This is a genomic window from Parvivirga hydrogeniphila (assembly GCF_023371205.1).
GTDB lineage: Bacteria > Actinomycetota > Coriobacteriia > Anaerosomatales > Anaerosomataceae > Parvivirga > Parvivirga hydrogeniphila.
Genome location: NZ_JAMCCO010000001.1, coordinates 509,483 through 620,300, shown reverse-complemented (window position 1 = coordinate 620,300; position 110,818 = coordinate 509,483). Strand labels below are relative to the sequence as shown.

The window sequence follows — 110,818 nt, the reverse complement described above, 5'->3', positions numbered from 1 at the left end:
GCTGGGCTGCTGTCGCGCTTCCGGACATTCGAGTCGTTCGCGCACCGTGATTTCGCGCTCGCGTTCTCCGGTGCACTGCTGTCCAACGTCGGCTCCTGGATGCAGATCGTCGCGCTCGGCTGGATCGTGTACGACCTCACCGCCTCCTCGCAGGCGCTCGGCTTCGTGAATGCGCTTTCCGGCCTTCCCGTCACCTTCTTGGCTGTCGTCGCTGGCGCGCTTGCCGACAGGCTGGACCGCCGGAAGCTGCTCATCTTCGCCCAGGCCGCTCTCATGGCGCAGGCAATCGCGTTCGGTGTGCTCTACCAGACGGGACGCATCTCGATGGCGTGGATCTACGCCCTTGTGCTCGTCGGCGGCGTCTTCCAGGCGCTCACCTCGCCTGCGTGGCAAGCGATGACGCCGGATCTGGTGCCGCCGCGGTCTCTGATGAACGCGGTCGCCCTCAACTCGGCGCAGTTCAACGCTGCGCGGTTCTTGGGGCCGGTCGCAGGCGGCGCCGTCTTCGCCCTGCTCGGCGTCGCTGCCGTGTTCTATGTCAACGCCGCAAGCTTCCTGTTCGTCATCGCCGCTTTGGCGATGATACGCCTCCGCGGTCAGCAGCATCGCCGCGCGCACTCTGACACGGCGCGCGACGTCCTTCTGGGAGGCATCCGATACGCTCGCGAGCATCCGCGCATCGCGTGGCTTCTGCTGAGCGCCGCAGTCCTCACCACCTTCGGCATGCCGTTCGCTGCGCTGCTGCCTGCGCTCGCGAAGAGCGTCTTGCACCTGAAAGAGACCGGGTATTCGCTGCTCCTGGCCGCAAACGGGGCGGGCGCGCTGACGAGCGCTCTGGTTGTGGCGACGCTGTCGCGCAGGATCCGCCGCGAGCGCATCATCCGCGTCGGGTATGCGGTGATGGGCGCCGCCCTCGTCATTCTGGCGATGTCCCGCAACCCGTACCTCTCCGCAATCGTGCTGTTCGCTCTCGGGGCGGCGTTCCTCGCCATCGTCTCGAGCATCAACACCTCGTTGCAGCTCAGCACCGACCCCCAGGTCCGTGGCCGCGTGATGGCGCTGTTCGTGATGGCGTTCATGGGCATGATGCCGCTCGGCTCAGCGCTGTTCGGTTGGGTCGCGCAACGCATCGGGTTGCAGGTCGCGATCGCTATCGGTGGCGCGGCGACGCTTGCATACGGCGGTTTCTTGCTCGCCCGACCCTCGCTTATCTGCGAGGGCGACGACCCCTGCTAGCCGGCCGAGACATCCGACACGATGGCCTCGATGTCGTTGAAGTCCTCCGGGCGAAGAGAGAACCCCCACACGCCGTCAACCGCATCGAGCTGCTCGGGTCTGCGAGCGCCCCAGAGCACGAGCGACATGCCTGGCTGATCGAGGAGCCAGCGCACGGCGAGGTGGATGACGCGGCGGCCGTATCGCTCCTGCGCCAGACGATCCAGCCGCTCGACCGCGGCGAGGTGGCGCTGGTAGAGCTCCCCGTGGTACATGGGCGCCCGACGCGCGGCGTCCGTCGGCTCGCGTTCGGGCCGCATCGAGCCCGTCAGCAGTCCCCGGGCAAGCGGGCTGTACGCCATCGTGAGAAGCCCGCGGTCGCGCGCGTGCTCGAGCACCGGCCGGTTCGCGGTCTCGAAGATGTTGTAGCGGAACTGCGTGGCGTCGAGCCGCCCGCCCTGCACGAAGCGCTCCATCTGCTCGCCCGAGTAGTTGCACACGCCGACCGCCCGCACGAGCCCCTCGTCGAGAAGCTGCTGGAGCGCGGCGGCGGTCTCCTCGAACGGCGTGCGCTCGTCCGGCCAGTGAACCTGGTAGAGATCGATCCGGTCCGTCTTCAGTCGCTCAAGCGACGATTCGACCTCTCGGCGGATGCTTGCAGGCGACGAGTCCCGCCACGGCTCCTGTCGCTCGTCCCAGACAAGGCCGCACTTCGTCGCGATCGTGACGCGATCGCGAACGCCGAGGGCCTCGATCTCTTCGCCTACCATGCGCTCCGAAAGCCCGAACCCGTAGACCGGAGCCGTATCGATGACGTCGATCCCCATCTCGAGCGCGCGCTCGATCGTCGCACGAGCAGCACGCTCGTCCGCGCCACCCCACATCCAGCCACCCATCGACCAGGTGCCCAGCGCTACGCGGCAAACCCGGCGCGAGCTCCACGGAAGCGTCGTCCTCTCCACGCCCCCTCCTTGCAGTCCGGCATCAGGACACACCCGATATGAATCTTCTTCCCAATCGCTTGCATAGTGGCACGGATATTGCTATAGTACGTGACGAGCAGGGCGACCCGCATCTTCCCTCCCCCCTCGGACGCGGGGAACGCCGCTCACCTGAACGAGGCCCGTCCCCCCCAACGGGCCTCGTCCTCTTTTTCTGGAGGGTTTCCGAACGGCTGAAGCCCACGATCTAGCCGAAACGACCGGTGATGTACGCCTCGGTCCGCGGGTCGTCAGGATTCGTGAACATCTTGCGTGTCTCTCCGACTTCGATGAGGTGCGCCGGCTCATCGAGTCGCTCACGCAGCATGAAGGCCGTCTGGTCGGAGATCCTCGCTGCCTGCTGCATGTTGTGCGTGACGATCACAATCGTCACTGTCTGCTTGAGCTCGTCGATCGTGTCCTCGATCTGCTGCGTCGAGATCGGGTCGAGCGCGGACGCGGGCTCGTCCATGAGAAGCACCTCGGGCCTTGTCGCGAGCGCACGCGCGATGCACAGCCGCTGCTGCTGACCCCCTGAGAGATCGAAGGCGTGCTTCTTGAGCGAGCCTTTGACCTCCTCCCAGAGCGCAGCGCGCCTGAGCGAGTCCTCGACGATCGCATCGAGGTCCTCGCGCTTGCGGATCCCCTGCGTACGCGGCCCGTACGCAACGTTGTCGTAGATGCTCATCGGGAACGGGTTCGGTCGCTGGAACACCTGCCCGACACGCATGCGCAGCTCCACTGGGTCGACGCTGCGCGCCATGATATCCAGCCCATCAAGCGCGATAGTGCCGCTTACGCGAACGTTGCCAAGTTCATCATTCATCCGGTTCAAACACCGGAGCAAGGTCGACTTGCCGCAGCCGGAAGGACCGATGAGGGCTGTGACGGACTGAGAGGGAATGCTCATCGTGACGTCTTCGATGACGATTTCCGAGCCGTACGCGACCGAGACCGAGGCGAGATCGAAGGCCCCCTTGCCTCGTGGGACTGCCTCGCTCAAGACGCCATGCGCCTCGCTCGCTGCACTGTCCGCGGCGGTGACCGCCGTCATCACCGCAGAACGTACGTCGGTCACCACGAGATCCTCCTCCTTCTCGCCGAACGCCAGATGGCCGCCAGCGCGCTCACGGCGCTCACGCTCAGCACCAGCACGAGCGCCGTGCCCCAGACCAGGTCCCGGTTCCAATTCGGAACTGATGTGACCTGCGTATATATGTGGTACGGAAGAGCCATGAACTGAGAACCCGGCCCGTCCGGCAACCTCCGCATCTGGAAGACCGCCCCAGTGAACAGGATCGGCGCCGTCTCGCCTGCAGCACGAGCCAGCCCGAGCACGACGCCGGTGACGATGCCGGGGGCTGCAGCAGGCAGCGCGACCGTGAGCACCGTCCGGATCTTGCTGGCGCCGAGCGCCAGGGCCGCGTGCCGAAGGTCCATGGGCACCTGCCGCAGGGCCTCCTCGGTCGCGGTGATGACCACAGGCAGCGTCATACATGTCAGCGTGAGCGAGGCCGCGATGACAGAGCGGCCGAAACCCGCCGCGAGCACGAACGCCGCCAGTCCGAACAGACCGTAGACGATAGACGGCACGCCTGCCATGTTCGCGACCGCAAGGCGGATCATGCGCGTGCTCGTCTTCTTCGGTGCGTACTCAGCAAGGTACACGCCCCCGAGCACACCCAACGGAACGGCGAACGCGGCGGTGCCGAGCACCACGTACAACGTACCGATGAGCGCAGGGTAGATGCCTCCTTCGCGTCCCCGGTTCTTCGGCGCCTCGGTGAGGAACTCCCAGCTCAGACCAGGCAGGCCCCTCCATACGATGTACAGCACGAGGAACAGTGCGGCACCCACCACGAGCGCCGCCGCGGCGCCGAGGATCACCCGGACGACCGCTTCTGCGATGCGGGCGCGCTTGCTTCGCGTGAGCATCATGCGCCCCACCGCTTCCGCTGCTTGTCGAGCACGATGTCGGCTCCCAGGTTGATCGAGAAGGCCACTGTGAACAGCACCAATCCCACGACGAACAGCACCGAATAGTGCGTGCCGCCCTGGACGACCTCACCCATCTCAGCGGCGATCGTACCCGTCATGGTCCTGACAGACTCGAGGACGCCCTTCGGCATCACCGCAGCGTTGCCCGTGAGCATCAGCACGGCCATGGTCTCGCCGATCGCCCTGCCGACGCCCAGCATCACCGCAGCGAAGATGCCTGAGCTCGCTGCAGGGATCGTCACCTTGTACGTCGTCTGCCATCGCGTGTTGCCGAGAGCGAGCGAGGCGTGCCGCAAAGACGACGGGACCGCGCGCAGCGCATCTTCTGATATCGAGACAATCGTAGGAAGCGCCATGATACCGAGGACGATCCCGCCAGATAGGGCCGTCAGGCCGCTGTCCAGGTCGAACGCTTGCTTGACCCCAGGCACGACCAGCGCCACGCCCACGAGCCCGTAGACCACGGACGGGATGGCGGCCATGAACTCGATGACGGCCTTCGCCATCTCTTTCAGTCGACGGCCGCCGAACTCGCTCAAGTACACCGCTGCGGCCAGTCCGATAGGAACGCTCGTGACAAGGGCAACGCCGGTGACCAGGATGGAACCAGCTATCAACGGCAAGGAGCCGAACTTGCCCGGGTTCGAGGTCGGATACCAGTCGGTGCCGGTCAAGATCCTGACAAGGCCTACTTCGCGCAGTGCTTTGACCGAGTTGAAGACCAGGAACGCTGCGATTGCAGCGAGCACGAAGAGCGCGAGCCAGCCTGACGCGGTGATGAATCCTGTGGCGAAGGTCTCGGCCGCACGGCTGATCGCCGTGCGGCCGTTCGACCGCGCCCTCGATGAACGGATAGGGTCTTTCATCTGGTTACTGCAGCGGAACGAATCCCTCGTCGGCAACGAGCGCCTGTCCCTCGGGCCCGAGGATCCAATCCAGATACGCCTTCAGAAGGTCCGTGGCCTCGCCGTTGCTGTACATGTACAGGTACCGAGAGATCGGGTAGCTGCCGTCCTTCGCGGTCTCGATCGACGCCTTGACACCGTCGATAGCGAGCACCTTCATATCATCGCTCACGTAGCCAAGACCGACGTAGCCGATGCCAGCGTCATTGGCCTTGACCTCGTCGACGATCGCCTGGCTCGACGGCAGGAGTTTCGCAGACTTGGCGTACTCCTTGTCCTTGCCGACGACTTCCTCCTTGAAGTACTCGTACGTGCCCGACGAGCTGTCGCGCGACAGGAGCACGATGGGCTTGTCTGGACCGCCGACGTCCTTCCAGTTGGTGATCTCGCCACGGAAGATCTTGCCGAGCTGGTCGATGGTCAGGCCCTCGACAGGGTTGGCGGAGTTCACGATGACGGCGATGCCATCGATGGCCACCTTGTGCTCGACCGGGTCGATGCCCTTGCTCTGGGCTTCCGCGATCTCTTCGTCTTTCATCCCACGTGACGCGTTCGCGAAGTCCACGGTGCCATTGATGAGCGCCGCGATGCCCGTACCAGAGCCGCCGCCCTGCACCGAGACCTCGACGCCGGGGTTCTCATCCATGAACTTCTCGGCCCACGCGGTGGCAAGGTTCACCATCGTGTCTGAGCCCTGGATGTTGATGGTCCCGGACAGTGCCGGCTCCTCCGGCGTGGTAGGCTCGCTGGTCGTCTCCTGCTTCTGCCCGCAGCCCGCCAGTCCTACGGATGCGGCAAGCACGAGTGCGAGACCCAATACTGCTGCCTTCTTCATCGCCACTGATCAACTCCTCCATGCAACGGGATGCCCCCGGCCTCCTAGCCGGCCTGCACTCAGGCTAGCCCGACAGCGAGGGCCGGATGGTTACACGGGTGTAAGAAGTGGCACATGAGTGTTAAATGGTTGTTGCACGAGTACCTCACTCCGGTAACTGACTGCGACAATCGGGGTGCGCCCGTGAAGGAGGCTACGACGTGTCGCTGATTCTCATCGTTGAAGATGACCCCATCATCAGAACCACCGTCGAGTACGCGCTCAAGCGCGCCGGGTTCGACGCGCTCACGGCAGAAGACGGCAATCGAGGGCTTTCGCTCGCCCTCAAGAAGCATCCCGACCTCATCGTGCTCGACCTCATGCTCCCGGGCCTGGACGGCTACCGCTTCGCCGAACAGGTCCGCAAGACCGACAACGACGTGGCGATCATCATGGTCACCGCGCTCGACCAGCCACGCGACAAGATCCGCGGCCTCGACGCCGGTGCCGACGACTACGTCACGAAGCCGTTCTCGATGGACGAGCTCCTCGCACGCATCAGGGCGAATCTCAGGAGGGTCCGTGAGCGGCAGGTGCTCGAGAACCCGCAGACCATCGAGGTCGGTGACCTCAAGATCAAGCCGAACGACCTCGTCGTGACCGTGGACGGCACGCCCGCGAAGCTCAGGCTCAAAGAGTTCCAGCTGCTCGTCGCGCTCGCGTCCAACCCGGGAGCGCTTATGTCGCGCGAACGGCTCGCGCGCGAGGTGTGGGGTTACGGGTTCGTCTCGTCTTCGCGGACCATCGACGTGCACATCCGACGCCTGCGACAAGCGATCGAGGAACCGTCGGGCTACACGTACATACACACGGTCCACGGCGTCGGCTATCGCTTCGAGCCTCGGCCCAAGCCCAGCACCGCAGAGCGGGCCTGAGATGCGGGCCGCGTTCTCGTCATACCGCGTGCAGATGCTTGCCGGGATCGCGGCCAGCATCACCATTCTCGCGGCAGTGTGGCTGTACGTGCTGTACGGACCGCTCACGGACGCGCTCGGCCACCAGCAGCAAGCGGGGCTCGAGACGGCCGCTCGGCTCGCCGCGGCGGCGCTCGGTGAAACGAGCGACCCGAACGCCCTGCAGGCCAGCACGGAGCGCTTCGGGCGCGAATCGTCCGTGCGGCTCACCGTCATCGCGCGCGACGGCACCGTCCTCGCCGACTCGCGAGCCGATCCCGCCAGCATGGAGAACCACGCGAGCCGACCGGAAGTCGCACAGGCGATGGGCGGCGGCGTCGGGGTCGCGACGCGCCGCTCCCGGACGCTTGGCGTCGACTACCTGTACGTCGCGGTCCCCGCGTCGATCGGCGGCGCGCCCGTCGTCATCCGGGCGGCCGAGTCGCTGGCGCGCGTCCGAGACTCGGCTCGCGCGGCGCACACCGCTGGAGTCCTGCTGCTTGCGCTCGCTCTTGCCACGACGCTCCTTGCGGGGTGGCGCCTCATCCGCACCTTCGCGGATCCGGTCGAACGGCTCGCGCGGGCCGCGCAGGCCATGGCGGCCGGCGACCTCTCCGCGCCTCTGGAGCCGACTCGCGGCGCGCTCGCACCGCTCGCCGATTCGCTGGCGTTCCTGCGCGACCAGCTGCGAACCAGGATCGCGCAGCTCGAGACGGAGCGGACACGACTGCAGGAAGTCATAGACGGCCTGGACGATGCGGTCCTGCTCGTGGAGTCCGACGTCGTCGTGGCGTGCAACAGCGCCGCTGCCAGGCTGTTCGGCGCCTCGTCGGGCAAGCCGCTGGCCGGAAGACCGACCGCCTCGCTCGCCGGCCCTGAGACCCTGCGTGCCGCAGTGCGCGAAGCGGTCGTGTCGGACTCTCCTGCCGACTCGGTCGTCGGCCCGACCCCGCTGCAGCAGTCGTTCCGGGTGCGATCGGTCCCCCTGCATGCCCACGACGCACGCCCCGCGCACCTCGTGATCGTCTCTGACATCACGCACAGCGCGCGGCTCGACGCGATGCGGAGAGACTTCGTCGCCAACGCGTCTCACGAGCTCAAAACGCCGGCCACCGGAATCCTGCTGCTCGCGGAGTCGGCCTCTGCTGCCGCCCGCGACGGGGACGTCGAGCAGACGCTCGCGTTCCTTCAGAGCATCCACGAGGAGGCGGAACGGCTGCGATCGCTCGTCGGCGATCTGCTCGACCTCTCACGCCTCGAAGGCACGCAGTTTGCAGCAGGCCCCACCGACGTTAGGGCGGCCGTCGATCTCGCCCTTTCCGCACACCGGCGCGCCGCAGAAGTGAAGGGCCTCGCGCTCCAGCTCGACGACTCCGCGGTGCAGGGCCACGACGTGTACGCGGCGTGTGACCCGCCCGACCTTGCGATCGCCCTCGACAACGTCCTCGCGAACGCGATCGCCTACACCGACCAAGGTTCCGTCACAGTCCTGCTTGCCCGCCGCGATGAACGCGTCATCATCGAGGTCACGGACACGGGCGTCGGGATACCCGCAGAGCACCTTCCGCGCGTCTTCGAACGCTTCTACCGAGTCGACGCGGCGCGGTCGAGGCATAGCGGCGGAACCGGCCTTGGTCTTTCGCTCGTCAAGCACGCAATGGAGCGCTGCGGCGGAACGGCGTCGATCGCCTCAGAGGTCGACCGCGGAACGACGGTCACGCTCGCCCTGCCGGAGGCGTGACGCGGCCCGCCTGGCTGTCGCGCCGGCCGAAGTCCCACGCAACGCATACCGCCGCCGAGGCGCACACGACCGCTGCCCCCAGCAGCGCTCCACCGATGACGTCGCTCGCGTAGTGCACGCCCAGGTACACGCGAGATGCAGCCATCGTCACGACCCAGACCGCTGAGGCGGTCAGAGCGATCGCCTTGACGCGCCTCGAGGTGGAAGGAGCGGCCAGCAGGAGCGCTGTGAGCGCTCCCGCCAGGCATACAGCTGCAACCACGTGGCCAGAAGGGAAGCTTGCGCTCGCGGGCACGGACACAAGGTACGCGCCATCAGGCCGCGGGCGCTCGAAGACCGTCTTGAGCACAGTGCTCGCCAAGGCGCCCGACGCGACCGTCGCGACCACGAACACCGCCCCGCGCAGTCGGCGGGACGCAGCGAGCACAAGCCCTGCCAAGAGCGTGATGGCGCTGGTTCCCGCAGTGTCGCCGATCGTCGCAAGCGCCCGCGCGAGCAGATCGAGTGCCGGGGAACGGGATTCCGCTGCGATTCCGGTCACAGCCCGGTCGAGGCCCCAGACCCCTGGCACGAGCATCACGACGACCGCAGTCGCTGCGAACAGAGCCGCGTTCGCCCCAGCAGCCGTCACGAGCGCCCGGATGCGACGGCTGCTGCTTGAGCTCGTCGCCTCCACGCTCGCTCACCGTGCCGTCGCCTCGATGAGCAGCGGTGCGAGCTGCTTCTTTCGGGACAGCATCCCGTCCGCCCATACCTGGCCATCGACGAGCTGCGCACCGAGCGCCCGTTCGAGCATGCGCGTCTTGCCGACCGCGCACAGCACGCTGCCCTCCTTGAGCACGTCTGTCACCATGAAGACGAGCAGGTCGTACGACCGGGCCTGCCGCAGCGCTTCGAGTGCTGCGCGCACGTCGCCGAAGCGCTCGATCGCCTTCGCTGCGTCGACCGTCTCGACCTGCCCGATCGCCACCACGGCATCGCCGACGCGGTACTCCTTCAGGTCGCGGGTCACCGCCCGCTCCACGTCGTCGTCTTCGGCGCGTGAGCGCGCATCGAACATCTCTAGACCGAACTCCACCGGCGTCACGCCGATGCGTGCAGCAAGCTCTTCTGCCGCCGCGACGTCGTGCGACGTGGTCGTCGGCGACTTCAGAAGGACGGTGTCCGTAAGGATGGCGGCGAGCAGGACGCCGGCGATCGGCGCAGGCACCTCCACACCGAGCTCCCGATACCGGGCCGCGACGATCGTCGCAGTGGCTCCGACGGGCAGGTTCACGAACAGCGCCGGCTGGCTCGTCTGCACGTCACCGATGCGGTGGTGATCGATGATTTCCACGACCTGCGCTTGCTCGATCCCGGGCGCGGACTGCGCCCGTTCGTTGTGGTCCACCAGCACGACGCGGCGACGGCGGCCGCGAACGAGGTCGGTCCTCGTCACGACGCCGAGCAGCCCACCATCGTGGTCGACGACGACGGCCTCGCGGTGCGGCGAGGCGAGCATGTCCTCGGCGATCTCCTCCACGAGGTCCTCAGGACCCACCAACGGCACGGTCGAGTCGAGCACGGTGTGCACGGGCCGCGCAAGGTCCGTCAGGCGAGCGGCCGCGAACGAGTCGTGCGGCGTGACGACCACGGATGCTCCGCGCTCCCGAGCGAGCGCAAGCACCTCGGGCTCGGGGGTCTCCCCGCCGGTCACGACGAGGCACGCCACGCCTGCCTCGAGGGCCATCGGCTGCGTGCGCTTCCTGTCGCCGACGATCAGCACGTCGCCCGGCTTGAGGTAGCGGCGCATCGTGTCGGGCTCCATCGCACCGACCAGCACGTCGCCGCTCACGAACGCGTCCGGCTCGCCCGCGACGACCGTGCCGTCGAGCACCTGAGCGAGGCTCCCGAGCCGAACCGGGCTGTCCGCGAAACCTCGAACGCTCGTCTCCTGGACGTAGCGCTCCGCGAGCGTCGTGGCGCTCACGATGCCCTCCACCACGCCGTCACGCACCACCGGCAACGCCCGGACGCCGTGTTCGCGCATCAAACGGCCCGCCTCGAGCACTGTCGCGTCGCGTCCGACGGCCACGGGCTGTTCGGTCATGACGTCGCGCACCCGCGTCTTGACGTGCAAGATCTCCTCCGGCACGTCGATCCCGAACCGCTCGAAGACCCACGCGGTCTCCGGCGGCACCGCACCGAGCCGCACGGGCACGTAGACGTTGTCGGAGTCGGTCCTGTTCTTCAGGTGCGCGTACGCCACCGCGGAGCAGATCGAGTCGTTGTCTGGGTTGCGATGGCCGAATACGAGGATGGGGCCCACTCGACGCCTCCTGTCTGCCTGCTTCACCCGTCGATCTTCCGAAGAGGAGCGTACCCCAGAAGCAGCTTCTTCGTCCCGAGGCCCGCGAATTCGACGACCACGGCGTCACCTTTCACTTCACGCACCGTGCCCTTCCCGAACGTCTTGTGCTCGACGCGATCGCCAGGCGCGAGCACCAGCGTCTCGCGCTCGCGCGGGCGACGCTGCTGCCCGGCCCCGAACACGCGCCCGCCGGTATCGCCCGACTGAGCGGAAGAAGACGCCCAGCGGAGCGAGCCCCCGCGGTCGCCTCTGCCACGGCCCGGCGCAGAGGTTCCGAAGCCGGACGAGCCGACGCCTTTGGTGCTCACGTACTCCTCGGGGATCTCCGTGATGAACCGGCTCGGCGGGTTCCACTGGTCGCTGCCGTACAGCGAGCGCGTGTGCGCGTGCGTGATGTACAGGCGCTCACGGGCACGCGTGACGCCGACGTACATCAGCCGGCGCTCCTCCTCGAGCCGCTGGGGGTCGTACATCGAGTTCGCGTGAGGGAAGATGCCGTCTTCCAGCCCGACAAGGAACACCACGGGGAACTCGAGCCCCTTGGCCGTGTGGAGCGTCATGAGCGTCGCCGCATCGTCGCCTTCTGCAAGCTGGTCGAGGTCGGTGCGGAGCGCCGCCCACTCGAGGAACGCCTCGAGCGTCCGCGCCTCGGGCTCCTCGTGCACCGCGTCGTACTCCTCGACGACGCCGAGCAGCTCAGCGACGTTCTCGACCCGGCCCTTCGCCTCGTCGGTGCCTTCGGCCAGAAACCGCGAGACGATGCCCGCGGCCGCCACGATGGCCTCGACGCGCTCGCGGAGCGGGCCTTCGGCGCGCGCGGCAGCGTCGGCCGCCTCCAGCGCCTTGCGCAGCTCGCCGAGGCGATTGCGCGCCGCTCCGCCTACCCACCCGTCGTCCACCGCGCTTCGGACCGCATCGCCGATCGGTATGCCCGTTGCGAGCGCACGGGCCTCCACGGCGTCGATGGTGGTCTTCCCGACGCCAGGCCACCCGCCCATCAGCCGCTTGTACGACTGCACGTCGGAGGGGTTCACGACCGCCTTCAGCCACGCCATCACGTCGCGGATCTCGGCCCTGTCGAAGAACCGGGTGCCGCCCACCAGGCGGTATGGGACGCCGGCTCGCAAGAACACGTCTTCGATGACGCGGGACTGTGCGTTCGTCCGGTAGAAGACGGCGAAGTCGGCGTACGCCCGCGACTCGCTCGCGCGAAGCCGCTCGATCTCCTCCGCGACGAACCGCGCCTCGTCGCGCTCGTCCTGGGCGACGTAGCGGACGATGGCCTCCCCGCCGACGTTCGCCGTCCACAGCGTCTTGGGCTTGCGGCCGAGATTGTTCGCGACCACCGCGTTCGCGGCCGCGAGGATCGTCTGGGTCGAGCGGTAGTTCTGCTCGAGACGGATGACGGTCGCCTCGGGGTAGTCCTTCTCGAAATCGAGGATGTTGCGGATGTCCGCACCGCGCCAGGAGTAGATCGACTGGTCATCGTCTCCGACCACCATGAGATTGCGGTGGCCGGCGGCGAGCAGGTTGACGATCTCGTACTGCGCGTGGTTCGTGTCTTGGTACTCGTCCACGAGGATGTAGCGGAACCGCCGCTGGTAGAACGCACGGGCGTCGTCGTGCTGCGACAGCACGAGCCACGCGTTCACGAGCAGGTCGTCGAAGTCCATCGCGTTCGCGTGCATCAGGCGCGCCTGGTACGCGGCGTACGCCTTCGCGGTCACCTTCTCCGGCGGCAGGACCGCGCGTTCGGCCGCCGCGTCCGGCAAGGCGAGCTCGTTTTTCAGCGTCGAGATCCGCGAGGCCAGCATCTTCGGCGAGTAGCGCTTCGGGTCGAGATCGAGGTCGGCCGCCACGGTCGCGAGCATCCGCCGTGTGTCGTCCTCGTCGTAGATCGTGAACTGCCGCGACATCCCCAACCGATAGGCTTCCGCGCGCAGCAAGCGCACGCAGAAGGCGTGGAACGTCATAACCCACATGCCGCGCACCGCAGGACCGATGAGGCGTTCGAGCCGCTCCCGCATCTCGTTCGCGGCCTTGTTGGTGAAGGTGATCGCCAGAATCTCCGCCGGCGACACGCCGCGCTCCCGCACGAGGTACGCGACGCGATGCGTGAGCACGCGCGTCTTGCCCGAGCCGGCGCCGGCCAGCACCAGAAGCGGGCCTTCGGTGGTGGTCACAGCGTCGCGCTGGGCAGGGTTGAGTCCGTCGAGGAGGTTGCTCATAGGGCGCTCAGTGTACCCGATGCGCGAACGGGTCGCTATGGCTTCACTTGACGAACTTGATCATGCTGAAGTGCGCGCCCGGGTTCTCCTTCAGGCACTCGTCGTGCAGCACCGTGCGCTCGCCCCGCACGTAGTGCACGTTGCCGCACTTGATGCACACGGGAAGACCGCACTCGTCGCAGTACCCGAGGCGCTCCTCGCCCACCGAGCCGCAATGCGGACATATCCTGCCTGCCTGGCGCTCCGTCACGAGCCTTGATCTCCGGTCGTATCGCGAGGGGGTCGTTGCGAGCGCGCTACGCGAGTGTCCGACCGATTGCACGTGCCACAGGCTCTAGTTCGGCGTAAAGGTTCCGTAATCCTGCAAGATCGAGCGACTGCGGCCCGTCGCACAGGGCCTCGCGCGGGTTCGGGTGCACCTCCACCATGACGCCGTCAGCACCGACTGCCACGGCCGCCCGCGCGCACGCCGGCACCAGGTCCGCCTGGCCTGTCGGGTGCGACACGTCGACGATGATCGGCAGCAGCGATAGCTTCTTCACGACGGGGACCGCGCTGATGTCGAGCGTGAAGCGGGTCGCGGTCTCGAACGTGCGGATACCGCGCTCGCAGAGGATCACGTTGTCGTTGCCGAGCATCGTGATGTAGTTGCTCGCCTGCAGCCACTCCTCGATGGTCGCCGCCATGCCGCGCTTGAACACGACCGGCTTGCGCGACTCCGCCGTCACCGCGCCGATCTTCTTCAGAAGGCTGTAGTTGGCCATGTTGCGCGTGCCGACCTGCAAGATGTCGGCGTACGCATCAACGAGTTCGACATGCGCTGAGTCGACGACCTCTGTGACGACCATGAGCCCGTACGCGTCGGCGGCCTCGCGCAGGAGTTCCAGACCCTTCTCTTCGAGGCCCTGGAACGAGAACGGGGAGGTCCTGGGCTTGTACGCCCCGCCTCGCATCACGCGGACGCCGAGCTCGGCGAGCACGGACGCGACCTGAAGCATCTGCTCGCGGCTTTCCACTGAGCAGGGTCCTGCGATGATCGTCACCGCGCCATCGCGCACAACTGCGTCAGCGGCACGTGCGGCGTCTGGAGCCATCAGTCTCTCAGCTCCTTCATCACGTGCAGGATCGCCTCGTAGATCTCCCGCAGGTTCTCGGCGTAGAGCGGGCCTGCGTTGCACCGCGCGAGGTTCGCGAAGATCTCCTCCTCGCGCTTCGGATCGTAGAGACCCCAATGCACCTGCGGCTTGAGGTGCCTGATCTCGAGCGCCAGGCGCGCCCGCTCGTTCAGGAGCTGCACGATCCTGCAATCGATCTCGTCGATGCGCTGCCTGAGCTCGGCGATCCTCGCCTGCGCCTCTGCGGAGAGGTCATCTGACATGCTGCGCTCCTTCGGGTCGGCCGCCTCACGGGCCAGCACGGCGTGCGAGTATTGTACCCGGGGAGCACGTCGGGAAACAGGTGGACGAGCTCCGGAGCCGCACTCAGGGCCTTCGGCTCCGTCAGCGACTCATACGCCGAATACCTCAGCGGCGGTGATCGGGACGGCCCCATTCGGGACGTTGTCGAGCCGTTCCCGAGCGCACACTGCGTAGACCGGCGACTCAGCGACGCTCGGCAACGCCTTTGACCTCTCGCGAAGCTCCCACACCAGAGCCGAGGCATCAACCTTCTTGCGCCACTTGGCCTCGCCGAGCAGGACGGCCGTTCCAGGCCGTCCCGAAAGCCCCACCGCGTCGATCTCCACGGAGCTGGCCTCGTTCCACCATGGACCGAGGGCGACGATGTCACGCGGAAGCTCGCCGTTTGCGATCATCCGGACGAGATGTCAGCGGAAGGCCTCCTCCCACGGTGCGCCCATCGCGTCGTCCAGGCTCGACTCGAGGAGCGCAGCAACCGGGGCCCCGAGCCCCCGCTCGATCTGCGAGCGGTATCTCTCAACGTACTTCAGCCAGAACGCCAGGTAGTTGTCGGCGATCCGATACCGCTTCCTCCGGGTGCGCGCAGGATTCTCGGTCACTGGCACTACCTGTTCGACGAGCCGTAGCTGCACGAGCCGAGCCAACAGCCGTGACGGCTCGGTTCCGACGGCATCGGCGATCTCTTGATGACGCGTACGCCCCGCTGCGATCGCCTTCAGCGCGATGCCGGCAAGGCCGCTCGCATCCCCTTCTGTTGCAAGCAGCAGCTGCCCTTCTGTCAGCAGAGGTGCTCCCGGGGTGCAGAACAAGCGCTCGATGTTGTCGCGGACAGAAGCAGACTGGTCCCACCATGAGAGATACATCGGCACCCCGCCGACCCGCATAGCAGGACCTTGAGTCTCGTCATGCCGCGGGCCCTGTCGAGGAACGCCCGCAGTATTCCTTCGATGTCCGGAGCCGTCGCCTTGATCTCGGGGAATTCATCCGGCACGAGGAGCAACGGCTCAAAGCGCGCTGCGGCCGCCAGAGAATCCAGCGCGTCGTCCCAGTTCGCGAAAGGTCGTGCGACAAGACCCCGAGTCGTTTCCACGTCCAGCGCAGCGACCGCCTCAGACAGTAGCGAGCGACGTAAGTAACCTCAGATGCGAGTTACGCGGCCCGCTCGCTACTCCCACTCGATCGTGCCGGGCGGCTTGCTGGTGATGTCGTAGGCGACGCGGTTGATGCCCTCGACCTCGTTCACGATCCGGTTCGAGATGCGTGCCAGCAGATCGTGCGGCAGGCGAGCCCAGTCCGCTGTCATCGCGTCAGCAGAGGCCACCGCCCGCACGATGATCGGATGCCCGTATGTCCGCTCGTCGCCCATGACGCCGACGCTCCGGATGTCCGGAAGCACCGCGAAGTACTGCCAGACCTGCCTGTCGCGGTCCCACGCGTCGATCTCCTCGCGCACGATCGCGTCGGCCCTGCGCAAGAGATCCAGCTTCTCACGCGTGACCTCGCCGATGATGCGCACGGCCAGCCCCGGACCGGGGAACGGCTGCCGATGCACGATCTCGTCCGGCAGGCCCAGCTCGGTGCCGACAGCTCGGACTTCGTCTTTGAACAGCCACTTCAACGGCTCGATGAGCTCGAAGTGCACGCCCTCAGGGAACGGGATGAGGTTGTGGTGGCTCTTGATCTTCGCCGCCGTCTTGCTGCCGGACTCGATGACGTCCGGATACAGCGTCCCTTGCGCCAGCCACTTCACGCCCTCGAGCTTCTGCGCTTCCTCGAAGAAGACCTTCCAGAACTCCTCGCCGATGATGCGCCGCTTCTGCTCTGGGTCGGTGACGCCTTTGAGCAGCGACAGGAAGCGCTCGGAAGCGTCCACGTGCACGAGGTTGACGCGGAACGCGTCGCGGAACGTGCGGACGACCTGGTCCGCCTCGTTGTGACGAAGAAGCCCGTGGTCGACGAACACGCACGTCAGCTGGTCGCCGATCGCGCGATGCACAAGCGCTGCCACCACGCTCGAGTCCACGCCGCCAGAAAGCCCGCAGATCACGCGGTCTGAGCCGACCTGCTCACGGACGCGCTCCACCGACTCTTCGATGATGTTCACCATCGTCCACGTCGGCGGGATGCCAGCGATCTCGTACAGGAAGTTGCGGATGATGCGCTGTCCGTGCTCTGTGTGCGCGACCTCGGGATGGAACTGCGTCGCGTACAACCGACGATCCGGGTCCTCCATGGCCGCCACCGGCGTGACCGCCGTGCTCGCAGTCGCGCGGAAGCCGGGCGGCAGTTCGCCCACGCTGTCCCGGTGGCTCATCCAGCACTGCGAGACCTCGGGGACGCCCTCGAACAGCGGACTGTCCGGGGCAGTCACGCGCAGCTCCGCGAAACCGTACTCGCCGACGTCCGTGCGCGGGACCGTGCCGCCGAGCTGCGTGGCCATCTCCTGGATGCCGTAGCAGAACCCGAGCACAGGGACGCCGAGCTCGAGTACCCGCCTGTCCATGTGCGGCGCGCCTTCCGCGTACACGCTCGCCGGGCCGCCCGACAAGATGATCGCGGCAGGTTTGCGCCGCTTCACTTCCTCGGCGCTGATGTCGAACGGCACGATCTCGCTGAATACGCGCGCCTCACGAACGCGTCGCGCGATGAGCTGCGCGTACTGCGCACCGAAGTCGAAGACGAGGACGGTTGGCTGCGACACGTGATCCGTCATCCGGCCGGCCGCCTACCTGCCCATGCCGACGCCTTGCGCCTGCTGCAAGACCTTGCCCTCGGTCTGCAGCGCAGGCGCGATCATGACCTCCGCCTTCTGGAACGACTTCAGGTTCTCGTAGCCGCACGTCGCCATCGACGTCCTGAGCGCGCCGAACAGGTTGAGCGTGCCGTCGTTCTCGTGCGCCGGACCGGCGAGGATCTGCTTGAGCGTTCCTTTCCGACCCGCGTACACGCGCGCGCCGCGCGGAAGGTCCGGATGGAAGGTCGCCATGCCCCAGTGGTAGCCACGGCCGGGCGCCTCTTCGGCGGAGGCGAGCGGCGAGCCGATCATCACCGCGTCCGCGCCGCACGCGATCGCCTTCGCGACGTCGCCACCGGTGCGCATACCGCCGTCTGCGATGACGTGACAGTACTGGCCGGTCTCGTCGATGTGGCGCAGCCGTGCCGCAGCCGCATCGGCGATCGCCGTCGCTTGCGGGACGCCGATGCCGAGCACGCGCCGGGACGTGCACGCATGGCCGGGGCCGACGCCCACGAGCACGCCGACCGCTCCCGTGCGCATCAGATGCAGTGCGCCCTGGTACGAGCAGCAGCCTCCGATGATGCACGGAATGCCGACGTCGCGGACGAACGCGTTCAAGTCGAGCGGTTTGTCGTACGAGGAGACGTGCTCAGCGCTCACGACCGTGCCTTGGATGACGAGGATGTCGAGGCCGCCATCAAGAGCGTACGGAATGTAGCGCTCGACGTTCTGTGGCGTAAGCGACGCTGCCGCCAGCACGCCGCCTGCCTTGATCTGCTTGATGCGCTCCGTGATGAGCTCGGGCTTCACGGGCTCCTGGTAGATCTCCTGCATGCGCGCCGTGGCCTCTTCCTTCGCGAACGACGCGATCGCGTCGAGCTGCGGCGCAGGGTCCTCGTACCGGGTCTGGATGCCTTCGAGGTTCAGCACTGCGAGCCCGCCGAGCTTGCCCATCTCGATGGCGAACGCGGGATCCACGACGCCGTCCATCGCAGAGGCGAGCACCGGCAGCTCGAAGCTGTAGGTCTTGCCCCGGAACGAGAACTCCCAGTGGATGTCCACGTCGCGCGGGTCGCGCGTCCTGCGCGACGGCACGATGGCGATGTCGTCGAACCCGTACGCGCGGCGTGCGGTCTTGCCCCGTCCGATCTCGAGCTCCATGCTGGCGGCGCCTCCTCTATCGACACAGTTCCCTGACAACGACCCGATATGCGACAAGGACCAGACCGTGACGCCCGAGAAGCGACTGCGATCTGGTCCACGATGCCCGGCGAACGGCCGGGGTCCTCGGTTCTGTGTATTCTAGGGGTTTCGCCGGCCCGACGGAACACCTCCGGCGAAGGTCTTGACGGATTTCCTCACACGTTGAATCGGAAGTGCATCACGTCGCCGTCCTGCACGACGTAGTCCTTCCCCTCCATCCGCAGCTTGCCCGCGGCACGGACGGCGGCTTCAGAGCCGAGCTCGTCGTAGTCAGCGAACGAGATCACCTCGGCCTTGATGAATCCGCGCTCGAAGTCGGAATGGATGACCCCGGCGGCCTCCGGCGCCTTCGCTCCGTCCCTCACAGTCCAGGCACGCACCTCTTTCGGACCTGCGGTGAAGAAGCTGATGAGCCCCAGCAGACGGTACGCTTCGCGGATGAGAGCGTTCAGCCCGGGCTCCTCCAGGCCCTCCATGGCAAGGAACTCCGCGAGCTCGTCCGGCTCGAGCTCTGCCATCTCGGCCTCGATCTTCGCGCAGATAGGGATCGGCATGAGCCCATCGACCTCAGGCAGAGCTTCACCCAGCTGCGCTTCGTCCACATTCGCCACGTACAGCATCGGCTTCATCGTGAGCAGGTGCAGGTCCCGCAAGTGCTCGCGCTCGTCGTCCGTCATCGCCATCGTGCGCGCACGGTGACCCTGCGAAAGGTGCTCGTACACGCGCTTCACGGTCGCGAGCTTCGCCGCATGCGCTGCGTCGCGCTTCGCGTCCTTCTCGATGCGTGGAAGCGCTCGCTCGACCGTCCCGAGATCCGCGAGCACGAGCTCGGTACGGATGGTCTCGACGTCCGAGAGAGGGTCCACGACGCCGGCCACATGCACGACGTTCGGGTCGGAGAAGAACCGCACGACCTCGACGATCGCATCGGTCTCGCGGATGTTCGCCAGGAACTGGTTGCCGAGGCCCTCGCCCTCGCTTGCGCCGCGAACCAGGCCGGCGATGTCCCAGAACTCGACCGTCGCAGGCACGACGCGCTCGGGCCTCACGATCTCGGCAAGACGGTCGAGCCTGCGGTCCGGGACCGGCACGATACCGACGTTGGGGTCGATCGTGGCGAACGGGTAGTTCGCTGCGTCGACCTGCTTGCGCGTGAGCGCGGTGAACAGCGTCGACTTCCCGACGTTGGGAAGCCCGACGATACCGATGGAAAGCGACACGCGATCCTCCTGGGGCTGGCGGTCCTAGAGGGAGGCGTACGGATCGAGCGGGTCGAAGGCCTGCACATTCCAGTCGATGCCCAGCTCGTGCAGCTTCTCGTAGTACTCCTGCTCGGAGTACTCCCGGTTCAGGATGTGGAACCGCGCTCCGTTCAAGCCGACGCAGTACGCGCAGTCCCGACAGTCGACGCACTGGACGCACTCGATGACGCTGTCGCAGTTGTGGCAGCTTATCGCCGCACGCGAGTTGTACACGTAGTTGCAGTTGCGGCACGCCTCGACGTTGAAGCACCCGTAGTTGTTGTGCTGATCACGGTCGTGCGTGTGCTCGATCTTCAGCCGGTGCCACTCGGCCAAGAATTGACGCTTCACCGCATGGCCTCCCTTCTTCCTGCCGAATGATAGCGCACTGAGACGGCATGAGGCCCCGGGGGCGGGGCCTCATGCTTGCTCGCCGTCGAGCGGGCCAGATCATTCCGTCAGCCAAGCATCCATCTCCAGCGATGCTCCTTTTGATGCCGACTCGATCTGTTCGAGAGTCACATCTCGTGCATACGACACGGGGAATTCTGTCGACAGGCCTTCTCCTTTCGGCCCAGGGGCGCGCCCCTCCCACAGGATGAGATCGCCGGTGTCCGCACACCAGCTCATCATGATCGTGTCCGATGTCCCGTCCCGGCGAGTCACCGCGTAGCTGACAGCGACAGTCCCATCCTGCGACTCTCGGGCCGCCGTCGCCAGGATCGCGCACATCTGCGCCATGGACGGCCTCTGCTCGCCACGCAGCACCAGCGCCACCTGCAGACGCGGATCGCCCTCCGGTGATTTCAAGACGCGGTACGTGTCGATCCTGTCACCGTGCACGCTCTTGATGCGCCGCTCGAGTTCTGTCCGACTGCACGAAACACAGGCGACGAGCAGAACGCACGAAACCAGCGCCAGCGCCGTCCTACCAGCTCTTGCCACTGTCCAGCGCCTTTCCCGAGTGCGCGTCGACGACCTCGACGCCTTCACCCCCGACCTCCTCGTCACCGGTACGGGCCTGCACCACCCACACCAGGTGCTGCACCCCCTGCAGGCTCTTCACGACCTCCAAGTTGTATGCCGTGCAGCACTCGACGGGGACTCCCAGCTCGCGCGCGGCGATCGATCGTGCCTCATCGCTGCCGACCTGTGGAGAGAGACCGACTGAAATGACGTCGTAGTCCTGCTCGACGCTCATCACCGCACCCGAAGACCCGTTCACACGGATCGCGATGTGGTCGCACGTTCGTACCGTGCCCGCGTACCGCCGGTACTCGACGAGGTATTCCGCCGTCACCGGATCGGTCCCCTCTTCCTTGCACGTGCAGCTCACTGCCATGCCTGCCAGCGACCCGCCCGCGTAGGCCCGGTTCGCCCACGCCGCCGCTATCGCTTTCGCCCGGCTCTCTCCGATATCGCTTGAACCTACCGGGGGAGCGTACGCCCGCGGGTCGGCATAGCGGAAGATGTACTGGCCGTTCCGACTCCAGCCATACTCCTCGCCGGTGAGGGCATCGACCCATTCGCTCAAGCCATCGACGCCCGAGAACACACCGTCGGCAACCGGGCGGAGCCGGACAGATCGAGCACCCGTGAGTCGCATCGCTTCCGAGCCGATGCGCTCAGCGGAGCTCAAGGCCTCGGCCAACGCCAGCCGCGCGCCTAGAACGGCCGTGACGCTCGATACGAGCAGGCACGCGCTCAGCAACACCCTCTTCATCGAAGCCCCCTAAATCTTCATGTTCAGCCCGACGTACCCGTGCGAGTCGTAGCCGCCTGCCAGGCCGAGGTGCTTCGACCGCACATAGGCCTCCCCGTCATCCATCGCCTTGTTCGTGTAGTTGCCGTTTGTGAGCGACCGCCAGTACCCGTACGAGTAGTGACCGGCCCAGCTGCCCATGGTGATGCTCTTCGAGAAGCCCATCGAATGGTCGACCCCCGCGTAGCAGCACGCCCACGGCAGGCTGTCTCCAGCGCTTCCCGGGTCGTTCAGGGTGTAGCAGCCCATCCAGATGGCCATCGAGCACGGCGTGTCCCCAGTGAGAGCAGCGATGTTGTAGTTCGCAGAACACGAGTCATACCGACCATTGACGACCGCATAGCCCTTCTGGATCTGGAAGTCGTCGGCGTTCTCGGCCACCGGCCACATCGCGCCGCCCCCGATGTCCGACCAATCGTTGCAGTAGTTCCTGGCAGTCTTTGCTGCGACAACCGCTGGTGTCACCAACATCATTGCCGCGAGCAAGACCGCGCAAATGACACGCGTACGCATCACGCCCCCTCCGGTGAACCCCTGCTTCCTGCTGCGCGAGCGCGTCCCCTCCCCGAACGATCACCCCTGAGCGTCTTGGACGGTCCCCCATGAGCAGCACATGTTCCGATCAGAACCTCGTCAAAGTTTCACGATTTCGAACGGCACGAGGCCCCGAAGGCGCATGCCCTCGGGGCCTCGACCGCTGAAGGGTCCAGGCGCCTAGTACATGCCGCCGCCCATACCGCCGGCCATGCCGGCGTCCTTCTCCTTCTCGGGGATGTCGCAGACGGTGGTCTCGGTGATGAGGATGAGCGAGGCGATCGACGCCGCGTTCTGAAGCGCAGAACGCGTGACCTTCACCGGGTCGATGACGCCCATCTTCACCATGTCGCCGTACTCGCCGGTAGCGGCGTTCAGGCCGTCGCCCTTCTCCATCGCCATGACCTTCTCCACGACGACCGATCCCTCGAAGCCCGCGTTGTCCGCGATGGTCTTCAGCGGCGCCGTAAGAGCCTTGCGGATGATCTTGACGCCGATCATCTCCTCGTCGTCGAGCTTGAGCGCATCGAGCGCCTTGGCCGCGTTCACGAGCGCCACGCCACCGCCAGGGACGATGCCCTCCTCGACGGCCGCACGGGTCGCCTGAAGCGCGTCCTCGATGCGGTGCTTCTTCTCCTTGAGCTCGACTTCGGTCGCAGCGCCGACCTTGATGACCGCCACGCCGCCGGAGAGCTTCGCGAGGCGCTCCTGCAGCTTCTCACGGTCGAAGTCCGAGTCGGTGTTCTCGATCTCGGTCTTGATCTGGTTGATGCGCGCCTTGATCTGCTCCTCGGAGCCCTTGCCGCCGATGATCGTGGTGTCTTCCTTGGTGACCTTCACCTTCTCGGCGCGGCCCAGCATGTCGAGCGTGACGTTCTCCAGCTTGTAGCCGAGCTCCTCGCTCACCACCTGGCCGCCAGTGACGATCGCGATGTCCTCGAGCATGCGCTTGCGACGGTCACCGAAGCCCGGCGCCTTGACGGCGACCGAGGTGAAGGTGCCGCGGAGCTTGTTGACGATGAGCGTAGCAAGCGCCTCGCCCTCGACATCCTCCGCGATGATCAGCAGCGGCCGGCCGGCCTGCATGACCTTCTCGAGGACCGGCAGCAGGTCCTGGATGTTGCCGATCTTCTGGTTCGCCACGAGGATGAACGGGTCCTCGAGCACCGCCTCCATGCGATCGGGGTCGGTGATCATGTACGGCGAGATGTAGCCCTTGTCGAACTGCATGCCTTCGACGGTCTCGATGTCGATGCCGAAGGTCTGCGACTCTTCGACGGTGATGACGCCGTCCTTGCCCACGACCTCCATGGCCTCGGCGATCTTGTTGCCGATGGTCTCGTCAGCGGCCGAGATCGAGCCCACGTGCGCGATCTCGTCCTTGTCCTCGACCTCCTTGGCATTCGCGCGGATCTCGTCCACGACGGCCTCGACCGCCTTCTCGATGCCGCGCTTGATGGCCAGCGGGTTGGCGCCGGCCGCAACGTTCCGCAGACCCTCACGCACGATCACCTGCGCGAGCAGAGTCGCGGTGGTGGTGCCGTCGCCCGCGACGTCGTTGGTCTTGGTGGCGACTTCCTTCACGAGCTGCGCGCCCATGTTCTCGATGGGGTCTTCGAGCTCGATCTCCTTCGCGATGGTCACGCCGTCGTTCGTGATCGTCGGCGCGCCGAACTTCTTCTCGAGCACGACGTACCGGCCCTTGGGACCGAGCGTCACCTTCACGGCGTCGGCCAGCTTGTTCACACCGGCCTCAAGGCCGCGGCGCGCCTCTTCGTCGAACCTGATGTCCTTGGCCATCTAGACGGACTCCCTCCTTCACACGTTCCTGACAGACGATGCTTACTGTTCGATGATCGCGAGGACGTCGCCCTGCGACATGATGAAGTACTCCTCGCCGTCGATCTTGACCGAGGTCTTGCCCCACTCCTTGTAGATGACCTTGTCGCCGACCTTGACATCCATGGGAACACGCTTCTCGCCCTCGTCGTCCCAGCGGCCGTCGCCCACGGCGATGACCTCGCCCTGCTTCGGCTTCTCCTGGGCGGTGTCGGGGATGATGAGGCCGGACTTGGTCTGCTCCTCGGCCTTCGCCGGCTTGACGACGATGTTGTCGAACAGCGGCTTCAGTTTCATGCTCTGCCCTCCTGTCTTCTCCTCAGACGGACCTGCATTCCGCCGCTTGAGCCGTCAAGCAGCACAAGCAGCTGTTCTTCCAGACTGCTAGCACTCGCAAGACGCGAGTGCTAACACCGACGCATGATAGTACCCAGGCCGCACCGATTTCAAGCGGGTTTTTGCGCCTTCTAGCAAGAAACTTGAGCGTTCTGTGCTCAGATGTTGGTGCTCGCACCTCGCAGGTGCAGCACCGCCGAGGCGTCCGCGCTCAGACCGAGGAACCGGCCCCGGGCGATCTCATCGTGGGCAACCGCCGCGATCATCGCCGCGTTGTCGGTGCACAGCGACATCGGCGGCACGACGAGACGCATCCCGCGTTCGCCGAGCGCGTGCGCAAGCGCCTCACGTAGCGCCGCGTTCGCCGCCACGCCCCCGGCGAGCACCACCGACTGGACATCGCGCTCGCTCGCCGCAGCAAGCGTCTTGGCGACCTGCACGTCGATCACGGCGGCCTGGAACGACGCAGCGATGTCCGGCAGGTTCAGCTCGCGGCCCGCGGCACGCTCCCGTTGCACGTACTGCAAGACGGCCGTCTTCAGCCCCGAGAGCGACACGTCCAGATTGCCGCTCTTCAACATCGCGCGCGGGAACGCGATCGCCCTCGGGTCTCCCTGCGCCGCCAACCGCGAGATCACCGGTCCGCCCGGATAGCCGAGACCGAGCAGCTTCGCCACCTTGTCGAACGCCTCGCCAGCGGCATCGTCGAGCGTCCTGCCGAGAACCTCGTGCCTGCCCCATTCGGGGACGTGCACGAGCATCGTGTGCCCGCCCGACACGACGAGCGCCACGAACGGCGGCTCGAGCGTCGGGTCGTGGAGCCGCGCGGCGTACAGGTGTCCCTCGAGATGGTTGACGCCGATGAGCGGCAGACCCCGCACGAATGCCAGACCCTTCGCGTACGCCACGCCGACGACGAGCGCTCCGACCAGCCCCGGCCCCTGCGTCACGGCGATCGCGTCGAGCTCCTCGAAGCCAACGCCGGCACGCTCCAACGCCTCGTCGACGACGCCGACGATCGCCTCGGTGTGCTTGCGCGACGCGATCTCTGGCACCACGCCGCCGAACCGCGCGTGGAAGTCCACCTGGCTCGCGACCACGCTCGACAGCAGCTCCCGCCCTCCTCGCATGACGGCCGTCGCCGTCTCATCGCACGAGCTCTCGATGGCGAGCACGACGTCTGAGCCCTCGCGTGCCGCCCGCATTGCCGCGATATGCGACCTGATCGGCCTCGACCATAGCACGAGGGCGTCGTCGCCCGTCTCCGGGTAGTACGCGACCCGCCGTCCAGCCACGTCGAACCCGCAGCTCAGATACAGGTCGAGCGCTGCGCGGTTGCTCTCGGCGACTTCAAGCGTCATCCGGGCCGCACCGAGCGCGAGCGCGCGTTCGGCGAGCGCCCAGAGCACGGCTCGTCCGACGCCCCGACGCCGGTAGCCAGGGTCGACGGCCAGGTCCATCACGTGCGCATCGGCGTCGACCACCATGACTCCGCCGAAACCGACGAGCGCTCCGTCGTCCTCCGCGACCACCCACGAGCGGTCCTGCCGTTCGATCTCGTCGCGGAACTGCGCCTCGCTCCACGGAGCCGGGAAGCTCGCACGCTCGATACGCGTCACAGCGTCCAGATCGCCGTGCTGCATGGGCCGGATCCTCACGACGCCTCACCGCCTTCGAGCGGCCCCGCAACGCCCGTGGAACCCGGCTCGCGGGACGCGGCGGCCCGCCGGCGCTCTGCCTCCTCGGCATCCGAAAGCCGCGTGTAGACCGGCAGAAGAACGGCCGGGTGCGCCGCTGCGTAGGCCGCACCACTCGACAGTCCCACGACCGCCCGAAGGGCCCCGTCACCGTCGCTCGACCACGCCGCGCGTACCAGCGAGGCACCGTCGGGGACCCAGGTCCGCTCGTCCGCGAACTCGGCTGCATCGCCGAGGACGCGCTCGAACACCTCCCGGTGCTTCGCAAGCCCAGTGCCGGTGACGAGCATCCTCTCGCCACGGGCCGCCCACCCGCGCGCGACCTCATCGGGCGTGGCGACCCGGTCAGGCGTCAGACGCGCGACCCGCCCGTCGTGGCCCACCTCGAACAGCGCGGGGTACACCTCCCCGCGCATCGCGTCGGTGACGACGCCGACGATTCCTGGCCTTGATGCCCGCTGAGCGATCGCGTCAGACGTCCCGAAGCCGACGAGCGGCACTCCAAGCCCGTGCGCCATGCCTTTGGCGGTCGCCACGGCGATCCGCACGCCCGTGAACGAGCCCGGGCCACGGCCGCACGCGACGGCTGCGACGTCAGTGGCGCGCAGGCCGGCCTCCGCAAGCAGTCCCTCGACGGTGAGCAGAAGGACCTCGTTCGCCGCCCTCGGGGCCGCGAACGACCGCTCCGCCAGCACTGCGCTCGGATCGTCCACGTCGCCGACCCCGACCGCCACCTGCTCAGTCGCCGTATCGAGCGCGACGAACGCCCTCACCGCAGCCCCGCCTCCTCACACGCGCGAAGCCACCGCTCCGCGACCGATGCGCTGCGAGGACCGCGCGGCGCTACCTCGATAGCGCGCTCGTTGCCGTCGCGCACCAGTATCGACACCACCAGGTGGTCGCGCGGCAGTTCCTCGGGGAACTTGTCGCCCCACTCGATGAGCGAGACGCCTCCCGCTTCGAGCATCTCCGCGAACCCGATGTCGTCAAGCTCCTCCGCTCGCTCCAAACGGTACAGGTCGAAGTGGTAGAGGGGAAGACGCCCCGGATGCACCACGAGGATGTTGAAGGTCGGGCTCGACACCGGCTCGTCGACGCCCAGCCCGCGAGCGACGCCTTGCACGAGGTGCGTCTTGCCGGCTCCCAGGTCCCCCGTGAGAGCCACGACATCGCCGGATCCAAGGACTCCCGCGAGCATCTCGCCCGCTCGCACCGTCTCGTCGGGTGAGCGCGTGATGAGAACGCCGGCCATCTGGGCTCCTAGAACAACGTCGGCTGCTCGACGCCGGTTTCGCCCGCGGCGTCGCCGGGCGTGTGCCCGCTGTCTTCGGACGGCTGCTGAGCAGCGCGCCCCGTCTCATCGAACGAGTCCAGCACCGCCTTCAGCCGCTGGAAGTCGGCGTACAGCACGTCTTGCTTCGTGCGGTCGTACAGCGCCGCGGCCGGGTGGTAGATCGGAACCACCTTGCGTCCATCCACACGGAACAGCCGCCCCCGCAAGCGCGTGATCCCCGCCTGCGTCTTCAAGACGTGGCGTGTCGCGAAGTTCCCGAGCGTCGCGATGACCTCGGGATCGATCAGACGCACCTGCTCTTCGAGGAACGGCGTGCACTGCTCCATCTCTTCTGGGAGCGGGTCTCGATTGCCCGGAGGGCGGCACTTGAGCACGTTGGCGATGTACACCTCGGAGCGCGCGAGTCCGATGCTCGCGAGTAGCTCGTCGAGGAGCTTGCCTGCAGCGCCGACGAACGGCTCGCCTTGCAGGTCCTCGTTCCGCCCAGGCGCCTCGCCGATGAACATCAGGCGAGCCCGCGGATCCCCGACTCCGAACACGAGGTTCGTCCTCGTGCGAGCAAGCTGGCAGCGCTGGCAATCACCGATGAGACCGCGCAGCTCCTCAAGGCTTTCGCACACCGGCCGTTCTCTGTCCGGAGTCTCGCTCATAGGCCCCCGCGTCGGTCCGTCAGATCCACGTCGTGACCTCGTCGAGCGGCCGACGCGACGGCCGGCGCGCGGATTCGGCCGAGTACCCGATCGGAAGCACCGCGACCGGAGCGATCGGAGCCTGAACGCCGATGGCGGCTGCCACCGCCTTCTCGTCGAACGCACCGATCCAGCACGAGGCCAGCCCCCGATCGACAGCGGCGAGCAGGATGTTCTCCGTCGCGGCTGCGGTGTCTTGTATCGAGTACAGGTACTCGCCTCGCTCGCCGTAGCGCGCAGCGCACGGGCGCGGATCCACGCACACGACGATCACGACCGGCGCCGCGGCTGCCCACGGCTGGTGCAGCGCTTCTTGCAGCCGCTTCCTCGCCTCGGCAGAACGCACGACCACGAAACGCCACGGCTGGATGTTGCCTGCGCTCGGCGCCAAGACCGCCGCCTCGAGAAGCGCCCTGACGTCCTCTTCGCTGACGTTGAGCTTCGTGTTGAAGTGGCGGACGCTTCTTCTTTGCGCAACGACTTCGGAGAACTCCATGCCTGGACCTTTCGTGAGACGAGACCGGGACGGTCGCGTCCATTCTAGAGACGCGCTGCAGCGCATACAACCGCGGAAGCACCCGCCGCCTTTGCAGGATGCGGCCTCATCTTCGCAGAATATAGGCACAGGAGGTGCGAAATGGACGCCAATCGCCCAGAGCTGAACGACGAGGACATCGGGCTTCGCGCGTTCCAAGTCCGCAAGGCGAAGGCCGTCGAGCGTGCCATGGAGCGGCTGCGGCAGGGGCTGAAGCATCATTGGGCGATGCTGACGAACACGGACCTCGATGATCTGTCGTGGATCTTCGGGGAGCTCTGGGCGTTCGAGAAGCGGGCCGACTGGGAGGACCTCCATTTCAGCGCACTCACACCCGAAGACGTACGGGCCATCCTCGCGATGGCGCGCCAGCTCCGGGAGTCTCCGCACAACACGGTCGAGACGCTCGAACGGGTCGGAGACGTCATCCGCGCACGCAGCGCGTGATCCGCGCACGCGTCTCGCGCGCACCTCACGGTCCGTCCGCGCGCACCCCGAACTCGCCTTTGAGGGGCTTCGCCATACGCGCCCCGTAGACGGTTGTGGCTGACCTGAATGCCCGACGACCACCGTCAAGCAGAGTCGGCCCGGGCCCTAGATGCCTGTGGGGTGCCGCCACGGACCCCCCGGTGACGACGGCAGCACCCCACGAGATGAACGAGCGCTCTGCCGTGGCCTACCCTCGCTTGGCCGCTTCTCTGCGCTCGATCTTCTTCTTCACTTTCTTCAGACGGAACAGGTCCTCGCGCGAACGCTCGTCAAGCGTTTGGCGGATGTAGCTCACCTGCTCTTTGAGCGCGGGAATCGTCACCTGTTCGAGCGCATTCACGCGGCGGTTCGTCTTCTGGATCTCTTCACCAAGACGCTTCAACCGCGTCTCGATGTCGGCGTACTCGATGATGACGTCCAAGATGCGCTCGAACTTGTCGGCAGTCTCGTCGATGCGTGACGAGACGCCCGTGATGGCGTACCCGCGAGTGAACGGCGAGCGGAGCGGGCTCTCGCCTTTCGTGACCACCGGGACCGACACGCCCATGATCTTCGTGCCCGTCATGTCGATGGTCACAGACCCCTTCGTCGCGAACGATGCCGAACGCACGCTCACGACGCCGTCCACCGACTTGGCGATGGCCAGGCTGTACTGCGCCTCCGAGGTGGTGCGCTGAAGGTCGCTCGAGAGCCGAAGCGTCTCGTCCATGACCGACATGAACTCGATGAGCAGCGCGTCTCGCTTCTGCTTGAGCAGATCCATGCCCTGCTCAGCAAGCGTGATCTGCTGCTTCCGCTCCAGAAGCTCCGAACGAGTCGGCCTGACTTCCTCCACAACGCACCTCCCTTCCCGGCAGAAACGCGCTTAGATATCGCCAAGCTCGCGAGCAGACGACTCCTTGGCCTTCGGGTGGTACTTGTCGATGAAGTCGCGGACTCGCTTGAGCTCGCTCATCGGAAGCTCGCTCAGAAGCTCCCATCCGATGCCGAGCGTCTCCTCGATGCTCCGCCCCACCTGGCCCTGCCCGATGATGTGCTTCTCGAACTCGTCGGCGAAGTGCAGGTAGCGCCGGTCGGTGTCCGAGAGCGCCTCTTCGCCGACGATCGCAACGAGCCTGCGCAGGTCGCGGCCTTGCGCGTACGCTGCGTACAGCTGGTTCGCGACGGCGCGATGGTCTTCGCGCGTCTTGCCCTCGCCGATGCCGAGGTTCATGAGCCGCGATAGGCATGGCAGCACGTCGATCGGCGGATACACGCCACGACGGTGCAGGTGCCGCGAGAGCACGATCTGGCCTTCCGTGATGTAACCGGTGAGGTCCGGTATCGGGTGCGTGATGTCGTCGTCCGGCATCGACAGGATCGGCAGCTGCGTGACCGATCCCCTGCGGCCCTTGATGCGGCCGGCGCGCTCATAGATGGTCGAGAGGTCCGTGTACATGTAGCCCGGGTAGCCACGGCGACCGGGAACCTCCTCGCGCGCGGTCGAGACCTCGCGAAGCGCCTCGCAGTAGTTCGTCATGTCGGACAGGACGACGAGCACCTGCATGTCCTTCTCGAATGCGAGGTACTCGGCCACAGTGAGCGCGGCACGCGGCGTCAGCAACCGCTCGACCGTCGGATCGTCTGCCAGGTTCAAGAAGAAGACCACGCGCTCGAGCGCGCCGGTGGTCTCGAACTGCTGCATGAAGTACGCGGCTTCGCGGTGCGTGATACCCATCGCACCGAAGACGATGGCGAACTGCTCGCCGGACACGACACGCGCCTGCCTGATGATCTGCGCGGCGAGCTCGTTGGCTGGCAGACCGGAGCCTGAGAAGATCGGCAGCTTCTGCCCGCGGACGAGCGTGTTCAAGCCGTCAATCGCTGAGATGCCGGTCTCGATGAAGTCGGCCGGCTGCTCGCGCATGAACGGGTTGATCGGCGACCCGGTGATCTCCAGGCGTTTCTCAGGGATGATCGGCGCCCCACCGTCGATAGGCTTGCCTGCGCCATTCAAGATGCGCCCGAGCATATCGACGGACACGCCGACCTTCGCGACCTCCTCAAGGAAGCGAACGCGAGTGGTGTCGACGTCGATGCCTTGCGTTCCTTCGAAGACCTGGATGACGGCGGTGTCGCCCGAGACTTCAAGGACCTGCCCCGATCGCTCGCTGCCGTCAGGCAAAACGATGGCGACCATCTCGTTGTACGAGACGCCGTGGACGTTCTCGACGAAGATGAGCGGGCCGGTGACGTAGTTGACGGTTTGGTACTCGACCGTCAGCAGCGAGCGCTCCATCAGCGATTCGCGAGCCATCTACAGCACCTCGATTCCGGCGATGTCGTCGGCGACCTGCGTCACCATCTCCTGCATGCGAGCGATAGCCTCGTCGTGCGGCGTCGTCTTCAGGCCGGCGATCTCGTCGCGTATGGGAAGCTGGAGCACCTGGCGCAGGGACACGCCGCGGGACATCGCTTGCGTCGCCGCGTCGTAGAAGGCCAGGATGACCTTGAGCAGCCAGTACGCCTTCTTCGGGGGGCAGTACGCGTCCACCGCATCGAACGCGAACTGCTGCAGGAAGTCTTCGCGCAGCATCCGCGCGACCTCGAGGATGATCTTCTCCGTCTCCGGCAACGCATCGGGGCCGACGAGCTGCACGATCTCCTGGAGCTCGGTCTCTTTCTGAAGCAGGAACATGGCACGCTCGCGCACCTCTGCCCAGTCGTCAGCGACGTTCTCCTCGAACCACGGGCGCACCTGGCCGAGGAACAGCGTGTAGGACTTCGTCCACGAGATCGCAGGGAAGTGCCGCCTGTGCGCGAGCGAGGTGTCGAGCGCCCAGAAGGCGCCGGTCACGCGCAGCGAGTTCTGCGTCATCGGCTCGGACATGTCGCCGCCCGGAGGGGAGACCGCACCGACCATCGTCACCGAACCCACACGTTCGTCGCTGCCGAGAGCCATCACGCGTCCGGAGCGCTCGTAGAACGCCGCAAGTCGGGTGGCGAGGTACGCCGGGTAGCCTTCCTCGCCCGGCATCTCCTCGAGCCGACCCGAGACCTCGCGCAGCGCCTCGCCCCATCGCGACGTGGAGTCCGCCATCATCGCGACGTTGTAGCCCATGTCACGGTAGTACTCGGCCAGGGTGACGCCCGTGTAGATGGAGGCCTCACGAGCCGCCACCGGCATGTTCGAGGTGTTCGCCACGAGGATGGTGCGATCCATCAGCTTCGAGCCGGTGCGCGGGTCCTCCAGTTCGGGGAACTCCTTGAGGACCTCGGTCATCTCGTTGCCGCGCTCGCCGCACCCGACATACACGATGATGTCCACGTCCGCCCACTTCGCGAGCGACTGCTGCGTGACGGTCTTTCCCGTGCCGAAACCGCCCGGGATGATGGCATTGCCGCCAAGCGCGATCGGGAAGAACGTGTCGAGGATCCGCATGCCCGTCAAGAACGGCGTCGTCGGATCGAGTTTCCGCTGGTACGGCCGTCCGGTGCGGACCGGCCACTTCTGTGTCATCGTGATCTCGTAGCGGTCGTCCAGCACCGCCACCACCTGGTCGATGGTGTACTGGCCTTCCGGCACGACCTTCGTCACACGCCCGCGAAGACCCGGCGGCACCATGACCTTGTGCGTGACCGTCGGGCTTTCCGGCGTCGTTCCGAGCACGTCGCCCGCGACGACCTCTTGACCTACCTCGACAGCCGGCGTGAAGTCCCACGGCCGCTCCCTGTCGAGTGGAGACACCACGGTGCCTCTCGCAATGAAGTCGCTTCCCGTCTGCGCAGCAATGACCGGCAGCGGCCGCTGGATGCCGTCGTAGATCGACGACAGCAGCCCTGGCCCCAGCTCGAGCATAAGCGGGCCTTCCGTGGACTCCACCGGCTCGCCCACGCGCAGACCGGACGTGTCCTCGTACACCTGGACGGTCGCGAGGTCGCCTTCCAGACGGATGACCTCGCCCATGAGGCCGGCCTCGCCGACGCGCACCACGTCGTACATCTTCACACCGGTCATGCCCTGCGCGATGACGACCGGGCCGGTGATCTTGCTCAGTGTTCCGACAATCATCAGCCTCGCCTCAGTGTGATGTCGAATCCGATCGCCCGTCGGATCAGGCGTGACAGATACGCCCTGTGGTCTTCCTCCGAAACCAGCTTCTCGCGTATCGGCAGCGAGATGACGATCGGCCGATACGTCGAGTTGATCTTCTGCTGCGTCCGCTCGTCGATCTGCGACATGTACTCCTCGTTGACGGCGATGATGCCGCTGGAGTCATCGTCGATCAGATCGTTCAACCGGCGGCGCGCCTCGTCAGGCGAGTCGACCGTGACCACGTCGACCCCCGCGAGACGGAAGCCATCGCCAGTATCGCTATCTGTCAGGACGACGAGCTTATACAACGATGAGCTCCTCCTCCATGCGGTCGACAGGCATGCCGACCGAGACGCCCTTGACGATGATGCGCAGGTTCGTGACTTCGTTCGCCTTCATCCACAGATAGCTCACCATGACCCCGGCGCCGAGCGGATCGCCGCGCCCCATCGTGAACGCCTGCTTGGTCAGGTAATCTTCGAGCGCGCGCTCGAAGACCGCCACGGAGCCCGTCTCCACGTACTTGATCGCCACCGCCTCGACGGCGCGGCCGTATGGCGTGTATTTCAGCCGTTCGTAGATCTCGTCCACATCCGACTTCGACACGAGGTCCTGGAAGAGCGCTTCGCCCACGACAGTGCCGCCGGGCAGGAAGAAGGACATCGGGTCTTGTTCGCCCAGGTCCGCGTACAGGAGCCGGATGGCAGTGACGAGGTTGATCGTGTCAACCTGCGCCCCGATGAACCGCTTCACGAGCTCCTTGTTGACACCGCGCCCTTGCAGACGCTTGGTCGCCCACTCGGTGTAGTACCGGTCCAGTGCGAGCTCGAGCAGCGCCAGGTTGTGCGTCTCCACGTACTGTGGCATGACTGCATTCAGCGGCTCCGCGAAGGGCAGCCGCCACGTAGCCAGCGTGTCAGCCACCGCCTTCACCGACTCCTGTCGAGCCAACTCTTCGAGATCCACGCGAGACATCTGCCCTACCGGCATCACGCTGTCCAGGATCTCTTCTGTCGACAACGAGTGGTGCTTGCCGCGAACCACCGTCTTCACGTTGAAGAGGTCCCAGCGTCCAAGAAGAGCGATCAGGATCTCGCGCCCCTCGTCGTTTGCGAGGTCGTAGACCTTGCGGTACGAGCGGACCATGTTATCGCGCAGAGCCAGGTCGACCTGGTTCGCGGTCCGGCCCTGCAACAGCCGTTCTTCCAGGTCTGCAGCGTACTCGGTCTCCATGAGCTTGCGGATCACCGCGTCGAGATCGGGCGACCGCATGAGATCCTCGAGAAACGACCTCTTGAGCAGCCGTGACCGCATGCCACGGACGCGGGCATTGGTGTATCCGTAATCCTTGCCGGTTGGACGAGGCCGCTGGGCCCTTGCCGTCGTAGTCATCGCGTCAGGATCTCCGCAACCGCTGCCTCCGCTGCCGTCCGCACCTTCTGAAGCCGGGAATCGAACGTGTTCCTGCGGACCACTCGCCCCCCATGAAGCGAGACGACCAGGCCGCCTGTGATGGCATCGTCGGCCTCTACCTCGCCGCTTACACCGAAGTCAGCGAGGACTTTCCTCGCAAGCGCGACATCTGCCGGAGCCACCGTCACGACGCAGGAACCGTCGGCACCGGCCAGAGCCTCCTCGGCAAGGCCGCGGAACACGCGTTCGTACGCAGAATCGCCGCGCATCGATGCCAGTCGCGCAGCGGCCGCGTCGAACACCTGGTTCACCAGCTGCTCGCGCACTTGGGCGAGCGCGCGCTTGGCATCGAGCCGAGCGTCATTCACGATCTTCCCGGCGCGAGCACGCAGCGCCTCTTCGACCGCTTCGAGCTTGCGCTGCTTGATGCGTTCAGCCTCAGCGCGCGCCTCCTCGACGATCGACGCGGCCTGGATGTCAGCGGCGTTCAGGATGTCCCGGCACTCGCTGTCGGCCTGCTCCTCGAGTGCTCGGAAGATGTCCTCTATCGCCATGCCGGTCCCTTCCGTTGCGTCGTGTCTTGAACGTGAGCGTTAGACCACCGCACCTGCCTACTGCATCACCATGAACGCGATGACGAATCCGAGCAGGACGATGATCTCAGGAAGGGCCTGCAGGACGATGATGTTCGTGCCCACCTCGGGACGCTCTGCGAGCGTGCCAGCGCCCGCCGAGCCGATCCGCGCCTGTGCGTACGCAGCGCTGAATGCAGAGACGCTCATCGCGACCGCGGCCGCAGCCGCTTTCGCGATTCCGACCTTCGGATCCTCTGCTGCAGCGGCGGGGGCCTCCCCTTCGGCCGCCAGCGCGATGGCAGGAACCACCACGGTACCGACGAACGCGCTGCCAAACACCCACTTTGCGAGCCTGTTCTTGATCATGCGCTCTTCTCACCTCCGGTTTTCTGGAACGGCTTGTACTCGTTCTTGGTCGCCTCGTAGAACTTCCCGAAGAACTCGAGGAAGTTGAGACGCAAAGCGTGGATGGTCGGCGTGAACGCCGCCAGGATGAGATGCAGCCCGTGCATGAGCACGAGCACGACGATGGTGACGGGAAGCGGCATGGATTCGCCCAGCTTGTTGATCGCGCTGGCGAAGATGGCGTCCGAGAGCCCCACCGCCATGATACGGATGTAGCTGGCGATATTCGACACCGCTTCGAGAGCCTCGACGAAGCCCATGATGCTGCCGAAGGCGAGAGCCGTGAACACGCCCGCCAGCATGATCAGCGCCCCCATCATCTGAGCCGCTGGCTTGAGCTCGGGGGAAAGCAGCATCCCCGCTACGACCAGCACGATGGCCCCGAGAATGAAGCCTACTAGGCCACCTTTCACATACGCGTGCTTCATATGCTTCGTCTTGACGGCGTTCACGACGCCCAAGATGAGTCCGAAGAGGATCTGCAGGACGCCGAGCCCAAGCGCCATGCCGATCAGCGGCATGATGTCGTGCTCGCGGTTGTACGGCAGCGTGAATCCGAAGATCTTTATAGGTATGATTGCCCCGGCCTCCCACAGCGTCCCGCCGAAGAACTCGCCGTAGAAGAAGCCGAAGAGCGTCGCGCTCGTGGCTGCCGGCCCGAGGATGCTCGTCGCCAGCTGGACGCCGGCGTTGTCCTTGAACTTGAACCGCATCCACAGGATGATCGCCAGCATGATCGCACCGTAGCCGATGTCGCCGACGATCATACCGAAGATGAGCGGATAGCTCAGCGCGAACACGATCGTCGGGTCGATCGTACCGTACTGGGGCTTGCCTCCCATCAGGTAGCCCATGAGCGGCTCGAACGGTGCGGCCCACTTGGGGTTGCGCTGTGCGACCGGCGTCTCTTCGTACTCGTGCTCGTCGATCTCGAGCTGCTCCACGATCACGTCGGAACCGAAGTGATCCATGATGGACCGCTCGAGGTCCTTGAGCTTGTCAACCGGGATCCATCCGGTGATGACGAACGCGAATTCCGTCTGGCCGAACTTCGGCACCGCAGCGAGCTCATCGATCTTGTCAGTGAGAACGTCACGGATGGTGATGAGGCGCGTGTACCACTTGCGCGACATCTCGCTCAGGCCCTCGCGCACCTCTTCGAGTTGTTTCGGCAGCAGGGCCCGGCGCTCGCGCAACCGGTCGTACGCCACGTCGAACGGCATGTCCTGGAACTCGGACGGCAAACGCACCTGATTGACGTTCTCCATCGCCAGGAACTTGTGCACCGCTTCTGACGCCCGCTTCGGGAAGACGACGATGACCGCCGTCGTGTCTTCGTCGACATCTGTGGACACGATCTCGCACTGCGAGTCCGTGATCTTGTCGAGCTCGCGCTTCAGGTCTTCGAGAGCGGCCTTGTAGCGCCGCTCCACGAGGAGAGCGACAGAATCGTAGGTGCCCGTCGTGACGATCTGCTTCGCCAGCGGCTGGATCTTCTGCAGGATCGGTTCGTACCGAGCGAGCAGCGCCAGCTCCGCCTCCATGGAGGCCTGCGTCTGAGCGAGGTTCGCCGTCCGCTCCTCGACTTGCTCGATGACCTCGGCGACCTCGCGCGCCAGGTCTTTGCTGTCCTTGCTCCAGAGCTCGACGTACATCTTATCGCGCTCGGCCGGGTCGATCTCCTCTGCGGGCAGGTGCAGCGCCTTGAGGATCGAGCGGAGGCGCAGCAGCAGGTCCTCCATGCGCTGCTTCTCGTGTTCCTGCTCCGCGACCACCTCCATAGGCCGCAGCGGCACCTCGCCGGTCTGGATCTTCTTCGACAGGTCCTCGATGTGCAGGGTTCCTTCTTCGTGGAGCAGGCTGAGGACGTCGAAGAACAGGTTCTTGGGACCTATCACTTCGACCTTTGCCATTGGAACCAGCATGCTCGAACCCTCCCCCGATTCTCGGGTGTGGCCGTACTATCCGACGTCAGACGCTCGTGACTGCTCTGACGACGAACTCCACCGCCTCATCGATCTTCGGCTCCAGCTTCGCCTTGAGCGCTGCGGTCTGCTCCGGGATGCTTGCCCGGATCTCGGCTGCCTCCCGTTCCGCGGCCGCCAGGACTTCTTCGGTGTGCCGCTTCACCTGGCGATCCGCTTCCGCCTCAGCGTCCCGGAGGATGGCCTGCGCCTTCTTGCGCGCGTCTGCGACGGTCTTCTCGGCCTGGCTCCGCGCTGCGAGCACACGGCCGGAGATCTCCAGCTCCTTTTGCCGGATGAGGTACAGGGGCGACTCGGTGTCCTTGTCGACGACTTCTTGCTGGAACCTGATCTCTTCGAGAACCTTCTCGTCCACAGATCCGCTCCTCACGCCGCCCGCGACCCGCACGTGCAGGTCGCTCCGCACGACTGCGACACGCAGAAGCTGCCGCTGTTGCGCATTTCGGCGCGCGTTCGCGCCTTTCCTGCAAGAAACGAGAGGGTTTCAGAACGAGATGACGCGACGTTCCAGCCGTCGGCCGAAGGCGCAGGCGATCTCGTAGTTGATGGTGGACGCGTGCTCGGCAAGCTCCTCCATGACGATGCGTTCCTTGCCCTGCGAGCCGACGATGACGGCCTCGTCGCCGACCTCGACGCGCATGCCCTCGGGGACCTCCACCATAAGCTGATCCATGCAGACCCGGCCGATCTGCCGGCACCGCCTGCCGCCGATGAGCACCTCCATGCTGTTCGAGGCGAGCCGAGGAACGCCGTCTGCATACCCGAGGGGCAGCGTCGCCACCGTCGTCGGGCCGTTCGCGTGATACGTGAAGCCGTACGAGACGCCTTCGCCGAGACCGATCCGCTTGACGAACGACACCCGTGCGACCACTCGCATCGCCGGAACGAGCTCCACGCGCCCGTACGTCGACGGCGCTGGGTGCAGACCGTAGATGGCGATGCCGCAGCGCACCATGTCGAAGCGCGTTTCGGGTCGCAGGACCGTCGCGGCGCTGTTCGCTGCGTGCACGATGGACGGCCTCAGCCCCTCGGTCCGCATACGGCCGAGCGCCCGGCCCATGCGCTCGACCTGGCGCTCGAACTCCCAGTCGCCATGGACGTCCGCGGTCGCGAAGTGCGTGAACGCGCCTTCCATCTCCATGCCCGGCAAGGCCTTGAGCCACAGTGCGAAATCGGCCGCTTCCTCTGCCCGCACGCCGATGCGGTTCATCCCCGTATCGATCTTGACGTGGTACCGGATGGTCGCACCGGCGCTTGTCGCGGCCCTGCTCAGCGCAATGGCGTACTCCTTGGTGCAGACCGTGGGAACGGCGCGCGCTGCAACGACGTCTGCGGCCGCGTCGGGAGGCGCCTCGCTCAGCAAGTGTATCGGGACCTCGAAGCCAGCGTCACGAAGCGCGATCGCCTCGTCCAGCGTGGCGACCCCGAGCCTGTCCGCGCCGCCTGCAAGCGCGGCCCGCGCCACATCGACCGCTCCGTGTCCGTAGCCGTCTGCCTTGACGACGGCCATGAACAGCACGCCCGGGCCGGCGAGACCCTTGAGCGTCCTGACGTTGTCCGTGACAGCGCGTGTATCGATCTCCGCCCAGGCCCACCGGCGATTCGACATCGCGGCCTACTCCTCCGACGCCAAGGACCGCACGATGTCGGACTTGCTGACGATGCCGACAAGCCTGTCTCCGTCCATGACCGGAAGGCGGCTCACGTCTTTGTCGACCAAGAGCGTGGCGACGTCTTCTATCGGGGCGTCGGCGTTCACCGTCACCGGCTTCCTCGTCATCACGTCGCCCACCGTCGCGCCGACGGCTTTCTTCAGTTCGGTCTCGAACCGAGCCGCCGCAGGAGGATACATGATGAATCCGTCGAGGAGGTGGATGTACGTGGGGAACTGGACCTTGACGTCTTGCATGATGAGGTCGCCTTCGGTGACGATGCCGACGAGCGCGCCGTCGCGCAGCACTGGCAGAGCGCCGACACGACGCTCCGCCATGAGCCTGGCCGCGTCGCGTACCGGCATGTCCTCGGTAACGGTCACCGGATCCGGCGTCATGATGTCTCGCGCCGTCTTGCCCATCGTCGCCTCCGCTCGGTCTGTCCGCACGTCCCGAGGAGATTCTACCCGACAGGCGTCACGGGTGGCGGTGACCGAGAAGCTCGCGCACCGCTGCCGGAAGGTATGCCGGGAGGTCCTTGGAGGTAAGGCAGACCTCCGTCAGCTCGTCAGCCGCCCGATCCCCTGCCCGCGCGTGAAGGTACGCCGCAAGCGCGGCCGCCTCCAGCGGCTCGAGGCCCTGGGCGAGCAGCGTGCCCGTCATCCCCGCCAGCACGTCGCCCATGCCTGCGGTCGCCATGCCGGGATTCCCGGCCATCGTGATGAGAGCGCGATCGGCGCACGCGACGACCGTCCGAGCGCCTTTCAACACACACGCGCAGCGAGGTGCCGACGCCCGCAGCGCCGACGAGATGCGGTCTGTCTGGACCTCGGACGGCGAGATCCCCAGCAACCGCGCGAGCTCGCCCGGGTGCGGCGTCAGGACCGTGGGAGCCCGGCGCGCTGTCGCGGCACTGAGCCCGTCAGGCCCGAGCACGTTCAGCGCGTCAGCGTCAAGCACGAGGGGACACTCGACACCGGACACGATGGACCGCGCTGCGGCCGCGACCGAGGCGTGCGCCGTCAGGCCCGGGCCCATCACGACCGCATCGACGTCACGCGCGAGCCGCAGAACGTGCTCGGCGGCCTGCTCGCTCAGTGCGCCTTCGTCAGTCTCGGCGAGACCGACCGCGATCACGTGCGGCAGCGCAGACTGCACCACGGGCACCACAGACGCCGGCACCGCCGCGAATACGTATCCCGCGCCCATCCGCATCGCACCCGACGCGGCAAGAACGGCCGCTCCCGCATACAGGCGAGACCCGGCCACGATAAGCACGCTGCCGCGGTCGCCCTTGTGCGCGTCTGGAGCAGGCACGGGCAAGAGCGCAGCGTATTCGGCCGCCTCCCACACCTCGACGCGCGGTGGACGCCGTGCGCTCACCGGCACCCCGATGTCGGCGACGCGCACCTCGCCCGCGTAGGCCGCCGCCGGGTAGATGAGCAGCCCCGGCTTGAGGGCGATGAACGTCACGGTGATGACGGCGCGAGGCACAGGACCGAGCAAGGCCCCAGTGTCCGCATCGATGCCAGAGGGCACGTCGACGGCCAGCACCGGCCGGGAGGCCGCAGCCATCTCGTGCAGGACCTCTGCGACTCCGTCCCGGACCGGGCCACGAAGGCCGATGCCGAGCACCGCGTCCACGACAAGCGCAGCGTCGCGAGCGTGCTCGCGGACGGCGGCCGCCTCGCTCGATGCGATCCAGGCCACGCCGGCCTGCTGCGCGCGGGCCGCGGCCGACTGGGCGGGCTCGGGAAGCGCGGCCGGATCGACGAGGCTCACGACCCGTACGTCCCGACCACGCTCGCACAGGAGCCGCGCCGCCGCCCAGCCGTCGCCGCCGTTGTTTCCGCCGCCGCACACGACGAGCACGCGGCCGGCAGGCGCGATCTCGAGAGCGGCAGCCGCGACGGCCTCGCCGGCCCGCTCCATGAGATCGGCGAGCGTGACGGCGCTCGAAGCCTCCGTCTCGGCCTCGGCCTCTCGGATGCCGTGCGAGAAGAGAACTGGACGCACGTAGCCCCCTCTCAGGCGAAGGGCGTCCGCACCATCGTGCTCGTCAGCCTTCGATGTCGTCAAGGACGGTGCGCGCTTCTTTGAACGCCTCCTCCAGCCGCTCCGCGCTGGTGGCGGCCCGCGGTTCTGGCTGCGGCCGCATGCGCTCGGTGACGGCGACCGCCGAAGCGACTGCGTTCAGGTGCGTGTAGCTCAGCGACAGGTGCATCTCGACGACGCCGGCTTCGCGCGCGATCTCTTCGGCCCGGCCGGACAGGCGAGGAACGGGCCGCCCCCGTTCGTCACGGACGACCTCGACGTCGGTGAAGCGTATGCCCCCCGAGAAGCCCATGCCGAGCGCCTTGAGGACGGCCTCTTTTGCCGCGAACCGCATGGCGTAGTGGATCTCCGGCCGTGCTCGCGAATCGCAGTACGCGCGCTCCTCTTCCGAGAACAAGCGCTCGCGCATCCTCGGATGGCGTTCGAGGGCCCGACGCATGCGCTCGATCTCGACGATGTCCACGCCGAGTCCGCTGATGGAAGGGGCGTCGGCGGCCACGTTCACTCCACGGTCACGGACTTCGCCAGGTTGCGGGGCTGATCGACATTGCAGCCGCGCAGCTTGGCGATGTGATACGCGAGCAGCTGAAGCGGCACAGCAGCGGGAATCGCAGACAGCGCCTCGCTCACCTGCGGGATCCACAGGACGTGCTCGGCGTACGACCGGATCGCCTCATCGCCGTAGGTCGCCACGGCGATGACGCGAGCGCCGCGCGCACGGACTTCCTGGATGTTGCTGACGACCTTCTCATACGTGTGCCCCTGCGTCGCCACGACGACTACCGGCACATCTGGCGTGATGAGCGCGATCGGGCCGTGCTTCATCTCGCCGGCGGGGTACGCTTCCGCGTGGATGTAGCTGATCTCCTTGAGCTTGAGCGCGCCTTCCATCGCAACGGGCACACCCATCCCGCGCCCCAAGAAGAGCGAGGACACGGCCTGCGTGTATTCGCGTGCGCACGCCTCGATGTCCTGCGCATCGGCCAGTATCGCTTCCACGACGTCAGGAACGGTCGCGAGCTCCGCCCACAGCGACGCGACCTGCTCTGGCTCGAGCGTCGCTCTGGCCTGAGCGAGCCTGAGCGCGAGGACCGAAAGCGCGGCGATCTGTGCCGTGAACGTCTTGGTCGCAGCGACTCCGATCTCCGGACCTGCGTGCGTGTAGATGACGCCGTCGGCCTCCCGCGTGACGCGGCTGCCGACCACGTTCGTCACCGCGAACACCCGCGCGCCGCGCTCGCGCGCCTCACGGACTCCAGCGAGCGTATCGGCCGTCTCGCCCGACTGCGTGATGGCGACGACGAGCGTGTTCCTGTCCACGATCGGGTCGCGATACCGGAACTCGCTCGACACGTCCACCTCGACGGGCACGCGCGCCCACTGCTCGATGAGCAGCTTCGCCACCAGCCCTGCGTGATACGAGGTGCCGCAGGCGACGATGAACACCCGCTCGATCGCGGCGAGCTCTTCGTCGCTCATCTGCAGCTCGGACATCTGGATGCGCCCGTCTTCGCCGACGCGCCCACGCAGCGTCTCGCGCAACGCTTTCGGCTGCTCGAAGATCTCCTTGAGCATGAAGTCTTCGTAGCCGCCCTTCTCGGCAGCATCGAGGTCCCACTCGACGACCATCACCTCAGGCTCGACTTCCGCCCCAGACGCGTCGTGCACCGTCACACGCTCCGGCGTGACGACCGCTACCTGGCCGTCGTGCAGGACCGCGACGCGGCGCGTGTGCTCGAGGACCGCGGGGATGTCGCTCGCAACGATGTTCTCGCCGTCGCCCAGACCGATGATGAGCGGCGAGTCCTTGCGGGCGGCCACGAGAAGGTCCGGGTGATCGAGGTGGACGGCCGCGATCGCGTAACTGCCGTGCAACCGGGCGGTGGCCTTCTGCACCGCCGCCACCAGGTCGCCCTCGTACAGCGCCTCGATCAGGTGCGCGACCACCTCGGTGTCGGTCTCGGAGCGGATCGCGTGCCCTGCGGCGGCGAGCTCGGTGCGCAGCTCAGCGAAGTTCTCGATGATGCCGTTGTGGACGATCGCAAGACGGCCGGAGCAGTCCCGGTGCGGGTGCGCGTTGTCCTCCGTCGGAGCGCCGTGAGTGGCCCACCGGGTGTGGCCGATGCCAGCGGTGCCGACGACTGGATCGCCTGCCACCGCCGCCTTGAGGTTCTCGAGCTTCCCGACACGCCGGACGAGCGCCATCTCGCCGTCGCTCACCACGGCCACGCCCGCAGAGTCGTATCCGCGGTACTCGAGCCGCGTCAGGCCGCCGAGCAGTACGCCACACGCTTGCCGGGGGCCGGTGTAGCCCACGATTCCGCACATCAGCGATCCTTCCTCGATGAGAGCCGGCGCGCGGCCGGACCGGGTGCAGAGGGGTGCGAGAGCACGCGAGGATTATACCAGCGGCCGTCTGACGCCCGCGTGACGGATCGGCGACGCTCAGCCGAGCTCGGTACGGACCACCTCGGCGATCGACGCAGCGATCTCGCGTGCCACCTGCTCCTCGGCCGCCTCCACCATGACGCGGACGAGCGGCTCGGTGCCCGACGGACGCACGAGCACGCGACCGTGTTCCCCGAGACGGCGCTCCGCATCGTGCACCGCATCGTGCACGGCGGTGCTGCTCGCGAGCAGCGCCTTGTCCGCGACCGGCACGTTCAGGAGAACCTGCGGGTACCGTCGCATGACGGTCCGCAGCTCAGAAAGCGGCGTGTCGGTGGACTTGACGATGGACGCGAGCTGCAGCGCGGTGATGAGACCGTCGCCTGTCGTGGTGTGCTCCATGAAGATGATGTGGCCTGACTGCTCGCCGCCGAGCACGGCTCCGCTCGCACGCATCTGGTCGATCACGTAGCGGTCGCCGACCTTGGTCTTGAGCACGGCGATGCCGTGCTCGCGCATCGCGACCTCGAGCCCAAGGTTGCTCATGACCGTTGCAACGAGCAGGTCTCCCGCGAGCCGGCCCTGCTGCTTCATGTGGACTGCGGCGATGGCCATGATCTGGTCTCCGTCGACCACGGCCCCGCTCCCGTCGACCGCGAGCACCCGATCCGCATCGCCGTCGTGCGCGATCCCGAAGTCGACCTCGTGTGCACGCACCAGGTCGCTGATGACGTCCATGTGCGTCGAGCCGCACCCAGCGTTGATGTCGAGCCCGGTCGAGTCGCAGTTCACCGCGTGCACAATGGCGCCGAGGTCGCGCAGCGCTTTGACTGTGGTGAACGACGCGGCGCCGTGCCCGCAGTCCACTGCGATAGTGAGCCCGACGAGATCGCCGCCGATCGTGTCGATGGCGTGCGAGACGTAGCGGGCCTGAGCGTCCGGGACGGCGTAGGCGCGCCCGACGCGCGCGCCGACTGGTCGGTCGGCAGCCGGCCGCTCGGCGACGAGGAACTCTTCGATCTCGTCTTCGATCTCGTCGGGAAGCTTGAACCCGTCGCGATCGAAGAGCTTGATGCCGTTGTACTCTGCCGGGTTGTGCGATGCCGAGATGACGACGCCGCCGTCCGCTTCCATGCTTCTCGCGAGATACGCGACCGCAGGCGTCGGCACCACGCCGAGCCGGAGCGCATCCGCACCGCCCGCACAGATGCCCGCCACGACCGCCGCTTCGAGCATGTCGGCGCTCCGCCGGGTGTCCGTGCCGACCACGATAGTCCCCGACCCCTTCTTGGCGAGGAACCTGCTCGCCGCTTCGCCGATCTTGAACGCGAGCTCCGGCGTCAGCTCGGCATTCGCCACGCCCCGCACGCCGTCCGTCCCGAACAGTCGTCCCATCGATAGCTCCTCGATCCCGGTAACGCGAACAGGCCCGCCGCGAGGGCGGGCCTGGCCGTTCGCACATCCTGCCTCGCAGCTCTAGCGCTTCGAGAACTGCGGGCGCTTGCGCGCCTTCTTCAGGCCGTACTTCTTGCGCTCGACCATGCGCGGGTCGCGGCGCAGCAGCCCGGCGCGCTTGAGCTCGCCGCGATACGTGTCGCCGGCCTCGAGAAGCGCACGGGCGATGCCGTGCCGAAGGGCGCCGACCTGACCGCTCACGCCGCCGCCCGTGATGTTCGCCACCACGTCGAAGCGACCGAGCGTCTCGGTGACCTTGAACGGCTGGAGCACGAACGTCTTGAGGGTCTTGCGGCCGAAGTAGTCGTCGAACTCCTTGCCGTTCACGATGATGCGGCCGGTGCCCGGCATCAGCCGCACGCGAGCCACGGACGTCTTCCGACGGCCAGTGCCCCAGTAGACTGCCTTGTTCTCAGCCATTCGTTAGACCTCCAGGGTGATCTGCCGCGGCTTCTGCGCCTGATGCGGATGGTCCGGCCCCGCGTACACCTTGAGCTTCTTGCCCATGGCCCTCCCGAGGGTGTTCTTCGGGAGCATGCCTTTGACGGCCCGCTCGACCACGCGCTCGGGGCGCTTGGCGAGCATGTCGCCGATCGCCATCGACTTCAGGCCGCCCGGGAAACCCGAGTGCCGGAACACGCGCTTGTCCTGCAGCTTCTTGCCGGTGAGCCGCACCTTGTCCGCGTTCACGACGATGACGAAGTCGCCGACGTCGACGTGCGGAGTGTACTGCGGCTTGTGCTTGCCTCTCAGGATCGAGGCGACTTCGCTGGCGAGCCGCCCGAGCGGGATGTCGGTGGCGTCGACGACGAGCCACTCGCGCTCGACCTCGCCCGGCTTGGCGTAGTAGGTCTTCACATGGTCCTCCACGATCTACGACTGCGCAGTCCTCTTCACAAGTTTCACGGGGCTCATGAAGCGAACCCTTACACTTTATCCGCCGCCAGCGGGAGTGTCAACAAACGCCTCCGGGTGTATCCATATCGGCGCACCTCTCACAGCCAGCAGTCCTCGGGGTAGGTGACGTGCCACAGCGTGAGCCCGTGCGGCGGCGCCGTGGGCCCGGCCATCTCGCGCTTGCCGCTGCGAAGCGCCTCTTCCAGCCACCCCGCCTCCCGCCGGCCGACACCGATCTCCACGAGCGAGCCCACGATGATCCGCACCATCGAGTGCAAGAACGCGTTCCCGACGACACGCACGGTGACGACATGCTCCCCCATCTCACGCCCTGGAGCGATCTCCACCAGGTCGATCCGGCGTCGCGTCGGCCCTTTGTCGACGGACTCGGACGCGCAGAACGCAGCGAAGTCGTGCTCGCCCACCAAGCACGCCGCAGCGTGTCGCATGGCGTCCAGGTCCAGCGGACGCTTCACCCACCACGCGACCTTCCGCACGAAGAGCGGTGGCACGGGACCCGGAACGAGCAGGTATCGGTACTCCCGCGCGAGCGCCGAGCGTCGGGCGCTGAATCCGGCCTCTGCGTACGTGGCCGACTGGATGACGAGATCCTCGCCAGTGAGCGCGTTCAAGGAGCGGACGAGCACGTCTAGCGGCGGTTCGGATCCTGTCTCCGCGAAGCTCACCACCTGCCCGAGCGCGTGCACGCCGGCGTCGGTGCGCCCGGCTCCGACGATCTTTACCGGCCGCCGCACGATCACGCTGAGCGCCTGCTCGATCTCGCCTTGCACCGTCCGAAGGCCGGGCTGCCGCGCGAAGCCGCTGAAGCCTGAGCCGTCGTACGACACGTGCAGCACGAGCGTCCGGTCCGTCATCGCGATTCCCTCACATCCACAGCGCGAGCCCAGCGCAGAGCGCCACGAGCGCCCCCAGCACCGCCCAGTCTACCGCTCGCATCGCAAGCTCGTTCATCCGCGTCCGACGTCGGCCGCTCGCGTAGCAGCGCGCTTCCATCGCAATCGCAAGCTCGTCTGCCCGACGGAAGAGGTTCACGAACAGCGGCACCAGCACCGGGACGAGGGCCCGGGCACGCTTGATCGGTCCGCCCTGGTCGAAGCGGGCACCGCGCGCTGCCTGGGCGAGCATGATCTGCTCCGCCTCGTACGCGGTGGTCGGTATGAACCGCAGCGCGATGGTCAGCATCATCGCGATGTCGCCGACCGGCACTTGGAACAGGGCAAGCGGGCGCATGAGCCGTTCGAGGCCGTCGGCGAGCGCGACGGGGCTCGTCGTCAGCGTGAGCATCGACGTCACCACCACGAGCAGCACGATCCGCAGAGCGAAGAAGGCGCCCGTCACCGCACCTGCCGGATCGAGCCACAGCGGACCAGCGTGCAAGACGCCCTCAGGAACGCTTCCCCAGCGGAGCGCGTGAGCGGCGAGCGTGATGGCGAGGATGAGCCCCACCGCCTTGATGCCGCGCAAGACGGAGCGCACAGGAAGCCTTGATGACCGCACGGCAAGCGCGAGCAGTGCGACGAGCACCAGGTACGCCTCGAAGCGGCCCACGCTGAACAGCGCGATGGTGACGAGCGCCACCGCTCCAAGCTTCGTGCGCGGGTCGAGACGGTGCACGACCGAGTCAGCAGGCACGTACTGTCCGATGCTCAGCACCTGCATCACGACCGCCGCCTCGCGTCGAGAAGCAGCCTGCCGACCTCCTCGGGCGTCGAGCCGACGCCTTTCAGGGGAGCGCCGCGCCGGAGCGCTTCGACCTGGATCCAGAGAAGCTCGGGCAACCGCAGCCCCGTCGCTTCGTAGCGCCCAGGCGCTCGCACCACGTCTTCGACGCTGCCCGAGAACACGACCCTGCCATCACGGAGGGCGACGATGCGGTCCGCGAGCGCAAGGAACGGATCGGGGTGGTGTGTGACCACCACGACGCCGTGCTCCTGACGCTCCCTGCGTATCAGGTCCACCACCGCACGACGCCCGGAGCCGTCCAGACCCACCGTCGGCTCATCGAACAGGAGATAGTCGGCGCCGAGCGCGAGCACTCCGGCGATGGCGACCCGCCGTGCTTCGCCACCGGAAAGAGAGAACGGAGAGCGCGCCCCGAACGCCTCCGGGTCGAGGCCGACCCGCGAAAGCGCGCGTTCGGCGACCTCGAGCGGTCGAGGAGCGCCCAGCATGCGCGGCCCGAACGCGACATCTTCCAGCACCGTCTCGCCGAACAGCTGCCGCTCCGGATTCTGGAAGACGATGCCGACCGCGCTCGCAGGTGGGTGAGGCAGCGGAGATCCGTCGATCGTCACGGACCCCTCACCGGGAGCGAGCAGGCCGGCGAGCACCTTGAGCAACGTCGACTTCCCGCTTCCGGTGACGCCGACGACCAGCACGACCTCGCCGCGTTCCACCTGCACGCTCACGCCGTCGAGCGCCCGCTGCTCGGCGACGGTGCCGCGGTTGTACGCGACAGCGATGTCGGCCGCGCTCAGACCCACAGCGCGTCCACCAACCTCGACGCGTCGGCCTCGAGCGGGACGTCGACGCCTCCGGCTGCGAGCATGCGCGCCACCTCAAGCGCCGGAGACGGCTGGACGTCGAGGGTCTGCATCGTCTCAGCGTCCTTCAGCAGCGACTCGGCGTCTTCGTCGTATACGACCTTGCCCTCGCGCAGCCCGATGACGCGGTCGCACAACGCGATCTCCGATGCATCGTGTGTGATGTGCACGATGGTGCGCCGTTGGCGATGGAAGCGTTCCATCGCGGCAAGCACGCTTTCGCGTCCAGCCGGATCCAGCATCGCGGTCGGCTCGTCCATCACCAGGTACGAAGGCTGCATCGCGAGCGCCCCCGCGATGGCCAGCCGTTGCTTCTGGCCTTCAGACAGGGTGTGCGGCTCGCGTCGCTCGAGGCCCTGGAGCCCCACCGCCTCGATCGCGGCGGCCACCCTGCGGCGGATCTCCTCCGAGGGCAGCGCCAGATTCTCGGGACCGAACGCGACGTCCTCCTCGACCGTAGCGCCCACGATCTGGTTGTCCGGGTTCTGCAGCACCAGCCCGACCGTCGCACGGACGACGTCGAGCGCGCTTTCGTCGGCCGTGTCGTGCCCGTCCACCAGCACTCGGCCCTGGCTCGGGAGAAGGATGCCGTTGCTGAGCAGCGCGATCGTGGACTTGCCGGACCCGTTGGGCCCCACGAGGGCAACTCGCTCCCCCTCGCTGATGCTCACGTCGACACCCGAGACGGCCGGCGGGCCATCGTCCCGGTACGAGAACGAGACTGCTTCGAAGACGATCACTTCGCTCCTTGCCGAATACGCAGCCGAGGGCCTCGGATCGAGCCGAGACCCTCGGGACGAGTGCATGCCCGGCGGGTCCGGGCCATTCAGCGCCTCAGTCGACGAGCTCGAGTATCACCATGGGCGCAGCGTCGCCCTTGCGCGGACCGATGCGGTAGATACGCGTGTATCCACCAGGGCGCTCCGCGTAGCGCGGCGCGATCTCGGCGAACACCTTGTGCACCAGCGCACGGTCCTTGAGCTCCGCCAGAGCGAGGCGGCGTGCGTGCAGATCGCCACGCTTGCCCCACCCGATGATCCTATCGACGAGTTCGCGCACCTCCTTGGCACGCGTCTCGGTGGTCTTGATGCGCTCGTGCGTCAGCAAGGCGATCGCCAGGCTCCGAAGCATCGCTTCGGTGTGGCTGGCATCGGTGCCGAGCTTCCGCCCCTTCTTCGCGTGTCTCATGTCCTGGTCACTCCTAGTCGGCAAGGCTCAGACCGATGGCCTGGAGCTTGTCTTTGACTTCCTCGATGGACTTCGCGCCGAAGTTCCTGATGTTCAAGAGGTCGGCCTCGCTGCACGCCACGAGCTGCCCGACTGTGTTGACGCCCTGGCGCTTCAGGCAGTTGTACGACCGCATAGAGAGATCGAGCTCCTCGATAGGCAGGTCGAGCTTGCTGTCGGACTCGCCCTTACCAGACGAGAAGATGCCCTCCTCCGGCATGTCTCCGCCTGCCTGTTCGACGAACAGGCGCATGTGCTCGGTGACGATGCGTGCCGCGCTGGCCACGGCTTCCGCCGGATCCACCGCGCCGTTCGTCTCGACCTCCAGGATGAGCTTGTCGTAGTCGGTGCGCTGACCGACACGCGTATTCTCGACGACGTACGCGCACCTCGCGACCGGGCTGAACAGCGAGTCGACGGTGATGACGCCGATGGGATCGTCGGCCCGCTTGTTGCGGTCGGCGCTCACGTAGCCTCTTCCGATGCCGATGCGGACGCTCATCTCGAGGCGAGCGCCCTTCTCAAGCGTCGCGATCGGATGCTCGGGATTCACGAGCTCGAACTCCGCTGGGACCTTGAGGTCGGCGCCGGTGACGGCCGCCGGTCCGGTGACGTCGAGCGTTGCCACGCCCTCGCCTGCGCCGATGCCGGTCGCGCGGAACACCAGGCCCTTGACGTTCAGGACGATGTCGGTGACGTCCTCGCGGACGCCGTCGATCGTCGCGAACTCGTGCTGCACGCCCTCGATGCGGATCGACGTGGCCGCCGCACCCTGAAGCGACGACAGCAGCACGCGACGCAACGAGTTGCCGAGCGTGTACCCGTACCCGCGCTCCAGCGGCTCGACGACGTAACGAGCGGTGCGCTCGTCGATGACGTCGACCGACACCTGGGGCCTCATGAAGTCTGTCATTGACTAAGCCTCCTTGGCTTCGATCAAGGCTCTACTTCGAGTACAGCTCGACGATGAGCTGCTCGCGGACGGGTGCATCGATCTGCTCGCGCGACGGAAGCGACAGGATCTTGCCCTGGAGCTTCTCCATGTCGACTTCGAGCCAGGCCGGGATCTCCATCTTCGACGACGAGATCAACGCGGCCTTGATGACGGTCAGGTCCTTCGCCTTCGGCGAGACGGCGATCGTCTGGCCGGGCTTTACCCGGTACGACGGGATGTCGACCCGGCGGCCATCGACGAGGAAGTGGCCGTGGCGCACCATCTGCCGTGCTTCATCGCGCGACGCGGCAAAGCCGAGGCGGTACACGACGTTGTCCAGCCGCGTCTCGAGCAGACGCAGCAGGTTCTCGCCCGTGATGCCCGGCATCCGCGTGGCAAGCTTGTAATAGTTCCGGAACTGCTTCTCGAGCAGCCCGTAGATGCGCTTCGCCTTCTGCTTCTCGCGGAGCTGCAGACGATATTCGCTGTCACGAGGGCGCTTCTTGCCCGCCATGCCCGGCGGGTACGGCCGGCGCTCCATGGCGCACTTGTCGCTGTAGCAGCGATCGCCCTTCAAGAAGAGCTTGATGCCTTCGCGGCGGCACAGCCTGCAGTCCGCCCCTGAGTAACGTGCCATAGCTCGTGGTCCTTCCGGTTATCAGACGCGCCGACGCTTGCGCGGTCGGCATCCGTTGTGCGGGACAGGGGTGCAGTCCTGGATGCTCGCGATCTCGAGCCCTGCGGCCTGCAGCGAGCGGATCGCGGTCTCCCGGCCGGAGCCCGGCCCCTTCACGAAGACCGAGACCTTGCGCATCCCGTGCTCCTGCGCGATCTTCGCGCAGGCCTCGGCCGCCAACTGCGCGGCGAACGGGGTCGACTTGCGGGAGCCCTTGAACCCGACCGTGCCTGCGGACTGCCAGGCGATCACGTTGCCCTGCGGGTCCGTGATGCTCACGATCGTGTTGTTGAACGTGCTCTTGATGTGGGCCTGGCCGACAGCGATGTTCTTGCGCTCGCTGCGCTTCAGCCTTGCCTTGACGTTCTTCTTCTTGGCCGCCATGGACTACTTGCCCTTCTTCTTCGCACCGATCTGACGCCGGGGACCCTTGCGCGTGCGCGCATTGGTGTGCGTCCGCTGGCCGCGCACGGGAAGGCCCTTGCGATGCCGCAGTCCCCGGTAGCACCCGATCTCCATCAGGCGCTTGATGTTCTGCCCGACCTCGCGGCGCAGGTCGCCCTCGACCTTCAGGTTCCGGTCGATGTACTCGCGAAGCCGGACGATCTCTTCTTCGGTGAGGTTCCGGACGCGGGTGTCCGGATTGACGCCGGTCTCACGGAGGATCTTCTGGCTGGTCGTGAGGCCGATGCCGTAGATGTAGGTCAACGCGATCTCGATGCGCTTCTCGCGCGGGAGGTCGACACCTTCGATACGTGCCACGTAGTCCTCCTACCTAACCTTGGCGCTGCTTGTGGCGAGGGTTCTCGCAGATCACCAGCACGCGGCCGTGCCGCTTGATGACCTTGCACTTCTCGCATATGCGCTTCACTGAGGGCCGTACCTTCATCGATGGTCCTTTCGGAACGTGCTCATCTCTATGTCCACACCCAGCCGCTGGTGCGTGTTTTCTTCTACACGGCTCCGGGCGTCTCGCGCACCGGACCGAGAACGGTCACTTGTACCGGTAGGTGATCCTGCCACGCGTCAGGTCGTACGGAGAAAGCTCGACGACGACCCTGTCCCCCGGGAGGATACGGATGTAGTGCATGCGCATCTTGCCTGAGATGTGCGCGAGGACCTTGTGGCCGTTGTCGAGCTCTACCCTGAACATGGCGTTCGGGAGCGGCTCGATGACCGTGCCCTCCATCTCTATGGCATCTTCGCGCTTCGCCAACTCATCCTCTCCTCATCGCCGAGAAGTCGCAAACGTGGAGTATAACCCACGCCACCCTGCTCAGTCCACCCGAATGTCTGCTTCTGCTATTCCAATGTCAGGACGACCGGGCCGTCCGCCGTTATCGCCACCGTGTGCTCGAAGTGCGCCGACAGGCTGCCATCTGCCGTCACCACCGTCCACCCGTCGTCGAGGGTGCGGACCGCGTACCCTCCTGCATTCACCATCGGCTCGATGGCGATGACCATGCCTGAGCGCAAAGGCAGACCGGTGCCTGCTCGCCCGAAGTTCGGCACCTGCGGCTCTTCGTGCATCGATCGCCCGACGCCGTGCCCGACGTACTCCCTCACCACCGAGAATCCGGCGTTCTCGACGACGCTCTGCACCGCACTGCCGATGTCGCCCAGCCGCATGCCGGGATGGCACCGAGCGATGCCGGCCTCCAAGGACTCCCGCGTGACGTCCATCAGCCGACGCGCCTCGTCCGAGACCTCCCCTGCAGGGAAGGTCATCGCGGCGTCGCCGTAGAAGCCGTCCACGATCACTCCGCAGTCGACCGACACGATGTCGCCCTCTTTGAGCCTCCGCTTCCCGGGGATGCCGTGAACGACCTCGTCATTCACGGACACGCACAGCGTTGCGGGAAAGCCGTGGTACCCGAGGAAGGCGGGCTTGCCGCCTTCCCGACGGATGTGCTCCGCCGCGATCTCGTCGAGCTGTCGAGTGGTGACGCCTGGCGCTACCGCTTCGCCGACGACACGCAACGCGCTCGCCGTGATGCGCCCTGCCTCACGCATCACCTCGATCTCCGCTGGCGACTTGAGCAGCATCAACGCGCAGCACTCTCCACGATCTCGCGGATCTGCGCGAACACGTCCTCGACAGACCGGTTGCCGTCAACGCGTCGGAGGAGGCCCTTCTTGCTGTAGTAATCGATGAGCGGGGCGGTCGAGCGCTCGTACACTGCGAGGCGATTGGTCACCGTCTCGACGGTGTCGTCGTCACGCTGGAAGAGCTCTCCGCCGCAGGCGGGACACACGCCGCTTGCCGTCTCCGGCTGCGCGAGCACGTTGTAGATGGCGCCGCACGCCTTGCAGGTCCGACGGGCCGTCAGGCGATCGATCAATGCCGAGCGGTCGACCTCGACGCTGATGACCGCATCGAGCTGCTTGCCGAGCGCTTCGAGCTCCTTGTCGAGCGCATCTGCCTGAGCGACGGTGCGCGGGAACCCGTCGAGGATGAAGCCAGCCGCCGTGTCAGGCTCCTGCAGACGCGCTTTCACGAGGCCGATGACGACGAGGTCCGGCACCAGCTCGCCCTTGTCCATGTAGGACTTGGCGGTCATGCCGAGCGGCGTGCCGGCGGCGACCGCTGCGCGCAGTATGTCGCCGGTCGAGATGTGTGCTAGGTGGTACGTCTCGACGAGCTTCGCCGCTTGCGTCCCTTTTCCGGCGCCGGGGGCGCCCAAGAGCATCAGGTTCACGTCCCCTACCCCTTCCTACTTGAAGAAGCCGTCGTAGTGCCGCATCCGAAGCTGGCTTTCCAGCTGCGTCATCGTCTCGAGCGCCACGCCCACCATGATGAGGAGCGACGTTCCGCCGAACACTCGAAGCAACGGTGAGGCCGTCGACTGGAACTGGAACACGAGCTGCGGACCCACCGCGATCGCAGCGAGGAAGAGCGCGCCTGGCAGCGTGATGCGGTTCAGCACGTTCTCGATGTACTGGGCGGTCTGCTTGCCCGGACGCACGCCAGGGATGAAGCCGCCGTTCTTCCGCAGGTTGTCAGCAAGCTCGATCGGGTTGAAGACGAGCGCCGTGTAGAAGTACGTGAAGAACACGATAAGCACGACGTACAGCGCGATGTTCAACCATCCCTGCGACAGCGCGGTGCCGAAGGACGCCAGCCACTTCACGGTCGGGAAGAAGCGCGCGATGGTCGCCGGGAATATCAGCACCGAGGACGCGAAGATGATGGGTATGACGTTCGCGCCGTTCACCTTGAGCGGGATGTAGGTGCCGGATCCGCCGTACACCTTCCGCCCCACCACGCGCTTCGCGTACTGCACCGGGATGCGCCGCTGTCCGCGCTCCATGAACACGACCGCGGCGATCACGAACACGAACACGATCAGCAGGAACGCCGTGAGGTACCACTCGTTGAGCTGCATGGCGTTGACGATCGTCACCGGGAACCGCGCGACGATGTTCGCGAAGATGAGGAGCGACATGCCGTTCCCGATGCCCCGCTGCGTGATGAGCTCGCCCAGCCACATGATGAACGCAGTGCCAGCGAGCAGCGAGATGATGATGACGATGCGGGTGAGCCAGTCGAAGCGCACGCCGATGCCGCCCTGCGAGACGTCGGCCTGGAAGATGCTCAGCAGACCGATCGACTCCAAGAAGCCGATGCCCAGCGTCAGATACCTCGTGACCTGGGTGATCCTGCGTTGACCGGCCTCGCCTTCCTTCGCCCACTGCTCGAGGGTGGGGATGACCGCCTGCAAGAGCTGCATGATGATCGATGCGGTGATGTAGGGCATGATGCCCAGCGCGAAGATGGCGAAGTTCTCCAGCGCGCCACCGGCGAAGAGGTTGAGCAGGTCGAGCGCCGCACCTGACTGGACGACCTCTTTGATCGCGGCGGGATCGACCCCCGGAACAGGGATGTGGGCACCCACACGGTAGACCGCGATGATGCCCAGCGTGAAGAGGATCTTCTTGCGGAGATCCGGGATCCTGAACGCGTTCGCAAGCGCCTCGATCACCGCTGCTCGACCGTCCCTCCAGCGGCCTCGATCTTCGCCTTCGCAGGCACCGAGACCTTATCGACGCGGACAGTCAGGGCCTTGGTGATCTCACCGTCGCCCAGCACCTTCACGGGGACGGTCTTCGACTTGATGACGCCCTTCGCAAACAGAGAGTCGACATCGACGACCTCGCCGGCCTCGTACAGCGCATCGAGGCGGGACACGTTCACCACCGCGTACTCCACGCGGTTCCGGTTCTTGAAGCCGGGCAGCTTCGGCAGACGCATGTGCAGCGGGTTCTGGCCGCCCTCGAACCCGGGGCCCTTGCCGCCGCCCGAACGCGACAGCTGGCCCTTGTCGCCGCGCCCGGACCGGCCGCCGTGGCCGCTTCCATGGCCGCGGCCGACGCGCTTCCGATCCTTACGCGAGCCGGGAGCCGGGAAAAGATCGTGGATCTGCATGGCTTCACTCCTTTGTTCGCTGCACGGGCATCGCCCGTCGCCGGCCGCTCGCCGCCGGCTGACTGTTGCTTGCTTCTGTTACTGCTCCTCGACCTTGACGAGGTGCTTGACTTTGAAGACCATGCCGCGGATCGCCGGTGTGTCAGGCTGCTCGACGGTCTGGTGCATGCGCTTCAGGCCGAGCGCTCGCACCGTGGCCTTCTGGTCCTGCGGCGCGCCGATCATGCTCTTGACAAGCGTGATCTTCAGCGTGCCGGGCTTCGTCGCCTTCGCCATCACTTGACCTCCAGACCGTACACTTCCGCGACCGTCTTGCCGCGCTTGCGCGCGACCTCCTCGGGGCTGCTGAGCTGCTTGAGCCCCTCCGCCGCAGCCTTGACCATGTTGAGCGCATTGTTGCTGCCGAGCGACTTGGACAGCACGTCCTTGACGCCGCCGAGCTCGAGCAGGGCGCGCACCGGTCCGCCTGCGATGACACCGGTACCGGGCGCTGCTGGCTTCAGCAGCACCTTGCCGGCTCCGAACTCGCCCAGCACCTCGTGCGGGATCGTGGTTCCGGACAGCGGGAAGGTGAACATGTTCTTCTTCGCGTCCTCGACACCCTTCTTGATCGCCACCGGCACCTCGGCGGACTTGCCCATGCCGACGCCGACGCGCCCATTGCCATCGCCGACGACGACGAGCGCCGTGAGCGAGAACCGACGGCCGCCCTTGACGACCTTCGCCACACGGTTGATGTAGACGACTTTCTCCTGAAGCTCCGATACTGGAGCCGCTTCGTGATCGCGAGCCATCAGCGCATCCTCCTAAAACGACAGGCCCGCATCACGGGCGCCATCTGCAAGTGCCTTGACACGGCCGTGGTACAGCCGGCCACCGCGGTCGAAGACGACCGCCGTGATGCCCTTCGCCACGGCCCGACGGCCAACGAGCTCGCCGACGGCTTTGGCCGCCTCGATGTTCGACCGGCTCTTGAGCACCGACTTCAGCTCCGGATCGAGCGTGGAGGCGGACACGAGCGTCGCACCCGCCTCGTCGTCGATGATCTGCGCGTAGATGTTCGCGTTCGAGCGGGTGATGCGCAGGCGTGGACGCGTGGCGGTGCCTGAGACCTTGCCCCGCACACGACGCTGGCGCCTCGCAAGCGCTGTCCTCTTCGCTTTGGTCTTGTCCATGTCTTTGAACCCTGCTTCCTCGATCCATCGCACCGGCCGCCGCCGGCGCGATCCCTGTCGCTACTTCGCCGCCTTGCCGAGCTTCCGGCGCACCTGCTCACCGGCGTACCGGACGCCCTTGCCCTTGTACGGCTCCGGCGGACGGATCTTGCGGATCTCGGCAGCGACCTGGCCGACACGCTGCTTATCGATGCCCTTCACCACGATCTTGGTTGGCGCAGGGACCTCGAACGTGATGCCTTCCTCTGGCGTGACGATCACCGGATGGCTGAACCCCAGGCTGAGATCGAGATCCGAGCCTTTGAGCGCGGCACGGTAGCCGACGCCCACGATCTCGAGCTCCTTTTGGAAGCCCTCCGAAACGCCCTTGACCATGTTCGCGATGAGCGTACGGGTCAGGCCGTGCAGCGAGCGATGCCTGCGCTCGTCGCTCGGACGCTTGACGACGATCGCGCCATCTTCGAGCTCGATGATCATGTCCTTGTCGAAGGTCTGGGTGAGCGTGCCCTTCGGACCCTTCACCGTGACCTCAGTGCCGTTGATAGCCACCTCGACCCCGGACGGGACCGGGATGGGCTGCTTGCCGATACGAGACACAGCTCCTCGCTCCTTTCAGTCCTGTCCGGTCACCAGATGTAGGCGATGACCTCGCCGCCGACACCAGCGGCGCGGGCCTGCTTGTCGGTCATGACGCCCCGCGAGGTCGAGATCACGGCGATGCCGAGACCGCCCAGCACGCGAGGCAGCTCGTCCTTCTTCGCGTACACGCGAAGACCCGGCTTGCTGATGCGGCGGATGCCGGTGATCACGCGCTGCTTCTTGGGGCCGTACTTGAGCGTTATCTGCAGCACGTCACGCGGCTCGCCAGGCTTCACCGCGTAGTCCGCGATGTAGCCCTCTTCCTTCATGATCCGCGCGATCTCGACCAGCTTCTTGGACGAGGGCATCTCGACCGTGCTCTGGTACGCGGTGTTCGCGTTCCGGATGCGGGTCAGCATGTCTGCGATAGGGTCTGTCATGCTCATCGGTTCGTCCTCCTGTTTTCGGACTCGTACGGTCCGCCGGTTCGCTGGTGCCCGTGGCCCCAGCGCCTCTCGGACCCTCGACGCACGGCCGGCCGACCTACCAGCTGGCCTTCTTCACGCCTGGCAGCTCGCCACGGCTGGCTAGCTCGCGCAAGCAGATGCGGCACAACCCGAACTGGCGGAAGTACCCGCGCGGACGGCCGCAGCGCACGCACCGGTTCACTGCGCGCACCGCGAACTTCGGCTTGCGCTTCGCCTTGGCGATCATCGACTTCTTTGCCACAGTTCGACCTCCTCGAACGGTCGGTCCGCGAAAGCGGCTCCGCTTGGTCTATCGCTTGAACGGGAATCCGAGCTCGTCGAGCAGGGCCCGGGCTTCCTCGTCAGTCTTCGCACTCGTGACGAACGTGATGTCCATGCCCCTGATGCGATCGACCTTGTCGTAGTCGATCTCGGGGAATATCAGCTGCTCGGTGATGCCGAGCGAGTAGTTGCCGCGACCGTCGAATGCATCCGCGCTGATGCCGCGGAAGTCGCGGATCCGTGGGAGCGCCGTCGACAGTAGCCGGTCGACGAACTCCCACATGCGGTCGCCGCGCAGCGTCACCTTCGCGCCGATCGCCATGCCTTGCCGCACTTTGAAGCCGGCGATCGACTTCTTGGCGCGCGTCACAGCAGGCTTCTGGCCCGTGATCAGCGCAAGGTCCTGCATCGCGGCCTCGAGCTGCTTGGGATCCTGCACCGCCGCGCCGACGCCCATGTTGACGACGACCTTCTCCAGCCGTGGCACCTGATGCACGTTCTCGCACCCGAGCCGCTCTTTGAGCGCGGGCACAATCTCGTTCAGGTACCGCTCCTTCAAACGTGGTGCCACGTGTCTCCTCCGATCCTGCGCCCGGCGGATTTCCGACCCGACGGGACTTTCGTCTCGATCGACTACTTGTCGATGTCCTTGCCGCACTTCTTGCACACCCGGATCCGGACGCCATCCTCGCGGCGCCGACCGACGCGGGTGGGCTGGCCGCAGTTCGGGCACACCAGCATCACGTTCGAGACGTGGATGGTGCCTTCCATCTCGACGATGCCGCCCTGCGGGTTGCGCTGCGATGGCCGAGTCGCCTTCTTGATCATGTGGACGTTCTCGACGACCACGCGCTGCTTCTCGGGATACGCGCGCAGCACCTTGCCTTCCTTGCCCTTGTCCTTGCCGGCGATGACGCGGACCTTGTCGCCCTTGCGGACAGTCATTGAGCTAGCCACGTACGTCACCTCCTAGAGGACTTCCGGCGCGAGCGAGACGATCTTCATGAACTTGCGATCGCGCAGCTCACGCGCAACCGGGCCGAAGATGCGCGTCCCACGCGGGTTGCCCTGGTTGTCGATGATGACGGCAGCGTTCTCATCGAACTTGATGTAGCTGCCGTCCGGCCTGCGGATCTCCTTCTTCGTGCGAACGACCACGGCCTTGACGACATCGCCCTTCTTGACGGTGCCGTTCGGAATGGCCTCTTTGACCGCGCACACGATCACGTCGCCGACGCTGGCATAACGCCGACGCGTGCCGCCGAGAACCTTGATGCACGCGACCTTGCGAGCGCCAGAGTTGTCGGCGACCTTGAGCCGTGTCTCTTGCTGGATCATCTCTATCCTCCGTTGAGCCTACCTGGTCGTCAGACGTGTCGCCTGAGAGGACCAGTGCTACTTGGCCTTCTCCACGATCTCGACGAGCCGCCACCTCTTCAGCTTCGACAGCGGCCGGGTCTCCATCACGCGGACGGTGTCGCCGACCTGCGCCTCGTTCGCCTCGTCGTGGACGTGGAGCTTCTTGCTGCGGGTGATCATCTTGCCGTAGAGCGGGTGCTTCTTCCGGTCCTCGACCATGACGACGCAGGTCTTGTCGCCAGAGATCGACACCACGACGCCTTGCCGCTCCTTGCGACGGTTACGCTCGGTAGTCATCCGTCATCCCTTCCTGCACGCTACGACGCCTGGCTGCGCGACGCCTCGATCTCGCGGGCGCGCAGCTCGGTGTGGAGGCGTGCGATGTCCTTCTTGACAGCACGGATGGCGTTGGGGTTGTCGAGGTTGCCCGTTGCGAGGCGGAACCGGAGGTTGAACAGCTCCGTGCGGGCCTGCTTCAGCTTCTCCAGGAGCTCCTGGTCGGCCAACGCCTTGATCTCGGACGCCTTCATCTATGCCTCACCGCCAGACTCGGCTCGTGTGACGAACTTGCACTTGATCGGCAGCTTTTGCGCAGCGAGCCGCAACGCCTCACGGGCGACCTCCTCGCTCACGCCAGCCACCTCGAACATGACCCTGCCGGGCTTGACCACGGCCACCCACTTCTCGGGGTTGCCCTTGCCGGAGCCCATACGAGTCTCAGCCGGCTTCTGCGTCACGGGCTTGTCCGGGAAGATGTTGATCCAGACCTTCCCGCCACGCTTCATGTAACGCGTCATCGCGATACGAGCGGCCTCGATCTGCCGGTTCGTGATCCACGCGGCCTCGAGCGCCTTCAGACCGTAGTCGCCGAAGTGCACCTGGGTCCCGCCCTTGGCTGCACCCTTCATGCTGCCGCGCTGGACCTTCCTATGCTTGACTCTCTTGGGAAGCAGCATCCTTAGCCTCTCCCTTCGCCCTCGCGACGACGGCCGCGCGGACGCTCCGAGCGTGGACGGCCGCCCGTAGGCTCCGCCAGGATCGGGTCGTCCGCGTCGCGGATGAAGTCACCGCGGTAGATCCACACCTTCACACCGATGACGCCGAACGTCGTGACCGCGTCGGCCTGGCCGTAGTCGATCTTCGCGCGCAGCGTGTGCAGCGGCACGCGGCCCTCGCGGTACCATTCACGGCGCCCCATCTCAGCGCCACCAAGCCGACCCGAGCACTGGATGCGCACGCCCTTAGCGCCGCTCTTCATCGCGGCCGTCACTGCCTTCTTCATCGCGCGGCGGAACGACACGCGAGCGACGAGCTGCTCGGCGATGCTCTGCGCGACGAGCGTGGCATCGAGTTCCGGCCGCTTGATCTCCACGATCTCGACCGCGACGGGGCGCCCGATGAGCTGCTCGAGCTGCTTGCGCAGCACGTCGACCTCGGCGCCCTTCTTGCCGATGACGATGCCGGGTCGCGCCGTCCAGAGCTTGACGATGACCTTGTCGCCCTTGCGCTCGATGTCGATCCGCGACAACGCGGCACGCTCAAGACGCTTGTTCAGGTACTTCCTGATGGCGAGGTCCTCTGCCAGGGCCTTGTCGTAGCCCTTGCTCTCGAACCAGCGCGAGCGCCAGTCCTCAGTGATGCCGAGCCTGAGCCCGATGGGATAGACCTTCTGCCCCATGGCGCTAGGCCTCCTCTCGCTGCTTCACGACCACCGTGATGTGGCTGGTCCGCTTGTTGATCCGGTACGCCATGCCGCGTGCGCGAGGCCGGATGCGCTTCAGGGTCGGACCCTCGTCGACGTAGGCCTCTGCAACGTACAGGGTCTCAGGCCGCACTTTGTGCTGTTGCACGGCGTTCGAGGCCGCGCTGTGCACGACCTTGCCGACGACCTCGGCGACCGCCCTGTCGCTGAACTTCAGGATGGCCTCCGCCTCGGGCACGCTCTTGCCGCGCACGAGGTCGACGACGAGCCGTGCCTTGCGGGGACTCACCCTCACGTATCTCGCTACTGCTTTCGATTCCATCTGCTTGAACCTCCGACGACGACCGGCTGGCACGCCCTGCGTGCCGAACCGGGCTTTTCACGACGCCCGGCTACCGCCGGCCCTTCTTCCGATCCTCAGCGTGTCCACGGAACGTGCGGGTCGGAGCGAACTCACCCAGCTTGTGGCCGACCATCGACTCCGTGATGTACACGGGGACGTGCTTGCGCCCGTCGTGCACCGCGATGGTGTGACCGACCATCTCGGGGAAGATGGTCGATGCGCGGGACCAGGTCTTGACGACCTTCTTCTCGCCGGCCTCGTTCATGGCGTGGATGCGCTGGAGGAGTCGAGGCTCGACGTAGGGACCCTTCTTCAGGCTTCTGCTCACTTCAAGCTCCTTTACGCGCTACTTCTTCCGGCGACGGATGATCATCTTGTCAGACGCTTTGTGCTTCTTGCGCGTCCGGTGGCCCTTGGTCGGCACACCCCACGGCGAGACCGGGTGCCGGCCGGCCGACTTGTTCTTGCCTTCGCCGCCGCCGTGCGGGTGGTCGACCGGGTTCATCGCCGTACCACGGACAGAGGGGCGGATGCCCATCCACCGAGCGCGGCCTGCCTTCCCGATCGAGATGCCTTCGTGCTCGGCGTTCCCGACCACGCCGACGGTCGCACGGCACTTGAGAGGCACCATGCGCATCTCCGAAGACGGCATCCTTAGGATGGCGAAGGGACCTTCTTTCGCCATGAGCTGCGCGCTCGTGCCCGCCGAGCGAGCGATGGCTGCCCCACGACCGGGCTGCAGCTCGATCGCGTGCACCACCGTGCCGGTGGGGATGTTCTCGAGCGGCAGAGCATTCCCAGGCCGGATGTCGGCCTCGGGGCCTGACATCACGGTGTCGCCGACGTTGAGCTTCTGCGGCGCCAGGATGTAACGCTTCTCGCCATCTGCATAGTGCAGCAGCGCGATGCGTGCAGAGCGGTTGGGGTCGTACTCGATCGACGCGACCTTGGCGGGCACGCCGTCCTTATCGCGCTTGAAGTCGATCTTGCGGTAACGCCGCTTGTGGCCGCCGCCCTGGTGACGCGTGGTGATGCGGCCGTTGTTGTTGCGGCCGCCCTTCTTGTGCAGCGGCTCGAGCAGCGACTTCTCCGGCTCGGTCTTCGTGATGTCAGCGAAGTCCGAGACCGTCTGGAAGCGCCGCCCAGGCGACGTCGGCTTGTACTTCTTCAGTCCCATGTCCTCTCCTTCCGTCCGATTGCCGGGCCGCCGGGACTCGGCGCGACTGCGCCTGCGGCTCGACGCCGGACTCTCCCACGGTGCCGGGCGGCTCCATCACCGGAGCTCGCGCCGGTCTGTGCCTCGCGGGAACCCTACTGGTTCCCGAACAGGTCGATCGTGTCGCCCGCCTTCAGCGTGACGACGGCCTTCTTCCACGAGCGCGTGTAGCCCTTGTTGTAGCGCACGCGCCTCGGCTTACCCGGGACGTTCATCGTGTTCACGTCAGTCACCGTCACGCCGAAGATCTCTTCGACGGCGCGCGCGATCTCGGGCTTGCTCGCGCGCTTGTCCACCTCGAAGGTGTACCGGTTCTGCTCCATCATCCCGTACGACTTCTCCGAGACGATCGGCCGTATGATCAGGCTTCGAGCGTCCTTCATCACTTCAGCACTCCTTCGAGCCACTCGAGCGCCGGCTTCGTGAACAGCAGCGCAGTGTTGTCGACCAGGTCGTACGTGTTCGCCTCGCTCGCCGTGATGACCCGGACCTTCGGCAGGTTGCGTAGCGACAGGATCGCGTTCACGTCATCGTTCGCGACCACGACGGTGCACCTGCCTGTGATACCGAGTTTCTCGAGCACCGCAGCGGCCTGCTTGGTCGACGGCTCGGCGAAGCCGAAGCCCTCGATGACGTACAAGACGCCTTCCGCGTGCTTCGCCGACAGCGCGCTGCGCATCGCCAGCTTCACGACCTTGTTCGGCACCTTGAACGCGTAGCTGCGCGGCGTCGGACCGAACACCACGCCGCCGCCCTTCCACTGCGGCGCACGGATGGTGCCCTGGCGGGCACGGCCGGTGCCCTTCTGCCGCCACGGCTTGCGGCCACCGCCGCTCACCTCGCTGCGGCCCTTGGTGTCGTGCGTGCCCTGCCGGCGAGCGGCGAGCTGGCTCCGCACCACCTGGTGCATCGCGAACGTGTTCGGCTCGATAGCGAACACGGCGTCGGAGACGTCTGCCGTCCCGACCTTCTTGCCGTTCGCGTCTTTGACTTCGATCGTTGCCATCATCAACTCCTCGCACAAGCCAGCGCGTCGCGCTAGGCGAGCCGGATCATCAGCAGGCCGTTCTTGCCACCGGGCACAGCGCCCTTCACGAGCAGCAGGTTCTGCTCGGTGTCGACCTTGACCACTTCGAGGTTCCGGACGGTCACGGTCTCAGAGCCCATGTGGCCCGGAAGCCCCAGGCCCTTCAGGACGCGAGAGGGGCTCGCGCACTGGCCGATCGAACCCGGCTCGCGATGGAAGTGCGAGCCGTGGCCGCCTGGGCCGCCGCGGAAGTTGTGGCGCTTCATGACCCCCTGGAAGCCCTTGCCCTTGCTGGTACCCGTGATGTGCACGCGCGAACCGGGCTCGAAGGCCTCGACCGTGATCGTGTCGCCCACCTTGGTCTGCGCGGCCTCGGCCTCGTCCAGCCGAACCTCGGCCAGGTGCCGCTTCGGAGCGACGCCGGCCTTCTTGAAGTGACCGGCCATCGGCTTGTTGACGCGCGATTCCTTCACGTCGCCGAAGCCGATCTGGATCGCGGCGTACCCGTCACGGTCCTTCGTGCGCACCTGGGTGACCACGCACGGACCGGCCTCGATGACGGTGACCGGGATCAAGCGGTCGCCCTCGCCCCAGACCTGGGTCATCCCCAGCTTCCTGCCTAGTATCGCTCGTGCCATCTTCGACTCACCTTCTCGTCTCTTCGGTCATGGGACCCTGCGGCGCTCAGTGCCTTCCCAGCGGACCGGCCACACGCGTCCCCGCACGCGCGGAGACACGCCTTGCTACAGCTTGATCTCGATGTGAACACCGGCCGGCAAGTCCAGCCGCATCAACGAGTCGACGGTCTTCGGTGTCGGCTCGAGGATGTCGATGAGGCGCTTGTGCGTCTTCATCTCGAACTGCTCGCGGCTGTCCTTGTTCACGTGCGGCGAACGGATCACGCAGTACAGGCTCCGCTCGGTCGGCAGCGGGATGGGACCCGCGACCTTGGCGCCGGTCTTCTGCGCGGTCTCGACGATGAGCTTCGTGGACTGGTCCACGATCTCGTGGTCGTACGCCTTCAGCCGGATGCGTATCTTCTGGTTGGCCAACTCTCAACCCTCCGTCGACGCTCGTTACTTCAGGATCTTCGTCACGCGGCCCGAGCCGACGGTGCGGCCGCCTTCGCGGATGGCGAAGCGCAGGCCCTCCTCCATCGCGATCGGGGCGATGAGCTCGCCTCTGATCTCGACGTTGTCGCCCGGCATGACCATCTCGGTGCCCTCGGGCAGGTGCACCACGCCGGTGACGTCGGTCGTGCGGAAGTAGAACTGCGGACGGTAGCCGTCGAAGAACGGGGTGTGGCGGCCGCCCTCCTCCTTGGTGAGCACGTAGACCTGGCCCATGAACTCGGTGTGCGGGGTCACGGAGCCGGGCTTGCACAGCACCTGGCCGCGCTCGATCTCGGTGCGGGCGATGCCGCGCAGGAGCACGCCGATGTTGTCGCCGGCCTGGGCCTGGTCGAGCAGCTTGCGGAACATCTCCACGCCGGTGACGACGGTCTTGCGGGTCTCGGGGTGCAGGCCCACGATCTCGACCTCGTCGCCGACCTTGACCACGCCGCGCTCCACGCGGCCGGTGGCCACGGTGCCGCGGCCGGTGATGGTGAAGACGTCCTCGACGGCCATGAGGAACGGCTTGTCGACGTCGCGGACCGGGTCCGGGAAGTAGTTGTCGAGCGCGTCCATGAGCTCCCAGATCGCCTTCTTGGCCTCCTCGTCGCCTTCGAGGGCCTTGAGGGCCGAGCCCTTGATGATCGGGATCTCGTCGCCCGGGAACTCGTACTCGGAGAGAAGCTCGCGGACCTCCATCTCGACGAGCTCGAGGAGCTCGGGGTCGTCGACCATGTCGACCTTGTTCAGGAACACGACGATGTACGGGACGCCGACCTGGCGGGCGAGCAGGATGTGCTCGCGGGTCTGCGGCATCGGGCCGTCGGCGGCCGACACGACGAGGATGGCGCCGTCCATCTGCGCCGCGCCGGTGATCATGTTCTTGACGTAGTCGGCGTGGCCCGGGCAGTCGACGTGCGCGTAGTGGCGCTTGTCGGTCTCGTACTCGACGTGCGCGATGGCGATGGTGATGCCGCGCTCGCGCTCCTCGGGCGCCTTGTCGATCTGGTCGAACGGCGTGAAGTCGGCGTAGCCCTTCTCGGACAGGGTCTTGGTGATCGCCGCGGTGAGCGTCGTCTTGCCGTGGTCGACGTGGCCGATGGTGCCGACGTTCATGTGCGGCTTGGTGCGCTCGAACTTCTTCTTCGCCATCTTGGGCTCCCTTACGCTTGCATCTTGCTGACGATCTCGTCAGCGATGGACTTCGGAACGGGCTCGTACGCCTTGAACTGCATCGTGTAAGACGCGCGGCCCTGGGTGCGCGACCGCAGGTCGGTCGCGTAACCGAACATGTTGGCCAGCGGCACGCGGGCCCGCACGACCTGTGCGTTGCCACGCCGCTCCATGCCTTCGATGTGCCCCCGTCGGCTGGAGAGGTCGCCCATGACGTCGCCCATGAACTCCTCGGGAGTGTTCACCTCGACGGCCATGATCGGCTCGAGCAGCACGGGGCTTGCCTTCTTCAGCGCCTCTTTGATCGCCATGGAGCCCGCGATCTTGAACGCCATCTCCGAGGAGTCGACCTCGTGGTACGAACCGTCCACGAGCTCCACCTTGATGTCGACGACCGGATAGCCGGCGAGCACGCCGGAGGTCATGGCCTCCTGGATGCCCTTGTCCACGGCCGGGATGTACTCCTTGGGGATGACCCCGCCGACGATCTTGTTCTCGAACACGTAGCCTTCGCCAGGCGACTGCGGGGTGACGTTGATGACCACGTGGCCGTACTGGCCGCGGCCACCGGTCTGACGGACGAACTTGCCCTCGACGTTCGTCACCGGCTTGCCTGCCGTCTCGCGGTAGGCGACCTGCGGCTTGCCGACGTTCGCCTCGACCTTGAACTCGCGCATGAGGCGGTCGACGATGATCTCCAGGTGCAGCTCGCCCATACCGGCGATGATCGTCTGGCCGGTCTCTTCGTCGGTGCGCACACGGAAGGTGGGGTCCTCCTCCGCGAGCTTGGCAAGTGCCTGCGTGAGCTTGTCCTGCTCGGCCTTGGTCTTCGGCTCGATCGCGATGTCGATGACGGGATCCGGGAAGACCATCGACTCCAGCAGGAGCGGGGCCTCCTCGGCGCACAACGTGTCGCCTGTGGTGGTGTTCTTCAGGCCGACGGCCGCGACGATATCGCCCGCGTAGACCGCGTCCACGTCCTCGCGATGGTTGGCGTGCATCTCGAGAAGACGGCCGATGCGCTCCTTGTGGCCCTTCGTCGAGTTGAGCACGTAGGAGCCGGACGTCATCGTCCCCGAGTAGACGCGGAAGTACGTCAACTTGCCGACGTACGGGTCGGTCATCACCTTGAACGCCAGCGCCGCGAACGGCTCGCCGGCGTCTGCGTGGCGCACGACCTCCTCGCCGGTCTTCAGGTCGTGCCCCTTCACGGGCGGGATGTCCAGCGGGGACGGCAGGTACTCGATGATGGCGTCCAGCAGCGGCTGCACGCCTTTGTTCTTGAACGACGCCCCGCAGGTGACCGGCGTGACGGAGCACGCGATGGTCGCCTTGCGGATCGCGGCCTTCAGCTCGTCGGTCGAGATCTCCTCGTCTTCGAGGAACTTCGTCAGCAGCTCGTCGTCCTGCTCAGCAGCGGCCTCGACGAGCTCGTGCCGGTACATCTCGGCCTCGTCGCGAAGCTCGGCCGGGATCTCGCCGATGGTCGGGTTGATGCCCTTGTCGTCCTCGTTGAAGAAGATCGCGTTCATCTCGACGAGGTCGACGATGCCCGTGAACTTGTCCTCGGAGCCGATGGGGATCTGCAGCAGGACCGGACGCGTGTCCAGCCGGTCGCGCATCATCTGCACGACGTTCAGGAAGTCCGCGCCCGTGCGGTCCATCTTGTTGATATACGCGATGCGCGGGACGCCGTACCGGTCGGCCTGCCGCCACACGGTCTCGGACTGCGGCTCGACGCCGCCCACAGCGCAGAAGACGGCGACGGCGCCGTCGAGGACGCGGAGCGAGCGCTCGACCTCGACGGTGAAGTCCACGTGGCCGGGCGTGTCTATGATCTGGATGCGATGGTCCTTCCAGTAACAGGTGGTCGCGGCAGACGTGATGGTGATACCGCGCTCCTGCTCCTGGACCATCCAGTCCATCGTCGCCGCGCCTTCGTGGACCTCGCCGATCTTGTGCGTCTTGCCGGTGTAGTAGAGGATGCGCTCGGTCGTGGTCGTCTTGCCGGCGTCGATATGGGCCATGATCCCGATGTTACGGGTCTTGGCAAGCGGATACTGCTTTCGAGCCATCGAGTCGGTTCTCTCTCGTCGTGTCCGGTGTTACCAGCGGTAATGGCTGAACGCGCGGTTGGACTCGGCCATCTTGAACAGGTCCTCGCGCTTCTTCACAGACGCGCCAGTGCCGTTCGCGGCGTCCAGAATCTCGGCTGCCAGGCGCTCGGTCATCGTCTTCTCGCGGCGCTTGCGCGCGAACCCGACGATCCAGCGGATGGCGAGCGTGGTCGCACGGCGGGAGTTCACCTCTACCGGAACCTGGTAGGTCGCGCCACCGACACGCTTCGGCCGCACCTCGAGCGTCGGCCGCACGTTGTCGAGCGCCTTCTTGAACGTCGCAAGCGGGTCGTTGCCGGTCTTCGCCTCGATGAGGTCGAAGGCCCCGTACACGATCCGCTCGGCCACGGACTTCTTGCCGTCGAGCAGTACCTTGTTGATCAGCTGCGTGACCAGCCGGTTGTTGTACACCGGATCGGGCATGACCTCCCGGCGCTGGGCTGCTGCACGTCTTGGCATTCCGTCACTCCTCTGCTACACGACGGCGCCACGCCCGCTCGAACGGACGCGGCCCCGCACGCTTGCTCGTCCTACTTCGGCTTCTTGGCACCGTACCGCGAACGCGCCTGCTTGCGGTTGTTCACCGCAGCGCAGTCGAGCGCGGCCCGGATGATCTTGTAGCGCACGCCCGGCAGGTCCTTCACACGACCGCCACGCACGAGCACGATCGAGTGCTCCTGCAGGTTGTGGCCGATGCCCGGGATGTACGCGGTGACCTCCATCTGGTTGGTCAGACGCACGCGAGCGACCTTGCGGAGCGCCGAGTTCGGCTTCTTCGGCGTGGTCGTGTACACGCGCGTGCACACGCCGCGCTTCTGGGGATTGCCCTTCAGCGCCGGCGTCTTGGACTTGTCAGCTGCCCGCTTGCGGCCCTTTCGGACCAGCTGGTTGATAGTGGGCATCGACCCTCCTTGCTCGTTTCTGCTCTCGCACGTCCGTATCGTGAACCGGACGCTCGCGTCCGGCATGAAGCCACAAGGTGGCACTGTAACAAAGCCGCTGCCTGCGTGTCAAACCACGCGGCCGGGTGTGGCCATCCTCTTCCCGAACGCGCTCAGGCTCGCGCCCCGCACCGGGACGCGAGCCTGTCTCCGATCAGTCCTGCTGCGCCAGCTTCGCGTGGACGCCGCAGTAGTCGCTGCCTTCCTTCGCCTTGTTCTTGCACGGGCGGCCGTCGGCGTAGAACGCCTTGCACATACCGTCGGTCTCGGCAAGCTTCGCGTGCACGCCGCAGTAGCGGCTGCCCTCTTTGGCCTTGTTCGTGCAGCGCGTGCCGTCGCCGCGGACGGCCTGGCACTGGTCCACGTCGAACTCCTGCTCGACTTCGTCGAAGGCATCGCCCGTGGGCTCGAACACGCGGCCCGTGAACCCGCTAACGTCGATGTCCTCGTCTTCGGCCTCGTCGAAGTCCGCGAACATCGCCGCGGCCTCTTCATCGGACAGACCGCCTGCCGGCACCGGCGGCAGCATCGCTTCGATCTCGCGCAGCTCCTCGGGCGCGAACTCCGGCAGCGGGCCTTGCGATTCCTCCGCGCTCCACTCTGCCGCCTGGCCGCGGTACGTGAGCTTGACGGAGCGGTACCGCTTCATACCGGTCGCGGCCGGGATGAGCTTGCCGATGATCACGTTCTCCTTCAGACCCAGAAGCTCGTCTTCCTTGCCTGCGATGGCCGCGTCGGTGAGCACGCGCGTGGTCTCCTGGAACGAGGCCGCCGACAGGAAGCTGTCCGTGGCGAGCGACGCCTTCGTGATGCCCAGCAGCACCGCGTGGCCGGTGGCCGGCTCGCCGCCGTCTTGGATCGCCCGCTCGTTCTCCTCCTCGAAGACGAAGCGGTCGACGAGCTGCCCGGGCAGAAGATCGGTGTCGCCCGGATCCTGTACGGTCACCTTGCGCATCATCTGCCGCGCGATGACCTCGATGTGCTTGTCGTTGATGTCGACGCCCTGGCTCGCGTACACCTCCTGCACCTCGCGCACGATGTACGCGAGCACGGCCTTGGGTCCACGCAGGACCAAGAGGTCGTGCGGGTTCACGGAGCCTTCCGTGAGCTGGTCGCCAGCCTCGACGTTCACGCCGTCGGCGATGCCGGGGCGCAGGCGAGCGCGGCGCGGCACCTGGTAGCGCTTCTCGTGACCGTGCTCGTCGCGTACCACGAGCACGCGGTGCTTCTCGGCCTCCTCGATGCTGAGGGTGCCGGAGATCTCGGCGAGCAGCGCCTGGCCTTTCGGCTTGCGGGCCTCGAACAGCTCGGTGACGCGCGGCAGACCGTGCGTGATGTCCTCGCCCGCCACGCCGCCGGTGTGGAAGGTGCGCATCGTGAGCTGCGTGCCCGGCTCGCCGATCGACTGCGCGGCGATGATACCGACCGCGGTGCCGATGTCCACCGGACGGCCGACCGCGAGGTCCCAGCCGTAGCACTTCTGGCACACGCCGTGCCGTGCGTGGCAGGTCATCACCGTGCGGACCTCGACGGCCTCGACGCCTGCGTCGGCAAGCTGCTTGAGCTCTCCGTCGGAGGCCAGGTACTCGCCGGCCTCTTTGAGGACCTCGCCGGTCTTCGGGTGCACGACCGCCGTCAGCAGGCAGCGCCCGACCAGGTCGTGGTCGACGGCCCCGCCCTTCTCCGTGAGCGGCAGCGTCACGCCCTCGTCCGTGTGGCAGTCCTCCTCGCGGACGATGACGTCTTGCGCCACGTCGACGAGGCGGCGGGTGAGGTAGCCGGAGTCCGCCGTCCGAAGCGCGGTGTCCGCCAGGCCCTTGCGGGCGCCGTGCGTCGAGATGAAGTACTCGAGCACCGACAGGCCCTCGCGGAAGTTCGACTTGATCGGGCGGTCGAGGATCTCGCCTTTCGGGTTCGCCATGAGGCCGCGCATGCCGGCGAGCTGGCGGACCTGCTTGATGTTACCGCGGGCGCCCGAGTGCGCCATCATGTAGATGGGGTTGAACTTGTCGAAGTTCTCCGCCATCGCCTCGCCGACGCGCTCCGTGGCGTCCGTCCAGATGTCGATGATCTGGCGGTGGCGCTCCTCGTGCGTGATGAGGCCGCGATCGAACTGCTGCTCGACCTCGGCGGCCTTCCGCTCGGCCTCGGCGAGGATGTCGGCTTTCGCCGGCGGGATCTCGGCGTCGGAGACCGAGACCGTCACACCCGCACGGGTCGCGTAGTGGAACCCGAGCCGCTTGACCTCGTCCAGCGTCGCCGCCATCTGGACGGTGGAGTACGTGTTGGAGCAGTCCTCCACGATCCGGGCGATCTGCTTCTTGTCCACCGAGTGGTTCACGAACGGGTAGTCCGCGGGCAAGGACCGGTTGAAGGTGATGCGCCCGACCGTGGTCTCGATGCGCTCGCCTGCCTTGCGCTCGCGGTAGGAGAGCTTCCCGGCGTCGTCCAGGTACTCCTCGACGATGTCGCGGGTGAGCCTCACGACGATGCGCGCCTGCAAGTCGAGGTCGGCGCGGCTGTCGTACGCGAGCAGCGCCTCTTCCGGGCTCATGAAGACGCGGCCCTCGCCCAGGGCCCCCTCGCGCACGGTCGTGAGGTAGTACAGGCCGATGACCATGTCCTGGCTCGGCACCGTGAGCGGACGCCCGTGCGCTGGGCTCTTGATGTTGTTGGTCGACAGCATCAGGATGCGCGCCTCGGCCTGCGCCTCTGCGGAAAGCGGCACGTGCACGGCCATCTGGTCGCCGTCGAAGTCGGCGTTGAAGGCGGTGCACACGAGCGGGTGGAGGCGGATCGCCTTGCCCTCGACGAGCACCGGCTCGAACGCCTGGATGCCGAGGCGGTGCAGGGTCGGGGCGCGGTTCAGAAGCACGGGGTGCTCCGTGATGACCTCCTCGAGCACGTCCCACACGACGTCCCTGCCACGCTCGACCATGCGCTTCGCACTCTTGACGTTCTGTGCGTACTCGAGGTCCACGAGCCGCTTCATGACGAAGGGCTTGAACAGCTCGAGCGCCATGACCTTCGGCAGGCCGCACTGGTGCAGCTTGAGCTCCGGGCCGACCACGATGACCGAGCGGCCGGAATAGTCGACGCGCTTGCCGAGCAGGTTCTGGCGGAACCGGCCTTGCTTGCCCTTGAGCATGTCGGAAAGCGACTTCAGCGGCCGGTTGCCGGGACCGGTCACCGGGCGCCCGCGGCGACCGTTGTCGAACAGCGCGTCGACGGCCTCCTGGAGCATGCGCTTCTCGTTGTTGACGATGATCTCGGGCGCGCCGAGGTCCAGCAGGCGCTTCAGGCGGTTGTTGCGGTTGATGACGCGCCGGTACAGGTCGTTCAGGTCCGACGTCGCGAACCGGCCGCCGTCGAGCTGCACCATCGGGCGCAGATCGGGCGGGATGACCGGGATCGCCTCGAGGATCATCCACTCGGGACGATTCTTCGACTGGCGGAAGGCCGAGACGACCTTCAGGCGCTTGATCGCCTTCTGCTTCTTCTGGCCCTTGCCGTCGCGGATCTGCTCGCGGAGCTCGGCATCGAGCGCATCGAGGTCGATCTGCTCGAGCAGGTCCTTGATGGCCTCGGCGCCCATGCCGCCGCGGAAGTACGTTCCATACCGCATCTTCATCTCGCGGTACAGCGTCTCGTCGTTGATGAGGTCCTTCGGCGCGATCTTCGAGAACGTGTCGAACGCCTCGCGGAGAAGAGCCTTGCGCTCTTCGTACTCTTCCTCCAGGTCGCGGATGTCGCGCTCGGCCTCGGCCGTGACGCGCTTGATCTGCTCGTCGATCGGCGTGGACTGGTCGACATCGTCGCCTGATGCGGGCTCGCGCTCGCCCTTGATGACGGCGATGAGCCGGTCGCGCTCCTCCTCGATGGCCGCCCGCTCTTCAGCAAGCTCGGCGTCGAGCGCCTGGAGGTCGCCCTCGAGTTCGTCCTTGAGCATCGGCAGGTCGGCCTGGCGCGCTTCCTCGTTCACCGAGGTGATAATCGAAGCCGCGAAGTACAGGACCTTCTCCAGGTCCTTCGGCGCGATGTCCAGCAGGTAGCCCATGCGGGACGGGACGCCTTTGAAGTACCAGATGTGGCTCACAGGAGCGGCGAGCTCGATGTGGCCCATCCGCTCGCGCCGCACCTTCGCGCGCGTCACTTCGACGCCGCAGCGCTCGCAGATGATGCCCTTGAACCGGATGCGCTTGTACTTGCCGCACGAGCACTCCCAGTCCTTCACCGGACCGAAGATCTTCTCGCAGAACAGACCGTCGCGTTCCGGCTTGAGCGTCCGGTAGTTGATGGTCTCCGGTTTCTTGACCTCGCCTCGCGACCACTGGCGGATCTGGTCGGACGATGCCAGGCCGATCCGAAGCCGGTCGAAGCTGTTCACATCGACGTCGAGCAACGTTACTCCTCCGTCCCGTCCGGCTGTGCCGGTGCGTTCTCAGATTCGTCGAACCCCAGGTCGAACCCGCCGGTGTCCAGGTCTTCGAGAGACACGTCCTCGGACCCGCTCCCCTCTTCGGCGGTGCCGAGATCGAGACCGAACTCCTTCGCCGCTGCGAAGATGTCCTGGTCGTCCTCTTTGATCTCGACCTCCTCGCCCGTCTCGGAGATGATCTCCACATCGAGACACAGCGACTGCATCTCCTTGACGAGCACCTTGAAGCTCTCGGGGATGCCAGGCTCGGGGATGTTCTCGCCCTTGACGATGGCCTCGTACGCCTTGACGCGGCCGACCACGTCGTCCGACTTGATCGTCAAGATCTCCTGGAGCACGTAGGCCGCGCCGTACGCGTACAGCGCCCACACTTCCATCTCACCGAAGCGCTGGCCGCCGAACTGCGCCTTGCCGCCGAGCGGCTGCTGGGTGATGAGCGAGTACGGACCGGTCGAGCGCGCGTGGATCTTGTCGTCCACGAGGTGCAGCAGCTTCAAGATGTAGATCTGGCCCACCGTGACAGGCTCACGGAACGGCTCGCCGGTGCGCCCGTCGTACAGCACGGTCTTGCCGTGATCGTCGATGTGCGGGACGAAGGCGTCCAGGACCTTGTCGCCGTACCGCCGCTTCGCCTTGATCTTGAGGTTGCGGTCCGCCTTCTTCAGCGTCTCGACGATCTCCTGCTCGCGCGCGCCGTCGAACACCGGCGTCGCGACGGGAAGCGGGCCGTCCACCGGCTGCTTCTGCTCCTTCTCGTCGGACCAGCCCACGAAGGCGGCCCATCCGAGATGCGTCTCGAACAGCTGGCCGATGTTCATGCGGCTCGGGACGCCGAGGGGGTTCAAGATGATGTCGACGGGAGTGCCGTCGGACAAGAACGGCATGTCCTCGACCGGCAGGATCTTCGAGATGACGCCCTTGTTGCCATGACGGCCGGCGAGCTTGTCGCCTTCCGAGATCTTGCGCTTCTGCGCGACGTACACGCGCACCAGCTCGTTCACACCGGGCGAGAGGTCGTCTCCCGCTTCCCGCGAGAACTTCTGGATGGCGATCACACGGCCCGTCTCGCCGTGCGGTACCTTGAGCGAGGTGTCGCGCACCTCGCGCGCCTTCTCGCCGAAGATCGCACGCAGCAGGCGTTCCTCGGCGGTGAGCTCGGTCTCGCCCTTCGGCGTGACCTTGCCCACGAGGATGTCGCCGGGGAAGACCTCCGCGCCGATGCGGATGATGCCGTCCTGGTCGAGGTTGGCGAGCAGCTCATCGCCGACGTTGGGGATCTCGCGCGTGATCTCCTCCGGGCCGAGCTTCGTGTCTCGCGCCTCGACCTCGTACTCCTCGATGTGGATCGAGGTGAGCAGGTCTTCTTTCACAACGCGCTCGGACAGGATGATCGCGTCTTCGTAGTTGTAGCCCTCCCAGGGCATGAACGCGACGAGCAGGTTCTGGCCAAGCGCGAGCTCGCCGCCGTCCGTCGACGGGCCATCGGCCAGCACCTGACCCTGCTCAACACGCTCGCCCATCGACACGATCGGCCGGTGGTTGATGCACGTGCCCTGGTTGGACCGCTGGAACTTGGGAAGGACGTACTCGTCTGTCGCGCCGTCGTCGGTCCTCACGACGACCCGACGCGCGTCGACGTAGTCGACTGTGCCCGCGCGCTTGGCGACGATGATCTCGCCGGTGTCCACGGCCGCGCGGTACTCCATGCCCGTCCCCACGAGCGGAGCGGACGGGCGGACGAGCGGCACGGCCTGCCGCTGCATGTTCGAGCCCATGAGCGCACGGTTGGCGTCGTCGTGCTCGAGGAACGGGATCAGCGCCGTCGCGACCGACACGATCTGCCGCGGCGAGACGTCCATGAAGTCGACCTCTTCGGGCCGTACGTCGACCGGCTCTCCGCCCTTCTTCAGGCAGAGCACCCGCTCGTTCAAGAACTTCCCGGTCTTCAGGTCGTACGGCTCGGCGGCCTGCGCGATGACGTACTTCTCTTCCTCGTCTGCGGTGAGGTACACGACCTCGTCCGTGACCTTGCCGTCGACGACTCGGCGGTAGGGGGTCTCGATGAATCCGTACGCGTTCACGCGCGCGTAGGTAGCGAGCGAGCCCATGAGCCCGATGTTCGAGCCTTCCGGCGTCTCGATCGGGCACATGCGGCCGTAGTGCGACGGGTGCACGTCGCGGACCTCGAAGCCGGCGCGCTCGCGCGAAAGGCCGCCAGGGCCGAGCGCTGAGATGCGGCGCTTGTGGGTGAGCCCGCCGAGCGGGTTCGTCTGGTCCATGAACTGGGAAAGCTGCGAAGACCCGAAGAACTCCTTGATCGCCGCCACGATCGGCCGGATGTTGATGAGCGACTGCGGCGTGATCTCTTCGACGTCCTGGGTCGTCATGCGCTCGCGGATGACTCGCTCCATGCGCGTGAGGCCGAGCCGGAACTGGTTCTGGATGAGCTCGCCAACGGTCCTCACGCGGCGGTTGCCGAAGTGGTCGATGTCGTCGGTCTCGTAACCCTCGGCGCCCTCCCACAGCTTCACGAGGTAACGGATCGTCTCGACGATGTCCCCGTCCGTGAGCGTCGACTGGCTGTCCGGCAAGTCGAGGCCGAGCTTGCGGTTCATCTTGTACCGGCCGACCTTGGCGAGGTCGTATCGCTGCGGGTTGAAGTACAGGCCCTCGATCAGGCTCCGAGCCGAGTCGACCGTCGGCGGCTCGCCCGGCCGCTGGCGTTTGTAGATCTCGATGAGCGCCTCTTCCCGGGTCTCCGTGATGTCGCGATCGAGCGTGTGCTTGATGCACTCCGCGCCGTCGAACAGCTCGAGGATCTCCTCTCGGGTCTCCGCGATGCCGAGCGCCTTGAGCAGCACCGTGACCGGCTGCTTCCGCTTCCGGTCGACGCGGACATACACCGCGTCGCGGCGATCGGTCTCGAGCTCGAGCCACGCCCCCCGCGCAGGGATGACCTTCGCAGTGTAGATGACCTTGTCGGTGGTCTTGTCGCGCTCTTCCGCGTAGTAGACGCCCGGCGAGCGCACGAGCTGCGACACGACGACGCGCTCGGTCCCGTTGATGATGAAGGTGCCCCGGTCGGTCATGAGTGGGAAGTCGCCCATGAAGACCTGGTTCTCTTTGATCTCGCCGGTCTCACGGTTGATGAGCTTGACGAGCACGAACAGCGGCGCCTGGTAGGACATGTCCTTTTCTTTGCACTCCTCGACGGAGTACTTCGGATCGCCGATCTCGTACTCGCCGAACTCAACGGCCAACACGCCGTTGAAGTCCTCGATCGGCGAGATGTCATCGAAGGTCTCACGGAGGCCTTCTTCCAAGAACCACTTGAACGACTCGGTCTGTACTGCGATAAGATTCGGTACGTCGAGAATCTCTGGGAGCTTCGCGAACGATCGGCGCTGACGCTGGCCAGCTGCGGCGGGGAAACCTGCTTGACGGCGCACCAGGCGATTCCTCCTTAGAGACGGGAGAGGCATACAAGAGTCGCAAACTATCAGTCTAGTCGCTCTCCCCCGTCAGGTCAACACATTCTTCGAACACACGACGCGTGAGATGGCCGACGGCCCACGGCCGCCGGCCATCACGCACAAGACCCGAAACCGAGCTACTTGAGCTCGATGACGGCTCCGGCCTCCTCGAGCTTGGCCTTCGCCTCTTCGGCCTTCTCCTTGTTGACGCCCTCGAGAACCGGCTTGGGGGCGCCATCGACCAGGTCCTTGGCCTCCTTGAGACCAAGCGAGGTCAGCTCGCGCACGACCTTGATGACCTGGATCTTCTTGTCGCCGGCCGACGTCAGCACGACGTCGAAGCTGTCCTTCTCCTCTGCCGGGGCCGCTTCGCCGCCGCCAGCGGCCGGAGCCGCAGCCGCGACCGCGACCGGCGCAGCGGCCGACACGCCGAAGACCTCTTCCATCTCCTTGACGAGCTCTGCGAGCTCGAGCGCGGGCGCGCTCTTCACCCACTCAAGAACCTCTGCACGCGTGATGTTCGCCATCGTTCAACGCTCCTTCTCTGCATCACGCCGCGCGGAACCTCCGCACGGCCACGTTCTTCCACACGATCCTTACGCGGCCTCTTTCTGATCGGCCACGGCCTTGATGACACGCGCGAACGCGCTCGCAGGCGCGTTGCACATGGACATGAAGCCTCGTACCGGCGAGACCAGAAGCCCCATGACCTGGGCGACCAGCACCTCGCGGCTCGGCAGCGACGCAAGCGCTTTCACCTGCTCGGCGCCGATGACGGCCCCGTCCACGAAGCCGCCCTTGAGTTCGAGGACCTTCGCCTCCTTCGCGAAGTCCGCGAGCGCTTTCGCAGCGGGAACCGGATCCCCGGTCGCGAACACGAAGACGGTCGGACCTTCCAGCAGACTGTCCATCGACGGCAACGCGAGCTCGCGAAGCGCGATCTGGGTGAGCGTGTTCTTGTAGACCTTGAGGTCCGCTCCAGCCTCGCGCAGCTTCGCGCGCAGCGCCTGCATCTGCTTCACCGTGAGCCCACGGTAGTCGGCCATGATGACACCGGACGCGGCAACGAACCGGTCCTTGATCTCGGCGACCAACGCGGCCTTCTCGGCTGTCGGCATGTTCATCCCTCCTTCCGTACGAACACGCCCGCGCGAGGGCTTGTAAGCCCTGCGCGCGAGTGGCCGCTCGCACGGTGTCCCGTTAGCGAAGCGGCCCCCGCCCAAACAGCAGGCGGAGGCCGCGTGGCGATCCCACGACGATCATCGGCTCCGCCTCGGCAGGCAGGACGCTCAACGTCCTTTTACGCCTGGTCTTGCCAGGCACCGGCTGTCTTCGGCAGCGGTCGTGTCCGGTGTTGTCAACTGCGGGCGCGATTATCGCACCCTGGAACGGCCCGGCGCAACCGGGGCCGGTTCCTACTCCTCAAGCAGGCCGCGGGTCTTCATCGGATCGACGGGGATGCCCGGGCCCATCGTGGTAGTGATGGTGATGGACTTGAGATAGCGTCCCTTCGCCGCGGCCGGCTTGGCGCGGATGATCTCATCGAGCACCGTCGCGTAGTTCTCGACGAGCGCCTCGTCCGTGAACGACTTCTTGCCGATGCCGATGTGCACGATGCCGTACTTGTCGGCACGGTACTCGACCTTGCCGGCCTTCAGTTCCTTCACGACGCGCGCCACGTCCATGGTCACGGTCCCGAGCTTGGGGTTCGGCATCAGGCCGCGGGTGCCGAGGATCTTGCCCAGGCGGCCGACCTTCGCCATCATGTCCGGCGTCGCGACGGTGGCGTCGAAGTCCAGGAATCCGTTCTGGATCCGCTCGATCAGGTCGTCGGCGCCGACGACGTCTGCTCCGGCCTCCTCGGCCTCCTTGGCCTTCTCGCCCTGAGCGAACACCGCGACCCGGACCTTCTTGCCGGTGCCATGCGGCAACACGACCGACCCGCGGACCTGCTGATCCGCCTGCCGGGTGTCGATCCCGAGACGGAAGTGGGCCTCGACGGTCTCGTCGAACGAGGCCGGTGCGACTTCCTTGGCCAGTCGGATCGCCTCGAGCGGCGAGTAGAGCTTGCCCGGCTCGATCCTGGCCTGGGCGGCGACGATCTTCTTGCCTCGCTTCACGTGTTCCTCCTCGTGGTCAACGGGCCTTCAGGCCCTCCCACGCTGCCAGCGCGCCGATCGCGCCGTGCAGCACCTCTGCTAGTCCTCGACGACGATGCCCATCGAGCGGGCGGTGCCCTCGATGATCTTCATCGCGGCCTCGACGTCGTTGGCGTTCAGGTCCGGCATCTTCGTCTCCGCGATCTGACGCACCTGGTCACGCGTGACGCGGGCGACCTTCGTGCGGTTCGGCACGGCCGACCCCTTCTCGATGCCTGCCGCCTGCTTAAGGAGCACCGCAGCGGGGGGCGTCTTGAGCACGAAGTCGAATGACCGGTCCTCGTACACCGTGATCTCGACCGGGATGATGGTGCCCATCTTGTCCTGCGTCGCAGCGTTGAACGCCTGGCAGAACTGCATGATGTTCACCTGGTGCTGGCCGAGCGCGGGGCCGACGGGAGGCGCCGGGTTGGCCTGGCCACCAGGGATCTGGAGCTTGATGAAACCGACTTGCTTCTTCTTCGCCATGTCTCTTCCGTTCCTTCGAATGGCGCGCGATCTGCCTTTTCTTATTCCAAGGTCCCTCGTCGAACCGAGAAGCGCCGGGGTGCATCACTCCCCGCGGCTCGGCGCGGTCCCACGTTCTCGCTAGAGCTTGGCTACCTGATCGAATCCCAGTTCCACGGGCGTTTCACGGCCGAAGATCGACACCATGACCTTGAGCTTGCCCTGATCGGCGTTGACTTCGGCGATGGTTCCGTCGAAGTCGGCGAGGGGACCTGAGGTCACCTTCACTGCCATGCCCTCGGTGAACTCAGTCATCGTCTTCGGCTTGGCCGCGGAAGCGACTCGGCCCTGGATGCGCTCGAACTCCTTGCGCGACAGCGGAACCGGCTTGCCTTGGCTGCCCACGAAGCCCGTCACGCCAGGCGTGTTCCGCACCACGTACCAGGAGTCGTCGTCGAGCTCCATCTGCACGAGGACGTAGCCAGGGAAGACCTTCTTGTCCTGGGTGACCCGGCGGCCGCCCGCTTTGACGTCCGTGACCGTCTCTTTCGGGATGAGCACGTCGAAGATCTTGTCCTGCATCCCCATCGTCTCGATGCGGTGCAACAGGTTCGCCTTGACCTTGTTCTCGAACCCGCTGTAGGTGTGGATGACGTACCACTTCTTCGCCATGGCCTACCTGCCGACCTTCGCGAGAACGTCGATGAACAGCCACGACGAGATGCTGTCGATGACGAGCGTGAACCCGATGAAGAACAGCAAGGTGACGACGACGACGATGCTCGAATTGATGACCTCCTCGCGAGAAGGCCACACGACACGCTTCATCTCCTGTCGCACATCTCGGAAGTACTTACCGATGCGCGCGAAGATGTTCGGCTTGTCTTTGGTACCGTTCTGAGCCATCGTCCACCTGTTCCTCAGAGCCGCCGTGGCGGCTTCTCTATCGTTCACGCGGGTTATCCCCGACGGGCGATGTTCTGGCAGGGCAGGAGGGATTCGAACCCCCAACATCCGGTTTTGGAGACCGGCGCTCTACCGTTGGAGCTACTGCCCTACGCAGGTCACGCTGAACGTTACCGAGTCTCCTTGTGCAGCGTGTGGGTGCCGCACCACCGGCAGTACTTCTTGAACTCGATACGCTCAGGGTTGTTCTGCTTGTTCTTCTTCGTCGTGTAGTTGCGTCGCTTGCACTCCGTGCACGCGAGCGTGACCAGCGTCCTCATGCGTCCTCCTCGCGACCTCGGCAAACGGCTGGAGCGCCTTCTGCCCCCGGCCGCACGGTAGCGTAATCTAACACCCGCCGTTCAGCGGTGTCAAACACGTGACACGCGCCCTGAGCGGCGAAAACGGGGCCTGGGCTCGCCCCAGGCCCCGTCCGTTCCGCGCGCTTCTCGTTACTTCAGGATCTTCGTCACGCGGCCCGAGCCGACGGTGCGGCCGCCTTCGCGGATGGCGAAGCGCAGGCCCTCCTCCATCGCGATCGGGGCGATGAGCTCGCCTCTGATCTCGACGTTGTCGCCCGGCATGACCATCTCGGTGCCCTCGGGCAGGTGCACCACGCCGGTGACGTCGGTCGTGCGGAAGTAGAACTGCGGACGGTAGCCGTCGAAGAACGGGGTGTGGCGGCCGCCCTCCTCCTTGGTGAGCACGTAGACCTGGCCCATGAACTCGGTGTGCGGGGTCACGGAGCCGGGCTTGCACAGCACCTGGCCGCGCTCGATCTCGGTGCGGGCGATGCCGCGCAGGAGCACGCCGATGTTGTCGCCGGCCTGGGCCTGGTCGAGCAGCTTGCGGAACATCTCCACGCCGGTGACGACGGTCTTGCGGGTCTCGGGGTGCAGGCCCACGATCTCGACCTCGTCGCCGACCTTGACCACGCCGCGCTCCACGCGGCCGGTGGCCACGGTGCCGCGGCCGGTGATGGTGAAGACGTCCTCGACGGCCATGAGGAACGGCTTGTCGACGTCGCGGACCGGGTCCGGGAAGTAGTTGTCGAGCGCGTCCATGAGCTCCCAGATCGCCTTCTTGGCCTCCTCGTCGCCTTCGAGGGCCTTGAGGGCCGAGCCCTTGATGATCGGGATCTCGTCGCCCGGGAACTCGTACTCGGAGAGAAGCTCGCGGACCTCCATCTCGACGAGCTCGAGGAGCTCGGGGTCGTCGACCATGTCGACCTTGTTCAGGAACACGACGATGTACGGGACGCCGACCTGGCGGGCGAGCAGGATGTGCTCGCGGGTCTGCGGCATCGGGCCGTCGGCGGCCGACACGACGAGGATGGCGCCGTCCATCTGCGCCGCGCCGGTGATCATGTTCTTGACGTAGTCGGCGTGGCCCGGGCAGTCGACGTGCGCGTAGTGGCGCTTGTCGGTCTCGTACTCGACGTGCGCGATGGCGATGGTGATGCCGCGCTCGCGCTCCTCGGGCGCCTTGTCGATCTGGTCGAACGGCGTGAAGTCGGCGTAGCCCTTCTCGGACAGGGTCTTGGTGATCGCCGCGGTGAGCGTCGTCTTGCCGTGGTCGACGTGGCCGATGGTGCCGACGTTCATGTGCGGCTTGGTGCGCTCGAACTTCTTCTTCGCCATGAGTCTCCTCCTCTTGGGGTTCGACGACGCGACCCAAAAGCGGGACGTCGCCTTGGTTCCTTCACGAACAGCCCTCTACAAACAAGACGCGGCACGAGCCGCGAGAATCGCCTGGTAGCGGCGACTGGATTCGAACCAGTGACAACACGGGTATGAACCGTGCGCTCTGACCAACTGAGCTACGCCGCCACGATCCGGCCGACTCGGCCGGAACAAGTCGATGGAGCCCACAACCGGACTTGAACCGGTGACCTCTTCCTTACCAAGGAAGTGCTCTGCCGACTGAGCTATGTGGGCACCGAAGCAACCCGCCATGGCGGGATCGTCGCTGGTGGGGGCGCTAGGATTCGAACCTAGGTAGGCAGAGCCAACGGGTTTACAGCCCGTCCCCTTTAGCCACTCGGGCACACCCCCGACAACAAAAAAGCCGTTCTCGATCGCTTTTCAAGTTGCTCATCCGCCAGAAAGGCAGAAGGAATACTACTGCAAGCGTTCTTGGCGTGTCAACGACGACAACGGTGCCGGGCGTGTCTACCCACGCAGGGCACCGCGCGACAGCAGCGGACGCTCCAGGCGATCGCTCGTCTACGCGTTCACGCGCGCGAAGATGCTTCCTACGCGCTCGATCCCGGGGACGTTCGCCTCCAGGTCGGTCTCCGGAACGAGCCGGTACCACGACGATCGGCCATCGGTCAGCACGGGACGAGGCGCGTAGCGTTCGCCGGCGGTCGCGAACCACTGCTGCAGCGCACGCATCGGGACGATGCGCAGGTCATCGCGCTCGACGGCGAGCTCGCTGAAGAAGACCTCGTCGGGCTCGTCCATGAGTGCGGCCACCTCGTCTTCGGTCTGCGCGATCGCCACGCGGTAGTACAGCAGCTCGTCAGCCTGAGACCTTTGCACCCACCCCGGCTGACGGGAGAACGTGTCGGCCAGCGTCTCGAGCCCGTAGAAGCCCGTGCGCTCCCGGTAGAAGAGCAGGCTCCTGTCCGCAACCTTCTGCTGGTCGTCGCCCGCGTATGCGTCCGCCTTGACCTTGGCAGTCCGTCGCTGTCCGCCACGGACGTACTCCAGATCCACGCCTTGCGCACTGCTCATGGCGTCCGTGCGCGGAACCACGTCCGTGCAGCCTGCCAGGACGAGGTGGCGCACCAGTATCCGGAGAGCGACGTCGTGCAACAAGCGGCTGCCGCGCGCGGTCGTCATCGGCCCTTCCCCCTCCTGCTCGTCTCGTTCCGAAAGCGTCAGCTCGTGAGCCGCTCGTCCGCCACCCGAAGCCGGCGGCTGAGCACTTCGAGGAGCTTGATCGCGATCGATGGATTGCGCTCGACGAGCGCTTTGAAGTCCCAGCTCGAGAGCATCAGACAGCGGGTCTGCTCGATCGCGCGTATCGTCGCTGAGCGTGGCGCGCTGTCCAAGAGCGACATCTCCCCGAAGAAGTCGCCTGACCCGAATGCTCCGAGGGCCCTGCCGTCCCGCTCGATCGAGACGCGACCTGCCAGGATGAGGTAGAACGCCTGCCCCGGCGTTCCCTGTGTGACGATGATCTGTCCTGGCTCGTAGAAGTGTTCCTGGGCGACGTCTGCTATCGCGCGGATCTCCTCCGGCGTGCACTTCTCGAATATCGGGACCCGTGCCAGGAATTCCTCGTTCGACATCGCCCCACCTCGCCTTCGATGGACACACCGGCTCCATCGTAGGGCAACCGGCTGACATAGTGAAGCGCCCGTGGCGCAGCAGGGCCCGTTGGTGCACAATCGATACGTCACGAACCGACCTCGGAGGGCGTCCATGGCGTTGTTCCTGCGGCTGATGCTGGGCCACCTCCTCGGAGACTTCGCGTTCCAGCCCGGCCGGCTCGTGAAGGCGAAGCGCGCAGGGTTCCCGGGGCAGGCGCTCCACGGAGCCGTCGTGACCGCGTGCACCGCGCTCGTCCTGGCAGACGTGCTCGCGTCCGCCTGGCCCGCCGTGGCGCTGGCAGGAGCGGCACACCTCGCGATCGAGTACATCTCCGTTCCCGCGCGCAGCGATGGGACGCGGTCGGGGCTCGTGGTGTTCGTCCTCGACCAGGCCTTGCACGTCATCTCGCTCGTCCTCATCTCCCTCGCGCTTCCGGCAGCCGTGCCGCCCGGCGTCGCGGGCCTGCAGCTGTCGATGGTGCAGCTCGCATTCGTCGACGGCATCGTCGCTGTTGCGCTTATGGGGAGCATCCTTGCGTTCGAGGTGCGCGCCTCCGTGCATGAAGGCGGCGACCGCGCCGAAGGGACGCTCTTGCCGTTCGATGGCGCACGGGCCTACGGGATGTTCGAACGCTCGGCCGCACTGATCGTGGCCGCTGTGAGCCCGATCCCTGTCGTCGGCTATGCCGCATTCGCGCCGCGGGCCGCGTTCGCGCTGTCGCTCCCGCCGGCCGCAAAGGCACGCCATTTGAGCGAAACGGCGGTCGGCGCGGCGTTGTGCACGGTCGTGTGGCTGCTCGTCGCGGCAGTCGCCATCGCGAGCTAGCAAGGCTGGCAAGGAAGGAGCACGCATGGCTACGCGCACCACCCGCACGAATCCCGTGGCGCTGCGCTGGCTTCGCGCCGCGTTCATCGCAGGCGTCCTCGGTGCGACGTTGTCGTCCACCGCGTTCTATCCCGACTGGCTCCTTGCGCTCATCGCCATCGGCGCGTTCGTGCTGGCGCTGTGGACGCCTGCCGTCGCGCTGCTCCTCGGCGTCGTCGCCGTCGCTGTGCCGGTGGCCGCGAGCGACTTCGTCTCGGCAGCGGTGCTCGCCGTTGCTGGATTCGCCGTGGCGCAGGCGCTGGCGTCGCGAGAGTCCGCAGGGTCGGTCGCGCTCCTCCTCACCGTGGCGACCCTGCCTCTCGGAGCGGGGCTGGCCGGGCCCGTCCTTGCCGGATACCTGTTCGGATCGAAGGACGGGACATCCGGAGCCGGTCTCGGCGCAGTCGCCGCGGTCCTGGGCGGAGCCGTCCTCGGCGCGTCTCGAGCGGGCGTCCTGCTGACTGGGTCCCGTGCCGCCGAGCCGATCGTGTCTTTCGGCAGCGCCCCGAACGATCCGCTCGCGTTCGGATGGCTGTCAGACTCGATCGCACACGCGGACCCGGCCCGCTTCCTGCACGCGCTCACCACCTCCGGACCCGCGTGGCTGCTGGTGGCGGAGATCGTTCTGTGGATCGCTGCGGCAGCGGCGGCAAGCTGGCTTCGCGGCACGGATCGTCCGGCGCCCGACCGCCTGCGGGCGCTGGCAGGGCTTCTGCTCTTGACGCTGCTTTTGGCAGGCGGCGTCGGCGGCCTGTGGAGCGCCGTCGGCGCGGGCCTTCCGCTCTCAGAGCTCGCCCGCGACCTCGGGCCGTCGCTTGCGGTCGTCGCGCTCGTCGGAGCAGCGTCCGAGTGGGTCTTTCCGCGCGTCACGGTCTCTGTGAGCGCCCCTGCCCGCGCCGCCTCTTCCCTCAAGGCCGAGGAGGCGGACGTCGACGAGCTGCTGCGATTGATAGCATCAGCCGAAGAGGAGCTCGCGAGCAGGCACACGCGCAACGCGGTCGTCATGCTCACCGACCTCAAGGCCTTCTCGCAGATGACCGAACGGCTGGGCAGCGTGGAGTGCGCGAAGGTCGTGCAGCGCCATCGCGACGTCTTGCTGCCCGTCATCGAGCGCCATGGCGGCAAGGGCAAACCGACCGGCGGCGACGGCCTGGTGGCCGCCTTCGACTCGGCCGACGCGGCCGTCCAGGCAGCCATCGAGATGCAGCACGCGATCGCGCGCCTCGGGAGCGAGGTCTCGATACCGGAAAGCCTGGCCGTCCGCATCGGCATCGCTTCGGGCGAAGTGGTGGTGGACGCGGGTGGACGACCGTTCCTCGGCGCGGCGCTCAACCTCGCCGCTCGCGTCATGGGGCTCGCCGACGGGGGCCGCATCTTCGTGTCAGGCGAGGTCGCGCGCGCCCTGTCCAGCGCTCCTCCCCTTCACTCCCATGGCGAACGCGAGCTGAAGAACATCGGCCGTCCCGTCGAGGTCCTCGAAGTCCTCTGGAAAGACGGCATGGCTCCCCAGGTCGTCACGTATGACGCCGGGAGAGCAGAAACGTCCGGGCCTGCGGGCGGCCCGGACGCGTGAGCGCTGGAGCCGGCGGAGGGAATCGAACCCACAACCTATCGCTTACAAGGCGATTGCTCTGCCATTGAGCCACGCCGGCGAGCGCCGAGAATTGTACCCGGCCGCTCGCACCGACGCCAGAGGCTCGCGACGGGTCAGCACGCCCGGCAGCGCTGCACCTGGAGCTCGACCTTGCGCTTGATGCGCTGGATAGCGTTGTCGACCGCCTTGGTGTGGCGTCCCAACGTGTCAGCGACTTCTTGGTAGGACTTGCCGTTCACGTACAGCCGCAGCACTTCCGACTCGAACGGCGACAGCGCGCTCAAGAAACCTTCGCGGATGTCGGCGGCCTCCCACGCTGCAATCACGATCTCTGCGGGATCGCACACCTCTCGGACAGCGAGGATGTCCGCCAAGACGCGCTCGCCCTCTTCCTCGGCCCCGGCTGTCCGCGAAAGCGAGACGTAGGAGTTCAGCGGTGCGTGCTTCTGGCGCGTCGCAGACTTGATGGCGGTGATGAGCTGGCGGGTGACGCACAGCTCCGCGAACGAACGGAAACTGGACTGCTTCGAGGGGTCGAAGTCCCTGATGGCCTTGTACAGGCCGATCATGCCTTCTTGGATGACGTCCTCCCGGTCGGCGCCGGCAAGGAAGTACGACCGCGCTTTGCACCGCACGAACCCGCGATAGCGCCTGAGGACCTCCGTGGTCGCCTGATCGTCACCTGCCTGTGCCGCTTGGATCAGCTGGATCTCGTCGACTGCCTGTCCGAGCCTTCTTCGCGAGTGCTTCTGCACGCTTTGCAAGGCGATGTCCCTCCCGTCACGACTCCCCCAGTATGGGTAGGGTTGCAGGTGTGCGCTTGTGAAAAACAACGCAAGGCGCACTTCGGAATCTAGCACTCGGATTCGCCGCGTCAACAGGTTCGGGGCAATATGAACGAACCTGTTCTCGCTCCTCGCAGGAGCACCGAAGGACGCTGATTTCGGCTTAGCGCACCTTAGCGCTCGCGCCCGATCCACCGGTCGAGGACGCGCCTCACCTCAGCGTCTATCCGTCGCTCGACAGGGACGCTGGTCTGTGCGGCGCCACTGCTGTCGCTCCGATCGCGTTGCTCGCGCTCGACTTCCTCGGCGAACTCCCGGGCAGACATCCTGACGACGGTGCCGCCCATCACCGTGTGCTGAGTGGCTGCATCCGACGTCACCACCACGACGTGCTGCCCTGCTGAGCGTGCGCACGCCGCAAGCGCCTCGATCGTATCGTCTGCGGTCGAGCCCGTCCGCGAGAACACCACGTCCACCCCCGCGACCGTGCGAGCGACACCGTTCGAGATCTCGTTGCGCCCCGCGTCGAACACGACGGTCACGCGCGTCCCTTCGTCCGACATCATCGATGCGTCAGCGATGAGGCGGGTCCGTGCGGATTCGAGGTCGTGCTGTGCCAGGCGCTTGTAGCGCGCGGCCGTCCGCAGGACGTTGTAGCCGTCGATGATCAGGTGTCGCATCGGCCCGACACGCTCCGTCGCACGCGCTCGAAGAGCAGCACCGTCGCCGCCTGGGCCACGTTGAGCGATGCGATCCGTCCGAGCATCGGGATCGAGACGAGCAGGTCGCAGGACTCCTCCACGAGGCGAGACAGCCCCCGCCCTTCGGACCCGAGCACGAGCGCGACCCGTCCCTCGAGCGGCGCATGCCACAGGTCGGTGACGGCGGCCTCCGACGCGCCGAGCACCCAGTACCCGGCCCGCTTGAGCTCTTCGATGGCACGGACGAGGTTGGTGACCCGCACGATCGGAAGGTGAGCGAGGGCGCCCGCAGCGGCCTTGTGCACGACGGGAGTGACCGGCGCCGACCTCCGCTCGGCGACGATCACCGCGTCTGCGCCTGCGCACTCGGCAGACCTGATGATGGCACCGAAGTTGCCCGGGTCGGTCACGTGATCGAGGAGGACCGCCACGCTCTCGGCCTTGCCCTCAGTGGCTCGCAGCAGATCCGCGAGCGCCGTATACCGGAACGCCGTGAGCACGGCAGCGATGCCCTGGTGGCGACCGCGTTCGCTCTGTGCGTCCAGGGCGTCCCGCGGCACCTCGACCACGGGGATGCCCCGCGCCTGCGCCTCGCGCACGATGTCGGCCACGACCGGCTCGCGCGCTGCCCCGCGTGCGACCTCCACGCGCTCGACGTCAAGACCGCCTCGCACGACCTCGAGGACGGCGCGCCTTCCTTCGACCCGCTCGCTCACGCTCAGCTCCCGCCGCGGCGCACCACGCGCGGCCCCTGCGGGGTGTCCTCGATCGCGTAGCCAAGCGATCCGAGCGCATCGCGGACGGCGTCGGCCGCCTCCCAGTTGCGTTCGGACCGCGCCGCCTCGCGAGCCGCGAGGAGCGCGCGAAGGGCCTCGTCGGCGTCCGTGCCCGCGTACCCGGCCAGGTCGCGCGCCATGCCGATGACGTCAGCGGAGGGCTCCGCTTCGCGCTCGGCCTCGCCGAGCTCGATGCCGAGCACCGAGAGGAGCTCGCGGACAGCAGACGCCGCCTCTTCGAGCACGCCGCGGTCCTCGGTCCCGAGCTTCGCCTGGTGCTCGGCGAGGAACGCATTGCAGGCGCGTCCGAGCTCGAAGACCGCCGCCAGCGCGCCAGCGGTGTTGAAGTCGTCGTCCATGGCCTCGACGAACCGCTCGCGCGCCTCGCGGACGGCGTCGTTCAACGCCGAGCGTGCGTCTGCCGGCGCGCCCGGTCCGCTGCCTGCGCCGTCCTTCGCCCACTGTAGGTTGCGCACGACGTTCGTGATGCGCTCCAGCGCAGCGGCCGCCTCATCAAGCCGGGCCCCAGAGAAATCCAGCGGGCTGCGGTAGTGCGTCTGCAGCATCAGCATGCGGACGACAGCGGCCGGATACTGCGCCAGGACGTCTTTGAGGAGCAGGAAGTTGCCGAGCGACTTGCTCATCTTCTCCGAGTCGATCTGCAGCATCCCGCCGTGCATCCAGTAGCGAACGAAGGGCTTGCCCGTCGCTGCCTCGGACTGCGCGCGCTCGTTCTCATGGTGCGGGAACACGAGGTCGGAGCCGCCTCCGTGGATGTCGAACGGCACGCCGAGCTCGCGCTCGGACATCACCGAGCACTCGAGGTGCCAGCCCGGACGGCCCTCGCCCCAGGGGCTGGGCCAGTGGGGCTCGCCGGGCTTCGCGGCTTTCCACAGCGCGAAGTCGAGCGGGTCTTGCTTGCGCTCGTCGACCTCCACCCGCGCGCCGGCCTCGAGCTCGTCGATGTCGCGGCCGGAAAGCTCGCCGTAGCCAGGGAACGAACGCACCGAGAAGTACACGTCGCCGTCGACGACGTACGCGTGCCCGCGCTCGATGAGCCGCTCGACCATCGCGATCATGTCGGGGATGGTCTGCGTGGCGAGCGGCTGCCGCGTGGGCGGGAGGACGCCGAGCGCGTCCATCGCCGAACGGAACGCGAGGGTGTACGTCTCCGCGATCTCGGCGGGAGACCGGCCCTCCTCCTGTGCACGCTTGATGATCTTGTCGTCCACGTCGGTGATGTTCTGCACGAACGTCACCTCGTAACCGCGCCAGGCGAGGTACCGGCGGATGACGTCGAACGACAGGAACGTGCGGGCGTTGCCGACGTGGATGTGGTTGTAGACGGTCGGTCCGCACACGTACATCGCGACTTTGCCCGGCTCGCGCGGAACGAACTCCTCTTTGGTGCGCGACATCGTGTTGTAGATCCGAATCGCCATCACGAACGCCCTTCCTCGTCGTTCCCGTTCTCGAAGGGCGGCTTGCCGGCCTCCGAGGCCACCCCTTCGTCGCGCTCCAGGCGCATCTCCAGCCGCTCGATCCGGCGCTGGAGCGTTCGGAACATCTCCACCACCGGGTCCGGAAGGTCCTCGTGGTGGAGGTCGATGGCGTCCACGCGCTCGCCTTCTCGCACGACGATCCTGCCTGGGACGCCCACCACGGTGCAGTTCGGCGGGACGTCTTGGATGACGACCGCGCCTGCTCCGATCTTGGAGTGGTCCCCCACCGTGATGTTTCCCAGGACCGTCGCTCCCACCCCGATGACCACGTTGTCTCCGATGGTGGGGTGCCGCTTGCCGTGCTCCTTGCCCGTGCCGCCCAGCGTCACCCCCTGGTACATGGTCACGTCCTTGCCGATGACCGTCGTCTCGCCGATCACAACGCCCATGCCGTGATCGATGAAGAAGCCGTCGCCGATCGTCGCGCCCGGATGGATCTCGATGCCGGTGTAGTGGCGAACCACCTGGCTGATGCGCCGCGCAAACCACACGAAGCCTGCCTTGTGGAGCCGGTGCGTGACGCGATGCCACCAGACCGCCCACAGACCCGGGTAGTTCGTGAGGGCCGACAGCGTGGACGTGCACGCGGGGTCGCGCTCCTTGATCGCCCGGATGTCTCGTCGCATGCGCTTGAACATCGTTCACGCTTCCATCTGGCCGGCGGAGTCCTGCGGCACACCACTATCGCCGGACGAGCCAGGTCGCGTCAACGCAGCACGCCGGATGCGGGCTTCCGCCTCGCTCGGGCCGAGCGCCTTGAGCAGCAACGCGACCGGAGGCCCGTCGGGCGTGCCGATGAGGGCGGCGCGGAGCGCGTGCAGCCCATCTTTGACCGGCACGCCACGGTGTTTGAGCTCGGCCTTCATGCGAGCGACCGCATCGTCGGGGTCCCACGGCTCGCCCGAGCGCTCGAGCGCGCCGAGCGCCGATTCGAGAACGGGGTCTTTGAGCGCCACAAGCCGCTGTGGCCGCACGACGATGCGATCAGCGAGCCGAGTGATGTCCGCGCCGGTCTCCGCCTCCTCGCGGACCGCGGCAAGCAGCGCCTCGCGATCGACGCCCTCGGGCACAGGTCCCAGGAACGACGAGGCGAATGCGAAAAACGCAGCGTCATCGAGACGCCGCAGGTGCTTCGCGTTCAGCGCGCGCAGCCGCTCGGGATCGTGCGTTGACGGCGACGGCGAGACCGCCTCGATCCGGAACGCGCGCAAGAGGTCGTGCGGCCCGCGGACCTGAAGGCCGTCGGGGACCTTCCACCCGAGCGAGGCGACGTACTCCACCACCGCAGACGGCACGTATCCTGCCGTGCGAAGCTCGCCGATAGCGGCGCCGCCCTTCGATTTCGACAGCGGCTCGCCGCCTGGAGCCGTCACGAGCGGCAGGTGCGCGTACCGCGGCCGCGGGGCACCGAGCGCGTCCAAGAGCAGGATCTGGCGAGCGGTGTTGGCGAGGTGGTCGTCTCCTCGCACGACGAACGTGATGCCCATGGCGGTGTCGTCCGCGACGCACGCCAAGTCGTAGGTGGGGCGCCCATCAGAGCGCACGATGACGAAGTCGGCGATGCCGTCCGTCGAGAACTCCATCGAGCCGTGCACCGCGTCGTCGAACACGACCCGCTCGCCCGGCCTGACGGCGAATCGCCACGCAGGGCGTCTGCCTTCGGCCTCGAAGCGCGCTCGGTCGGCAGCGGTCAGGTTCCTGCACGTGCCCGGATAGCGCGGGGCACGGCCCTGCGCCCGCTCAGCTTCTCGCGCGGCTTCGAGCTCCTCGGGCGTGCAGTAGCACGGATACACCAGCCCGGCCTCACGCAGGCGTCTCCACACGGCCTCGTGCTCGCTCGCTCGCTCCGACTGCCGGTACGGGGCGTGCGGCCCTCCGACGTCAGGACCCTCGTCCCAGTCCAGCCCGAGCCAGCGCAGGTCCGCGATCAGCGCCGCGTCGGCTCCGGGGACGACGCGCGCGGGGTCGGTGTCCTCGAGCCGCAGGACGAACCGGCCGCCGCTCGCGCGAGCGACGAGCCAGCTGAACAGCGCCGTCCGCGCGCCTCCGACGTGCAGCGGGCCCGTGGGTGCGGGAGCGAAGCGGGTGCGCTCGCTCATGGCCGCGCACGCTCCAGCAGCACCACGGCGTAGGCGGCAGCACCTTCTTCTCGACCGACGAAGCCGAGCCCTTCGGTGGTGGTGGCCTTCACGCCGATCCGCTCGACCTCGACCCCGAGCGCTTCGGCGATGCGCCGCCGCATCTCATCGCGGTGCGGCGCCACCTTTGGCCGCTCGAGCGCCACGACGCAGTCCGCATCCACGAGCTCGAATCCTCGGGAGCGCATGAGCGCGGCCACCTGCTCCAACAACCTGATGCTCGACGCGCCCTCGTACGCCGGGTCGTCGTCGGGGAACAGGCGGCCGATGTCGCCCTCGCGCAGCGCGCCGACGATCGCGTCCATCAGCGCGTGGACCAGCACGTCGGCGTCGGAGTGCCCCGCAAGCCCCCGGTCGCTCGGAAGCTCGACTCCGCCGAGCACGAGCGGACGGCCTTCGACGAACGCGTGGGCGTCGAAGCCCAACCCGATTCGCTGCGAACCGCTCACGACCATCACCCTCTGCCCTTCTTCGGGCCACGCGCCGCCCGCGCCCGCAGGACCGCCTCTGCGAGGACCAGGTCCTCGGGCACCGTCACTTTCACGTTGTCGCGGGATCCTCGCACGACGCGAACGCGACCGCCGCTGGCCTCCACGAGAGCGGCGTCATCGGTGCCGGTGACACCGGTGCGAGCAGCGCCTTCCAGCGCAGTCCGGAGCGTCTGTGCCCGGAAGACCTGCGGCGTCTGCACGAGCCACAAGCGCTCACGGTCCTCCGTGCGCTCGACGATGCCGTCCGGGCCGACGGACTTCACGGTGTCGTAGCTCGGATGCCCCACGATCACTGCGTCCGACCCCTCATCGAGCGCATCGAGGACCGCATCGACGGTGTCCGCTGCCAGAAGCGGGCGCGCTCCGTCGTGCACGACGACGACGTCCACGCCAGCAGGCAGCGCATCCAGGCCGCGCATGACGGACTCCTGCCTCGTCGCCCCGCCCGCCACGACGCGCACGACTTTCGGTTCCCTGGCCAACAACGCAGCGACCGTGTCCACGTCGGCAGGATTCGCCACGACCACCACCGCCTCGATCCGCCTGCACGCGGCAAGCGGCCGAACCGCGTGTTCGAGGACGGTCGCGCCCGCGAGCGGTGCGAGCTGCTTGCCGCCAGCACGCCCGAAGCGCTCGCCGGATCCGGCTGCCGCGACGATGGCTGCGACGCGCACGCTCACACCGCCTTCGCGAAGATCATGCGGCCGGCAGACGTCTGCAGGACGGAGGTCACCTCTACCTCGACCTCCCGGCCGACCGCGTCGCGCCCGTCCGTGACGACGACCATGGTGCCGTCGCCGAGATACCCGACGCCCTGGTCGGGCTCCTTGCCCGGCTTGGCCACGCCGAGCACGAACCGGTCACCAGGCAGGTACACCGGGCGGACGGCTTCGGCGAGCTCGTTCAGGTTGAGGACGTCGACGCCCTCGACGCGCGCCACTTGCGTCAGGTTGTGGTCGGCCGTCACGATCGCACCGCCCGATGACTGGGCGAGGCGGATCATCTTGGCGTCCACAGTGGGCACGTCAGGATAGTCGGCATCCACCACCGTCACTAGGTCGTCGAGCGCAGAGAGCGCCGTCAGCGCATCAAGCCCCCGACGGCCACGCGCACGCTTGAGGTCGTCTGCCGAGTCCGCAAGCGTCTGCAGCTCGACGAGCACGAAGCGCGGGACACGCAGCGGGCCTTCCAGGAACCCGGACTTGACGATCGCCTCGAACCGCCCATCGATGACGGCGCTGGTGTCGAGGAACTTCGGGCGCTCGCGGGACTGCTGAGCGGCCTGCGAGAAGACCTGCCGCGCGACCTCGTGACGGCGCAACAAGAACAGCCTCGTGACGGCGTACCCGAACAGCCCGTACACCCCGACGATGGCGAGGAACGAAAGCCACGTCGGCTTGAGAAGGCGGAGGGGGTCGGAGACGAAGAACGCGATCGCCAGACCGACGATGAGCCCCAGCGCGCCGAACACCAGCTCTGCGGGCTGGAACTCGGAAATCTGCTGCTCGAGGCGGCGGAACTGGGTGGTCACCTCTCGGCCGAGGATGCCGCCGAGCAGGTACCCCATCGAGCTTCCCAGAATGATGAACAGTATGATGACGGATTCCTGAGAGAAGCCTGTCTGGGACGGCCAGTCGGCAAGCCGAGTGACCGAATAACCACCGAACGCGCCCGCCGTCAGCAGCACGAACCGCATCAACTGCACGATCATGCCTGTGACGACCGGAGACGCATCTGCCGGTGCGCCCTCACCTCCTTCACGCCAGAACGGAACGGCATCGTTGCGTTCAGTCTAGCACAGGAGGCGACGAGCGGATTCCTCACCGCGACGAGCGGCTGTCTGTACGCTCGCTGCTGGCTGCTGCTACCCGCCGGGATGCTCGCGCATGCGGCGCAGACCGTCGAGGATGGCGGCAGCGCGCCGGGCACCGACCCCCTCGACGTCGTCGAGCTGCTGCTCGGACGCGCCCAGCAGCGCAGCGAGCGTCTGGAACCTGTCGACGACGCGGTTCGCCACGGAGCTTGGGAGGGCAGGTATGTGCCTCAGCACGCGATAGCCGCGCGGCCGCACCTGCTGCTCGATGAGATCAGCGCCGCCAGCGTGCCCGAGCGCGTGGACGACGGCAAGGGGATCGAGAAGCTGCTCCGGCTTCATCGCGGAGATCCTCTGCCGGGCGCGCGCCGCCGTGCGCGTCGACGGGTCGACGGCGTAGTCGCGGACGAGCATCGTGTAGTCCTCGTCCACGCCTGCCGTGAGCTCATCGGCCTGCATCCGCACGAGCCGTCCGTCCTCGCCGAGCTCGACGACGTACCGCGTCACTTCCTTCGCGACTCTGAGCACCATCTCGGCACGCTGGATCACGAGCGCGACCTCACGGAAGGTGGATGCGTTCTCGAACTCGAGGACGGTGAGATGAGTGGAGACTTCGTCAAGACGCGTCCGGTAGCGCTCGAGCGTCTGGAGCGCTTGATTCGCCTTCGCGAGGACGACCTCGATGTCTTCGAGCACCACCTTCTGCCCGCGACGATACAGGCTCACGACGTCCCTGCGCTGCGAGATCGAGACGACGAGCGCGTCCGTCTGGAGGCTCACGCGCTCTGCGGTGCGATGCCGCATGCCGGTCTCAGAGGTCGGAATGGCCGGGTCGGGAACGAGGTGGACGTTCGCCTTGAGGATGTGGCGCATCTCGGCGTCAAGCGTGATGGCGCCGTCCATCTTCGCCAGCTCGAACAGCCGCTGCGGCGTGTACGGGACGCCCACGACGAAACCACCATTGCTGATGCTCTCGACCCCGCGCTCGTCCCCGATGACGATGAGCGCCCCCGTGCGCGCGGAGATCACGTGGTCGAGGCCTTCACGCAGCGGCGTGCCTGGCGCCACCGCCGCAAGGGCCTGGAGCATGACGTCGTTCTGCGCGGTGTCCATCGGGCCTCCCGCCATCGCCTGCCCAGATTGTGCCACGCTGCGGCGGTGCGCTGCTAGAGCACGCGCATCAGCCGGCGTTGCCGAGCCCGGCCTGCGCCAGGGCAGACCGCAGCGACGCGACCCGAACCACCGACATCCCGTCGGCGGCAAGCGTCCCTGCGCCGTCCGGCGCCAGAAGCGTCTTCACGCCCACGCGTCCGCACTCGGCCGCTCGGGCCGCACCGTGCGGAACGCCTCTGAGCTCGCCGGTGAGGCCGACCTCGCCGAACGCTGCCAGCGGCCCCGAGAGCGGCACGGCCTCTCTCGCAGAAACGAGCGCGAGCGCGAGCGGCAGATCGACCGCCGGATCGGAGACCCGCACGCCGCCGACGACGGAGACGTACACGTCGTGCTCCCCGAACCGCACGCCCGTTCGACCTTCGAGCACGGCGAGCATCTGGTGCACGCGTCCGAGGTCGACGCCGACCGCGTGCCTGCGCGGTGCAGGCAGCCAGGTGCGTGTGACCAGGGCCTGCACCTCCACCAGCATGGGCCGGGTCCCCTCCACCGTCGGGAACACGCACGTGCCCGGTGCGTCTTGCGCGCGCTGCCCGAGCGTGAGCCCTGAGGGATCCGAGATCGGTTCGAGCCCCGTGCCCGTCATCTCGAACACCCCGACCTCGCTCACCGAACCGAAGCGGTTCTTCGCCGCCCTCACGACCCGGTATGCATGCTCCCGGTCGCCTTCGAAGGACAGGACGGTGTCGACCACGTGCTCGAGGATGCGGGGACCCGCAACGGTACCCTCCTTCGTCACGTGACCCACCATGATCACCGCGACGCCGCTCGCCTTCGCGAGCGCGACCAGGGACTGCGCGCAGGCGCGCACCTGGCTCACGCTGCCCGCGAGCCCGGGTGTTGCGGGGTCGGCCAGCGTCTGTATCGAATCGACCACGAGCACGTCGACGGCCTGCGCCTTCGCCGTAGCGACGACGCCCTCGACCTCGGCGTCGGGAAGGAGGAGCACGCGCCCGTCGGCGCCGAGTCGGTCCGCTCGCAAGCGCACCTGCTCGGCCGACTCCTCGCCGCACACGTACAGCACGCGCCGACACTGTGCGGCAAGCCGGCTGGCCGCCTGGAGAAGCAGCGTGGACTTGCCGATGCCCGGCTCTCCTGCCAGGAGCACGACCGAGCCTCGGACGATGCCTCCGCCGAGCACGCGGTCGAGCTCATCGATGCCCGTGCGGATCCTCGTCGCTGGGTCGACACGCACGTCCCCGAGCGCGATCGGCGTCCGTGGCGGCGCGCTCGCTCCAAAGGCCGCCGCTTCTGACGGCGCCTCCTCGATGAAGGTGCCGTACTCGCCGCACACCGGGCAACGGCCGAGCCACTTCGGTGCGGCGTGGCCGCACTGTGAGCATCGCCACTCGGAGCGCGGTCGCGCCATGCCTCACTCGCCCGCGAGGCCGTCGGACTGCGGCGTCCGCCCTCCGCGCGATCCGCTGCGCGGCGGCATCGACGCTCTGGCGCGCTTCGGGCGCGACGGCTGCACGATCGCCTCGGGAGAGAGGTCGCCGTGTGCGAAGGTGATGACGCCGTCCTCCACCCGTAATTCGACCACGTCGCCGGGGTGCCACTCGCCTGCGAGGATCCGCTCCGAGAGCGGGTCTTCCACGAGCCGCTGGATCGCGCGCCTCAGCGGACGCGCGCCGAGCGCGGGATCGAAGCCTTCCTTCGCGAGCACCGAGCGCGCTTCCGGCGTGAGAACGAGCCCGATCCCCTGCTCCGCCAAGCGCTCGCGCAGCCTCGCCACCATCAGATCGACGATGGCCTCGATCTCCTCCGAGGTGAGGTCATGGAACACGATGACTTCGTCGACGCGGTTCAAGAACTCCGGCCGGAAGATCTTCTTGAGCTCGCCGGTGACGCGCTCTTTCAGCGTCTCGTAGGGCATCGCATCGGAAGGCTGCATCGTGAAGCCGATGGTCTTGCCCTTCGCGATGTCGCGCGCCCCGACGTTGCTCGTCATGATGATGATCGTGTTCTTGAAATCGACGCGCCTGCCTTGGGCGTCAGTGAGCCGCCCTTCTTCGAGGATTTGCAGCAGGACGTTGAACACGTCCGGATGCGCCTTCTCGATCTCGTCGAACAGCACGACCGAATACGGCTTGCGCCGCACGGCCTCCGTGAGCTGCCCGCCCTCGTCGAAACCGACGTACCCCGGCGGGGAGCCGATCAGCCGCGAGACCGTGTGCTTCTCCATGTACTCGGACATGTCGAGCTGGATGAGCGCGTCTTCGCTGCCGAACAGGAACTCCGCGAGCGCCTTGGCAAGCTCGGTCTTCCCGACTCCGGACGGACCCAGGAAGATGAACGACCCGGCAGGTCGTGACGGGTCCTTGAGGCCCGCGCGAGTGCGGCGGATGGCCTTGCTCACCGCGGTGACCGCCTCGTCCTGGCCGACGATGCGCTCGTGCAGCGACGCCTCCATCCGCAGGAGCTTCTGCGTCTCCTCTTCGGTGAGGGACGCCACGGGGATGCCCGTCCACATGGAGACGACTTCGGCGATCTCCTTCTCGGTGACCTCGACGACACGGTTGTTGTCCGGCCGACGCCACTCCTCTTCCATACGCCGCTTCTCGGCGATGATTTGCTTCTCTTTATCGCGGAGCGCAGCGGCCTTCTCGAACTCCTGCGCTTCGATCGCGGCCTCTTTCTCCTGCCGCACCTGCTTGAGCCGCTCTTCGACCTCGCGGATGCCCGGAGGCGCCGTCATCGTCTTGATGCGCATCTTCGAGCCGGCCTCGTCGATGAGGTCGATGGCCTTGTCGGGCAGGAACCGGTCGGAGATGTACCGGTCTGCCAGGGTGGCGGCTGCGTCGATGGCGCCATCGGTGATCGAGACCCGGTGGTGCGCCTCGTACCGGTCACGCAGTCCGTACAGGATCGCCTTGGTCTCTTCGACGCTCGGTTCGCCCACCATGATGGGCTGGAACCGCCGCTCGAGCGCCGGGTCCTTCTCGACGTACTTGCGATACTCGTCGAGCGTGGTGGCGCCGATGGTCTGCAGCTCGCCGCGCGCGAGCGCCGGCTTGATGATGCTCGCGGCGTCGATGGCGCCTTCCGCTGCCCCGGCCCCGACGAGCGTGTGCATCTCGTCCACGAACAGGATGATGTCGCCACGCTCGCGGATCTCCTTCATGACCTTCTTGAGGCGCTCTTCGAACTCGCCCCGGTACTTGCTTCCAGCCACCAGCGCAGCCAGATCGAGGGTGTACAGCTGCTTGTCCCGCAGCGTCTCCGGGACCTCGTCGCGAGCGATCTTCTGCGCGAGCCCCTCGACGACGGCGGTCTTGCCGACGCCCGGCTCGCCGATCAGCACCGGGTTGTTCTTCGTACGTCGCGAGAGGATCTGCATGACCCGCTCGATCTCCTGCTGGCGCCCGACCACCGGGTCGAGCTTGCCTTCGAGTGCCGCGCGGGTGAGGTTGCGCCCGAACTCGTCGAGCAGCGAGCCTCCCTCGCCGCCGCGCGACCGCCGCTCTTCAGCGCCTTCCGCCTGCCGCCCGTAGTAGCCGGACAGCAGCTGGATGACTGCGGAGCGCACCTTCTCCAAGTCGGCGCCGAGGTTCACGAGAACCTGGGCGGCCACGCCCTCGCCCTCCCGGATGAGGCCGAGCAGGATGTGTTCGGTTCCGATGTAGTTGTGGCCGAGCTGCAGCGCTTCGCGGAGCGACAGCTCCAGTACCTTCTTGGCTCGCGGCGTGAACGGGATGTGCCCGGTCGGGACGTACGTGCCCCTGCCGATGAGCTCCTCGACCTGCTGGCGGACGTCGTCCGGAGAGATCCTGAGCGACTCGAGCGCTTTGACGGCAACGCCGTCGGGCTCGCGCATCAGCCCGAGCAAAAGATGCTCGGTGCCGATGTAGTTCTGGTTGAGCATGCGGGCCTCTTCTTGCGCGTAGACCACCACGCGCCGGGCCTTCTCTGTGAACCGTTCGAACATGGGATATCGCCTCGCCATCTGTGACGCCGATACTCTCGGCGGAAGGGTCCTATGGGTATTCTACCCCCGCGGGCTGACACCGGGGAGGGCGGCTCGATCCTAAAGGGGCGTCCTACGCCTCGGGACGCATGTGCGGGAACAGGATGACGTCCCGGATCGAGGGACTGTCGGTGAGGAGCATGACGAGCCGGTCGATGCCGACGCCGAGCCCGCCTGCCGGCGGCATGCCGTACTCCATGGCGCGCAGATAGTCCTCGTCGTAGCCCATCGCTTCGTCGTCGCCCCCGGCCTTGGCTCGCGCTTGGGCCTCGAACCGCTCGCGCTGATCCACCGGATCGATGAGCTCGGAGAACGCGTTCGCGATCTCCCGTCCCGCCACGATCACCTCGAAGCGCTCCGTCAGGTCCGGCTCGGACGGCTTCTTGCGCGCAAGCGGCGACGTCTCGAGCGGATACTCTGTCACGAACATCGGGCCGGTGACCGAGTGCTCGGCGAGCTTCTCGAACAGCTCGGTGATGAGCTTGCCCTTGCCCCAACCCGGCTCCCACGCAACGCCGTGCTCGTCGCACAGCCCGCGCAGGTCGTCGAGCGACCGCGCGAACGACACCTCCTTGCCCGCCGCCTCGCTCGTCAGATCGACGAGCGTCCGGCGCGGCCACGGCGGCGTGAAGTCGATCCGCGTTCCCTGGTAGTCCACCACGAGCGATCCGCATGCGGCCTGCGCCGCCGACGTCACGATGCCCTCAGCGAGGCGCATCATGCCCTCAAGGTTCGTGAAGGCCTGGTACGCCTCCAACATCGTGAACTCAGGGTTGTGACGCACCGAGATGCCTTCGTTGCGGAACGACCGGTTGAGCTCGAACACCCGCTCGAAGCCGCCCACGAGCAGCCGCTTGAGGTACAGCTCGGGCGCGATGCGCAGGTACAGGTCCATGTCGAGCGCGTTGTGGTGCGTCACGAACGGGCGCGCCGTCGCGCCCCCGGGGATCGGGTGGAGCATCGGCGTCTCCACCTCGAGAAAGCCCTGGGACTCCATGTACCGCCTGATGGCAGCGATCGCCTGGAAGCGCTTCTCGAACGTCTGGCGCACCTCGGGGTTGGCGATGAGGTCCACGTAGCGCTGCCGGTACCGGGTCTCGACGTCCGTGAGCCCATGGAACTTCTCGGGCAGCGGCCTCAGGGACTTGGACAGGACGACGATCTCGGCAGGAACCACCGACAGCTCGCCGCGCCGCGTCCGGACGACCTCGCCTGACGCACCGACCCAATCACCGAGGTCGATGGCGTCGAGCGTCTCGCGGAACCGGTCGACGCCCATGACGTCGGCCTTGCAGAACAGCTGGATCTCGCCCGTGCCGTCGCGCACCACGAGGAAGGCGATCTTCCCCTGGTCGCGCTTGGCCATGACACGGCCCGCCACCGCCGCTTCGAGGCCGGCGCTTTCTCCGGAGGCGAGATCCGCGCACGCCGTCTTGAGCTCCGATGCGGTGTGCGTACGATCGAAACGGTCCTTGTACGGCTCATCGCCAGCGGCCCGCATCGCCGCCATCTTCGCGAACCGGACGGCTACGGGGTCGTCGGCTTGCAGTCCCGAGATGTCGTTTCCGTCCGGCATGCGTCAGTTCTTGATCGAGAGGATCTCGTACTCGATGACGCTGCCGCGAGGCGTCGTCACGGTGACGACCTCGCCCTTCTTCTTGCCCATGATGGCCTGCCCGACGGGAGACTCGTTGGAGATCTTCGCGTTGGAAGGATCGGCCTCCGCCGAGCCGACGACGGTGAAGACGTGCGTCTCTCCTGTGGCGCGGTCCTTGAGCTCCACGCGCGAGCCGAGCACGACCTTGCTGCTCTTCTTCGGCGCCTCGAGCACGGTCGCGTGAGACAAGATGGCGTTGATCTCCGCGATGCGGCTCTCCACCCACGCCTGCTCGTTCTTCGCGTCGTCGTACTCGGAGTTCTCCGAGATGTCGCCGAACTCCTTGGCCTCCTTGATCCGCTCGCCGACCTCGCGCCGGCGCACGGTCTCCAAGTGGTGAAGCTCGGCCTCCAAACGTGCCTGGCCTTCGGGGGTCAGCACGACTTCTTCGTGCATGGCTGCTCCTGATCGGTCCTGAAGCTGGCGGGCAGCGTGCCCGGTGCCTGAAAAACGCTCGTGAGAGTATACATCATGGGGCCAAGCGCACAAGCGCTCGCCAGCGCCTGATGGCACCGGCGAGCGCCCGGGAAAGCGGAATGGACCTACTCCGTCTTCTCAGAGCTCTTCTCTTCGGACTTCGCAGGCTCCGACTTGGTCTCGTCCTCGTCCAGACCCTCCTGCAGCCCTTCTTTCAAGGCCTTCGCGGATTCCCCGAACATCTTCGCAAGCTTCGGGAGCTGCGATGGTCCGAACAGGACGAGCACGATGATCAAGATGACCCAGAGCTCTCCGCCCATGGGTAGACCGAATGCAGCCATCTGTCCTCCTTATGACTGTCGTCCTCGCGCAGGCGCGCACGGAAGCGTCTGAGCGTTCCCATACAGTAGCACCGCTGCACCGTCTGCGCTAGCAGTCGCAGGGTTCGAATACGAGACCCTGTCCGCATCCTCCTGCTCGCTAGACCTTGTCCGTCCCCTCCGCCCGCGAGAGGTAGTACAGCGTGTGCAGCAGTTCGAGCACGGGATCCGTGTTGTGAAGCCTGACCCCCGGCGGGACGCTCACGAGCGCCGGGGTGTAGTTGAGGATGATCTTGATCCCGGCATTGCACACGAGATCCGCCGCTTGCTGCGCGGCCTCGGGCGGAACGGCAAGCACGGCGATCCGGATGTTCTGGTCCGCCGCGACGCGCGGCAGCTCGTCGACGTGCCGGACGACCACGTCGCCGATGCGCGTGCCGACCTTCTTGGGATCGTTGTCGAACACGGCCGTGACGTAGAAGCCGTGCTGCTTCAACCCGTCGTATCCAGCGATCGCAGAGCCGAGATTCCCCGCGCCGATAAGGGCCAGCCGATGCACATGGTCGGCACCGAGTATCCGCTGGATGCTGTCGACGAGAAGCGCGATGTCGTACCCGACGCCGCGCTTACCGAACGAGCCGAACCGCGTCAAGTCCCGACGGATCTGCGTTGGATTGATCCCGGTGAGCTCGCCGAGCCGCGCCGAGGACACCGTCGTGCGACCTTCGTGTCTGAGCTGTATGAGAGCTCCAAGGTAGACGGGCAACCGTTCGATCACGCCTGCTGGAATCTCTGCTGGCGGGGAAGACATGGCGGTCCAATCGTCGCAAGCCCGAATACATTGTTACCCACAGTAACAATCTCAGGCAACATCCTGGCTGCCGTTTTATGCAGAATCGCCCTGTCTGAGCAGGCGGATCACGTCGGCTCGCGTGACGATTCCCGCAAGACGACCGTCCTCGACCACGAGCACCGCCCCAGGACCGTCCGGCTCCAGCGATGGAAGGACGCTCTCGACGCTCGCGGACGGGAGAGCCACCGCGCGCGACAGGTCGTGCACCGCGATGTCCCCGACGCTCGTGGAGGCCCACTGCTCGCGCGGAACGCTCCGCACGGCCTCAAGATCGAGGAGCCCGACGACCCGCCCTGCGTCAACGACCGGATATCGCGAGTGCCGCCCGCCGAGCACGTACGCCTCAGCGACCTCCGATATCGGCGTCACTGCGGGGACGGTCGCCACCGGTGCGCTCATGATGGCCGCGAGCGGCACGGCCGCCAGGCGGGCGCGGACCACCTGCTGCGCATACGCACTGGCAGCGAGCACCGAGATGAACCACCCCATGATCGCCAGCCAGATCGCATCCAGCTGGCCGTGCAGCACCAGGTACACGGCGACCGCCACGAGCGTGTAACCGATCGCCTGACCGGCCCTCGTCGCCCACCGGGTCGCCTTGAGCACGTCCTTGGTAAGCGCCCAGAGCAGTGCTCTAAGCACTCGTCCGCCGTCGAGCGGGAAGCCGGGCAGGAGATTGAACGCGGCGACCGAGAAGTTGATGACCGTGAGGTATTCGAGCGGAACCCGCACCACGCTCGGCAGCCACGCGCCGAACACAGCAGTGACGCCCAGGCCGACCAGACCCACCGTGAAGCTCGTCGCAGGGCCGGCCACCGCCATAGCGAGCTCGCGAAGCGGGCTTCTCGGCTCCTCCTCCATCTGCGACACGCCGCCGAACACGAACAGCGTGACCCGCTTGATGCGCAGCCCGCCGGCCCGCGCCACGAGCGAGTGCGCGAGCTCGTGCAGCACGATCGAGCCGAAGAACGCCAGCGCAGTCACGAAGGCGAGCGCCGCGTAAGCCGACGACGGAAGACCGGGAATGGCCTGCGGGAAGTAGCTCGTCGCAAGACCGACCGACACCAAAAAGAACACGAGGAACCAGCTCGCGTTCACCTCGATGGGGATGCCGAAGGCGGTTCCGATGGTGCGCGACGACGATCCGAACATGGCCGCCCTCCTCGTCAAGCCGCCGTCGGGCCCCTCCGCCCGGTCAGAACGCCGCGCCGTCGAGCGCGTGTGCGCAGATGCAGTCCCGTTCGGCCGGAAGCGCCGGAATCATCGCGTGCAGGAGCCGCTTGAGCTTCTCGTTGTTCTCGTTGAACACGCGGATGACCTCCTCGTTCGTCACCGGCTCGATGCCCTCGGTACCGGCATCGTGGTCGGTGATGAGCGAGATGTTGCAGTAGCAGATCTCCAGCTCCCGCGCGAGGTACGCCTCCGGATACTGGGTCATGTTGATGACCTCCCAGCCCTGCGAGGCGAACCAGCGGGACTCAGCGCGCGTCGAGAACCGGGGTCCTTGGATGACGACGACCGTCCCGCGCTCGTGCACAGTGATGCCGAGCTCGCGGGCCTTGTCGATCGCCACCTGCCGCATCACCGGACAGTATGGGTCCGCTGACGACACGTGCGTGGTGGTCGGACCATCGTAGAACGTATCTTTGCGCCCCCAGGTGCAATCGACGAACTGGTCGCAGATCACGAAGTCGCCGGGCTTGACGTGCGGCTGCAGCGAGCCGCAGGCGTTCGGGCCGATGATGCGTGAGACGCCGAGCAGCTTCATCGCATAGACGTTCGCACGGTAGTTGATCATGTGCGGCGGATACTGGTGGGCGGTACCGTGCCGGGGCAGGAACGCGACCCTCCGGCCCGAGATCTCGCCGACCGTCACCGGTGCTGACGGCGCCCCGTAGGGCGTGTCGACACGCACCTCGTCGGCGTTCTCGAGCAGCGAGTAGAAGCCGCTTCCTCCGAACACGCCGATCTCCGCCTGCGGGTACTGCATCGCGACGCACCTCCACATCCTCAGACGTTCTGCTGCGCTGATTGTAGAGCATCGGCGACCCCCGCTCAGGCGGACCTCAGCCGCGCTGCGTCGCCTGCGTACAGCGGCCGTCCGAACGGGTTGGACGCGTCTGTCCACTCCTCTTCTGCCCGAAGCGCGCCTTTGAGCGAGCTCGCGAACGCAGCGGCCTCGCGATCCAGCGCGTCGATGCGGCTGAGCACAAGCGCCTCGAGCGAGCACGGGGCGACGGCCCCGTCGTCGTTGCCGTGGTGGCTGAGCATGAGGTGCGACAGGTGCGTCGCCGTCTCAGCGCTCACCGCGTCGCCGAGCGAAGCGCACGCTTGACGCACTCTGCGCTCTCCGAGGACGGCGTGGCCGAGCATGCGTCCCTCGGTCGTCAGCTCGAAACCGGCGCCGAGCCGGATCGCGTCGACGATCCCCGCATCGTGGAGCAGGGCGCCCGCGAGCAGCAAGTCTCGGTCGAGACCGGGGTGGACCGTCTGGTACGCGGCGCATGCCGTCGCAACCGCCAGGGTGTGCTCGAGCAGCCCGCCGATGTACGCATGATGCTCGGCGACGCTCGCAGGCAGCGAGGCGAACGACCGGAAGAACGCGGCGTCTCGGAACACGGACCGTACCAGCCGCGAAAGGCCCGGGTCGCGGACGGCATCGACGAGCCGCCTAAGCTCCGCCACCGCTTCTTTGCGCTCGCGCGTCGACCTCGGCAGCAGATCCGCGACGTCGTACCGCTCGGCCGGACGCATGTCGTCGACCGAGATGCGCATCACCCCCCGGTACGTCGTGACGACGCCCTGGACGCACACGACCGTCCCGGCAGGGATCGCGAGCGCCGCGGTATCGGGCTTGAACATCACGCCCGCGACCGCCCCCGAACGGTCCGCGAACTCCATCGCCAGGTACGCTTCACCGTGACGTGTCGACCGCAGCTCTCGCGCTCGCATCGCGAACACGGAGTCCACGTGCTGCCCCTCCACGAGCGAGGTTGCCAGTTGCGTCTTCATCGTCCCCTCCGCATCAGTTCCAACGGAGCCATCATCGCAGAGGGGGCTGACATCTATCGGAATCGCACGCGGAACGGGGTGCCCGGCTCGATCCCATACCGTTCTGCAGCGCTCCCTTTGAACACCGCGAGCGTGAGCCACCCCGAGGAGTCCACGAGGGCCACAGGCTCGCCCTCTTCCACGTCTGAGAACGTCCTGCGGAACGGCACGGTCATCACCGTGTGCCCGAACGACATCTCCACTTCGTCCGGCACCGGAATGGACTGCAGGTCGGTCGAAGAGACCGATATGCGGACGGATCCGAATCGGTCCACGTCCACGGCTTCTGCGGTAAGGGCGTCGCCGTCCGCGCGCGCAGGGAAAAACGGTGGCGGCGCGAGCGCCCCCGGGTCGATGCGCATGCCAAGCGCTGACGGCTCGACGCCGCACGCGAGCGCGGCCGCCGCCGGCGCGAGCACGTCGCGAGCGTGGAACGTCGCCAGCGGACCTTCGAACTTGAGCACCTCCGGCTGGATCGCGTATGCCTCTGCGACGCCCCCAGCACGCCACGAAGCGGGCAAGAGGACGCCGTTGTCGGGGCCGACGAGCATCGTGCCCGCACCCGTCACGAGGCACAGGTCCTTCCGCGGGCCGCCAACGCCCGGATCCACGACCACGAGGTGGATCGCGTCAGGCAGCTGCCACACACCCGCGGCCGCCACAGCGGCCGCTTTCCGGATGTCGTAGGGCGGCACGTCGTGGGCCAAGTCGACGACGCGAGCCTGCGGACAGGCCTTATAGATCACGGCGTGGCAGATCCCGACCCACGTGTCCCCCATGCCGAAGTCCGAGGTGAAGCAGATGATCGTCTGCATCACGCCTCCTGGATCCGCATCGCATCGCAAAGCGGTGCCGCATGTCGTACCATGGCCCCGTGCCGAGGAGGTGTGCCATGCAGCGCCGAGTGTTCCACAAGATGATACCCCTGGCGGCCCTCGTGCTGGCCGTCGCGCTTTTCGCGACCGCGTGCGGCCGGGCGGTGCTCCGTTTCACAGACTCCGGGCGTACGATGAGCCGCACCGAGGTCATCGAGCTCGCCCGCTCCGTGGACCTCGGACCCGCGTACGGCGCTGCTTCATCGGAGGCCGTGAAGCATCGGGCGACGGCGCTCACGGAGCTCCGGTCGCACGGGAAGGCCGCACAGGCGCTCGCAGATGCCCTCACTGCTGCTTTCCCGGCCGACTACCAGGGCGTCCCTGCCTACGTGGAGGCCGCGAGCGTGGACGGTCGCGATTGCTGGATCGTCGTGGAAGCCAAGCCGTCGACGGCCGGTCCGTCGAAGCTTACGGCACGCAGGTACTGGCTCTTCGGCCGCGCGACGTACGACGTCATCGAGTCTGGGACGCTCGACTGACGGAGCATCGCCCAGCTATCAGACAGACGGAGGCGCGCCTTCGTCCACCGGGAAGATGGCGGTGATTGCGTCCCGCGCAACGGCCACGAACTCCGGAGCGGCCAGAAGCGCACCGTCAGCGAGATTGAAGATGCGTGCGTCAGTGATGGCGTAGAAGTCCTTGCCCTTCGCATTGAGCGAGTCGGTGAGCCGGCTTCCCTCCAACACGTACATGTCGCCCTCGATGCGGTGATCCTTGGTGATGATCATCACGCGGATCGTGTCTTTCTTGGTGTAGACCATCCTCGCTCCCCAATCCGGGCCGCCCACACTCATGCATGATACGCCCCCGGAAGCGAGGTCACAACACGCGCAGAACGCCGCCTTCGAGGACCGCTCGCAATGCGCCAGCAAGAGCTATCTCTGCGACAGCGAGCGCCAGAGCGAGCGCGATCTGCGGCACGGCCTGCGAGATGCCTGCCGCCGCGCGCTCGAATCGTGGCAGCAGCGTGACGAACACGAGGTTGACCGCGACGAGCGTCACGATGATCGCTGCGCTGACTGCGAGCGGGTAGACCACGCCGAGCGCCGGCATCGCGAACAGCAGGAACGGGTACGCGACGATTCCCGCAGCCAGCCAGATGAGCGCCCTCGGCCCGTCCAAGAGCCGGCCGCGCGACGCCGACGACCACATCTGCCCGTTCAGCATCGGCACCACCACGAGCGGGAGCGCCCATCCTGCAGCAAGCCCGGTGGCGAGCCTGAGCAGGTTCGTCGTACCGCGAAGGCCAGCGTACGAGGTCACACCGTCGAGGACCATCGCTGACACGCCGACGGCGCCGAGAACCAACGCCCACGCGGGCGGCAGGTCCGTGGCGCGTCTCCGGCGCTCCAGGACAGCGATAGCGGCAAGCGAGAGCGCGAAGCCCACGTAGATCCCCGTGTCTCGGGCGCATACGGGAAGCTGCCAGCCTCCGGCGAACAGAGACCGTTCTGGCAGCTGATGGCACAGCCCGTATCCGAGAAGATGGAAGAACTGCTCGAGCATCGTCACGCCCTACGAACAGGCGGCAGACCCTGATGGGCCTGCCGCCTCCGTGTCGGATGGTCGGGATGGCGGGATTTGAACCCACGACCTCTGCGTCCCGAACGCAGCGCTCTACCAAGCTGAGCCACATCCCGGCGGGAAGACATCATAGCGTGAGGCGTCCTGCCGGTAAAGTCAGGCGCCCGGGACTCGTGCGGGCCCGGGCGCCTGTGTTCCTCTCACGCGGCTAGTGGATCAACCTCACGTGGCAGTACGAGCAGTACGTCGGCTTGTGGCACTCGAAGCACGGCTCTGCGCCGTTCTTCTTGACGATGTTCGGGTGGTACGTCCGCCACGCCTGGTTCGCAACAGCGCCCTTGTGGTGGCAGTTGTCGCAGAAGTACTGGCTGTGGCAGTTCGTGCACACCGGCTTCGTGAGCTTCTTCGCCTGGAAGTCGGCCTTGTGGGTGTCCTTGAAGTTGGCCGGGTGCGGCATCGGCAGCTTGTGGCAGTTCCTACAGAAGGTAGACTCCGTGCCGCCGGTTCCATGGCAGTACTCGCAGCTGTCAGGCTGCGCCTTGTAGGCCGCAGAGTGCTTCGCCGACTTGCCGAGCGCCAGGTTGCGCGTCCAGTCAGACGCCTTGTGCGACGCCGGAAGCGCCTTCAGCTTGGTGTGGCAGTCCACGCAGAACTGCTTGTTCTCGTGGCACTTCTCGAAGCACGGAGCGGTGCCTTTGGCGGCCACTGCCTTCGGATGCTGCTTCTGCCACGGCACGCCGTTGACCGCGTCCACGTGGTGGCAGTCCGAGCACACCTCCTTGAAGGTGTGGCAATTCGCGCACAGCTGCGGCGTCTTGCGACCGGACACGTGGTTCTTCTTGAAGGTGTCCGGGTGCGGCATCTCCATGCCGTGGCAGCCCTTGCAGAACTTCGCGTTGGTGCCGCCTGGGCCGTGGCATACGTCGCAGCTGTCGATCGCCTTGAGCGCTGCCAGCGCATGCTTGCCCGACGGCTGCGCGGCCGCCGAACCGTACTTGGTGACGGTGAGCTTGTCGTGCAGCCACTTCGGATCCTTGTGCGAGGTGGGCAGCGGCTTGAGCTTGGTGTGGCACTCGACGCAGAACTTCTGGTCGTGGCACGCGCCGAGGCAGGCGCTCACGCCGTTGGTGCTGACCGCCTTGGCGTGCTGGGTCTGCCACGCGACCTTCGGGTCGTACTTCCAGTTGACCTTCGTGCCGTGGTGGCACTCGTTGCAGAACCGGTAGTTCGTCTTCTTGACCTGATGGCACATGTCGCACTTGTCCATCTTGGTCTTCGCGACTTGCGGGTGCGTCTTCTCCTTGAACTCCGCGGGGTGCGGCATCTCCATGCCGTGGCAGCCCATGCAGAAGGTCGCCTTCACGTGGCAAGTCGCGCAGTAGTCGACCTGGTCCACGGCGACGAGATGCAGGCCCTCGCCTTCGGCGGCTTCGCCTTCTTTCTCCGCTGCCGCGCCCTCCGTCGCCTCCTCGGCCTCGGAGCCGCTCTCATTCGCCACAGGCTTGCCCGTCGAACGATCGACCTTCGCCATCGCAAGCTTCGCATGGCCCTCGGGATAGAAGCCCTTCTCTTTGTGCGACGGCGGTTTCAGATCGAAGTCGGCGGGGTGGCACGCAGAGCACGTGCCCGGCGCCTTGATGCCGCCAGCAGGCGGCTCAGATGTGAGCGTGTGGCAGCGGAAGCACGCAGTCATCGTCATGAAGTTCTGGTGCTTCACGCTCTTCTTCTTCGTCTGCGGGTCGATGAGCGAAGGCTCCCAGTCTCCGCTCTCGTTGTGCGCGACGCGGTTGTGGCACGCCGTGCAGTGGATGTCCTTCGCCTCGTGCGCATCGTGGTCGATCTTGATGCCGGCGCTTGGCGTCACCTTGCGAGTCTTCAGATCATGGCACTGAGTGCACTGGCGCGAGCCCATCTCCTCGGTGTCCATCGCCAGGTGGCTTTCGGCGTTCAGCGGGAGCTCGAACTTGTTCGTCACGGTCAGGACGAGCTCGCCGAGCGCCTTGGCCTTCTTCAGCGTGAACGTGATGGGATCCGCATTGACCGGCTCATGGCACGACATGCACGAGACCATGCGGTGTGACGACCGGTTGTAGGCTTCGATCGCATCGTCCTGGACCTTGTGGCACACGTTGGCGCAGAACCAATAGGTCGACGTCGCGCCGAACGCGATGATGATGAACGCCGCAAGCGCCAGGACGACGACCCCTGTCCAGACGATGTACCGCGGCCGTCGGACCGGATCTTTGAACCCGGCCAAAGAGATCTTCGCCATACGCATCTCTCCTCGCTCGTCCCGGATCTCAGCGTTCACGCCGCACGAGCAGCCCCTCGCGCCGCTGCATGCGCTCTACTGTATCCGA

General features: G+C 66.6%; 125 protein-coding genes and 6 tRNA genes (1 of these 131 only partly in view). 7 read left to right on the top strand and 124 right to left on the bottom strand.

The window, feature by feature from the left end:
• A protein-coding gene (locus tag MX659_RS03250; protein ID WP_267192037.1) for an MFS transporter crosses the window boundary here: on the top strand, positions 1-1,236 show its 3' portion. 114 nt of this gene lie to the left of the window's left edge; 1,236 of the gene's 1,350 nt are visible here — the last part of the coding sequence; its start codon lies off the left edge, out of view; the stop codon is at positions 1,234-1,236.
• Here MX659_RS03250 and MX659_RS03245 read toward each other — a convergent pair.
• From MX659_RS03245 to MX659_RS03225, 5 genes are all read right to left on the bottom strand, one after another.
• Complete coding sequence (locus tag MX659_RS03245; RefSeq protein ID WP_267192036.1) at positions 1,233-2,177, bottom strand: aldo/keto reductase; 945 nt, start codon at positions 2,175-2,177, stop codon at positions 1,233-1,235. The two genes, MX659_RS03250 and MX659_RS03245, sit on opposite strands and share 4 nt — an antisense overlap.
• Positions 2,178-2,403: 226 nt before the next feature.
• Positions 2,404-3,249: a phosphate ABC transporter ATP-binding protein PstB gene (pstB, locus tag MX659_RS03240; protein WP_407674466.1), complete on the bottom strand. Its 846-nt coding sequence runs from the start codon at positions 3,247-3,249 to the stop codon at positions 2,404-2,406.
• 20 nt (positions 3,250-3,269) lie between these two features.
• Positions 3,270-4,133 carry a phosphate ABC transporter permease PstA gene (gene pstA, locus MX659_RS03235; RefSeq protein WP_267192034.1) on the bottom strand — a complete coding sequence of 288 codons (864 nt, stop codon included), beginning with the start codon at positions 4,131-4,133 and terminating at the stop codon, positions 3,270-3,272.
• Positions 4,130-5,059 (bottom strand): phosphate ABC transporter permease subunit PstC, encoded by a 930-nt coding sequence (gene pstC / locus MX659_RS03230; protein WP_267192033.1) that lies wholly within the window; start codon positions 5,057-5,059, stop codon positions 4,130-4,132. The genes pstA and pstC overlap by 4 nt, the downstream gene beginning before the upstream one ends.
• Before the next feature lie 4 nt (positions 5,060-5,063).
• Positions 5,064-5,933 carry a phosphate ABC transporter substrate-binding protein gene (locus tag MX659_RS03225; RefSeq protein WP_267192494.1) on the bottom strand — a complete coding sequence of 290 codons (870 nt, stop codon included), beginning with the start codon at positions 5,931-5,933 and terminating at the stop codon, positions 5,064-5,066.
• 200 nt (positions 5,934-6,133) lie between these two features.
• Between MX659_RS03225 and MX659_RS03220 the strand changes: the two genes are divergently transcribed.
• Complete coding sequence (locus MX659_RS03220; RefSeq protein WP_267192032.1) at positions 6,134-6,847, top strand: response regulator transcription factor; 714 nt, start codon at positions 6,134-6,136, stop codon at positions 6,845-6,847.
• Position 6,848: 1 nt separating this feature from the next.
• Entirely contained in the window at positions 6,849-8,606 is a 1,758-nt protein-coding gene (locus tag MX659_RS03215) for a sensor histidine kinase (protein WP_267192031.1), read from the top strand.
• Here MX659_RS03215 and MX659_RS03210 read toward each other — a convergent pair.
• From MX659_RS03210 to MX659_RS03105, 22 genes are all read right to left on the bottom strand, one after another.
• Positions 8,581-9,282 carry a phosphatase PAP2 family protein gene (locus tag MX659_RS03210; RefSeq protein WP_267192030.1) on the bottom strand — a complete coding sequence of 234 codons (702 nt, stop codon included), beginning with the start codon at positions 9,280-9,282 and terminating at the stop codon, positions 8,581-8,583. The genes MX659_RS03215 and MX659_RS03210 overlap by 26 nt on opposite strands.
• A 6-nt stretch (positions 9,283-9,288) precedes the next feature.
• Positions 9,289-10,914 (bottom strand): putative manganese-dependent inorganic diphosphatase, encoded by a 1,626-nt coding sequence (locus MX659_RS03205; protein ID WP_267192029.1) that lies wholly within the window; start codon positions 10,912-10,914, stop codon positions 9,289-9,291.
• 23 nt (positions 10,915-10,937) lie between these two features.
• Complete coding sequence (locus MX659_RS03200) at positions 10,938-13,184, bottom strand: ATP-dependent helicase (RefSeq protein ID WP_267192028.1); 2,247 nt, start codon at positions 13,182-13,184, stop codon at positions 10,938-10,940.
• 43 nt (positions 13,185-13,227) lie between these two features.
• Positions 13,228-13,389 carry a hypothetical protein gene (locus MX659_RS03195; RefSeq protein WP_267192027.1) on the bottom strand — a complete coding sequence of 54 codons (162 nt, stop codon included), beginning with the start codon at positions 13,387-13,389 and terminating at the stop codon, positions 13,228-13,230.
• A gap of 91 nt (positions 13,390-13,480) precedes the next feature.
• Complete coding sequence (gene aroF / locus MX659_RS03190) at positions 13,481-14,278, bottom strand: 3-deoxy-7-phosphoheptulonate synthase (RefSeq protein ID WP_267192026.1); 798 nt, start codon at positions 14,276-14,278, stop codon at positions 13,481-13,483.
• Entirely contained in the window at positions 14,278-14,562 is a 285-nt protein-coding gene (locus MX659_RS03185) for a chorismate mutase (protein WP_267192025.1), read from the bottom strand. Before MX659_RS03185 ends, aroF begins: the two co-directional genes overlap by 1 nt.
• 129 nt (positions 14,563-14,691) lie before the next feature.
• On the bottom strand, positions 14,692-14,997 hold the full coding sequence (locus MX659_RS03180; RefSeq protein WP_267192024.1) for a DUF234 domain-containing protein: 306 nt from the start codon (positions 14,995-14,997) through the stop codon (positions 14,692-14,694).
• 12 nt (positions 14,998-15,009) lie between these two features.
• Positions 15,010-15,465 (bottom strand): ATP-binding protein, encoded by a 456-nt coding sequence (locus tag MX659_RS03175; protein WP_267192023.1) that lies wholly within the window; start codon positions 15,463-15,465, stop codon positions 15,010-15,012.
• Positions 15,466-15,767: 302 nt separating this feature from the next.
• On the bottom strand, positions 15,768-17,315 hold the full coding sequence (gene guaA / locus MX659_RS03170) for a glutamine-hydrolyzing GMP synthase (protein ID WP_267192022.1): 1,548 nt from the start codon (positions 17,313-17,315) through the stop codon (positions 15,768-15,770).
• Positions 17,316-17,327: 12 nt separating this feature from the next.
• Positions 17,328-18,500 carry a GuaB3 family IMP dehydrogenase-related protein gene (locus tag MX659_RS03165; RefSeq protein WP_267192021.1) on the bottom strand — a complete coding sequence of 391 codons (1,173 nt, stop codon included), beginning with the start codon at positions 18,498-18,500 and terminating at the stop codon, positions 17,328-17,330.
• A gap of 197 nt (positions 18,501-18,697) precedes the next feature.
• Complete coding sequence (gene ychF, locus MX659_RS03160) at positions 18,698-19,762, bottom strand: redox-regulated ATPase YchF (protein WP_267192020.1); 1,065 nt, start codon at positions 19,760-19,762, stop codon at positions 18,698-18,700.
• A 24-nt stretch (positions 19,763-19,786) separates the two neighbouring features.
• On the bottom strand, positions 19,787-20,134 hold the full coding sequence (locus MX659_RS03155; RefSeq protein WP_267192019.1) for a hypothetical protein: 348 nt from the start codon (positions 20,132-20,134) through the stop codon (positions 19,787-19,789).
• A 99-nt stretch (positions 20,135-20,233) separates the two neighbouring features.
• Positions 20,234-20,728, bottom strand: a complete 495-nt coding sequence (locus MX659_RS03150) for a hypothetical protein (RefSeq protein WP_267192018.1) — start codon at positions 20,726-20,728, stop codon at positions 20,234-20,236.
• Positions 20,712-21,506, bottom strand: a complete 795-nt coding sequence (locus tag MX659_RS03145) for a hypothetical protein (RefSeq protein WP_267192017.1) — start codon at positions 21,504-21,506, stop codon at positions 20,712-20,714. Before MX659_RS03145 ends, MX659_RS03150 begins: the two co-directional genes overlap by 17 nt.
• Before the next feature lie 9 nt (positions 21,507-21,515).
• Entirely contained in the window at positions 21,516-22,058 is a 543-nt protein-coding gene (locus MX659_RS03140; RefSeq protein WP_267192016.1) for a hypothetical protein, read from the bottom strand.
• 201 nt (positions 22,059-22,259) lie between these two features.
• On the bottom strand, positions 22,260-23,879 hold the full coding sequence (groL, locus tag MX659_RS03135) for a chaperonin GroEL (RefSeq protein ID WP_267192015.1): 1,620 nt from the start codon (positions 23,877-23,879) through the stop codon (positions 22,260-22,262).
• A gap of 42 nt (positions 23,880-23,921) precedes the next feature.
• Positions 23,922-24,215, bottom strand: a complete 294-nt coding sequence (locus MX659_RS03130) for a co-chaperone GroES (RefSeq protein WP_267192014.1) — start codon at positions 24,213-24,215, stop codon at positions 23,922-23,924.
• Positions 24,216-24,412: 197 nt separating this feature from the next.
• A complete protein-coding gene (gene tsaD, locus MX659_RS03125) occupies positions 24,413-25,897 on the bottom strand; it encodes a tRNA (adenosine(37)-N6)-threonylcarbamoyltransferase complex transferase subunit TsaD (protein ID WP_267192013.1) in 1,485 nt (494 codons plus the stop codon).
• An 11-nt stretch (positions 25,898-25,908) separates the two neighbouring features.
• Positions 25,909-26,724, bottom strand: coding sequence for a tRNA (adenosine(37)-N6)-threonylcarbamoyltransferase complex dimerization subunit type 1 TsaB (gene tsaB, locus MX659_RS03120; RefSeq protein WP_267192012.1), 816 nt, complete (start codon positions 26,722-26,724; stop codon positions 25,909-25,911).
• Positions 26,721-27,203, bottom strand: coding sequence for a tRNA (adenosine(37)-N6)-threonylcarbamoyltransferase complex ATPase subunit type 1 TsaE (gene tsaE / locus MX659_RS03115; RefSeq protein ID WP_267192011.1), 483 nt, complete (start codon positions 27,201-27,203; stop codon positions 26,721-26,723). Before tsaE ends, tsaB begins: the two co-directional genes overlap by 4 nt.
• An 8-nt stretch (positions 27,204-27,211) precedes the next feature.
• Positions 27,212-27,895 (bottom strand): uracil-DNA glycosylase, encoded by a 684-nt coding sequence (locus tag MX659_RS03110; RefSeq protein WP_267192010.1) that lies wholly within the window; start codon positions 27,893-27,895, stop codon positions 27,212-27,214.
• Between the two features lie 19 nt (positions 27,896-27,914).
• Positions 27,915-28,430, bottom strand: coding sequence for a nitroreductase family protein (locus MX659_RS03105; protein WP_267192009.1), 516 nt, complete (start codon positions 28,428-28,430; stop codon positions 27,915-27,917).
• Positions 28,431-28,571: 141 nt separating this feature from the next.
• Here MX659_RS03105 and MX659_RS03100 point away from each other — a divergent pair, with 141 nt between their 5' ends.
• Complete coding sequence (locus MX659_RS03100; RefSeq protein WP_267192008.1) at positions 28,572-28,916, top strand: hypothetical protein; 345 nt, start codon at positions 28,572-28,574, stop codon at positions 28,914-28,916.
• Between the two features lie 229 nt (positions 28,917-29,145).
• Here the strand turns inward: MX659_RS03100 and MX659_RS03095 are convergent, their stop codons facing one another.
• The 72 genes from MX659_RS03095 to MX659_RS02740 form a co-directional block, all read right to left on the bottom strand.
• The gene (locus MX659_RS03095; protein ID WP_267192007.1) at positions 29,146-29,793 is read right to left on the bottom strand and encodes a V-type ATP synthase subunit D; all 648 of its coding nucleotides are present in this window, start codon (positions 29,791-29,793) and stop codon (positions 29,146-29,148) included.
• 30 nt (positions 29,794-29,823) lie between these two features.
• A complete protein-coding gene (locus tag MX659_RS03090) occupies positions 29,824-31,254 on the bottom strand; it encodes a V-type ATP synthase subunit B (RefSeq protein WP_267192006.1) in 1,431 nt (476 codons plus the stop codon).
• Positions 31,255-33,009: a V-type ATP synthase subunit A gene (locus MX659_RS03085; RefSeq protein WP_267192005.1), complete on the bottom strand. Its 1,755-nt coding sequence runs from the start codon at positions 33,007-33,009 to the stop codon at positions 31,255-31,257.
• A complete protein-coding gene (locus tag MX659_RS03080; RefSeq protein WP_267192004.1) occupies positions 33,009-33,341 on the bottom strand; it encodes a V-type ATP synthase subunit F in 333 nt (110 codons plus the stop codon). Before MX659_RS03080 ends, MX659_RS03085 begins: the two co-directional genes overlap by 1 nt.
• Positions 33,334-34,425 carry a V-type ATPase subunit gene (locus tag MX659_RS03075; protein WP_267192003.1) on the bottom strand — a complete coding sequence of 364 codons (1,092 nt, stop codon included), beginning with the start codon at positions 34,423-34,425 and terminating at the stop codon, positions 33,334-33,336. Before MX659_RS03075 ends, MX659_RS03080 begins: the two co-directional genes overlap by 8 nt.
• Positions 34,422-35,000: a V-type ATP synthase subunit E gene (locus tag MX659_RS03070; protein ID WP_267192002.1), complete on the bottom strand. Its 579-nt coding sequence runs from the start codon at positions 34,998-35,000 to the stop codon at positions 34,422-34,424. The genes MX659_RS03075 and MX659_RS03070 overlap by 4 nt, the downstream gene beginning before the upstream one ends.
• Before the next feature lie 57 nt (positions 35,001-35,057).
• Positions 35,058-35,387 carry a hypothetical protein gene (locus MX659_RS09070; RefSeq protein WP_323745451.1) on the bottom strand — a complete coding sequence of 110 codons (330 nt, stop codon included), beginning with the start codon at positions 35,385-35,387 and terminating at the stop codon, positions 35,058-35,060.
• Complete coding sequence (locus tag MX659_RS03060; RefSeq protein WP_267192001.1) at positions 35,384-37,351, bottom strand: V-type ATP synthase subunit I; 1,968 nt, start codon at positions 37,349-37,351, stop codon at positions 35,384-35,386. The genes MX659_RS09070 and MX659_RS03060 overlap by 4 nt, the downstream gene beginning before the upstream one ends.
• A 46-nt stretch (positions 37,352-37,397) precedes the next feature.
• Entirely contained in the window at positions 37,398-37,766 is a 369-nt protein-coding gene (locus MX659_RS03055) for a V-type ATPase subunit subunit G family protein (RefSeq protein WP_267192000.1), read from the bottom strand.
• A 129-nt stretch (positions 37,767-37,895) separates the two neighbouring features.
• Complete coding sequence (alr, locus tag MX659_RS03050; protein WP_267191999.1) at positions 37,896-39,020, bottom strand: alanine racemase; 1,125 nt, start codon at positions 39,018-39,020, stop codon at positions 37,896-37,898.
• Positions 39,021-39,026: 6 nt separating this feature from the next.
• On the bottom strand, positions 39,027-39,485 hold the full coding sequence (locus tag MX659_RS03045; RefSeq protein WP_267191998.1) for a CBS domain-containing protein: 459 nt from the start codon (positions 39,483-39,485) through the stop codon (positions 39,027-39,029).
• 55 nt (positions 39,486-39,540) lie between these two features.
• Positions 39,541-41,142, bottom strand: a complete 1,602-nt coding sequence (locus MX659_RS03040; RefSeq protein ID WP_267191997.1) for an NAD(P)H-hydrate dehydratase — start codon at positions 41,140-41,142, stop codon at positions 39,541-39,543.
• On the bottom strand, positions 41,123-41,617 hold the full coding sequence (locus tag MX659_RS03035; protein WP_267191996.1) for a holo-ACP synthase: 495 nt from the start codon (positions 41,615-41,617) through the stop codon (positions 41,123-41,125). Before MX659_RS03035 ends, MX659_RS03040 begins: the two co-directional genes overlap by 20 nt.
• A gap of 2 nt (positions 41,618-41,619) precedes the next feature.
• Positions 41,620-43,446: a glutamine--fructose-6-phosphate transaminase (isomerizing) gene (gene glmS / locus MX659_RS03030; protein WP_267191995.1), complete on the bottom strand. Its 1,827-nt coding sequence runs from the start codon at positions 43,444-43,446 to the stop codon at positions 41,620-41,622.
• Between the two features lie 117 nt (positions 43,447-43,563).
• Positions 43,564-44,901: a phosphoglucosamine mutase gene (gene glmM / locus MX659_RS03025; protein WP_267191994.1), complete on the bottom strand. Its 1,338-nt coding sequence runs from the start codon at positions 44,899-44,901 to the stop codon at positions 43,564-43,566.
• 81 nt (positions 44,902-44,982) lie between these two features.
• Positions 44,983-45,381, bottom strand: a complete 399-nt coding sequence (gene rpsI, locus MX659_RS03020) for a 30S ribosomal protein S9 (RefSeq protein ID WP_267191993.1) — start codon at positions 45,379-45,381, stop codon at positions 44,983-44,985.
• Positions 45,382-45,384: 3 nt separating this feature from the next.
• A complete protein-coding gene (rplM, locus tag MX659_RS03015; RefSeq protein WP_267191992.1) occupies positions 45,385-45,819 on the bottom strand; it encodes a 50S ribosomal protein L13 in 435 nt (144 codons plus the stop codon).
• 137 nt (positions 45,820-45,956) lie between these two features.
• On the bottom strand, positions 45,957-46,733 hold the full coding sequence (gene truA, locus MX659_RS03010; RefSeq protein ID WP_267191991.1) for a tRNA pseudouridine(38-40) synthase TruA: 777 nt from the start codon (positions 46,731-46,733) through the stop codon (positions 45,957-45,959).
• Positions 46,734-46,743: 10 nt separating this feature from the next.
• A complete protein-coding gene (locus tag MX659_RS03005) occupies positions 46,744-47,538 on the bottom strand; it encodes an energy-coupling factor transporter transmembrane component T family protein (RefSeq protein ID WP_267192492.1) in 795 nt (264 codons plus the stop codon).
• Positions 47,538-48,362, bottom strand: coding sequence for an ATP-binding cassette domain-containing protein (locus MX659_RS03000; protein ID WP_267191990.1), 825 nt, complete (start codon positions 48,360-48,362; stop codon positions 47,538-47,540). Before MX659_RS03000 ends, MX659_RS03005 begins: the two co-directional genes overlap by 1 nt.
• Positions 48,353-49,162 (bottom strand): ATP-binding cassette domain-containing protein, encoded by an 810-nt coding sequence (locus MX659_RS02995; RefSeq protein ID WP_267191989.1) that lies wholly within the window; start codon positions 49,160-49,162, stop codon positions 48,353-48,355. Before MX659_RS02995 ends, MX659_RS03000 begins: the two co-directional genes overlap by 10 nt.
• A 94-nt stretch (positions 49,163-49,256) precedes the next feature.
• Positions 49,257-49,610, bottom strand: coding sequence for a 50S ribosomal protein L17 (gene rplQ, locus MX659_RS02990; protein ID WP_267191988.1), 354 nt, complete (start codon positions 49,608-49,610; stop codon positions 49,257-49,259).
• 13 nt (positions 49,611-49,623) lie between these two features.
• On the bottom strand, positions 49,624-50,562 hold the full coding sequence (locus MX659_RS02985) for a DNA-directed RNA polymerase subunit alpha (protein WP_267191987.1): 939 nt from the start codon (positions 50,560-50,562) through the stop codon (positions 49,624-49,626).
• A 31-nt stretch (positions 50,563-50,593) separates the two neighbouring features.
• Positions 50,594-51,220: a 30S ribosomal protein S4 gene (rpsD, locus tag MX659_RS02980; RefSeq protein WP_267191986.1), complete on the bottom strand. Its 627-nt coding sequence runs from the start codon at positions 51,218-51,220 to the stop codon at positions 50,594-50,596.
• 21 nt (positions 51,221-51,241) lie between these two features.
• Positions 51,242-51,643, bottom strand: a complete 402-nt coding sequence (gene rpsK, locus MX659_RS02975) for a 30S ribosomal protein S11 (protein ID WP_267191985.1) — start codon at positions 51,641-51,643, stop codon at positions 51,242-51,244.
• Between the two features lie 3 nt (positions 51,644-51,646).
• Positions 51,647-52,021: a 30S ribosomal protein S13 gene (rpsM, locus tag MX659_RS02970; RefSeq protein ID WP_267191984.1), complete on the bottom strand. Its 375-nt coding sequence runs from the start codon at positions 52,019-52,021 to the stop codon at positions 51,647-51,649.
• 13 nt (positions 52,022-52,034) lie between these two features.
• Positions 52,035-52,148 carry a 50S ribosomal protein L36 gene (gene rpmJ, locus MX659_RS02965; protein ID WP_267191983.1) on the bottom strand — a complete coding sequence of 38 codons (114 nt, stop codon included), beginning with the start codon at positions 52,146-52,148 and terminating at the stop codon, positions 52,035-52,037.
• A 105-nt stretch (positions 52,149-52,253) separates the two neighbouring features.
• Positions 52,254-52,475, bottom strand: a complete 222-nt coding sequence (infA, locus tag MX659_RS02960; protein ID WP_267191982.1) for a translation initiation factor IF-1 — start codon at positions 52,473-52,475, stop codon at positions 52,254-52,256.
• Between the two features lie 86 nt (positions 52,476-52,561).
• On the bottom strand, positions 52,562-53,308 hold the full coding sequence (gene map, locus MX659_RS02955) for a type I methionyl aminopeptidase (protein WP_267191981.1): 747 nt from the start codon (positions 53,306-53,308) through the stop codon (positions 52,562-52,564).
• A complete protein-coding gene (locus tag MX659_RS02950) occupies positions 53,305-53,958 on the bottom strand; it encodes an adenylate kinase (protein ID WP_267191980.1) in 654 nt (217 codons plus the stop codon). Before MX659_RS02950 ends, map begins: the two co-directional genes overlap by 4 nt.
• A 15-nt stretch (positions 53,959-53,973) precedes the next feature.
• Complete coding sequence (gene secY / locus MX659_RS02945; RefSeq protein WP_267191979.1) at positions 53,974-55,242, bottom strand: preprotein translocase subunit SecY; 1,269 nt, start codon at positions 55,240-55,242, stop codon at positions 53,974-53,976.
• Positions 55,239-55,685, bottom strand: coding sequence for a 50S ribosomal protein L15 (gene rplO / locus MX659_RS02940; RefSeq protein ID WP_267191978.1), 447 nt, complete (start codon positions 55,683-55,685; stop codon positions 55,239-55,241). The genes secY and rplO overlap by 4 nt, the downstream gene beginning before the upstream one ends.
• 78 nt (positions 55,686-55,763) lie before the next feature.
• A complete protein-coding gene (gene rpmD / locus MX659_RS02935) occupies positions 55,764-55,961 on the bottom strand; it encodes a 50S ribosomal protein L30 (RefSeq protein WP_267191977.1) in 198 nt (65 codons plus the stop codon).
• Positions 55,961-56,479, bottom strand: coding sequence for a 30S ribosomal protein S5 (gene rpsE / locus MX659_RS02930; RefSeq protein ID WP_267191976.1), 519 nt, complete (start codon positions 56,477-56,479; stop codon positions 55,961-55,963). Before rpsE ends, rpmD begins: the two co-directional genes overlap by 1 nt.
• A 12-nt stretch (positions 56,480-56,491) precedes the next feature.
• Positions 56,492-56,860, bottom strand: a complete 369-nt coding sequence (gene rplR, locus MX659_RS02925; protein ID WP_267191975.1) for a 50S ribosomal protein L18 — start codon at positions 56,858-56,860, stop codon at positions 56,492-56,494.
• A gap of 60 nt (positions 56,861-56,920) precedes the next feature.
• The gene (gene rplF, locus MX659_RS02920; protein ID WP_267191974.1) at positions 56,921-57,457 is read right to left on the bottom strand and encodes a 50S ribosomal protein L6; all 537 of its coding nucleotides are present in this window, start codon (positions 57,455-57,457) and stop codon (positions 56,921-56,923) included.
• A gap of 29 nt (positions 57,458-57,486) precedes the next feature.
• Complete coding sequence (gene rpsH, locus MX659_RS02915) at positions 57,487-57,885, bottom strand: 30S ribosomal protein S8 (RefSeq protein ID WP_267191973.1); 399 nt, start codon at positions 57,883-57,885, stop codon at positions 57,487-57,489.
• A 97-nt stretch (positions 57,886-57,982) separates the two neighbouring features.
• Complete coding sequence (locus tag MX659_RS02910; protein WP_267191972.1) at positions 57,983-58,168, bottom strand: type Z 30S ribosomal protein S14; 186 nt, start codon at positions 58,166-58,168, stop codon at positions 57,983-57,985.
• 48 nt (positions 58,169-58,216) lie between these two features.
• Entirely contained in the window at positions 58,217-58,759 is a 543-nt protein-coding gene (gene rplE, locus MX659_RS02905) for a 50S ribosomal protein L5 (RefSeq protein WP_267191971.1), read from the bottom strand.
• 62 nt (positions 58,760-58,821) lie between these two features.
• A complete protein-coding gene (gene rplX / locus MX659_RS02900) occupies positions 58,822-59,133 on the bottom strand; it encodes a 50S ribosomal protein L24 (RefSeq protein ID WP_267192491.1) in 312 nt (103 codons plus the stop codon).
• A 24-nt stretch (positions 59,134-59,157) separates the two neighbouring features.
• Entirely contained in the window at positions 59,158-59,526 is a 369-nt protein-coding gene (gene rplN / locus MX659_RS02895) for a 50S ribosomal protein L14 (protein WP_267191970.1), read from the bottom strand.
• A 57-nt stretch (positions 59,527-59,583) separates the two neighbouring features.
• The gene (rpsQ, locus tag MX659_RS02890) at positions 59,584-59,844 is read right to left on the bottom strand and encodes a 30S ribosomal protein S17 (protein WP_267191969.1); all 261 of its coding nucleotides are present in this window, start codon (positions 59,842-59,844) and stop codon (positions 59,584-59,586) included.
• A gap of 20 nt (positions 59,845-59,864) precedes the next feature.
• Positions 59,865-60,077, bottom strand: a complete 213-nt coding sequence (gene rpmC / locus MX659_RS02885; RefSeq protein WP_267191968.1) for a 50S ribosomal protein L29 — start codon at positions 60,075-60,077, stop codon at positions 59,865-59,867.
• Positions 60,078-60,503: a 50S ribosomal protein L16 gene (rplP, locus tag MX659_RS02880; protein WP_267191967.1), complete on the bottom strand. Its 426-nt coding sequence runs from the start codon at positions 60,501-60,503 to the stop codon at positions 60,078-60,080.
• A 2-nt stretch (positions 60,504-60,505) separates the two neighbouring features.
• The gene (gene rpsC / locus MX659_RS02875) at positions 60,506-61,225 is read right to left on the bottom strand and encodes a 30S ribosomal protein S3 (protein WP_267191966.1); all 720 of its coding nucleotides are present in this window, start codon (positions 61,223-61,225) and stop codon (positions 60,506-60,508) included.
• Positions 61,226-61,229: 4 nt separating this feature from the next.
• The gene (rplV, locus tag MX659_RS02870; RefSeq protein ID WP_267191965.1) at positions 61,230-61,571 is read right to left on the bottom strand and encodes a 50S ribosomal protein L22; all 342 of its coding nucleotides are present in this window, start codon (positions 61,569-61,571) and stop codon (positions 61,230-61,232) included.
• Positions 61,572-61,641: 70 nt separating this feature from the next.
• A complete protein-coding gene (gene rpsS / locus MX659_RS02865; protein WP_267191964.1) occupies positions 61,642-61,920 on the bottom strand; it encodes a 30S ribosomal protein S19 in 279 nt (92 codons plus the stop codon).
• 18 nt (positions 61,921-61,938) lie between these two features.
• Positions 61,939-62,769 carry a 50S ribosomal protein L2 gene (rplB, locus tag MX659_RS02860; RefSeq protein WP_267191963.1) on the bottom strand — a complete coding sequence of 277 codons (831 nt, stop codon included), beginning with the start codon at positions 62,767-62,769 and terminating at the stop codon, positions 61,939-61,941.
• Positions 62,770-62,903: 134 nt separating this feature from the next.
• Complete coding sequence (gene rplW, locus MX659_RS02855) at positions 62,904-63,191, bottom strand: 50S ribosomal protein L23 (protein WP_267191962.1); 288 nt, start codon at positions 63,189-63,191, stop codon at positions 62,904-62,906.
• On the bottom strand, positions 63,191-63,814 hold the full coding sequence (rplD, locus tag MX659_RS02850) for a 50S ribosomal protein L4 (protein WP_267191961.1): 624 nt from the start codon (positions 63,812-63,814) through the stop codon (positions 63,191-63,193). The genes rplW and rplD overlap by 1 nt, the downstream gene beginning before the upstream one ends.
• Positions 63,815-63,846: 32 nt before the next feature.
• Entirely contained in the window at positions 63,847-64,473 is a 627-nt protein-coding gene (gene rplC, locus MX659_RS02845; RefSeq protein ID WP_267191960.1) for a 50S ribosomal protein L3, read from the bottom strand.
• Positions 64,474-64,578: 105 nt separating this feature from the next.
• Positions 64,579-64,887 (bottom strand): 30S ribosomal protein S10, encoded by a 309-nt coding sequence (gene rpsJ / locus MX659_RS02840; protein ID WP_267191959.1) that lies wholly within the window; start codon positions 64,885-64,887, stop codon positions 64,579-64,581.
• Between the two features lie 24 nt (positions 64,888-64,911).
• Positions 64,912-66,099, bottom strand: a complete 1,188-nt coding sequence (gene tuf, locus MX659_RS02835; RefSeq protein ID WP_267191946.1) for an elongation factor Tu — start codon at positions 66,097-66,099, stop codon at positions 64,912-64,914.
• An 11-nt stretch (positions 66,100-66,110) separates the two neighbouring features.
• Positions 66,111-68,195, bottom strand: coding sequence for an elongation factor G (gene fusA, locus MX659_RS02830; protein ID WP_267191958.1), 2,085 nt, complete (start codon positions 68,193-68,195; stop codon positions 66,111-66,113).
• A 30-nt stretch (positions 68,196-68,225) separates the two neighbouring features.
• Complete coding sequence (gene rpsG, locus MX659_RS02825) at positions 68,226-68,696, bottom strand: 30S ribosomal protein S7 (protein ID WP_267191957.1); 471 nt, start codon at positions 68,694-68,696, stop codon at positions 68,226-68,228.
• A gap of 71 nt (positions 68,697-68,767) precedes the next feature.
• Entirely contained in the window at positions 68,768-69,139 is a 372-nt protein-coding gene (gene rpsL / locus MX659_RS02820; protein WP_267191956.1) for a 30S ribosomal protein S12, read from the bottom strand.
• Between the two features lie 193 nt (positions 69,140-69,332).
• A complete protein-coding gene (locus tag MX659_RS02815) occupies positions 69,333-73,580 on the bottom strand; it encodes a DNA-directed RNA polymerase subunit beta' (RefSeq protein WP_267191955.1) in 4,248 nt (1,415 codons plus the stop codon).
• 2 nt (positions 73,581-73,582) lie between these two features.
• Positions 73,583-77,098, bottom strand: a complete 3,516-nt coding sequence (gene rpoB, locus MX659_RS02810) for a DNA-directed RNA polymerase subunit beta (RefSeq protein ID WP_407674452.1) — start codon at positions 77,096-77,098, stop codon at positions 73,583-73,585.
• Between the two features lie 128 nt (positions 77,099-77,226).
• Complete coding sequence (gene rplL, locus MX659_RS02805) at positions 77,227-77,616, bottom strand: 50S ribosomal protein L7/L12 (RefSeq protein WP_267191953.1); 390 nt, start codon at positions 77,614-77,616, stop codon at positions 77,227-77,229.
• A gap of 69 nt (positions 77,617-77,685) precedes the next feature.
• Positions 77,686-78,207 carry a 50S ribosomal protein L10 gene (gene rplJ / locus MX659_RS02800; protein WP_267191952.1) on the bottom strand — a complete coding sequence of 174 codons (522 nt, stop codon included), beginning with the start codon at positions 78,205-78,207 and terminating at the stop codon, positions 77,686-77,688.
• Between the two features lie 297 nt (positions 78,208-78,504).
• Entirely contained in the window at positions 78,505-79,209 is a 705-nt protein-coding gene (gene rplA, locus MX659_RS02795; protein WP_267191951.1) for a 50S ribosomal protein L1, read from the bottom strand.
• A 78-nt stretch (positions 79,210-79,287) separates the two neighbouring features.
• A complete protein-coding gene (gene rplK, locus MX659_RS02790; protein WP_267191950.1) occupies positions 79,288-79,716 on the bottom strand; it encodes a 50S ribosomal protein L11 in 429 nt (142 codons plus the stop codon).
• Between the two features lie 120 nt (positions 79,717-79,836).
• Entirely contained in the window at positions 79,837-80,367 is a 531-nt protein-coding gene (nusG, locus tag MX659_RS02785; protein ID WP_267191949.1) for a transcription termination/antitermination protein NusG, read from the bottom strand.
• Positions 80,368-80,370: 3 nt separating this feature from the next.
• Positions 80,371-80,601 carry a preprotein translocase subunit SecE gene (gene secE, locus MX659_RS02780; RefSeq protein ID WP_267191948.1) on the bottom strand — a complete coding sequence of 77 codons (231 nt, stop codon included), beginning with the start codon at positions 80,599-80,601 and terminating at the stop codon, positions 80,371-80,373.
• 75 nt (positions 80,602-80,676) lie between these two features.
• Positions 80,677-80,752 (bottom strand) — tRNA-Trp (locus tag MX659_RS02775).
• A gap of 19 nt (positions 80,753-80,771) precedes the next feature.
• Positions 80,772-80,921 carry a 50S ribosomal protein L33 gene (gene rpmG, locus MX659_RS02770; RefSeq protein WP_267191947.1) on the bottom strand — a complete coding sequence of 50 codons (150 nt, stop codon included), beginning with the start codon at positions 80,919-80,921 and terminating at the stop codon, positions 80,772-80,774.
• Positions 80,922-81,092: 171 nt separating this feature from the next.
• Positions 81,093-82,280: an elongation factor Tu gene (gene tuf / locus MX659_RS02765; protein ID WP_267191946.1), complete on the bottom strand. Its 1,188-nt coding sequence runs from the start codon at positions 82,278-82,280 to the stop codon at positions 81,093-81,095.
• Positions 82,281-82,392: 112 nt separating this feature from the next.
• Positions 82,393-82,469, bottom strand: a tRNA-Met gene (locus MX659_RS02760).
• 32 nt (positions 82,470-82,501) lie between these two features.
• Positions 82,502-82,577, bottom strand: a tRNA-Thr gene (locus MX659_RS02755).
• A gap of 32 nt (positions 82,578-82,609) precedes the next feature.
• A tRNA-Tyr gene (locus tag MX659_RS02750) sits at positions 82,610-82,694 on the bottom strand.
• A gap of 171 nt (positions 82,695-82,865) precedes the next feature.
• Positions 82,866-83,486: a hypothetical protein gene (locus tag MX659_RS02745; RefSeq protein WP_267191945.1), complete on the bottom strand. Its 621-nt coding sequence runs from the start codon at positions 83,484-83,486 to the stop codon at positions 82,866-82,868.
• A 38-nt stretch (positions 83,487-83,524) separates the two neighbouring features.
• Positions 83,525-83,938 carry a Crp/Fnr family transcriptional regulator gene (locus MX659_RS02740; protein WP_267191944.1) on the bottom strand — a complete coding sequence of 138 codons (414 nt, stop codon included), beginning with the start codon at positions 83,936-83,938 and terminating at the stop codon, positions 83,525-83,527.
• Between the two features lie 133 nt (positions 83,939-84,071).
• On the opposite strand from MX659_RS02740, the gene MX659_RS02735 reads away from it, so the two are divergent.
• Both MX659_RS02735 and MX659_RS02730 read left to right on the top strand, forming a co-directional pair.
• Positions 84,072-84,785: a DUF3307 domain-containing protein gene (locus MX659_RS02735; protein WP_267191943.1), complete on the top strand. Its 714-nt coding sequence runs from the start codon at positions 84,072-84,074 to the stop codon at positions 84,783-84,785.
• 25 nt (positions 84,786-84,810) lie between these two features.
• Positions 84,811-86,397, top strand: coding sequence for an adenylate/guanylate cyclase domain-containing protein (locus tag MX659_RS02730; protein ID WP_267191942.1), 1,587 nt, complete (start codon positions 84,811-84,813; stop codon positions 86,395-86,397).
• A gap of 4 nt (positions 86,398-86,401) precedes the next feature.
• Here MX659_RS02730 and MX659_RS02725 read toward each other — a convergent pair.
• The 21 genes from MX659_RS02725 to MX659_RS02625 form a co-directional block, all read right to left on the bottom strand.
• Positions 86,402-86,476: transfer RNA gene (locus tag MX659_RS02725), tRNA-Thr, on the bottom strand.
• A gap of 55 nt (positions 86,477-86,531) precedes the next feature.
• On the bottom strand, positions 86,532-87,188 hold the full coding sequence (sigH, locus tag MX659_RS02720) for an RNA polymerase sporulation sigma factor SigH (RefSeq protein ID WP_407674465.1): 657 nt from the start codon (positions 87,186-87,188) through the stop codon (positions 86,532-86,534).
• Between the two features lie 188 nt (positions 87,189-87,376).
• Entirely contained in the window at positions 87,377-87,883 is a 507-nt protein-coding gene (locus MX659_RS02715; RefSeq protein WP_267191940.1) for an NYN domain-containing protein, read from the bottom strand.
• Positions 87,871-88,620, bottom strand: coding sequence for a 23S rRNA (guanosine(2251)-2'-O)-methyltransferase RlmB (rlmB, locus tag MX659_RS02710; protein WP_267191939.1), 750 nt, complete (start codon positions 88,618-88,620; stop codon positions 87,871-87,873). The genes MX659_RS02715 and rlmB overlap by 13 nt, the downstream gene beginning before the upstream one ends.
• Positions 88,621-88,622: 2 nt before the next feature.
• The gene (cysS, locus tag MX659_RS02705) at positions 88,623-90,122 is read right to left on the bottom strand and encodes a cysteine--tRNA ligase (RefSeq protein ID WP_267191938.1); all 1,500 of its coding nucleotides are present in this window, start codon (positions 90,120-90,122) and stop codon (positions 88,623-88,625) included.
• Positions 90,122-90,820 carry a serine O-acetyltransferase gene (gene cysE, locus MX659_RS02700; RefSeq protein ID WP_267191937.1) on the bottom strand — a complete coding sequence of 233 codons (699 nt, stop codon included), beginning with the start codon at positions 90,818-90,820 and terminating at the stop codon, positions 90,122-90,124. The genes cysS and cysE overlap by 1 nt, the downstream gene beginning before the upstream one ends.
• Before the next feature lie 3 nt (positions 90,821-90,823).
• Entirely contained in the window at positions 90,824-92,281 is a 1,458-nt protein-coding gene (gene gltX, locus MX659_RS02695; protein WP_267191936.1) for a glutamate--tRNA ligase, read from the bottom strand.
• Complete coding sequence (gene ispF, locus MX659_RS02690; RefSeq protein WP_407674464.1) at positions 92,278-92,775, bottom strand: 2-C-methyl-D-erythritol 2,4-cyclodiphosphate synthase; 498 nt, start codon at positions 92,773-92,775, stop codon at positions 92,278-92,280. Before ispF ends, gltX begins: the two co-directional genes overlap by 4 nt.
• Complete coding sequence (gene ispD / locus MX659_RS02685; RefSeq protein ID WP_267191934.1) at positions 92,775-93,491, bottom strand: 2-C-methyl-D-erythritol 4-phosphate cytidylyltransferase; 717 nt, start codon at positions 93,489-93,491, stop codon at positions 92,775-92,777. Before ispD ends, ispF begins: the two co-directional genes overlap by 1 nt.
• Positions 93,488-94,507 carry a PIN/TRAM domain-containing protein gene (locus MX659_RS02680; RefSeq protein WP_323745484.1) on the bottom strand — a complete coding sequence of 340 codons (1,020 nt, stop codon included), beginning with the start codon at positions 94,505-94,507 and terminating at the stop codon, positions 93,488-93,490. Before MX659_RS02680 ends, ispD begins: the two co-directional genes overlap by 4 nt.
• Before the next feature lie 168 nt (positions 94,508-94,675).
• Positions 94,676-95,737, bottom strand: a complete 1,062-nt coding sequence (gene disA / locus MX659_RS02675; protein ID WP_267191932.1) for a DNA integrity scanning diadenylate cyclase DisA — start codon at positions 95,735-95,737, stop codon at positions 94,676-94,678.
• A 67-nt stretch (positions 95,738-95,804) separates the two neighbouring features.
• Positions 95,805-97,163: a DNA repair protein RadA gene (gene radA / locus MX659_RS02670; RefSeq protein WP_267191931.1), complete on the bottom strand. Its 1,359-nt coding sequence runs from the start codon at positions 97,161-97,163 to the stop codon at positions 95,805-95,807.
• 3 nt (positions 97,164-97,166) lie between these two features.
• On the bottom strand, positions 97,167-99,722 hold the full coding sequence (locus MX659_RS02665; protein ID WP_267191930.1) for an ATP-dependent Clp protease ATP-binding subunit: 2,556 nt from the start codon (positions 99,720-99,722) through the stop codon (positions 97,167-97,169).
• A 112-nt stretch (positions 99,723-99,834) separates the two neighbouring features.
• A complete protein-coding gene (gene lysS / locus MX659_RS02660; protein ID WP_267191929.1) occupies positions 99,835-101,337 on the bottom strand; it encodes a lysine--tRNA ligase in 1,503 nt (500 codons plus the stop codon).
• Between the two features lie 3 nt (positions 101,338-101,340).
• A complete protein-coding gene (greA, locus tag MX659_RS02655) occupies positions 101,341-101,814 on the bottom strand; it encodes a transcription elongation factor GreA (RefSeq protein ID WP_267191928.1) in 474 nt (157 codons plus the stop codon).
• A 146-nt stretch (positions 101,815-101,960) separates the two neighbouring features.
• The gene (locus MX659_RS02650; protein ID WP_267191927.1) at positions 101,961-102,176 is read right to left on the bottom strand and encodes a twin-arginine translocase TatA/TatE family subunit; all 216 of its coding nucleotides are present in this window, start codon (positions 102,174-102,176) and stop codon (positions 101,961-101,963) included.
• Positions 102,177-102,315: 139 nt separating this feature from the next.
• Positions 102,316-102,966 (bottom strand): redox-sensing transcriptional repressor Rex, encoded by a 651-nt coding sequence (locus MX659_RS02645; RefSeq protein WP_267191926.1) that lies wholly within the window; start codon positions 102,964-102,966, stop codon positions 102,316-102,318.
• 75 nt (positions 102,967-103,041) lie between these two features.
• Positions 103,042-104,160, bottom strand: coding sequence for a site-2 protease family protein (locus tag MX659_RS02640; protein ID WP_267191925.1), 1,119 nt, complete (start codon positions 104,158-104,160; stop codon positions 103,042-103,044).
• A gap of 43 nt (positions 104,161-104,203) precedes the next feature.
• Positions 104,204-104,998, bottom strand: a complete 795-nt coding sequence (locus tag MX659_RS02635) for an S-methyl-5'-thioadenosine phosphorylase (protein WP_267191924.1) — start codon at positions 104,996-104,998, stop codon at positions 104,204-104,206.
• 65 nt (positions 104,999-105,063) lie between these two features.
• Positions 105,064-106,020, bottom strand: coding sequence for a 3'-5' exoribonuclease YhaM family protein (locus MX659_RS02630; RefSeq protein ID WP_267191923.1), 957 nt, complete (start codon positions 106,018-106,020; stop codon positions 105,064-105,066).
• Positions 106,021-106,073: 53 nt separating this feature from the next.
• Positions 106,074-106,874: an SAM hydrolase/SAM-dependent halogenase family protein gene (locus tag MX659_RS02625; RefSeq protein ID WP_267191922.1), complete on the bottom strand. Its 801-nt coding sequence runs from the start codon at positions 106,872-106,874 to the stop codon at positions 106,074-106,076.
• A 77-nt stretch (positions 106,875-106,951) separates the two neighbouring features.
• On the opposite strand from MX659_RS02625, the gene MX659_RS02620 reads away from it, so the two are divergent.
• Positions 106,952-107,413, top strand: coding sequence for a hypothetical protein (locus MX659_RS02620; protein WP_267191921.1), 462 nt, complete (start codon positions 106,952-106,954; stop codon positions 107,411-107,413).
• A gap of 18 nt (positions 107,414-107,431) precedes the next feature.
• Here the strand turns inward: MX659_RS02620 and MX659_RS02615 are convergent, their stop codons facing one another.
• From MX659_RS02615 to MX659_RS02600, 4 genes are all read right to left on the bottom strand, one after another.
• A complete protein-coding gene (locus tag MX659_RS02615; protein WP_267191920.1) occupies positions 107,432-107,695 on the bottom strand; it encodes a DUF6812 domain-containing protein in 264 nt (87 codons plus the stop codon).
• A 58-nt stretch (positions 107,696-107,753) separates the two neighbouring features.
• A complete protein-coding gene (locus MX659_RS02610) occupies positions 107,754-108,440 on the bottom strand; it encodes a DUF2085 domain-containing protein (RefSeq protein WP_267191919.1) in 687 nt (228 codons plus the stop codon).
• A 57-nt stretch (positions 108,441-108,497) separates the two neighbouring features.
• Positions 108,498-108,574, bottom strand: a tRNA-Pro gene (locus MX659_RS02605).
• 92 nt (positions 108,575-108,666) lie between these two features.
• On the bottom strand, positions 108,667-110,730 hold the full coding sequence (locus tag MX659_RS02600) for a NapC/NirT family cytochrome c (protein ID WP_267191918.1): 2,064 nt from the start codon (positions 110,728-110,730) through the stop codon (positions 108,667-108,669).
• Between the last annotated feature and the right edge of the window lie 88 nt (positions 110,731-110,818).

Excerpts from the sequence above, each read along its gene's own strand:
- pstB (WP_407674466.1), bottom strand. The coding sequence starts at position 3,249 with ATGACGGCGGTCACCGCCGCGGACAGTGCAGCGAGCGAGGCGCATGGC.
- pstA (WP_267192034.1), bottom strand. The coding sequence starts at position 4,133 with ATGATGCTCACGCGAAGCAAGCGCGCCCGCATCGCAGAAGCGGTCGTC.
- pstC (WP_267192033.1), bottom strand. The coding sequence starts at position 5,059 with ATGAAAGACCCTATCCGTTCATCGAGGGCGCGGTCGAACGGCCGCACG.
- MX659_RS03225 (WP_267192494.1), bottom strand. The coding sequence starts at position 5,933 with ATGAAGAAGGCAGCAGTATTGGGTCTCGCACTCGTGCTTGCCGCATCC.
- MX659_RS03215 (WP_267192031.1), top strand. The coding sequence starts at position 6,849 with ATGCGGGCCGCGTTCTCGTCATACCGCGTGCAGATGCTTGCCGGGATC.
- MX659_RS03200 (WP_267192028.1), bottom strand. The coding sequence starts at position 13,184 with ATGAGCAACCTCCTCGACGGACTCAACCCTGCCCAGCGCGACGCTGTG.
- aroF (WP_267192026.1), bottom strand. The coding sequence starts at position 14,278 with ATGGCTCCAGACGCCGCACGTGCCGCTGACGCAGTTGTGCGCGATGGC.
- MX659_RS03185 (WP_267192025.1), bottom strand. The coding sequence starts at position 14,562 with ATGTCAGATGACCTCTCCGCAGAGGCGCAGGCGAGGATCGCCGAGCTC.
- MX659_RS03180 (WP_267192024.1), bottom strand. The coding sequence starts at position 14,997 with ATGATCGCAAACGGCGAGCTTCCGCGTGACATCGTCGCCCTCGGTCCA.
- MX659_RS03175 (WP_267192023.1), bottom strand. The coding sequence starts at position 15,465 with ATGTATCTCTCATGGTGGGACCAGTCTGCTTCTGTCCGCGACAACATC.
- guaA (WP_267192022.1), bottom strand. The coding sequence starts at position 17,315 with ATGACGGATCACGTGTCGCAGCCAACCGTCCTCGTCTTCGACTTCGGT.
- MX659_RS03165 (WP_267192021.1), bottom strand. The coding sequence starts at position 18,500 with ATGGAGCTCGAGATCGGACGGGGCAAGACCGCACGCCGCGCGTACGGG.
- MX659_RS03145 (WP_267192017.1), bottom strand. The coding sequence starts at position 21,506 with ATGAAGAGGGTGTTGCTGAGCGCGTGCCTGCTCGTATCGAGCGTCACG.
- MX659_RS03140 (WP_267192016.1), bottom strand. The coding sequence starts at position 22,058 with ATGCGTACGCGTGTCATTTGCGCGGTCTTGCTCGCGGCAATGATGTTG.
- groL (WP_267192015.1), bottom strand. The coding sequence starts at position 23,879 with ATGGCCAAGGACATCAGGTTCGACGAAGAGGCGCGCCGCGGCCTTGAG.
- MX659_RS03130 (WP_267192014.1), bottom strand. The coding sequence starts at position 24,215 with ATGAAACTGAAGCCGCTGTTCGACAACATCGTCGTCAAGCCGGCGAAG.
- tsaD (WP_267192013.1), bottom strand. The coding sequence starts at position 25,897 with ATGCAGCACGGCGATCTGGACGCTGTGACGCGTATCGAGCGTGCGAGC.
- tsaE (WP_267192011.1), bottom strand. The coding sequence starts at position 27,203 with ATGGCCGGCGTTCTCATCACGCGCTCACCCGACGAGACGGTGCGAGCG.
- MX659_RS03110 (WP_267192010.1), bottom strand. The coding sequence starts at position 27,895 with ATGAGCGAGACTCCGGACAGAGAACGGCCGGTGTGCGAAAGCCTTGAG.
- MX659_RS03105 (WP_267192009.1), bottom strand. The coding sequence starts at position 28,430 with ATGGAGTTCTCCGAAGTCGTTGCGCAAAGAAGAAGCGTCCGCCACTTC.
- MX659_RS03100 (WP_267192008.1), top strand. The coding sequence starts at position 28,572 with ATGGACGCCAATCGCCCAGAGCTGAACGACGAGGACATCGGGCTTCGC.
- MX659_RS03090 (WP_267192006.1), bottom strand. The coding sequence starts at position 31,254 with ATGGCTCGCGAATCGCTGATGGAGCGCTCGCTGCTGACGGTCGAGTAC.
- MX659_RS03085 (WP_267192005.1), bottom strand. The coding sequence starts at position 33,009 with ATGATTGTCGGAACACTGAGCAAGATCACCGGCCCGGTCGTCATCGCG.
- MX659_RS03075 (WP_267192003.1), bottom strand. The coding sequence starts at position 34,425 with ATGACTACGACGGCAAGGGCCCAGCGGCCTCGTCCAACCGGCAAGGAT.
- MX659_RS03070 (WP_267192002.1), bottom strand. The coding sequence starts at position 35,000 with ATGGCGATAGAGGACATCTTCCGAGCACTCGAGGAGCAGGCCGACAGC.
- MX659_RS09070 (WP_323745451.1), bottom strand. The coding sequence starts at position 35,387 with ATGATCAAGAACAGGCTCGCAAAGTGGGTGTTTGGCAGCGCGTTCGTC.
- MX659_RS03060 (WP_267192001.1), bottom strand. The coding sequence starts at position 37,351 with ATGCTGGTTCCAATGGCAAAGGTCGAAGTGATAGGTCCCAAGAACCTG.
- alr (WP_267191999.1), bottom strand. The coding sequence starts at position 39,020 with ATGTCGAATCGCCGGTGGGCCTGGGCGGAGATCGATACACGCGCTGTC.
- MX659_RS03045 (WP_267191998.1), bottom strand. The coding sequence starts at position 39,485 with ATGGGCAAGACGGCGCGAGACATCATGACGCCGGATCCGGTGACCGTT.
- glmS (WP_267191995.1), bottom strand. The coding sequence starts at position 43,446 with ATGTGCGGAATCGTGGGCTACACCGGCCCCCGGCAAGCGTGTGGCGTA.
- glmM (WP_267191994.1), bottom strand. The coding sequence starts at position 44,901 with ATGGGACGACTGTTCGGGACGGACGGCGTGCGGGGCGTGGCGAATGCC.
- rpsI (WP_267191993.1), bottom strand. The coding sequence starts at position 45,381 with ATGGCTGAGAACAAGGCAGTCTACTGGGGCACTGGCCGTCGGAAGACG.
- truA (WP_267191991.1), bottom strand. The coding sequence starts at position 46,733 with ATGACGGACCGGACGCTCGTGCTGCACGTGTCGTACGACGGCTCAGGC.
- MX659_RS03005 (WP_267192492.1), bottom strand. The coding sequence starts at position 47,538 with ATGCAGGTGCTGAGCATCGGACAGTACGTGCCTGCTGACTCGGTCGTG.
- rplQ (WP_267191988.1), bottom strand. The coding sequence starts at position 49,610 with ATGAGACACGCGAAGAAGGGGCGGAAGCTCGGCACCGATGCCAGCCAC.
- MX659_RS02985 (WP_267191987.1), bottom strand. The coding sequence starts at position 50,562 with ATGACAGACTTCATGAGGCCCCAGGTGTCGGTCGACGTCATCGACGAG.
- rpsD (WP_267191986.1), bottom strand. The coding sequence starts at position 51,220 with ATGGCACGTTACTCAGGGGCGGACTGCAGGCTGTGCCGCCGCGAAGGC.
- rpsK (WP_267191985.1), bottom strand. The coding sequence starts at position 51,643 with ATGGCGGCCAAGAAGAAGAACGTCAAGGCAAGGCTGAAGCGCAGCGAG.
- rpmJ (WP_267191983.1), bottom strand. The coding sequence starts at position 52,148 with ATGAAGGTACGGCCCTCAGTGAAGCGCATATGCGAGAAGTGCAAGGTC.
- rplO (WP_267191978.1), bottom strand. The coding sequence starts at position 55,685 with ATGCAGATCCACGATCTTTTCCCGGCTCCCGGCTCGCGTAAGGATCGG.
- rpmD (WP_267191977.1), bottom strand. The coding sequence starts at position 55,961 with ATGGCGAAGGCGACGAAGCCCGGCACGCTGAAGATCACGCTTGTCAAG.
- rpsE (WP_267191976.1), bottom strand. The coding sequence starts at position 56,479 with ATGGCTCGCGATCACGAAGCGGCTCCAGTATCGGAGCTTCAGGAGAAA.
- rplR (WP_267191975.1), bottom strand. The coding sequence starts at position 56,860 with ATGGACAAGACCAAAGCGAAGAGGACAGCGCTTGCGAGGCGCCAGCGT.
- rpsH (WP_267191973.1), bottom strand. The coding sequence starts at position 57,885 with ATGAGCATGACAGACCCTATCGCAGACATGCTGACCCGCATCCGGAAC.
- rplX (WP_267192491.1), bottom strand. The coding sequence starts at position 59,133 with ATGACTGTCCGCAAGGGCGACAAGGTCCGCGTCATCGCCGGCAAGGAC.
- rplN (WP_267191970.1), bottom strand. The coding sequence starts at position 59,526 with ATGATCCAGCAAGAGACACGGCTCAAGGTCGCCGACAACTCTGGCGCT.
- rpsQ (WP_267191969.1), bottom strand. The coding sequence starts at position 59,844 with ATGACTACCGAGCGTAACCGTCGCAAGGAGCGGCAAGGCGTCGTGGTG.
- rpmC (WP_267191968.1), bottom strand. The coding sequence starts at position 60,077 with ATGAAGGCGTCCGAGATCAAGGCGTTGGCCGACCAGGAGCTCCTGGAG.
- rplP (WP_267191967.1), bottom strand. The coding sequence starts at position 60,503 with ATGCTGCTTCCCAAGAGAGTCAAGCATAGGAAGGTCCAGCGCGGCAGC.
- rpsC (WP_267191966.1), bottom strand. The coding sequence starts at position 61,225 with ATGGGGCAGAAGGTCTATCCCATCGGGCTCAGGCTCGGCATCACTGAG.
- rplV (WP_267191965.1), bottom strand. The coding sequence starts at position 61,571 with ATGGAATCGAAAGCAGTAGCGAGATACGTGAGGGTGAGTCCCCGCAAG.
- rplB (WP_267191963.1), bottom strand. The coding sequence starts at position 62,769 with ATGGGACTGAAGAAGTACAAGCCGACGTCGCCTGGGCGGCGCTTCCAG.
- rplW (WP_267191962.1), bottom strand. The coding sequence starts at position 63,191 with ATGAAGGACGCTCGAAGCCTGATCATACGGCCGATCGTCTCGGAGAAG.
- rplD (WP_267191961.1), bottom strand. The coding sequence starts at position 63,814 with ATGGCAACGATCGAAGTCAAAGACGCGAACGGCAAGAAGGTCGGGACG.
- rplC (WP_267191960.1), bottom strand. The coding sequence starts at position 64,473 with ATGGCACGAGCGATACTAGGCAGGAAGCTGGGGATGACCCAGGTCTGG.
- tuf (WP_267191946.1), bottom strand. The coding sequence starts at position 66,099 with ATGGCGAAGAAGAAGTTCGAGCGCACCAAGCCGCACATGAACGTCGGC.
- fusA (WP_267191958.1), bottom strand. The coding sequence starts at position 68,195 with ATGGCTCGAAAGCAGTATCCGCTTGCCAAGACCCGTAACATCGGGATC.
- rpsG (WP_267191957.1), bottom strand. The coding sequence starts at position 68,696 with ATGCCAAGACGTGCAGCAGCCCAGCGCCGGGAGGTCATGCCCGATCCG.
- rpsL (WP_267191956.1), bottom strand. The coding sequence starts at position 69,139 with ATGCCCACTATCAACCAGCTGGTCCGAAAGGGCCGCAAGCGGGCAGCT.
- rpoB (WP_407674452.1), bottom strand. The coding sequence starts at position 77,098 with ATGCCTCTCCCGTCTCTAAGGAGGAATCGCCTGGTGCGCCGTCAAGCA.
- rplL (WP_267191953.1), bottom strand. The coding sequence starts at position 77,616 with ATGGCGAACATCACGCGTGCAGAGGTTCTTGAGTGGGTGAAGAGCGCG.
- rplJ (WP_267191952.1), bottom strand. The coding sequence starts at position 78,207 with ATGCCGACAGCCGAGAAGGCCGCGTTGGTCGCCGAGATCAAGGACCGG.
- rplK (WP_267191950.1), bottom strand. The coding sequence starts at position 79,716 with ATGGCGAAGAAGAAGCAAGTCGGTTTCATCAAGCTCCAGATCCCTGGT.
- nusG (WP_267191949.1), bottom strand. The coding sequence starts at position 80,367 with ATGGCGAAGAAGTGGTACGTCATCCACACCTACAGCGGGTTCGAGAAC.
- secE (WP_267191948.1), bottom strand. The coding sequence starts at position 80,601 with ATGGCTCAGAACGGTACCAAAGACAAGCCGAACATCTTCGCGCGCATC.
- rpmG (WP_267191947.1), bottom strand. The coding sequence starts at position 80,921 with ATGAGGACGCTGGTCACGCTCGCGTGCACGGAGTGCAAGCGACGCAAC.
- tuf (WP_267191946.1), bottom strand. The coding sequence starts at position 82,280 with ATGGCGAAGAAGAAGTTCGAGCGCACCAAGCCGCACATGAACGTCGGC.
- MX659_RS02745 (WP_267191945.1), bottom strand. The coding sequence starts at position 83,486 with ATGACGACCGCGCGCGGCAGCCGCTTGTTGCACGACGTCGCTCTCCGG.
- MX659_RS02740 (WP_267191944.1), bottom strand. The coding sequence starts at position 83,938 with ATGTCGAACGAGGAATTCCTGGCACGGGTCCCGATATTCGAGAAGTGC.
- MX659_RS02735 (WP_267191943.1), top strand. The coding sequence starts at position 84,072 with ATGGCGTTGTTCCTGCGGCTGATGCTGGGCCACCTCCTCGGAGACTTC.
- MX659_RS02730 (WP_267191942.1), top strand. The coding sequence starts at position 84,811 with ATGGCTACGCGCACCACCCGCACGAATCCCGTGGCGCTGCGCTGGCTT.
- MX659_RS02715 (WP_267191940.1), bottom strand. The coding sequence starts at position 87,883 with ATGCGACACCTGATCATCGACGGCTACAACGTCCTGCGGACGGCCGCG.
- cysS (WP_267191938.1), bottom strand. The coding sequence starts at position 90,122 with ATGGCGATTCGGATCTACAACACGATGTCGCGCACCAAAGAGGAGTTC.
- cysE (WP_267191937.1), bottom strand. The coding sequence starts at position 90,820 with ATGTTCAAGCGCATGCGACGAGACATCCGGGCGATCAAGGAGCGCGAC.
- gltX (WP_267191936.1), bottom strand. The coding sequence starts at position 92,281 with ATGAGCGAGCGCACCCGCTTCGCTCCCGCACCCACGGGCCCGCTGCAC.
- ispF (WP_407674464.1), bottom strand. The coding sequence starts at position 92,775 with ATGGTCGTGAGCGGTTCGCAGCGAATCGGGTTGGGCTTCGACGCCCAC.
- MX659_RS02680 (WP_323745484.1), bottom strand. The coding sequence starts at position 94,507 with ATGCGGTTCGTGCTGCTGACGGCGGGCGCGTTCGGTGGTTATTCGGTC.
- disA (WP_267191932.1), bottom strand. The coding sequence starts at position 95,737 with ATGGACACCGCGCAGAACGACGTCATGCTCCAGGCCCTTGCGGCGGTG.
- radA (WP_267191931.1), bottom strand. The coding sequence starts at position 97,163 with ATGGCGCGACCGCGCTCCGAGTGGCGATGCTCACAGTGCGGCCACGCC.
- MX659_RS02665 (WP_267191930.1), bottom strand. The coding sequence starts at position 99,722 with ATGTTCGAACGGTTCACAGAGAAGGCCCGGCGCGTGGTGGTCTACGCG.
- lysS (WP_267191929.1), bottom strand. The coding sequence starts at position 101,337 with ATGCCGGACGGAAACGACATCTCGGGACTGCAAGCCGACGACCCCGTA.
- greA (WP_267191928.1), bottom strand. The coding sequence starts at position 101,814 with ATGCACGAAGAAGTCGTGCTGACCCCCGAAGGCCAGGCACGTTTGGAG.
- MX659_RS02650 (WP_267191927.1), bottom strand. The coding sequence starts at position 102,176 with ATGGCTGCATTCGGTCTACCCATGGGCGGAGAGCTCTGGGTCATCTTG.
- MX659_RS02645 (WP_267191926.1), bottom strand. The coding sequence starts at position 102,966 with ATGTCTTCCCCGCCAGCAGAGATTCCAGCAGGCGTGATCGAACGGTTG.
- MX659_RS02640 (WP_267191925.1), bottom strand. The coding sequence starts at position 104,160 with ATGTTCGGATCGTCGTCGCGCACCATCGGAACCGCCTTCGGCATCCCC.
- MX659_RS02635 (WP_267191924.1), bottom strand. The coding sequence starts at position 104,998 with ATGCAGTACCCGCAGGCGGAGATCGGCGTGTTCGGAGGAAGCGGCTTC.
- MX659_RS02630 (WP_267191923.1), bottom strand. The coding sequence starts at position 106,020 with ATGAAGACGCAACTGGCAACCTCGCTCGTGGAGGGGCAGCACGTGGAC.
- MX659_RS02625 (WP_267191922.1), bottom strand. The coding sequence starts at position 106,874 with ATGCAGACGATCATCTGCTTCACCTCGGACTTCGGCATGGGGGACACG.
- MX659_RS02620 (WP_267191921.1), top strand. The coding sequence starts at position 106,952 with ATGCAGCGCCGAGTGTTCCACAAGATGATACCCCTGGCGGCCCTCGTG.
- MX659_RS02615 (WP_267191920.1), bottom strand. The coding sequence starts at position 107,695 with ATGGTCTACACCAAGAAAGACACGATCCGCGTGATGATCATCACCAAG.
- MX659_RS02610 (WP_267191919.1), bottom strand. The coding sequence starts at position 108,440 with ATGCTCGAGCAGTTCTTCCATCTTCTCGGATACGGGCTGTGCCATCAG.
- MX659_RS02600 (WP_267191918.1), bottom strand. The coding sequence starts at position 110,730 with ATGGCGAAGATCTCTTTGGCCGGGTTCAAAGATCCGGTCCGACGGCCG.